The organism is Mesorhizobium sp. M0106, assembly GCF_040322715.1.
Taxonomy (GTDB): Bacteria; Pseudomonadota; Alphaproteobacteria; order Rhizobiales; family Rhizobiaceae; genus Mesorhizobium.
This window is the reverse complement of record NZ_JAMYUA010000001.1, coordinates 226259-337303: the sequence shown is the minus strand read 5'-3', so window position 1 is coordinate 337303 and position 111045 is coordinate 226259. Positions and strand designations below refer to the sequence as shown.

The following is a 111045-nucleotide window of genomic DNA, read 5'->3' as shown; positions in this document are numbered from 1 at the left end:
CAGTTTTGTTACTGCCCACAGCCTGGAGCGGGGCGGGATCAACTCGGCGCGAGAAGCTCGAATGGTGAATGGTGATAAGAACGGCTTCCCTGAGCCTCGAAACCTGTCCGCTGCCCCCATTCACATTCACCATTCACCATTCACGACCCTCAGCCGCCATATTTCTCCAGAAACGCCTCCGCCGACAATTCCCGAAAATCGTCGAGCGCGGCGCGCAGCCTTGCATGGTCCCAGTCCCACCAGGCGAGCGCCTGGTAGCGCTCCGCGGTGCGGCGGTCGAAGCGTTCGCGGATCGGCTTGGCCGGTACGCCGGCGACGATGGTGTAGGGCGCGACGTCCTTCGACACCACCGCGCCGGCACCGACCGCCGCGCCATCGCCGACGGTGACGCCCGGCAGGATGGTCGAGCCGTGGCCGAGCCAGGTGTCGTGGCCGATGGTGACGCGTTTGGCGCGGCGCCTGGCGAAGAATTCGCTCTCGTGCTTGGCGTCGTCCCAATAATCCGAGGCGCGATAGGTGAAATGGTGCAGCGTCGGCCGCCAGGTCGGATGGTTGGTGGCGTTGATGCGCACGCTTGCGGCGATGTTGGCGAATTTGCCGATCGTTGCGCACCAGACGCCGCAGTCCTGCATCATGTAGGAATAGTCGCCGAGCGTGCTTTCCGAAACCCGGCAGCGCTCGGCGATCTCGGTCCAGCGGCCAAGCGTCGAGTTCTCGACTTCCGCCGTCTCGTGGATCAGCGGCGCCTCCGACAGTTTCCTGGTCATGCGGCGATTTTCCCGGCGGCAAAAGCCGTCACGTCGATGACGTGGTCGGCGACCGCCTCACGCACGTCGTGATCGTGGAAGATGCCGAGCAAAGCGACGCCCGCTGCCTTCTTGGCGGCGATCAGGGAAATCACCACATCGCGGTTCCTGGCGTCGAGCGAAGCGGTCGGCTCGTCGAGCAGCAGGATCGGATGCTCGGTGATGAAGCCGCGCGCGATGTTGACGCGCTGCTGTTCACCGCCGGAGAACGTCGCCGGCGGCAGCGCCCAGAGCTTCTCCGGCAGGTTGAGCTGCGCCAGCAAGGCGCGTGCCTTGCCGTGCGCGACCTCGCGCTCCTCGCCGCGCTCGACCAGCGGTTCGGCCACGACGTCGAGCGCAGAGACACGCGGCACGGTGCGCAGGAACTGGCTGACATAGCCGATGGTAAGCCGGCGCACGGCAAGCACGGTGCGCGGGCTGGCCGAGGCGAGATCGATGAGCCCGCCCTCGTGCTGGACGATGATCTGGCCTTCATCGGCGGCATAATTTCCGTAGAGCATTTTCAGGATCGAGCTCTTGCCGGCGCCGGACGGGCCGCCGAGCACGGCGCATTCGCCGGCCCTGATCGCGAACGAGACACGGGCGACCACCGGCAGTTTGATGCCGTCGCGCAGATGCATGGTGAAGCTCTTCGCGACATCGGAGACAACGAGCGGGGTTGCCATCAGAGGGTTCTCCAATCGTCATTCGTCTGCGGGCCAACACCCCCCTCTGGCCTGCCGGCCATCTCTCCCTCAAGGGGGGAGATTGGCTGTCGCATTCGGTTTCGCCATTCTCCTGTGTCGCAGAACGGGCGGGACATAAAAGCTGCTGATCTCCCCCCTTGAGGGGGTGATGGCCGGAAGGCCAGAGGGGGGTACGCCGGAGCAATCATCGTCACACCTGCAGAATCGAGGAGACAAGCAACTGGGTATAAGGCGCGCGCGGATCGTCGAGGACGCGGTCGGTGAGGCCGCTTTCGACGACGCGGCCGTCCTTCATCACCATCATGCGCTGCGACAACAGCCGCGCCACGGCGAGATCGTGGGTGACGACGATGGCGGCCAGGCCGAGATCGGTGACCAGGCCGCGCAACAGATCGAGCAGGCGCGCCTGCACCGAGACGTCGAGGCCGCCGGTTGGCTCGTCCATGAACACCAGCCGCGGCCCGGTGACGAGGTTGCGGGCGATCTGCAGGCGCTGGCGCATGCCTCCGGAAAAGGCGCGCGGCTCGTCGTCGATGCGGTCTTCGTCGATCTCGACACGAGACAACCAGTCGACCGCCGTTGCGCGGATCCTGCCATAGTGACGGTCGCCGACCGCCATCAGCCGCTCGCCGACATTGGCGCCGGCCGACACCGTCATGCGCAGCCCGTCGGCCGGGTTCTGATGGACAAAACCCCAATCGGTGCGCATCAGGAAGCGGCGCTCGGCCTCGCTCATGCGGTAGAGTTCGCGAAACTGGCCGTCGCGCATCCGGTAGCTGGCGGTGCCGGAGCTGGGCAGCAGTCGAGTTGACAGGCAGTTGAGCAAAGTCGTCTTGCCGGAACCGGATTCGCCGACCACCGCCAGCACTTCGCCCGGCCAGAGGTCAAAAGTGACGTTCTCGCAGCCGACGCGCGAGCCGTAGAATTTGGACAGTGCCGAAACGCGCAGCAGCGGTTCGTCGATCATTGCGCCGGCTCCGTTTTTCCTGGGGCAAGATGGGTCTCGGGCGCGAGATGGCCGCGGTGGCCTTCCGCGCGCCGCTTCTCGCAATGATCGGTATCGGAGCAGACGAACATGTGGCCGCCATGGTCGTCGAGGATGACCTCGTCGAGATAGACGTTCTCGGCCGCGCACAGCGCGCAGGGCTGGTCGAAGGTCTGCACCTCGAACGGATGGTCCTCGAAATCGAGGCTGACCACATCGGTGAAGGGCGGCAGCGCGTAGATGCGCTTTTCGCGGCCGGCGCCGAACAATTGCAAAGCCGGCGAACGGTGCATCTTCGGATTGTCGAATTTCGGCGTCGGCGAGGGATCCATCACATAGCGGCCCTCAACCTTGACCGGGTAGGCGTAGGTGGTGGCGATGCGGCCGTGCCTGGCGATGTCCTCGTAGAGCTTCACATGCATAAGGCCGTATTCCTCCAGCGCATGCATTTTGCGCGTCTCCGTTTCCCGCGGCTCGAGGAAGCGCAGCGGCTCGGGGATGGGCACCTGGTAGACCAGCACCTGACCGGCACTCAGCGGATATTCAGGGATGCGGTGGCGGGTCTGGATGATGGTCGCCTTCGCCGTCTCGGTGGTGACCGCGACATTGGCGACCTTCTTGAAGAAGGCGCGGATCGAGACGGCATTGGTGGTGTCGTCGGCGCCCTGGTCAATGACCTTGAGCACATCGTCCGGGCCAATGATCGAAGCGGTGACCTGGACGCCGCCGGTGCCCCAACCATAGGGCATCGGCATTTCGCGCGAGGCGAACGGCACCTGATAGCCAGGAATGGCGATGCCCTTGAGGATCGCCCGACGGATCATCCGCTTGGTCTGTTCGTCAAGATAGGCGAAGTTGTAGATGGCGATGTCGGTCATGGCGATCGCTTCCGCTCTGTGCTACCGAATTGAGTTCCAAGACACGGAAAAGGGGCTGGGCTCCGATGACCCCGACCGGATGGATGCGCCTCGGAATCCTGTTGCTGGTGTTCGTCGGGGTGGTTGCCTTTGTGCTTCGAAGAATGGTTCTTCCCGAGCCGAGGGAAGGCGCGCAAGGCGAGACCATTGGCGGCAGTAGCGGTTACGGCGGATCCGGAGGCCATTCCCCAGACGGGGAGGTCACGGTGGTGGAGCTAACTGAAGTCATTCCGCTGCCTGCCTCTTCTCTTCGCCCTTGCCGGCATTTTCGCGGGCGTCGTGCTCGGTGCGCATGCGGCGCACGAGGTCGAGCTCGGCCTGGAAGTCGACATAATGCGGCAGCTTCAGATGCTCGACGAAGCCGGTCGCCTGGACATTGTCGGAATGCGAGATGACGAACTCCTCGTCCTGCGCGGCGGCGATGACATCCTCACCCAACTCCGAGGCGCGCAGCGCGCGGTCGCATAGTGCCATGGCCATCGCCTTGCGCTCGCTCTGGCCGAAGACGAGGCCGTAGCCGCGGGTGAATTGCGGCGGCGCCTTGGCCGAGCCCTTGAACTGGTTGACCATCTGGCATTCGGTGACGCGGATGCTGCCGAGCGGCACGGCAAAGGGCAGTTCCGGCACGTCCAGTTCCAGTTCGACCTCGCCGATGCGAACCTCGCCGACGAAGGGATGGTTGCGCGCGTAGCCGCGCTGGGTGGAATAGCCGAGCGCCAGCAGAAATCCCTCGTCGCCGCGCGACAGCGCCTGCAGTCGGATGTCGCGCGCCATCGGGAATTCGAGCGGCTCGCGGGTGATGTCGCCGGGGGTATGATCCCCAAGCATGTCGCCGTCGGGCTCGATCAGGCCTTCGCGGGCGAGGATGGCCGAGACGCGCGGCATCGCCTCCGCTTCGCCTGCACGCTGTTCCGGCTCGGCGACATCGCCGCCGGTAGCAAGTTCGGGATCGAGCAGCCGGTGGGTGTAGTCGAAAGTCGGGCCGAGCAACTGGCCGCCGGGCAGATCCTTGTAGGTCGCCGACACCCGCCGCTCGACCAGCATCGTGCCGGTGTCGATCGCCCTGGTGTAGCCGAAACGCGGCAGCGTGGTGCGATAGGCGCGAACCAGGAAGATCGCCTCGATCATGTCGCCGCGCGCCTGGACCATGGCGAGTGCCGCCAATTCCCTGTCGTAGAGCGAACCTTCGCTCATCACCCGGTCGACGCCGAGCGCCAGTTGCTCGACGATCTGGTCGAGACGAAGTGCGGGCACCGAACGGTCGCCGCGCCGGCGGTCGGCGAGCAGTTTGTGAGCATTGCGAATGGCCGTCTCGCCACCCTTTACCGCAACATACATGCTACGCCTCCATGGATCTTGATGCGCGTCGTGCGCGGCAGGCAGGCAACGCCGTCAGGGGTGGCGAGGACGATGTCGACACCGCGGGGAAAGCGCTGGTTGTTCTGCTTCCATTGTTCGACGAAATGGCGTGGCATTTGCGCCGGCGCGATCGTCGCAGTCTTCTCGATGCCCGGGCCTTCGAGCAGCAGCGGAGCGCCGGAGATGAGATCGCCGACCTCGAGGATCAGCGTCGTCGAACGATCGGGATAATCCTGGGTGCCTTGCGAAAACCCGTCGAGCGCCATCATCTCGGCCGGCGTGGCGATCAGCGCGAAATGCGCGTCGGCCGGGGTGTTGGCCAGCGGCGCGCCGGTATGGAAGCCAAGCCAGGATTTCACCGCCGACGCCTGCAAAGCCGGGTCGAGCCAGAGCGGCGTGTCGTTGTCGCACAGCGTCAGCGCAACGGCGCCGGCGGTGGCCGACAGCGGCGCCGGGGGGTGGGCGAGGGCCGGCAGCGGCTGCACGCTGCCCGGCCGCGCCATCGCATCCATGACGGCGCGGAATACAGTCTGCGCGTTGAATACCGGATCGGCGAAGCCGCCTTCAATAGATTGAGTGGCGATATCCATCAGTCTTCTCCGCGCACCATGGTGAAGAAATCGACCTTGGTCGCCGCCGTCTCGGCGCGGAGCTGTTCACGCGCCTTGGCCAGTGCCGCTTGCAAGGGCGCAACGATCCTGATCTCGACCTCATTGCGGTGGGCCGGGTCTTGCCACAGCGCATCGGCGATTGCCGCCAGCCTTGTCTTCTGCTTGTCGCGGCCGAGCGCGTAGCAGTGGCCGACATGGCCGGACGCAAGCCGCACCGTGGCACGGGTGACCGTCGCCTCGCCGACATTGAAAGGGGCACCACCGCCGCCGATGCGGCCGCGTACCGTAACCAGGCCGGTTTCGGGGCCACGCAGAAGTTCCGCTTCGCAAGGCAGGCCGGCTTCGTCCCAGAGGCGGACGATGTCGTCGCCGGCCGATTGCGCCAGCGTCGCCATCACGGCCTTGCGCTCCGCCTGCTCTCGCGCTTCCCGTCCTCGCATGGCCGGTGCTCCTCGTCTGCGTTCATTTGTCTATTGATATAGACAACTATACAAATTATATCCACTATCTAGCGTGTGTCCATGACGGGCACGTGACACGGGCCAAAAGATCGGCGCGAGGAATTGGGGCGGGAGATGATCGGACAAGCCAACAGCATCGAGCGGCGCAGCGGTGTCGCGCTGTGGCGGCAGATCGCCGACCAGATACTGCATTCGATCGCCGCCGGCGATTTTCCCGAGAATGCCGCGCTGCCGCCGGAGATCGCGTTGGCCGGACGCTATGGCGTCAACCGCCACACGGTGCGTAGCGCTATCGCAGCGCTGGTGCAGGAGGGTGTGCTCAGGGCGGAGCAGGGGCGCGGCACCTTCGTGCTGTCGCGCAAGCGGCTGTCTTATCCGATCGGCGCCCGCACCCGCTTTTCCGAGGGATTGCAAGGACAGGCGTCCGAGCGGCATATCACCTTGCTCGCGTCATCGATCGAGCCGGCCAACCGTCGTGTCGCAGAGGGCTTAGGCCTTGCGACGGGGGCCGATGTGATACGCCTGGAAACGCGCGGCGAAGCCGATGGAATGCCGGTGTCCCGCGCGGCCGGCTGGTTCGATGCCAGGCGCTTTGCCGGCATCGATGCCGCCATGGCGGAAACCGGTTCGATCACCGCATCGCTGGCACGTTTCGGCATCGACGACTATCTCAGGCAATCGACCGTGCTGTCGGCGCGCCATGCCGATGCCGCCGACCTTGCGGACCTCGAGCTGCAGCCCGGCGCCATCGTGCTGGTGACGGTCGCCGTCAACGTCACGCCCGACGGTCAGCCGATACAGTTTTCGGAGTCGCGCTTCCCGGCCGAGCGGATCGAGCTCAAATTGTCGGCGCTCTGAGATGCGGCAGCCCTGGCATCATCCGACTTGAATGACGGCCTTGATCAGGCCGGACTTCTCATGCGCCCAGCGGGCGAGGTCGTGCGGCGTCTCGCCAAGCGTGGTGCGGTGGGTGACCAGCTTTGCCAGCGGCAGCGCGCCGTTGCGGATCGAGGCGGCGACATGATCGAAATCGGCACGCAGGGCGTTGCGGCTGCCGATCAGCATCATCTCGCGCTTGTGGAATTCGGGATCGGAAAAGGCGATGTCGTCCTTGACGACGCTGACCAGGACCAGCGCCCCGCCGTGCGCGACATGAGCGAAGGCCGACTGCACAGACCGGGTGTTGCCGGTGGCATCGAAAACCACGTCGAAGCCGTCGCCGCCGGTTGCTTCCCGCACCAGGTCGGCAGCAGCGCCCCGCGAGCCGTCGAGCGTCGCGAAGCCGAGTTCGCTTTCGGCAAAGCCAAGCCGTTCAGCGCTCATGTCGAGCAGCGTCACATCGAGCCCGGCGATGCGGGCGAACAGCGCCGTGCCGAGCCCGATCGGGCCGGCGCCGATGACCAGCGTGCGCGCACCTGGATCAGCCAGCGAGCGCCGCACGGCATGGGCGCCGATCGCCAGGAATTCGACGGCGGCAGCATCGGCCAGCGACAAGCCGTTTGCCGGATAAAGATTTTGCGCCGGCACCAGGATCTGCTCGCACATCGCGCCGTCGCGGTGGACGCCGAGCACCTCGATCATGACACAGCAATTCGGCTTGCCTTGCCGGCAGGCGATGCATTTGCCGCAGGCGAGATAGGGATTGACGACCACCGCTTCGCCGACGGCGAGATCGACGCCCTCGCCAACCTCGATCACGGTGCCGGAAACCTCGTGGCCCATGATGCGGGGATAGGCGAGGAACGGGTGCTTGCCTTCGAAGATGTGATAGTCGGTGCCGCAGATGCCGACATGGCTGACGGCGACCAGCGCCCAGCCGGCGGGGGGCGCGCCAGGCGCCGGACGATCTTCGAGGACAAGTTCGCCGGGCGAGCGGCAGACGACGGCTTTCATGCTTCAATCCAGTCGGTTCATGGCACCGCCGGCCCTGCTGTCGCGAGGCCGGCGGTTGTTGGGAGGCAGTCTATTTGCCGCGGCGGCGCAGCCCGTCGAAATAGACGATGACGATGATCAGCACGCCGGTGATGATGCGCTGCCAGAAGGCGTTGACGTTGAGCAGATTGGCGCCGTTGTTGATGGTGGCAAGGATGAAGGCGCCGAGCAGCGGTCCGTGCACGGAGCCGACAGCGCCGAACAGGGAGGTGCCGCCGATCACCGAGGAGGCGATCGCCTGCAATTCCCAGCCCTCGGCCTGCGTCGGATTGCCGATGCCGATGCGCGAGGCAAGCAGCACGCCGACGAAGGCCGCACACAGGCCCGACAGCGTGTAGGCCATGTAGATGGTGCGCTGGACGTTGACGCCTGACAGGCGCGACGCCTCGGCGTTGGAGCCGACCGAGAACAGATAGCGGCCCCAGCGGCTGTGGTGCAGGAAGATGTAGGCTGGGATGCCGACCAGGATCACCATCCAGAACAGATTGGGGACGCCGGCGAAGGAGCTGCGCGAGAACGTCTGGAAGGCGTCGTTGTTGATCGAGATCGAGTTGCCATTGGTCATCAACAGACCGATGCCGCGCAGCGAGGTCAGCGTTGCCAGGGTGATGATGAAGGGCGGCAGGCCCATCTTGACGATGCCGAACCCATGGAACATGCCGATGGCGACGCCGACCAGCAAGGTGATCAGGATGGCGAGGAAAACCGGTGTGCCGGCGTTGATCAGCATCGCGACGATGACGGTGGCGAAGCCGACCACGGCGCCGACGGAAAGGTCGATGCCGCCGGTGATGATGACGAAGGTCTGGCCGACCGCCAGGATGGCGATCATCGACCCTTGCCGCAACAGGTTGGAGATGTTGTTGGCGGAGGCGAAGCTTGGCGTCGCCACCGACAGGATGATCCATAAAAGAACCAGCAGCGCCAGCAGCGTCAGCCCGAACAGGGCGTTGTAGTTGCGTTTCGGCCTTTCGGCAGCGATCGCCTCGGTGCTCATATCCGTCCTCCCGGTTTTTCTTGTTTCTCGGCCAGCGCCTGGGTGAGGATCGCCTCGTGGTCAGCGGTACGAAAGCCGTGCGTGGCCACCAGCTTGCCGCGCCGGAACACGTGCAGCGTGTCCGCGAGTTCATAGACCTCGGGCAGGTAGGACGAGATCAGGATGATGCCGGCTCCCTTGGACAACAGCGCGCCGAACAGGCGGTAGATCTCGGCCTTGGTGCCGACGTCGACGCCGACAGTCGGCTCGTCGAAGATGAATAGCTTGGCGCCATGGGCGAGCCATTTGCCGATGACGATCTTCTGCTGGTTACCGCCGGACAGGCTGGAGGCCAGCGCGCCGCGCGTCGGCGTCTTGATGCGCAGGTCGGCGATCTGGCGATCGGCTTGCGCCTTTTCCTGCGCGCGGGAGATCAGCAGATTGCTCGAGATGCGCTTGTAGATCGGCAGATTGAGGTTGAGTCCGACCGGCAGGTTGAGGCAGAGGCCCTGGTCGCGGCGGCTTTCCGGGGCCAGCGCCATGCCGAGCCTGATCGCGTCATGTTCGGAATTGACCTTGACCTCCTTGCCCCCCCAGAGGATCTGGCCGGCCGATTTGCGGTGGCGGCCATAGAGCGTGGTGACGAACTCGCTGCGCCCGGCGCCGATCAGGCCGTAGAGGCCGACGATCTCGCCGGCGCGGACGGACATCGAGACATTTTCGAAACCCTTGCCGGACAGGTTCCTGGTTTCGACGACGGTCGCGCCGGGGGTGAAATGCTCCTTGTGGTAGACCTGCTCGATCGAGCGGTTGATCATCATCTTGACCAGCTCGGCGTCATTGGTCTCGGCAATGTTCCTGGTGCCGACCAGCGTGCCGTCGCGCAGCACCGAGACGCGGTCGGCGAGCTCGAACACTTCTTCCATGCGATGGCTGATGTAGATGATGGTGACGCCTTCGCCCTTCAGCCGGCGGATCAGCGTGAACAGCTGGTCGGCCTCCTTACGGGTAAGATAGGCGGTCGGCTCGTCGAAGATCAGGAATTTGGTGCCGCGCACCGTGGCGCGGGCGGCGGCGATCAACTGCTGCTGGCCGATGGTCAGGTCACCCAGCATGACATGCGCCGGCAGGTCGAAGCCGAGATCGTCGATGATCTTCTGCGCCTGCCTGACCATCGCCCGCTGCTGCAGGATGCCGAAGCGGGAATCCTCCTCGCCGAGGAACATGTTGGCGGCGACGGTGAGATGGCGGCATAGGACGACTTCCTGATGCACGGCATTGATGCCGAGCGCCATCGCCTCATGCGGCGTTGCCAATGCGGCAGGCTTGCCCTCCCAGATGACATCGCCGGAGGTGCGCGGCATGACGCCGGTAAGAAGCTTGATCAGGGTGGATTTGCCGGCGCCGTTCTCGCCGACGATGGCGTGGATCTCGCCGGCCTTAAAGGCGAGATCGACCGGCTTCAGCGCATGGGTGCCGGGATAGCGCTTTTCCAGCCCGCGGAGTTCGAGGATGGTCCTGCCCGGTTCCAGCGTTGGGGCCGGATGGAGTTCCTGCGCCGTCGACATCATGACAATCCTCCCAGATTGGCCACCAAAGATTGGCCTCGCGATTGGCACGAGTGGGATGTTTCCGGGGCGAAAAGGCCCCGGAAACAGTTCACTTGCGGCTATGCTCAGTCGAGCTTCGGGTTGAGCAGCGCGTCGATCTTCGGATCCTTCATGTTGGCCTTGGTAACCAAATTGGCGCCGGTATCGACATTGGCCTCGACCTTCTCGCCCTTCGAGGCGGCGAGCGCCGTCTTGATGCCGTCATAGCCCATCCGGTACGGATCCTGAACGACGAGAGCCGAAATGACGCCGTCGTTGAGGAACTTGATCAGCTTCTCGTCGCTGTCGAAACCGACCAGCCCGACCTTGCCGGCAAGACTGTTCTCGGCGATCGCCTGACCGACGCCCTGCGCCATGATCAGGTTGGAGGCGAAGATGCCCTTGAGGTTGGGGTTGGCGGTGATCAGGTCGGTGGCGATGTTGAGGCCGGTGGTGGCCTGGCCGTCGGCGTATTTGTCGGCGACCAGCTTGAGGCCCGGATATTTGGCAGCGAGCTGTTCCTTAAAACCCTGGGCGCGCTGTTCGAGCGAGCCGGCGCCCGGAAGAGCGGTGATAAGGGCGACGTCGCCCTCGACCTTGCCGCCATTGGCTTCGCCGATGGCTGCGGCAAGGCCGTCAGCGGCAACGCGGCCGCCCTGGATGTTGTCGGTGGTCAGGAACGAGGTGAAGGCCTTGGAGTCGGCGCCGGAGTCGATACCGATGATCTTGACCTTGGTGGCGGCCTCGTCGATCGGCTTGCCGAGCGCCTTGGCTTCGGTCGGCGCAATGACGACGGCCGCCGGGTTGCCGGCAACGGCATTTTCAAGGATCGAGATCTGGCCGTTGACGTCGGTCTCGGCCTGGGCGCCGAGCTCCGGCACGTTGACGCCGAGATCCTTGCCGGCCTTGCGGGCGCCGGCCAGAACGATCTGCCAGTAGAAGGACGTGGTGTCCTTGACGATGATCGGAATGGTCGCGTCGGCCGCGGATGCCGGGGCCGAGTGCATCACGCCGGCAAGCATCGAGGCGGCTGCGAGTGCCACGAAGGCGCGGCGATTGAGAATGCTGGTCACGAATTTCATTAGGAGTCCTCCCTAAGTCGCCCGGTGAATGTTACGGAAGCTCCATTCGGATGGCGCGGCCCAAACGGAACTTTATCAATAAAAAACATTTACCGCATTTTGATAGTGCATCACCTCGGTCGGCGCAAGCGATGTTTGATGGCCGCTCGAATGGCTGGGCGGGAAAGCTTGCTCCCTCGGAACTCCGCTGCCAATCTCCTCCAATATGTCACATGGAATATTAATTCCATCATACAGTCAATATGGAATGTTCATTCTTTTTCGGGGTGTACGAACTGTGACACCTGGCAATCACGTCAGGTGTTTGCGACCGGCTTAGAGCGTCGCTCCGAGGTGCCACGGCACGAACTCGTTGTCGCCGTAGCCGAACTCTTCGCTCTTGGTCTTGCGGCCCGAAGCCGTCTCGACGATCAGTTCGAAGATCTCGCGGCCCATGCCGGCGATGGTCTTTTCGCCCGAGGCGATGACGCCGCAATTCACGTCCATGTCCTCCTCCATCGTGTGATACATGGTCGAGTTGCTGGCGACCTTGATCGACGGCGTCGGCCGGCAGCCGAAGCAGGAGCCGCGGCCTGTGGTGAAGACGATGACGTTGGCGCCGCCCGCCACCTGGCCGGTGGCCGAGACCGGGTCGTAGCCGGGCGTGTCCATGAACACCAGCCCGTGCCCGGTGACCTTTTCGGCATAGCCGAAGACGCCGTTGAGCGGCGTCTGGCCGCCCTTGGCGACCGCGCCGAGCGACTTTTCCAGGATGGTGGTCAGGCCGCCGCGCTTGTTACCCGGTGAGGGATTGTTGTCGATCGATGCGCCATGCTTGGCGACGTGGTCTTCCCACCATTTCACATAACCGTCGAGCTTGGCGGCGATCTCGGGGGTTGCGGCGCGATAAGCGAGCAGGTGCTCGGCGCCGTAGATCTCCGTCGTCTCGGAGAGGATGCCGACACCGCCGACGCCGGCCAAAATGTCGACCGCGGCACCCAGCGCCGGATTGGCGGTGATGCCGGACATGCCGTCGGAGCCGCCGCATTGCAGGCCGACGACGATCTCGCTGACCGGGATCGGCTCACGCTGAAGCTTGCCGACCTCCTCGGCGATCTCGGCCAGCACGACCAGCGCCTTCTCGACCGATTTGCGCGAGCCGCCGGCTTCCTGGATGTTGAAATGACGTTTTCCCGCGGCAACGCCCTTCTGGCCGTAGAGGGTGAGCTGGTTGACCTCGCAGCCGAGCCCGACCATCAGCACACCACCAAAATTCGGATGACGGGCGTAGCCGGCCAGCGTGCGGTGTAGCACCATCATGCCGTCGCCGGTGGCGCTCATGCCGCAGCCCTGGCCGTGGACGATCGGGACGAAGCCGTCAATGCCGGGATATTGCGGCAGAAGGGTGCGGTTCGCGGCGTCGGCGATGGCATGGCAGACGGTGGCCGAGCAATTGACGCTGGCGAGAATGCCGACGAAGTTGCGCGTGCCGGCGCGGCCGTCGGCGCGGCGGTAGCCCATGAAGGTGCGGGCGCGGTCGGCCTCGGTCGCATGCACTGCCTCGCTCGGCGGCACCACCGGCAAACGCCCGCTTTCGAAGACCAGATTGTGCGAATGGACATGCTCGCCGGGCGCGATGTTTTGCGTGGCGCGGCCGATCGCCTGGGCGTATTTGACCACGGCCTCGCCGGCCGCAATCGGCTTGATCGCCACTTTGTGGCCCGGCTCGATCACTGCGGCGGCGACGGCGCCGCCCGGCAGCACGGTGCCGATCTCGATGCGGCCATTGGCGACCGCGACATTGTCGGCGGGAGACAGAAGAATGCTGTTTGCGGCGTTCACGGGAGCTTCCTGGGTGTGTTCCTGGGTGCGCGAGCGGATTGACACGCGGCTCTTAACATATAATGTCTTTTATCGTGAAAAAACATTTTTGCGTCAATTGTTTTTTCGCCAGAGCGCGACGCGTCTTTTGGATGCGAGAAGTAGGCTCTACAACCAAAACTAGCGTTGCGCATGATGTTTTCCGAAAAGGTACCGGTTTCATGCGCGAGAAACGCTTCACACTGGCCGCAAACGCCGATGCGCCACGGGGCAGGGGATGTCGAAGAGCAACAACGTTTACAAGGACGCCTATAATCGCGGTCTGAGGCTGCTCGACGAAACCAGGAGCCTGCCTTCGGAGCCGGAGCTGGGTACGCTGCTCGGCGTCAGCCGCACGACGGTCCGCACTATCCTTGCGCGCATGGAAGAAACCGGGCTGATCGATTGGAACAAGCGCAGCAAGACGGTCCTGCGCGAACCGCGACCGGACGATTTCTTCCCCGAGGAAGAAACCGACACGCTGGCCGAGATCATCGAGCGCTCCTTCATGCGGCGGCTGCTTGCCAGCGGTGCCGAAGCCGGCATGCAGATCAACGAGCTCGAACTGGCGCGTGAGATCGGCGTCGGCACCACCAGCGTGCGCGAATTCCTGATCCGCTTCTCGCGCTTTGGGCTGATCGAGAAGCGCCGCAACAGCCACTGGGTGCTGAAAGGCTTTACCCGCGCCTTCGCGCTGGAGTTGACCGAAATCCGCGAGATGTTCGAACTGCGCTCGGCCGCAGCCTTTGCCGCTCTGCCCGAGGACAGCCCGGTGTGGGCCGACCTCGACCGCCTGGAAGACGAGCATCACCGGCTGGAGCGCGAGATCGCCGTGCGCTTCAACGAATTCTCCGAGCTTGACGAGCGCTTTCACCGGCTGATCCATCGGGCGTCGCACAACCGCTTCATCGTCGATTTCTACGACGTCATCGCCATGATCTTCCACTACCACTACCAGTGGAACAAGGCGCAGGAGCGCGAGCGCAACGAAGTCGCGGTCCAGGAGCATCTCGCCTATATCGCCGCGCTCAAATCGCGCGATCTCGCCAAGGTCGACGCCGCCTGCCGCAAGCACCTGAAATCGGCCCGCCACACGCTGCTGACGTCCATTCCCGAGGGCAGGCAGCCGCAACGCGCGTGATTGTGTTGCGTTGCCGCAGCAGCGTTTTGGCGATTTTCCGGCCGCCGGCTCCGTGCTAGAGAGCTGACGTTGCTGCGTGAAGAGGCTGGTTCTTGACCATACGCCGGAGACGATGGAGCATGCCGGTCGCGTTCGCCGCGGCGTGGCTTTTCATGCTCCAGTCGATATTCGGCGCGTTTGCTTCCGGCGTCGCACCCAACGCCTCGCAATTCGATGCTTTCGGCAACACGATCTGCACCCATGACGGTGCGGCGCAACTCCCCGCCGGCGATCCGCATCAGCAGCACATGCCGGCTTGCTGCATGCTTGGCTGCAATCTCGTTTCGGCGGTCTACGCGTCGCTGGATGCAGCCGGGAGCCTGGCTCGCAGCCTTTCCATCGAAACCATCGCCTTTTTCCTGCCGGCCTTCCGGCATCGCGATTTCGCCCGCGCCCGCACTCCGTCCAATCCGCGTGCACCACCGGCGACGGCCTGATCCGTTCTGGTTCGCGCCGCGCAACGCTTTGCCGGCGCGTTTATCGACATCGTTCGCGGCCGGCCATCGGCGCGATCCCCCTTAAAGTCCACGGAGCAATCATGTCTCACTCTTTTCGCGCTGCCGCATCCAGCCGCAGGCGCTTCGCACTGGGTCGTTTCGAGCAGCGTCTCGGCGTCGCCCTTTGCGTTCTTGCCCTCCTGTTCGCCAGCGCCCAGACGGTGTTGGCACACGAGTTCAAGCTTGGCGATCTCGAGATCGGGCACCCGTGGTCGCGGGCCACGCCAGCCGGCGCCAAGGTGGCCGGCGGCTACTTCACCATCACCAACACAGGCAGTGCGGCGGATCGCCTGCTGTCGATCACCTCCGACATTTCGGCCAAGGCCGAACTGCACGAGATGGGCGTCAGCAATGGCGTCATGACGATGCGGCCGGTCACCGGCGGCCTCGAAATCCCGGCTGGCGGCAAGGTCGCGCTGGCGCCTAACGGCTATCATTTGATGTTCATGGATTTGAAGCGGCAGCCCAAGGAGGGCGAAACGTTCTCCGCCACGCTGACCTTCGAAAAAGCCGGGCCCGTGCAGATTGAATTCGCCGTGCAAGGCATCGGCAGCGCGGCGCCCCAGGACGACGACTGACTTGGCCGCTTCGAGAGGTACCATCATGAAGAAATCTCTTTTGCCCGGCTGCGTGCTTCTTGTCCTCGGGACCAGCGCGGCCTTTGCCCACATCACGCTCGAAACGCCGGAGGCGGCGGTGGGCTCGACCTACAAGGCGGTTCTTCGGGTGCCGCATGGCTGCGAGGGCAAGGCGACGACCGCGCTGCGCGTGCAGATCCCGGAAGGGGTGCTCTCGGTCAAACCGATGCCGAAGCCAGGTTGGACACTACAGGTCAAGAACGGCAAATACGAAAAGTCCTACCAGCTCTACGGCCAGGCAGTGACCAGCGGCGTCAAGGAGATCGACTGGAGCGCCGGCAGCCTGCCGGACGAATTCTACGACGAATTCGTCTTTCGCGCGACGCTGGCGTCCGACCTGCCGGCAGGCCAGACGCTGCATTTCCCGGTGGTGCAGGAATGTGACGGCGTTGCCGATCGCTGGATCGAGATTCCGGCGTTCGGGCAGGCTGAGGACGCGCTGGAATTTCCGGCGCCCGGCCTCAAGCTGCTGCCGAAGTGAGCTCCAGCGGCGCGCTCTGGCGGATGAGCGCGCCGCTGCTCTTGGCGGTGAGATGAGCGCGGCATCCTTCCTGCGGCAAGCTTGCATGGCCGGCAATTATTCTGGCCGGCTTGTGGCTGGCCTGCTGGCCGCCATCGTGCTGCTTGCCACCATTGCCATGCCTGGTCCGGCCTTCGCCCATGCGGCGCTGATCAAGGCCGAGCCGGCTGACGGTGCGGTGCTGGCGCAGAGCCCGTCGCAGATGTCGCTGACCTTCAGCGAGCCGGTTTCGCCGCTGGTGCTGACGCTGGTGCGGCCCGACGGCACGGCGGTTCCGCTGACGTCCTTTCGGCTCAGCGGCCAGACCGTCGAGATCGACAATCCGCAGGCGCTCACGTCGGGCACACATGTGCTGAGCTGGCGGGCAATCTCCGCCGACGGGCATCCGGTCGGCGGCTCGGTGCTGTTCTCGGTCGGTGCATCGAGTGCTGCGCCGACCGTTGCCGAAGCCGTCGACCGGGGGCTTCGAACGGCGATTTGGATCGGCAAGGTTTTTCTATACATCGGCCTGTTTTTCGGGGTCGGCGGTGCCTTTGCGCAGGCCTGGTTGGCGCAAGGCGGGCGATCCGGCCGGAACATGATCGTCGCTGCGATCCTGTGCGGGTTGGCGGCGGCACCGCTGTCGCTCGGTTTCCAGGGGCTGGATGCACTCGGTGCGCCGCTCGCCCGGCTGGCGCAGCCGGTCATCTGGCAGACCGCGCTCGGTACCAGCTTTGGCTGGACGGTGCTGATCGCGCTGATGGCGCTCGGCCTTGGCCTGTTGTCGCTGGTCGTGCCGCCCGCCGACGCAAGGCCGCTGGCCTTGGCCGGACTGGTCGGCGTCGGCGCTGCACTTGCCGCCAGCGGGCATGCCAGTGCCGCCGAGCCGCAATGGCTGACAAGGCCGATGGTGTTTCTGCACGGCGTCGGCATTGCTGTCTGGGCCGGCGCGCTGATGCCGCTCGGTCTAACCTTGAAACGGCAGCCGGCCGAAGCCGGGCCGTTGCTGCGCCGGTTTTCGCGAGCGATCCTGCCCGTCGTGGTCGTGCTTGCGGCAGCCGGCATCGTGCTCGCCGTCATCCAGGTGCAAACGCCGTCGGCGCTGGTCCATACCGCTTATGGCCGGCTGCTGCTGATCAAACTCGTGCTGCTCGTCTTTCTGTTCACGCTCGCTGCCGTCAACCGCTTCAAGCTTACGGTCCCCGCCGAGGCGGGAAAGACGGAAGTCCAGAGGCGACTGGCCCGCTCGATCGGCATCGAGGTGCTGATCGTGCTGGCGATCTTCGGCATCGCCGCCGGTTGGCGCTTCACGCCGCCGCCGCGCGCGCTGGCGATCGCCGCGGCACAGCCGGCATCGGTGCATATCCACACGCTGCAAGCGATGGCCGACCTCAGCATTGCGCCCGGCCATGCCGGGCCTGTTGCCGCTTCGATCTTCATCATGACCGGCGATTTCGGCCCGCTCGACGCCAAGCAGGTAACGCTGGTGCTGTCAAAGCCCGATTCCGGCATCGAACCCATCAAGCGCCCGGCGACGAGGCTTGGCGACGGCACCTGGCGCGTCGACGATCTCGTCATTCCGGTCGCTGGCCGGTGGACGGCGCGGCTCGATATCCTGGTCTCGGATTTCGAGATGGTGAAGATAGAGGCGCCGATCGACATCAGGCCGGAGTGACGTGCTGATATTCAGGTGATGCCGGCCTGCAAATGGCGGTATCCTGCGCTTCCGGTGATCACGTACTTTGAGTACGCTCCGCTCCGGTTCTCGGAAATCACCTGTTTGGTCGCTTACGCGCCCGTCTTCGACCCCGGCTCGGCCTGACCTGCATCTCAACACGCCCCGGCTGCAAGACAATTCGGCGAGGCGGTTGACGCGGCCGCGAACCCCCGTCAATCATCGCCATCAAGAATGGGCGTCCAACCCAATCGCGGGCTCAAACCAACAAGATCCGAAAGCAGGGAAGAAACGATGGAAAAAGCCGAAATAGGCCTGATCGGCCTTGGCACGATGGGCTCCAACCTGGCGCTCAATATCGCCGAGAAGGGGCACCGCATCGCCGTCTTCAATCGCACCGCGGCGCGCACCGATGCCTTTGTCGAAAATGCCGGCGCGCTTCGGGATAGGGTGGTGCCCTGCTACAGCCTCGAAGAACTGGCCGCCGCGATCCGGCCGCCGCGGCCGATCATCATCATGGTGCTGGCCGGCAAGCCGGTCGACGAGCAGATCGCGGCATTGCGCGGCGTGCTGTCGGCCAACGACATCGTCATCGACGCCGGCAATGCCAATTTCCGCGATACGATGCGGCGCTTCTCCGAGCTTACCGATTCGGGCCTGACCTTCATCGGCATGGGCGTGTCCGGCGGCGAGGAGGGCGCACGCCACGGTCCCTCTATCATGGTCGGCGGCACCGAAGAGTCCTGGAAGCGCGTCGAAAAGGTGCTGACCGCGATCTCGGCCAAGTTCAAGGGCGAGCCTTGCGCGGCGTGGCTTGGCACCGACGGCGCCGGCCATTTCGTCAAGACCATCCACAACGGCATCGAATATGCCGACATGCAGATGATCGCCGAGATCTACGGCATATTGCGCGACGGGCTCGGCATGGGGCCGAAAGAGATCGCTGAGGTGTTTTCCCAGTGGAACACGGGCAGGCTCAATTCGTATCTGATCGAGATCACCGCCAAGGTGCTGGCCGCCGACGATCCCAAGACCGGCAAACCGGTGGTCGACATCATCCTCGACCGCGCCGGCCAGAAAGGCACCGGCAAATGGTCGGTGATCGAGGCGCAGCAGCTCGGCATCCCGGCCACCGCGATCGAGGCGGCTGTGGCGGCACGCGTGCTGTCATCGATCAAGGACGAGCGGCTTGCCGCCGAAAAGGTCTATGGCGGCGGCGTGAGCAAGATTTCCGGAGACAGGGACGCCCTGCTCGGCGATCTCGAGCTGGCTCTGTTTGCCGGCAAGATCGCCGCCTACGCGCAAGGCTTCGCGGTGATGAGCGGCGCGTCGAAGGAATTCAACTGGAACCTGCCGCTGCCGGTCATCGCCAAGATCTGGCGGGCCGGCTGCATCATCCGCTCGCAATTGCTGGATACGATGGCGGAGGCCTTCGGCGGCGGCGGCGCAGCCACCAACCTGTTGATGGCGCCGGCTTTCGTTTCATTGATGCAGGAGGCACATCCGTCGCTTCGCCGTGTCGTGGCAAGAGCAGCCGAAGCCGGCTCGCCGGTGCCGGCCCTGTCATCCGCACTTGCCTATTTCGACAGTTACCGGCAGGGCCGCGGCACTTCGAACCTGATCCAGGCGCAGCGCGATTTCTTCGGCGCGCACGGCTTCGAGCGCATTGACGGGCAGGGCGCTTTCCACGGCCCGTGGGGGAGTGGGGCGGCGGGGTAGCGCCTCACCTTCGCCATTCATCGCACTGCGCGACAATCCTGAAAGCGGCCGTTCGTTAATTCCCGCAGACCTGGATTCTGCGCTGCTGTTGACGGATTTCGTCTCTTTCGTTTCAGGCTACCACCTACCAAGCTCAGCCGAGTAGCAACATGCTGACGTCGTTTGAAACGTCAGTAGCTTTATCGTCCGCGCTTGGGCTATATTGAACGCAAAGGGGATGTATCGGGGGAAGTCTCACGATACATAGAGGCATGGCATCAGCGCAACAGCTTATCGGTCTCGTCAAGAGCCACGCGGAAGGCGATGCCGATCGCTTCTTTGACCTCGCCATGCAGCTTTCCGCAGCGGAGGAGCAGAAGGGACACACCCGTCTTGCGGAACAGCTCCGGCAGTGGGCGCATACCGGGCAGCGGACGTCGAATCCCACGCCGAAGCTGACACCCATCGCCGCACCGCGCGGTGACCTGGCCCTGTTTTTGGCAGCCTCGTATCCCACCGAGCGGCTCGGCGACGTCATCCTGTCCGAGCCGATCGGCGATGAACTTGCGCAAATCGTCGTTGAGACAAAGTTGCGCGAGAAGCTTGAGGAAAAGGGGCTCAAGCCGCGCCGCCGTCTGCTGCTATCGGGGCCTCCCGGAACGGGCAAGACGCTCAGTGCGCACGGGCTCGCCGGCCAGCTGCAATTTCCGCTGTTCACGGTCATGCTTCATGGGCTGATCACAAAGTTTATGGGTGAGACGGCGCAGAAACTGAAACTTGTGTTTGACGCGGTGAAGTCGACGCGCGGTGTCTACCTGTTCGACGAGATCGACGCTCTTGCTGCGACACGCGGCGATGGCAATGATGTGGGTGAAGCGCGCCGCGTCTTGAACTCGTTCCTGCAATTTCTCGACGAGGATACCGGCCCATCGATTGTCATCGCGACCACCAATCTTGCCGAGATTCTGGATCGGGCAGTCCTGCGGCGGTTCGATCTCGTGCTCTCCTACGACCTACCTGACCCAGCCTCGATCCGCCAGGCGCTCGAACGCCGCCTGATCGGGTTTTCGACAGCGCACCTCTCGTGGAAGAAAGTAATCGATTGCGCGATCGGTTTGTCGACAGCGGACGTCGTGGCGGCTGCGGAAGACGCGGCGCGGCGCGCTGTTCTGGGGGATCGCGAATGCATTACCACGAAGGAATTATTGGAGTCACTGGAGCGCCGTCGCTCGTTACAGGGGTTGGGAAGAGGCGGCAATGCCACGAAATCTAGCGCACTTTCTGTTAAAGGATCTAGGAAAGCCGTATCCGTTCCAGTCAAAGGGCGGCGGCGGGGGCAAATCGCCGAGTGACGTCCTTGACCGCGCGGGACATGCGCAAGCGCTGCTTCTCGCAATCGACGTGCTCCCCAGCATCACCACCGAAGGCCTGCCCGGGCTCTATCTCGAGGTTACGGGCCGACCAAACGAGCGGCTTAAGAAAGACAGTCTGGATTCGAGCGGCGTCGAGCTCCTCCGCTATGACTTGGGGGGCGAGAACGGCGTCGCCACCGAGATCGCGACCGTGTTCGCGACCGCCAAGGGCATAGAGAAACTTCGCAAAAAGATTGAGCAATTTCGCACGGAGAACACGCCGGATCGCGAGAAGGATGGCGAGCTCATTCCTGGACGTCCGAAGAACGCAGATCTGGTGCAAAGCTTTGCAGCAATCATCGAGGCAGGGTTGCGCGCGCTCTGGCGTAGCCCCCCGCACAAGTTTCCCGGCGATGCCGATCCCGTCTACTGGGAGATATGGCTCGAGCCGGAAAGTGCCGAGGCCTTCATCCAGCAGGCAGCTGGCTTCGGGGTGCTGGTCGGCACCGATCGGCTCCAATTCCCTGAGGACGTGGTCGTCATAGGCCAGGCCACGCGGGACCAGCTGGCTTTGGCCGTGCGACAATTGGGCGGAGTGCGCGCACTAGCGGCCCCGACCGTCACGGCGGACTATTTCGATGGGCTCGACGTGGCCGAGCAAGCCGCCTGGGTCAACGAACTCGCGCAGCGCACGACCTTTCCAGCGGGGCCGGACGCCGGCTATGTGACCTTGCTTGACAGTGGCGTCAGCCGTGCGCACCCGCTCATTCGGCCCGTACTAGCCGTCGGCGATCGGCACGCCGCCAATTCGGCTTGGGGTCTTGAGGATACGAAGGGCCATGGCACCCAGCTTGCAGGTCTTGCCTTGTTCGGAGACCTCACGCCTCGACTTCAGGATATGCTTCCAATCTCAGTTAACCATCGGCTTGAGTCGGTCAAATTGCTGCCTGATGCGGGCTTTAACCCCCACCATTTGCTGGGTGCGGTAACCCGCGATGCCGTTGACGCAGTCGAGGTGACCGCTAGGCGACGTACGTTCACCATGGCGTCGACGACCCACGACGATACGCCCCACGACGGAGCGCCAACCTCATGGTCGAGCGAGATTGACCAGCTGGCAGCGGGCGTTTCCGGTGACAACGACGATCCTCGCCTGATCCTTATCTCAGCCGGCAACATCGACGCTATGACCTTCGGTGCTGGCCATTATCTTCAGACCTGCGATCATCCCGACAGCGAACTGGAATCGCCTGCTCAAGCTTGGAACGCCATCTCCGTCGGAGCCTATACGGAAAAGACCATGCTACCTGCGGGTGAGCCCTACACTGCGCTCGCGCCCTCAGGCGATCTTTCGCCCGCGTCGCGTACCGCATCATGGTCGTCGCAATGGCCGCTTAAGCCCGATGTGGTATTGGAAGGCGGCAACTGGGCGGCGAGCGCCGCTCCACCACCGCTGACACATGGTTGGCTCTCGCTTCTTACGACGCATCACAACTATCCGCTTCGTTCATTTTGCTTCAGCCATGATACTAGCGCGGCGACCGCGCTTGCCGCCAAACAGACTACCGAATTGTGGTCCGACTATCCCACTTTATGGCCCGAAACGATTCGTGGACTCTATGTTGCCTCGGCGCGCTGGACCGCGCAGATGAGATCGCACCTGCCCCTCAATCCGCCCAAAGGCGCTTATGCTTCATTGTTCCGGCGCTACGGCTTCGGCGTGCCGAACCTCGAGCGCGCACGGCGTAGCGCTTCGAATGCGCTCACACTGATCGTCCAGGATGAGATCGTTCCCTACGGGCTCTCCAAAAAAACCGGGGGTGATGTCCACAAGGAAATGCGACTGTTCGAGCTGCCCTGGCCGATCGAGGAGCTGCGCAAGCTCGGCAATTCGCAGGTCACGTTGCGTGTCGCATTAAGCTCTTTCGTCGCGCCCAATCCTTCAGAGGCGTCTCGCGGTTCCCGGTACCGCTACGCCTCCCACAATCTTCGCTTTAAGCTCAATCGCGCGGGCGAGAACGCGGAACGATTCATGGCCCGCATCAGTAAGCTGGCTGATCCGGTCGATGGACCGCCAAGCGAAGAAGACGATTCCTGGGAGTTCGGCAGCGCTCGGCGCGATGTCGGCTCGCTTCATATCGATCAACTGACCTGCAAAGCATCCGATCTCGCGCGGCGCAATCTGCTGGCCGTGCATCCCGTGGCGGGCTGGTGGAAGGCCAAAGCGTTGCTACGCAATGCGCTACCCACGGTGCGATTCGCGCTGATCGTCGAGATCGACGCTGAGAGCGTCGAAGCCGAGCTTTATGCGGAGGTGCACACTAGCATCGCGGCAATGGCTCAAGCACAGATCATCATCACCTGATCGTCGCAGTCGCCGCGCCGACTTGCAATTTGCGGCAGACCATCGGTGAGCGACAGCCTAGATCGCTTGGAGGAATTCGCCCTCCGAGAGCTTCTCAAACCGCGACCGAAAAGCTGGCGGTCTACTTGGCGATGGCAGCTTTGGAGCTACTTGTCTCGGAACCGGACAGTCCGCCATCGGCTCCAAAGCTGCCAGTCAGCAGCGCGCATTTTCCAGCCAAGTGGAATCACTTTGGCGTCGCAGAAATGCGGTTAAGACAAATAGATGGAGCGGGAGTTCACTTTGAACATGTCCCGCTCACGCCGGGCGGCGATAGGCCTGCACTTCGCCCGGCTCGCTCAGGCTTTGCAGGGTGCCGGGGGCGGCGCCGCCGATCCAGCCCAGCACCGAGCGGGCGAGTTCGGCGCCGGCCAGTCGGAAGTTCTCGTTGACGACCAGCAATTCGCTGCGAAACAGGTGCAGAAGCTCCGACGATTGTTTGGACACCACATCGACATCGCGGCCAAGCTTGAGGCCGGCGTCTTCGATGCCGGCGACGATGGCGAGCGTCGCGGCGGCGGCGCTGCTGATGAAACCGTCCGGGCGGCTTTCGCGGCGCATCAGCTGCGCGGTCCGCATTCTGATCTGCTCGATCGAATGATCGATCGAAACGGTGTTGAACGGAATCTCGCTGGCGCCGACCTCGCTCAGCGCATCGGCAAAGCCTGCGAGCGTGTGGCCGTGATAGGTCAGTTCGACCGGCGGCGCCAACAGAGCCAGGCGGCGGCGGCCGAGGCCGGCCAGATGGCGCACTGCCTCGGCTGCGAAAGCATAATTGTCGAAATCATGGTAGGGATGGATCAGCCCCATATCGGTGCGGCCATGCGTGGCAAAGGGGATGCCGCGCTCCAGCATATAACGGGCCCTCGGATCGTTCGGCTGCGTGCGCGAAATGATGACGCCGTCGGCTGAACCGGTTTCCACGAGGTAGCGGATCGGGTCGAGCGGATCTTGCGAGCGCGAGTAGGGTGTCACGATCAAATGGTAGGGCGTGTCGGCGATGACTTCGGAAACGCCGTAGATGATATCCGAGACAAAGCTCATGATCTCGTGCTCGGTGTTGAGCACCAGGCTGATGACATTGGTCTTGCCGGTGCGCAGGCGGACGCCGGCACGGTTGGGCCGATAACCGATCTGCTTGGCGACAAGCTGGACGCGCCGCCTGGTCTCGGCGCCGATCTCGGGCGCATCCTTCAGCGCGCGCGACACGGTGGTGACGCCCAGCCCGGTCATGAAGGCGAGCGTCTTTAGTGTCGGCCGGCCCGGGCCCGACGCTTCGTCGGCCTTCTCTTTTTGATGCGTGTTCATTCATCCCGCCCCGTCAGGCGCATAGCAGTTGCCGGGCAGGCCGGCAATCGGCGGGCCGCGGGTACGCTGCGGGCCTTCACCGAATGAGACCGCTATATACTGAAACGTTACAGATTGTCACTGCCGTGGCGATATCACTGGTGACAGGCGCAAAACGAGCGGCACTCCGGTCGGCGCAAAAAAGAGCGACAGAAGGAGCTTTTCCGGTTTTCTGGCGTCGCAGCATTGCATTTTGCAGTGCAACCCCTCTTGTTGCGATGCGGTAGGCCGGCGAGTCGCGCGATTTTATTCGCGCTTCGAAAAAACTTGATGCCACCTTCGCCTGAGGGGTTGCGCGCCTCAAGCAATTGCCGTATCGAAAATCTGTAACGTTTCAGATTCTGGGAGGAACGAAATGCGATACCAACTCATGACTGCTGCGCTGGCTGCGACGGTCGCGCTGCAATTTGCCGGCCCGGCGGCCGCGACGGATCTGGAAGTCACCCATTGGTGGACCTCCGGCGGCGAGGCGGCAGCGGTCGCCGAACTCGCCAAGGCTTTCGACGCAACCGGCAATCACTGGGTTGACGGCGCCATCGCCGGCTCCGGCGGCACGGCGCGGCCGATCATGATCAGCCGCATCACCGGCGGTGACCCGATGGGCGCGACCCAGTTCAATCACGGCCGGCAGGCGGAAGAATTGGTGCAGGCCGGGCTGATGCGCGACCTTACCGATCTCGCCACCAAGGAAAAGTGGACGGAAATCGTGCAGCCGAAGAGCCTGCTCGACGGCTGTACCCTCGACGGCAAGATCTATTGCGTGCCCGTCAATATCCACTCCTGGCAGTGGCTGTGGCTGTCGAACGCGGCCTTCAAAAAGGCCGGCGTGCCGGTGCCGAAGAACTGGAATGAATATGTCGCTGCGGCGCCCGCGCTTGAAAAAGCAGGCATCCAGCCGCTCGCGGTCGGCGGCCAGCCCTGGCAGGCCTCCGGCGCTTTCGACGTGCTGCTTGCGGCGGTCGGCGGCACCGACGCCTTCCTCAAGGTCTACAAGGACAAGGACGCGGAATTCGCCGCCGGGCCCGAGGTCGCCAAGGTCTTCAAGGCCGCGGACGATGCCCGCAAGATGGCCAAGAACACCAATGTGCAGGACTGGAACCAGGCCACCAATCTGGTCATCACCGGCAAGGCGGGCGGCCAGATCATGGGTGACTGGGCGCAGGGCGAGTTCCAGGTTGCCGGTCAGGTCGCCGGCAAGGACTATACTTGCCTTCCGGGCCTCGGTCTCAACGAGATGATCGCCACCGGCGGCGACGCTTTCTACTTCCCGCTGCTGAAGGATCCCGAAAAATCGAAGGCACAGGAAGTGCTGGCCCACACGCTGCTCGATCCCAAGACGCAGGTCGCCTTCAATCTCAAGAAAGGCTCGCTGCCGGTGCGCGGCGACGTCGACCTCAAGGCGGCGAACGACTGCATGAAGAAGGGGCTCGAAATTCTCGCCAAGGGCAATGTCATGCCGTGGACCGACCAGCTGCTTTCGCAGGATACGCAGAAGCAGAAGGAGGATCTTTTCTCCGAGTTCTTCGCCAAGCAGGACATGACCGTGGAAGATGCGCAGAAGCGCTTCGCCGCCATTGTCGGTTCGGCCGATTGAGCGATCGACCGACCGCCTCACTCCCGCCCCTGCAAACGCAGGGTCGGGAGCTCGGGTCAAGGCCTCTTGACCCTCCGGCCCTTACCCGATCCAGCGCGGCTGTGCAGATGAGCAAGAGCGAACGCCCTAGCCAACTCTTTCGCAACCTCAATGCGAAGATCGCCTCGATCCCAATGATCCTCACCGCGCTGGTGATCTTTGTCGGCGGCAGCGCGTGGACGGTGCTTTATTCCTTCACCAGTTCGAAGCTCCTGCCACGGCTGAATTTCGTCGGGCTCGACCAGTACTACCGGCTGTGGTCGGTGCCGCGCTGGCTGGTCTCGATCGAGAACCTGCTGATCTACGGCGTGCTGTCGCTGCTGTTCTCGCTGGTGATCGGCTTCCTGCTTGCCGCCCTGCTCGACCAGAAGATCCGGTTCGAGGACACGTTCCGGACCATTTTCCTCTATCCCTTCGCCCTCTCCTTCATCGTCACCGGCCTCGTCTGGCAGTGGTTGCTCAACCCCGAGTTCGGGATCCAGGGAGTGGTGCGCAGCCTCGGCTGGACGAGCTTCAGCTTCAATCCGCTCTATGATTCCAGCATCGTCATCTACGGCATATTGATCGCCGCTCTCTGGCAGGGCACCGGGCTCATCATGTGCCTGATGCTGGCCGGCCTGCGCGGGATCGACGAGGATATCTGGAAGGCAGCGCGGGTCGACGGGATACCGACCTGGAAGACCTATCTGTTCATCATCATACCGATGATGCGGCCGGTCTTCATCACCACGCTCGTCATCATCGCTGCCGGTATCGTCAAGATCTATGACCTGGTTGTCGCCCAGACCAGCGGCGGGCCCGGCATCGCCTCCGAAGTCCCGGCCAAATATGTCTATGACTACATGTTCTTCGCCCAGAACCTCGGTCAGGGGTTCGCCGCCTCGACGATGATGCTGCTGTCGGTGATCATCGTCATCGTGCCGTGGGCCTATCTCGAGTTTGGAGGCAAGAAGCGTGTCTGACCATACCGTTTCCTTGCCGGCCGGCCCCGGCACGCTCGAAGCCTACGGGCCGAGCGGGCCGAAGCCGCGGCATATGTTCTCGCGCCGCAACATCTTCCTCTACGGCACGCTCATCGTGGTGGCGCTCTACTATCTTTTGCCGCTCTATGTGATGGTGGTGACGTCGCTCAAAGGCATGCCCGAGATACGCCTCGGCAACATCTTCTCGCCGCCGATGGAGATCACCTTCGAGCCATGGGTCAAGGCCTGGTCGAGCGCCTGCACCGGGCTCAACTGCGACGGGCTGTCGCGTGGCTTCTGGAATTCGGTGCGCATCACGATCCCGTCGGTGATCCTGTCGATCGCGCTCGCCTCGGTGAACGGCTATGCGCTTGCCAACTGGCGCTTCAAAGGTGCCGACACCTTCTTCATCATCCTGATCGTCGGCGCCTTCATCCCCTATCAGGTGATGATCTATCCGATCGTCATCATCCTGCGCGAAGTCGGCCTCTACGGCAGCCTCAGCGGCCTGGTGATCGTCCATTCCATCTTCGGCATGCCGATCCTCACACTGTTGTTCCGCAACTACTTTACCTCCATGCCGGAGGAGCTGTTCCGGGCAGCGCGTGTCGACGGCGCCGGCTTCTGGGGCATTTATTTCCGCATCATGCTGCCGATGTCGCTGCCGATCTTCGTCGTCGCCATCATCCTGCAGGTGACCGGCATCTGGAACGACTTCCTGTTCGGCGTCGTCTACACCCGCCCCGACACCTATCCGATGACGGTGCAGCTCAACAACATCGTCAACTCGGTGCAAGGCGTGAAGGAATACAACGTCAACATGGCAGCCACCATCCTGACCGGCCTGGTGCCGCTGATCGTCTATTTCCTGTCCGGAAAATTGTTTGTGCGCGGCATCGCCGCCGGCGCGGTGAAAGGATGATGGCGATGAACGCAAACGGCAGCATTGCGGCAAACGGCACCAGCGTCTCGATCCAGAACCTGTCGCTGAATTTCGGTGCGATATCGGTGCTGCAGACGCTCAACCTCGATGTTGCCGAAGGCGAATTCATCGTGCTGCTCGGTCCGTCCGGCTGCGGCAAGTCGACCTTGCTCAACTGCATTGCCGGGCTGCTCGACGTTTCCGAAGGCCGCATCTTCATCAAGGGCAAGAACGTCACCTGGGAAGAGCCCAAGGATCGCGGCATCGGCATGGTGTTCCAGTCCTACGCGCTCTATCCGCAGATGACGGTGGAGAAGAACCTGTCGTTCGGGCTGCGCGTTGCCGGCCTCGCCAAGGACGAGATCGCCAAGCGCATCGCCCGGGCCGCCGAGATCCTGCAGATCGAACCGCTTTTGCATCGCAAGCCGGCGGCGCTGTCCGGCGGCCAGCGCCAGCGCGTGGCGATCGGGCGCGCACTTGTGCGTGACGTCGATGTCTTTCTGTTCGACGAACCGCTCTCCAACCTCGACGCCAAGCTGCGCGCGGAATTGCGCGTCGAGATCAAGCTGCTGCATCGCAAGCTCGAGAACACCATGATCTACGTCACCCACGACCAGATCGAGGCGATGACGCTGGCCGACCGTATCGCGGTGATGAAGGGCGGCGTCATCCAGCAGCTCGATGCGCCGCAGACCATCTATAACCGGCCGGTCAACCGGTTTGTCGCCGGCTTCCTCGGCTCGCCGGCAATGAACTTCCTCGACGGCAGACTGGAGCAAGCGGCAGGCGACTGGCACTTCGTCGCCGAGGATGTGCGGATACCGCTTGCCACCTATGCTTTCGAGAAGGACCCGGTGCCAGGGCCGGCCGTGTTCGGCATCCGCCCCGAGCACGTGGCGTTCAACAGCGGCACGGGATGGCCGTTCGCAGCCACGGCAAATGTCGAGGTCGTCGAGCCCATGGGTTCCGACACGCTGGTCTGGCTGAAGCTCGCCGGCCAGAATTTCACGGTGCGGGTGACAGCCGAGCGCACGCCAAACAACGCCGAGGCGGTCGGCATCGGTTTTGACCCGATGCGCGCCTCGCTTTTCGACGCCGCCACAGGTAACCGCCTCTAGAGCATGATTTAGCCTCCCAAGACTCTTCCATTCCCCCAAGACTCATCCCCCCAAAACTAACCATCCACAAGAAAACGGAGAGAGACGATGAACTGGTCATTCCAACTTTACAGCGCCCGCAATTTCCAGCCCTGGGAGGGCGTGCTCAAGATGCTGGGGGAGCTTGGTTACAGCCAAGTCGAAGGGTTCGGCGGCGTCTATGACGATCCCAAGGCGTTCCGTGCCGAGCTCGACAAGAACGGGCTCGCCATGCCGACCGGGCATTTCTCGATCGACGCGCTCGAGAAGGATTTCGACGGCGTGCGCAGGACGGCCGACGCGCTCGGCATCACGCTGCTCATCTGCCCGTTCCTGAATGCCGAGTTCAGGCCGGCCGACACAGCCGGCTGGCGCGGCTTCGGCGAACGCCTGGCCAAGGTCGGCGAGACGGCCAGGAAAGCCGGCTATGGCTTTGCCTGGCACAACCATGATTTCGAGTTCAAGGCGCTCGCCGACGGCTCGGTGCCGCAAGACCACATCCTGTCCTCCGCGCCCGACATCGGCTGGGAGATGGACGTCGCCTGGGTGGTGCGCGGCGGCGTCGATCCGCTGCCCTGGATCGAGAAGCACGGCAAGCGCATCGTCGCCGTCCATGTCAAGGACTTGGCCAAGCCGGGCGAGGGCCTCGACGAGGACGGCTGGTCCGACGTCGGCCACGGCACCATCGACTGGCCCGGCCTGATCAAGGCGCTACGCGCCAAAAGCGCCGCAAAATACTACGTCATGGAACAGGACAATCCCAACGATATCGAGCGCTTCGCCCGCCGCTCGATCGCAGCCGCCAAGACCTATTAGGAGCACATCAGCATGGCAACAAAACTTGGCATCGGCGTCATCGGCTGCGGCAACATCTCGAAGGCGTATTTCTCGCTGGCGCCGCTGTTTCGCGGCATCGAGATGCGCGCCTGCGCCGACATCAACATGGAAGCGGCGAAAGCGCGGGCAAAAGAGTTCAAGCTGCGCGCCGAGACCGTCGAGGGGCTGCTCAAGGCCGACGATATCGACATCATCGTCAACCTGACCATTCCGGCGGTGCATTACGAGGTGTCGAAGCAGATCCTCGACGCCGGCAAGCACGTCTATTCGGAGAAGCCCTTCGTGCTGTCGGTCAAGGAAGGGCTCGACCTGAAGAAACGGGCGGAAAGCAAGGGGCTGCGCATCGGTTCGGCGCCCGACACCTTCCTCGGCGGCGCGCACCAGCTTGTCCGCGACCTGATCGACACCGGCAGGCTCGGCAGGATCACCAGCGGCACCTGTCATGTGATGAGCCATGGCATGGAGCATTGGCACCCCAATCCGGACTTCTTCTTCCAGCCGGGCGCCGGGCCGGTGCTCGATATCGGACCGTATTACATCACCAACCTGATCCAGCTGATCGGGCCGGTGAAGCAGGTCGCCGCCTTTGCTTCGATCCCGATGACGGAACGCATCATCAGCTCGAAGCCGCGCGCCGGCGAAAAGATCCCGGTCTCCACGCCGACGACGATCCACGGCGTGCTGGAATTCGAGAACGGCGCCATGGTGACGCTCAACACCAGCTGGGATGTCTGGAGCCATGGCCACGCGCCGATGGAACTCTATGGCGAGGCGGGCACGGTGTTCGTGCCGGATCCGAACTTCTTCGGCGGCGAAGTGCGCTACACCGAAGCCGCCAAACCGGTGAAGAAGCTGCCGAAATGGCCGCATCCGCTCGGCGTGCCCAACGAGATGCATTCGCAAGGCATGATGGCCAACTACCGCACCGCCGGTTTGGCCGACATGGCGATCGCGATCAGGGAAGGCCGGCCGCACCGCTGCTCGATGGAACTGGCGCTGCATGCCGTCGACGTCATGACCGGCCTGTTGCGTTCGGGCGAGACCGGAAAGTTCGTCGCCATGCAGACCAGCTGCGAGCGGCCCGCGGCACTCGGCGTCAAGGCGGCGAAGGAGCTGCTGGCGAAGAAGAAAACCAAGTAGGCGGCGCACCTCCCAAGCACCGCAAAAAGCCTCTCCCCGTTTGCGCGGGGAGAGGCTAAGGGTGGGCCGGAGTCGACTTGCCCCACTGTCGCGGCGGCAGCTGTCGGCTCGTTTCGATATGAGGATTTCCCATGCCGTATGTTCCCGCCGAAAACCGCTACGACAAGATGGTCTACAATCGCTGCGGGCGGTCCGGCCTGAAGCTGCCGGCGATCTCGCTTGGGCTGTGGCACAATTTCGGCAACGACACGCCGCATAGAACCAAGCAGGCGATCGCGCGCAAGGCGTTCGATCTCGGCATCACGCATTTCGATCTCGCCAACAATTACGGCCCGCCGCCCGGCTCGGCGGAGCGGGCGTTCGGCGAGATCCTGCGGACGGACTTTGCCGGTTATCGCGACGAGCTGATCATCTCGACCAAGGCTGGCTACGAAATGTGGGCAGGGCCTTATGGGGAATGGGGCGGCCGCAAATATGTGCTGGCCAGCCTCGACCAGAGCCTGAAGCGGATGGGGCTCGACTATGTCGACATCTTCTATTCGCACCGCTTCGACCCCGACACCCCGCTGGAGGAAACGATGGGCGCGCTCGATCACGCGGTGCGCTCGGGCAAGGCGCTCTATGCCGGCATTTCCTCCTATAATTCGCAGCGCACCCGCGAGGCCGCCGACATATTGAAGCAGCTCGGCACGCCTTGCGTGATCCATCAGCCGAGCTATTCGATGCTCAACCGTTGGGTCGAGGATGATGGCCTGCTCGATACGCTGGAGGGGCTTGGTGTCGGCTCGATCGTGTTCTCGCCGCTGGCGCAAGGCATGCTGACCGACAAATATCTCGGCGGCATCCCCGATGGCAGCCGCGCCAGCCAGGGCAAGTCGCTGCGCCCGGCATTCATCAACGACAAATCGATCGCCAATATCGAGGCGCTGAACGTCATCGCCCGTCGCCGCGGCCAGACGCTGGCGCAGATGGCGCTGGCCTGGGTGCTGCGCCGGGGCAGGGTCACATCGGCGCTGATCGGCGCCAGCCGGCCGGAACAGGTCGAGGATTGCGTCGGCGCGCTGAAGGCGCTCGACTTCAGCGATGCCGAACTCGCCGAGATCGACACCTTTGCACGCGAGTCGGATATCAATCTCTGGGCGGCGTCGGCCGAGCGCAAGGGGCCGCCGAGGAAGTAGGCGATGACGGCATCCGGTGGCCGAAGGGCGACGGCTTCCGGGACGCTGAGCATAGAATGGCCGGGCAGCTGGATGGGTATTGCAAGAAGGTCGTTTCGTCCGATTCGGGGTTAGGCGATGAATCAGGAAATCCGGCTTTTTGGCGCTATTGCGGTCCGCCCCGCCATTCTAGCTCTCATACCCCGGTTCGAAACGGGCACGGGATTCACAGTTGCGGTCAGGTGGGAACTCAATCCGACAGTAAAGAAGCAGATTGAAGCTGGGGAAGCTTTTGACCTCGTCATCACCAATCCGGACCTGGTTCAGGATCTGACTGCCTCGGGAAAGGTCAAGGCGGGGAGCCAGGTGGCGTTTGGCCGGATAGCAATGGGGGTGGCAGCCAAGGCAGGCAGTCGACCGCTCGATATCGGGTCCGTGGAAGCATTCGAACAGGCGTTGAAGAGCGCCAGATCGATCGCCTTCGCCAGTGAAGGAACCAGCGGTGGCTACTTCTCCGGTTTGCTGGAACGTTTGGGGATAGCGGATGAGGTGAAGCCCAAGCTGGTGGCCATACCAGGAGGGCAGACAGCGCCGGCCGTGGGCCGTGGGGAAGCCGAGTTGGGGGTGGTTCCCGTGACTTCGATTCTCGCGGCCGCTCCCGATGTCGTGCTTGTCGGTCGGTTTCCGGAAGAACTCCAAAGTTACGTCGACTTCGCCATCGGCATCAGCGCCGATTCGACGGACGCAGAAGCTGCCAAGCAGCTGTCGGCATTTCTGATGTCGGCAGCCGTTGATGACATGCTGGCGGCAAGGGGTGTCGAGCGCCGCTAAGAGCGTGCTTGATAAGCAGCGCTGGGAATCCCCTTCTCAAACACGCTCTAACTTTCGGCTGCCTTGAGGTTCCGCGCGGCTTCCTCCAGCGTCGCCCTGTCGTTGCCAAGCCTGTCGATCAGCTCTTGCGCCTGATCACCGGTTATCCCGGTGCGCATCGCCAGTGCCTCGACCGTCAGAACGTCGGAGCTGGCGATCGTTCCCGCCGGAACGTCCGCGTCGTCGAGGCCAAGCTCTTGCTTCGCCTGCTGCCAATGACGTTCATGCGCGCCATCCGGGCGGCCCTCGCGCACCCAGATTTCATAGGCTCGCTGCCGAATTTTTTCATGCCGATCGTCGTCCATGGCGGTTCCTCCCTTGTGGCGTTTTCACCAACGCGGGGAGCGCCGGAACGATCCGATGTTGATGCCGAATTCGCAGACATGCCGGACAAAAGCCGGTTTCTCACCGAACAAACACCGGACATACGCGTTTTGCGGAGGAACCTGCACAGTGGGCCGGCCGTTGAGCCGAGCCTGAGCAAAGGAGATTACAATGGCCGACGAACCGAACGAATCCGCAGCACCGAAGATGACTCAACGTGAAGCTCAGGAAGCCCTGGAGAAGCAGGTCGCGCAGCTGAGGCGCGAGATCAACAAGATCAACCGAACCTTGGCGGAACGCGCGGAAGAGGCGATCGAGGACGCCGGCGATTGGTATGGCAACGCTGCTGAGCGCGCCTCGCGGACGGCACAAGCCCTGCGCAACAGGGCGCAGACGGTGTCCGGGGTTGTCCAGGAGAATCCTGGGACAGTATCGTCCGCCTTCATACTCGGAGCGGCCGTAGGGGCGTTACTGGGCCTCGCCTTGGCCGCCACAGACCAGCGCCGCGATCGCTGGTTTTAGTCCCAACCTAAGGTTCCGGGCAGAAACGGCGGGATTGCTCCCGCCGTCATTCAGCAAATGACACCGGTCAGGGCGTGGCGGGCTTCTGCGCCGTGCCGAGGGCTTTGGGCGCTGCGGGCGCTGCCGTCCTCATCTTCTCCTCGATCCAGCCGGTGTAATTGGCCAGCCGCGTGTAGATGCCGTAGGCGTTCTTGTGGCCGCAGGCGGTGCTGCCGTCGGCCGGACCTTCGCCCCAGCTGACGACGCCGACCTGCATCGGACCATCGGCGCCGGTCATGAACAGCGGTCCGCCGCTGTCGCCATTGCAGGCGTCGCGCTCGCCGCTTGCGGTGCCGGCGCAGATCATGTTGCCGGTCAGCGGATCGGCCATATCGGCTGCAATCGCGTTGGCGGCGGCCTCGATGCCCCTTTCCGAATAACGCATGCGGCGGGCGAGCTCGCCGAGCGCTGCCTTCAAATCATGCGCATAAATCGCCTTGATGCCGCTGTTGCAGGTTGCGTTCGGCTGGAGGTCCAGGTCGGCGACCATCAGCGCGGTGGGAAACGTTCCGTCCTGCATCTTGCCCCAACCGGTGACCGTCGTCTTACCGGTGTCCGGTGTCGGCTCACGGGCAATTTTGATGGTCGGGGCATCGGCCGGCGCGGCCAGCCGGATCAAGCCGACATCGTTGTCCAGCGTCTGCTCGCTATAGCCCTCGTTGACGACGATCTCCGCCGCCTTGTAGCGCTTGCCCTCGCTGAGATCGGTGGCGCCGGTGAGCACGGTAACCATATCAGGCGAAATCGGCTCGCCGTCGTCATTGAGGCAGTGCGCCGCCGTCAGCACCCATTGCGGCGCGATCAGGCTGCCGCCGCAGAACTGCGCATTCGCCTGGGAGGCCGGGCTTTTGTCCAGTTTGCCGGTGGTCAGCAATGCCACCTGGAACGGGTAAGCGCCCTTCTCGGCCTCTTTGCCGCCGTAGACACGATCGGCGCCGTCGGGGTTCTCCGCCCTGGCCTTGGCCCTGGCCTCCGCCACGCGTTTCATCGGCGAGATCGCCGCCTCCGGCCGGGCGACCGCGTCCGTGGCATGAACGGAATTGACGGCCGGCAAGGCCGCCGCGATGCCGAGCAGCGCAGCGGCGGCAATCGGTCTGAACCTATGGATGATCTTCACCTCGAACCCCCTGAGACGATGTTCCCGACAGGTCAGTCGCCGACGCATGATCCACTGAAATGGAACCGGCCGGTGAGATCATGCTCCACGGCGAAGCACGATCCGTCACAAAGCCGAGCACCATTTCTGCTAGTCGTGCTGTCGAGCCAAACCCGCCCAAAATCCTATAGCCCCCCACGGGCTATGTGGAAGCAATTTGTCGTTGCCAATGTTGGATTATTTTAGGCAGTATACCGTTGCAGGCATTTTTGGCGGGGACCTAAACTGGCTGCACTGAATAATGGCCCGGTAAAGGCACCTGTAACCAATTTCATTTTTCTGCGCCACCACGATCTCGACAATATTTCTGTATCTTGATCCAGTTCTTGCTGACTTTTGGGAGAGTCTCACCATGACAAAACTGACACAGTGCATTATTGCGTCCGCGTTGCTTTCCACCGCAATGTGGGCGGTTCCTGCCTTGGCTGCCGATCCAGGTTCCGCCAATGCCGGCAACGGCGAAAGCATGCGGGATGTAACATCGGGCGATTACAAGCCCGGCCGGGCGAAACCGATCGCCCCGCCGAAATTGACCGACGACGAGGCCAACCGCGCCGCGCCGCTCACCGACGAAGCAACGGCGGTCAAATCCTATGGCATCGTCGGCCGCTCCGCCGATGGCAAGAACATCAAGATCGACCCGAACGAGACGCTGAAGGACCTTGTCATCAAGGAAATGAACGCGCCCGCCGAGGGACAGAAGTCCGAGAATTCCGGGCTGAGCGGAGGCGAAGAGGCCGGCCGCCAGGTGTTCGGGACGGACGACCGCGAGCAGATCAAGAATACCAAAACCTACCCGTTCACCGCGATCGGCTATCTCGAAGGCAAATCGAAGAGCGGCAGCTATGGCAGCTGCTCGGCGACGCTGATCGGCCCGCGCACGGTGCTCACCGCGGCGCACTGCCTCTACAGCCACGAAGACAAGGCCTGGCTGGACGATATCCTGTTCGTGCCGGCTCTCAACGGCAAGACTGCCGACGACGCACCGTTCGGCGCCTTCACGTATGAAAGCGCCTATATCGTCCAGGGCTTCATCGACAATTACCAGGGCTTTTACGGCTCGGTCGTGCCGTGGGATCTCGGCATCGTGACCCTGAAACAGGATGTCGGCACCAATCTCGGCTGGCTGGGCTATGCCAATTACGTGGATCTTGGCGACTTCACCGCCAACATCGTCGGCTATCCCGGCGACAAGCCGATGGGCACGATGTGGAAGGCGACCTGCGAAGTGCTCGCCGAACACATCGCCACGGAGTATTTCCAGTACGACTGCGACACGTATCCAGGATCGAGCGGCAGCTCGGTCTACGCCTATGACAATGGCTCCAAGCAGCGCGTCATCACCGGCGTGAACGTGGCCGAGAGCCCGGATGCCAATACCGCCGTGCGCCTGAACGCCATCAACGTCCAGTGGATCAACAGCCTGTACAAATAGGCTTGCAGAATTTCGGCCGCGATCGTCGCGGAAAACCTGCCGGCGGCGGAGCATTTCCGTCGCCGGCTTCGCATTTTTCGGGGATTATCTGGACTGGGCCGAGGGTGGCGCCTGGCGGACATAGTTCTCGATCGGCTGGGCGAAAGTCGGTGAACCGGCCTTGCGCTCCTTGTCGATATAGCCGGCAAAATAGCTCCAGAACGAAGCGGCATAGTCGCGGAAATAGGAGTCGGCGACCTCACGCGAGCACAGCCTGCCTTCGACGCAGAAGGAAAGGCGGTTGAGGAAATAGACGATGCGGTCGAAATTGTCGCTGAACTCGGCAAGCGGCATGTCGCCGCCGGTTGCGCTCATCGCTTCGATGCCGATGCGCTGCCTGAACACCTGTTCCTCGGTCGGCGTCGGATTGGCACTGAGCAGATTGCCGTATTTGGCGTTGAGCGCCGCCAGGCGTTGCTTGAGGGCCCGTTGCGCCTGCTGGTAATCCTTGCTTTCCCAGAGCTCGACCAGCGACATCGTTTGCTCGACGCGCTTCTGCTCCTGGTTCGCCAGGAACTGGTAGACCGAAAAGATCAAGGTGAAGATGATCGCCAGGCGCACCAGCAATCCGGACCAGGCATAGACGAGCATGCGCCAGTCGCGATCGGTGAATGGGTTCGCCTCCTTCTTGACCTCGTGATTGCTCACCCACGGCAGGCCTTCGACGGTTTCCGGCAGCGACACCGGCTTCTTTTGCGGTACCGGCGCCGTCACTGCCTGCTGCGTTGCGTTGCCCCCCGCTTTCGTCATCCGCAGCTGTCCAGTTCTATGGTGGCGGACGGGTCGAGCACGATGCCCGGCGTCTCCAGCTTCTTCTTCAGGCAATCCAGCTGCGCCCGCGAAACGATGAACTGCACGTCAGGCGCCACCTGCGCCTTGCTCGGCGACGGCAATGGTTCGACCACGCCGCGTGAGGTGCAACTGCTGAGATCGACCACGACGGCGGCGTTGCCGGTTTTGGCGATCTGGTCGTACTGGTCGAGAAAGCAGCTCGCCAGTTCGGAATTGATGACGACCTCCTTGGCGCAGAGGCCGCAAACCTCGTCCGCCGAAGCATTCGCGGCCAGCAACAGCCCGGCGACAAGGCCGGCGGTTGTTGCGCGCCACGAAAATACGATCCTGTCCACGAACGCCCTCATCCGTTCCGTTCGGCCGCCGACAGCGGCGGTCGAAGAATGTTCATTATCAGCCGATTAGGCAAGAGGCCCGGCCGGGCACCTGACCGCGCCTCAGGCGCGCGGCACCGTCTCCATCGGGAAGATCATCACGGCGCCCTTCGATCCCTTGTCGTCGGTGAGCCGCATGGCCGAACGCGTCGCCGGCGCCATGCCGATATCGGCCAGCATGTCGGCGAAGCTTGGCTGTCCCAGTCCCCGCGTTACCGAGACAACCCCCTCTTGCGCCAGGAAGCTCAGATCCTGCTTCTCGCTCTGCGGCGGCGCCTCGGTCAAGACGGCGATCATCCGCTCCATGCCGAAGCTGGTGTCGGTGAATTTGAACAGGCCTTCCTCGAGCACGGCGCCTTCGGTCAGGCGCTCGGCAAGAAAATGCTGGATGGAATAGTCGGAGCCGACATAGAGCACGTTGATGTCGATCAGGTTGGTCGAACCGTTCCTGGCCAGGACGTGGACCTGATCGTCGGGCGAAACACGCGGCACCGTCGACGGTTCGATCGGCTGCAGCGTGTCGCTGTCAAAACGCTTGATCCGGAACTCGACGCTGACCTCTTCCGGCCGATAATCGGAAGCGGCGGCCAGCCTCGACAGTCCGATGGCGCGGAAGATTTTCGTCAGATTCCCTGCGGCGGCCTCGATCAACTTTTCGCGGCCGTCCGGATGAATGACGATCGACGGCGGCTTGCTGCCGCCCTTGAGCGTCATGTCGCCCGAAGTCGGCAGGAACCACAGCGCCGGCGCGTCGGTGGCATCTTCTGCGGCGCCGGTAATGGCGTTCTCGCGCAGCACTGCGAGACGCAGATCTGCGCTCTTGCCCGGCTCGACCAGCGCGATGTGGAACCCTGAGCTCTCCCTGGCCGCCAGTTCGTCGAGAACCGAGTTCGCCAGCGCGGCCACTTTCTCGAGGCCTTTGGCCGCTGCCGGCCGCGCGACCACGAGCTTGTAGTCGACGGCGAGCTCGGCCAGTCGCGCATAGGCATTGGCGGGGATGTCGGCCAGCTTGAGCGCCGGCTTGCCGCCGAACTCGACCGGCTTGACCCGGCTTTCCAGGTTTTTCGCCGACTGCACCTGGAGATAGCCAAGCGCCTCGGACAGCGGCGACAGCGCCGACGGCAATATTGCGAGCCTGCTGCCGGGGGTGAGGCGATGCAGCAACCCGGCGCCGATCGTGGCTTTGTCGTTCTCGATGACGATCGGCCATTGCATGACCGCCTCGGTCTTGTCGGTGCCGAAGACGCGTGCGTCGAGTTCTCCCTCGAACAGCGGCGTTGGCCGGGTGCGTCCGTCCGCCGAATATTGCTGCAGCACGGCCTGGCCGAGCTGGCGATAGGTGATGTTGGGGTTCTCGGCCAGTTTCGACAGGATGGTGAAGGTGAACAGCCCGAAACGCGGCGCATCGGCCGTGCCCTTGGGCAGCGGCATCTCGGGCGTCGTCTCCACCGTCTGCGCCGCGTAGAAGGCGACCAATTTGCCCTTGGTGGTCGGCTCGGCGCCGGTCGGCGTCAGCTTGAAGGCCGGCTTGCGCTGCCCGTCCTCGTCAAAGCCGCGCGGCGCGGCCGACGCAATCTCGTCATAGGCTCTCACCGCAGCCGCCCTGGCAGCGTCGTCGCCGCCGACCAGATCGGCGAACTCGACCTTGCGTTCCAACTCGTCGTCGACCTCGGCGGCGCGCGTCGCCGTGCCGGAATGGCAGCAGTCGAACACGGCCCAGATAAAGGCGCCCTTGTCGCGAATAGCGTCGAGCGCGGTGCCGATCTCGTTGTCGACCAGCGCATTGGGCACGCCCTTTTCGCGGTTGACCCATTTGTCGATGTCGGACGGCAAGAAAATCTCGTCGAGGCCGTCCGTCTCGTCGCCCTTGTTCGCTGCCGGCTGCTGCGCGCCGTGACCGGACAAATGCAGGTAGACGAAATCGTCGCGCTGGACCTTGGCGGCAAGATCGGCCAACGCCGCCTTGATCGCCGCATGTGTCGGCGGTCCGTTGGCGCCTTCGACATCCTTGGCGAGCAGCGTGGCGTTTTCGGCCAGGAATTTTACCGGCGCGGGCGTGTTCCCCAGGAGGTAATCGCGCACCAGGCCGGCATCGTTTTTCGGTCCGATCAGCCAGTTTTTCTTCGGCAGGTTCGGATAATCGGTGCAGGCAACAAGCAGCGCATGGTAGGTGCGCGCCGCTGCGAATGCCCGAAACGGCACCAGGCCGGCAGCGGCCAGCGCGGACGTGCCGGCAAGCAGCGTCCGCCGCGTCACTTTGATCATGATTGCTTCCCCAAGCCCGATCGAATTTCCAAGCACGGCCAGCCTGGCCGAGGATTTTGTCAGTATTTTGAATATGGCGCCGCCGGCCAGCCGACCACCGGCTGCGAATAGAAACAGTAGCAAAAATGGCAGTTCGTCGCTATCTCAGTGGAAGAGGTCCGACTGCTTGCGAAATGGCAGCGATCGGCACGGAGCGGCTTGGAACAGGATCATGGCGGCAAGGGATGTACTGACGAAGAACCAGCTTTGCGTTCTCGAGAAGCTCGAGGCCGCCAGCGGCCCGCTCAGCGCCTATACGTTGCTCGACCAACTGCGCGAGCGCGGTTTTCGCGCGCCGCTGCAGGTCTACCGGGCGCTCGACACGCTGGTGAAATCCGGCTTCGTGCACAGGCTCGAAAGCCTCAATTCCTTCGTCGCCTGTGCCGAGCCGCACGACCACAGCCATTCGATGACGGCGTTTGCCATCTGCGACACCTGCGGCCAGGTGACCGAGTTCTCCGACCATGATGTCGGCCACCGGCTCGACGAATGGGTGCGCTCGACCGGCTTCGCCGCCAAGAAGGCGGTGATCGAGTTTCGTGGGACATGTGCGAAGTGTTTGGCCGAGGCGGCTTGAGGCCGGAGCAACGCGGCGAAGGCGGAGCAAGGTTTTCCGAGCCCTCGCCGGGTGTTCCCGGATCGGCTCAGTAGGGAAAGGGTCTCCTTGAGGTATGCCGGATGTGCAGGATCTCAATTGCGTCGGCACGGGCACGATAGAAGACCTTATAAGGGTAGCGGCCTATGAAGAGGACGCGAACGCCAGGGATGTCGGTCGCGTGACCGCTTTCGGGAAATTCGGCAAGTCGCGAAATCCCAGCGTGGATCCGAGAAATGACTGAAAGGGCGCCCTGAGGCGCCCGCTCTTCGAGGTAGTTGAAAATCGCCTCGCGTTCGGCAAAGGCTTGCCGCGTAAATCGGACCTTCATAGCCTGCGGCGGGTGTCGGCCGCGCGAACGGTATCCTCATCTACGAAAGTGCCGTGATCGGCCTCTGCTAGGCCCGCTGTGACCGCGCTGCGCTCTGATTCCGACATCGCATACACGCCAGTCCGCCGCGCCTCGATGACGCGGGCGTAATCAGCAAGCTCCTCCTGGTCTTCGCGAGGCCAAGCTTCCGCATGCCTTACCAGATTCTCAAGTGCCTTGGTGATCATACGGGCACTATAGCATACCGCTGCTGCTCGTGAACCTTGAACCGAACATGGCTCTGTGGCCCGCCTTAATGCGCCTCTTCCCAGTTGTTGGCGGCGCGGGCGTCGACGTGCAGCGGCACCGACATCGACACCGCCGGCATGGCGGCGTTCTCCATGACGTGGCAGACGACCGGGATCGTCGCCTCGACCTCGGCTTCGACCGTCTCGAAGACCAGTTCGTCATGCACCTGCAGCAGCATGCGGGCGGAAAGCCTGGCTTTTTCCAGCGCCTCGTCCATACGGATCATGGCGCGGCGGATGATGTCGGCGGCGGTGCCCTGCAGGCGTGCGTTGATCGAGGCGCGCTCGTTGAACGCCCGGACCGAAGGATTTGACGATCTGATTTCCGGATAGTGGATGCGGCGGCCGAAAATGGTCTCGACGAAGCCGTGCTCGCGGGCATAGGCCTTGGTCGCATCGATATAGTCGCGGATGCCGGGAAAGCGCTCGAAATATTTCTTGATGTAGTCGCCGGCTTCCTCGCGCGCGATCGACAGCTGGTTGGCGAGGCCAAAGGCCGAAATGCCGTAGATGATGCCGAAATTGATCGCCTTGGCACGGCGGCGCACTTCCGAAGGCATGCCCTCGACCGGCACGTTGAACATTTCAGACGCGGTGATGGCATGGATGTCGGCGCCGTCGGCGAAGGCCTGCTTGAGCTGCGGGATTTCGGCGACGTGGGCGAGCACGCGCAATTCGATCTGGCTGTAGTCGGCGGAAACCAGCTTGTTGCCCTTGTCCGCGATGAAGGCCGTCCTGATCTTTCGACCCTCGACGGTGCGCACCGGAATGTTCTGCAGATTGGGATCCGAGGACGACAGCCGCCCGGTCGTCGTCGCGGCAAGCGCGTAGGAGGTGTGGACGCGCTTGGTGTCGGGATGGATGAAGCCGGGCAGCGCATCGGTATAGGTCGATTTCAGCTTGGTCAGCTGGCGCCAGTCGACGATCTTGCGCGGCAATTCGTGGCCTTCGGCGGCGAGGTCTTCGAGAAGCTGCGCCGAGGTCGACCACTGGCCGGTCTTGGTTTTTGAACCGCCGGGCAGACCCATCCTGCCGAACAGGATGTCGCCGAGCTGTTTTGGCGAGCCGATGTTGATGCGTTCGCCGACCAGCTGGTAGATTTCGTCCTCAAGCCGTGCGGCACCCTGTGCCAGTTCGCCGGAGAGCCGCGACAGGATCTGCCGGTCGACGGAGATGCCGCGCTGTTCCATCCGCGCCAATACCGGCACCAGCGGCCGTTCCAGCCGTTCATAGACCGAGACCAGGCCCTTGGCGGCAAGCCGTGGCTTCAGCACCTGCCAGAGCCTGAGCGCGACGTCGGCGTGCTCGGCGCCGTAAGCCGTCGCCTTGCCGAGGTCGGCCTGATCGAGGCCGACGAAGCTTCTTCCCGAACCGGCCAGTTCCTTCAGCGGAATGGTCGCGTGGCCGAGCCATTTATCGGCCAGCGCCTCCAGGCCATGGCCACCGTGGGTGCCGGCCTCGAGCACGTAGGAGATCAGCATGGTGTCGTCATAGGGGCCGACCTCGATGCCGTGACGGCTCATGACGACAAGGCGGTATTTCATGTCGTGCACGATCTTGAGGACGGATTTGTCCTCGAGCAGCGGCTTGAGCAACGCCAGCGCGTCGCGGACCGGGACCTGGTTTTCGACCGCGCCGCCGCCGAGCAGGTCGCCATTGCCGTTTTTGTGGGCAAGCGGCACGTAGGCGGCGTGGCCAGGCGCGACGGCCATGGCAAGGCCGATCAGTTCTGCCCGCATCGGATCGGGCGAGGACGTCTTAACGTCGAAGGCGACAATGCCTCTCTCCATCGCCTCGGCGATCCAGGCCTTCAGCGTCGCGGCGTCGCGGATGCAGGCGTAGGCGCCGGTGTCGATCTTGCGGGCGGTGGCAGCCTCCAGGCGAAGCGCCGAAAGCAGGGATGGGGTGTCGCCTTGCTTGGCTGCGGCCGGAGCTTCGAGTGCCGCTTCGTCCGACGGCGGTGCGCTCTCGGCGGCCGCGGGCACGCCAAAACCCATATCGGGGCCATGCGCGGTATCGGCACGCTCTATGGTGACGGGGGTGGCTGGAACGTCGCCGGCGTCGGTTCCGGTCGCTTCGGCCACGCGGCGGGTCAGCGTCGAGAATTCCATGGTCTTGAGGAAGCCGATCAGCCTGGGGCCGTCCGGCGCATGCAATACGAATTCGTCAAGCCCTTCGGTCACCGGCACGTCGTTCTTCAGCCTCACCAGGTCACGCGAAATGCGTGCCTTGTCGGCATTGGCGATGATCGATTCGCGCCGCTTGTCCTGCTTGATCTCGCCGGCGCGGGCGAGCAGCGTGTCGAGGTCGCCGAACTGTTCGAGCAATTGCGCTGCCGTCTTCGGCCCGATGCCGGGCACGCCCGGCACATTGTCGACCGAATCGCCGGTCAGCGCCTGCAGGTCGATCATTTTCTGTGGCGGCACGCCCCATTTCTCGATCACCTCGGGAACGCCGATCTGGCGGTCCTTCATCGGGTCGTACATGGCAACCGTTGGGCCGACCAGTTGCATCAAGTCCTTGTCGGAAGAGATGATGGTGGTGTCGGCGCCGGCTTCGCAGGCAAGCCGGCAATAGGTGGCGATCAAATCGTCGGCCTCGTAGCCTTCCGTCTCAAGGCATGGCAGGTTGAAGGCCCTGGTCGCCTGGCGGATCAGGCCGAATTGCGGGATCAAATCTTCCGGCGGCGCCGAGCGGTTGGCTTTGTATTCGGGGTAGAGGTCGTTGCGGAAGGTCTTCGACGAATAGTCGAAAATCACGGCGAAATGCGTCGGCACGATGCCGACATCGGTGTTGCGGGCGTCCTGCGTCAGCTTCCAGACCATGTTGCAGAAGCCGAGCACGGCACTGGTCGGCAGCCCGTCGGACTTGCGGGACAGCGGCGGCAGCGCGTGATAGGCACGGAAGATGTAGCCGGAGCCGTCGACAAGGAAGAGATGATCGCCTTTTTTCATGGCACGAGGGAATAGCGCGGCGCAGCGCCGCGGTCCATGCCAAAGGCGGCTTGCGCCAAGGGTTCCGGCAACACCCTGACAAATGGCGTGCGAGCCTGGCCGGCCATGGCGGCCTGGCCGGAGCTTTGTTCGCTCACGCCTATGTTACAAAAGTGTAATTTTTGTGCCCTTGAATCGCCACGTTCGCAGACACAGATAAACGCCATCGGCAGTTTTCGCCGAAGTCCGGAGCAAGGCCCGTCCCCCGCCTATCCCGGACACTTGCGGCAGCCTATCCCCCCTCTCCGGGCTGCCGCATCGTTTCGAGTAAAGGCCGCCGTGGTTCCCCTCCACCACGGCGGCATTTTTTTGCCTTTGGACAGGAAGCTGTGGCCCAACGGTCGCGGGCTTTCCGTTTCGCCGCATGGGCCCTAGATTCGCCGCCAGAATCGAAAGGCCCCGCCAGATGTCCCCAGTTTCCCCTGTTCTCGACCGCCTAGACAAGAACTTCGACCAGAGCCTGGAACGCCTGTTCGGCCTGCTCGCCATCAAGTCGATCTCCACCGATCCCGACTACGCCGCCGACTGCCGCAAGGCCGCCGAATGGCTGGTCGCCGAGCTCAAGCTGATCGGCTTCGACGCCAGCGTGCGCGACACACCAGGGCATCCGATGGTGGTCGCGCATCACGATGGGCCGGCGGGCGCGCCGCATTTGCTGTTTTACGGCCATTACGACGTGCAGCCGGTCGATCCGATCGAGCTGTGGGAAAGCGACCCGTTCGCGCCGGCGGTCAAGGAGATCGAGCCCGGCCACAAGGTGATCACCGGCCGCGGCGCGGCCGACGACAAGGGCCAGCTGATGACCTTCGTCGAGGCCTGCCGCGCGTGGAAGCAGGTGCATGGCGGATTGCCGTGCCGAATCACAATCCTGTTCGAGGGCGAGGAGGAGTCCGGATCGCCGTCGCTGAAGCCGTTTCTCGAGGCGAATGCGGATGAGCTCAAGGCCGATTTCGCGCTGGTCTGCGACACCGGCATGTGGGACCGCGATACGCCGTCGATCTGCGTCTCGCTGCGCGGGCTGGTCGGCGAGGAGATCACGGTGACTGCCGCCGACCGCGACCTGCATTCCGGGCTCTATGGCGGTGCGGCCGCCAATCCGATCCGCATCCTGGCAAAGATCCTGGCCGACATCCACGATGCGGATGGCCACGTCACCATTCCGGGTTTCTATGACGGCGTCGAGGAAACGCCGTCGCAGATATTGCAGTCGTGGCTGTCGCTCGGCGAGACGGCCGAGACCTTCCTCGGCCCGATTGGCCTGTCGATCCCGTCCGGCGAGAAGGGCCGCTCGGTGCTCGAGCTGACCTGGGCGCGGCCGACGGCTGAGTTCAACGGCATTATCGGCGGCTACACCGGCAAGGGCTTCAAGACGGTGATCGCCGCGCAAGCCTCGGCGAAAGTCTCCTTCCGCCTGGTCCACAGACAGGATCCGGAAAAAATCCGCGCCGCCTTCCAGGCATTTGCCAGGCAGCGCGTGCCAGCGGACTGCTCGGTCGAATTCCACCCGCATGGCGGCTCGCCGGCGATCCAGCTTTCCTACGACTCGCCCTTCCTCGCCAAGGCCGAGCAGGCGCTGTCCGACGAATGGCCGAAGCCGGCGGTGGTGACCGGCAGCGGCGGCTCGATCCCGGTGGTCGGCGATTTCCAGACCTATCTCGGCATGGAATCGCTGCTGGTTGGTTTCGGCCTCGACGACGACCGCATCCACTCGCCGAACGAGAAGTACGAGATGAGCTCCTTCCACAAGGGCCAGCGCTCCTGGGCTCGCATTCTCGAGGCGCTGACACGCTGAAATTGCGCCAGACTCAAGTTTTTGTTGATTTTTCGCCGGATCGCGGCAAGGACGGGCACGGTCCGTCGCGCATCGCTGCACGGGGCCGCGACCGGAGAAGACGATGAGCGACATACGTTTCCACAAAAACGATCTGCCCGGCCTGCTGCATTACGATGTCGGGGCGGTCGCCATCGACACCGAGACGCTGGGGCTGAACCCGCATCGCGACCGGCTCTGCGTCGTGCAGATCTCGCCGGGCGACGGCTCGGCCGACGTCATCCAGATCGCGCCCGGCCAGAAGAAGGCGCCGAACCTCGTCAGCCTGCTCAAGAACCGCAGCATCACCAAGCTCTTCCATTACGGCCGCTTCGACCTTGCCGTGCTCTACAATGCCTTCGGCGTCATGCCGGAGCCGGTGTTCTGCACCAAGATCGCGTCGCGGCTGACGCGCACCTACACCGACCGGCACGGGCTGAAGGACATCTGCTTCGAGCTTCTCGGCGTCGGCCTGTCGAAGGCGCAGCAATCGTCCGACTGGGCGGCCGAGACGCTGTCGCCCGAGCAACTCGAATATGCCGCCTCCGACGTGCTCTATTTGCACCGGCTGCGCGACGTGCTCAGCGCGCGTCTGGCGCGCGACAACCGGACCAGGGAGGCCGATGCCTGCTTCCGCTTCCTGCCGACGCGTGCGAAACTCGACCTGATGGGCTGGGATGAAGAGGACATCTTCGCCCACAGCTAATGGCCCTCTTGCACTTTAACGCCGTCGGCCGGGAGGAATTGAAATGGCTGCGCGAAAACCAATCGAGACGGCACCCAAGGACGGCTCCAAGGTCACCGTCTACTGGCAGGACAGCGACGGCGTGATGAACGAGAGCATCGCGCAATACCGTTCGCTCGACCGGCTGAAGGCGGCCGGCGGCGACTGGGACGAAAGCGACGCCGGCTGGTGGGCCTATACGGACGGCCATACGCAAAGGAAGATCGAGCCGATCAGCTGGCGGCCGGCCTCCGACGACCCGGATGCCGACGACTGAGGGTTGTCGCAACCGCCGAACTGAGTGATTATTCTGAGGCAAAGCATATTTTGTTCTTGCTTTGTGCCTGCAGCTATGCTATTAATTTCGCTATGGTGTTCATTGGCTCCAACGACCCGCCAGCCGAGGCGGGTTTTTCATTTCCGACTTTGGCGCTGTCGCGGGCCGCAGCCGTTCGGCAAGCGACTGAATACAGTTTATTTCGATTTTTCCCGACTTAACCCGCCTTTAAACCGCCGCATCTAGTCTTCAACCCCAACGCCATAGGCATGGGGAAGACAGCACAGCGCATGGCGAACCGGAAAGACAGCCGCATCGAGCCCAGCTTCGAGGCATCGCCGGGGGCGAGATCCTCGGCCGGTTTTTCGGTAAGCGAGGAGGACCGCGTCGTGCCGAGCCACCGAAAAGCCGCTGCAAAGCGCAAATCGTCCAAGGCCAAGCCGCCGCGCGGCGGGCGCGGCAAAAGCCGGCGCGGCGTGTTCGGCGTGCTTGCTCGGCTGTTCTACTGGTGCTTCGTGCTGGCCATCTGGGGCGGTATCGCCACTGCCGGCATCGTCGTCTATTACGGCGCGAAAATGCCGGCGGCCACCACCTGGGCCATTCCCGATCGCGCCCCCAACATCAAGATCGTCTCGGTCGACGGCCAGCTGCTTGGCAATCGCGGCATGAGCGGCGGCGAGGCCGTCGGCCTGCACGAAATGTCGCCCTATATTCCCGAGGCCGTCATCGCCATCGAAGACCGCCGCTTCTATTCGCATTTCGGCATCGATCCGATCGGCCTTTCCCGGGCCATGGTGACCAATGTGCTGGGCGGGCATTTTTCGCAGGGCGGCTCGACGCTGACCCAGCAACTGGCCAAGAACCTGTTCCTGACACCGGACCGCACGCTGGAACGCAAGGTGCAGGAAGTGCTGCTGGCGCTGTGGCTGGAGCACAAGCATACGAAGGACCAGATCCTCGAAATGTACCTCAATCGGGTTTATTTCGGCTCTGGCGCCTATGGTGTCGAAGCGGCCTCGCGCCGCTATTTCGGCAAGAGCGCGCGCGACGTCACGCTGTCGGAGGCCGCACTCCTCGCCGGCCTGCTCAAGGCGCCGTCGCGGCTGTCGCCGGCGCGCGACCCGAAGGCCGCCGAACAGCGTTCGCAACTGGTGCTCGCCGCGATGCGCGACGAGGGCAAGATCAGCGCCAAGGAGATGACCACGGCGATGAGCGCGCCGGCGACGCGCGCGCCGTCCTACTGGACCGGCTCGGAAAACTACGTCGCCGATACGATCATGGAAGAACTGCCCGACCTGATCGGCGACGTGCGCCGCGATATCGTCGTCGACACGACCGTCGATCTGACGCTGCAGAAACTCGCCGAGCAATCGATCCGCCGGCTGATCGACCAGAGCGGCAAAAAACTCAATGTCAGCCAGGGCGCGCTGGTGTCGATCGACAATTCCGGCGCGGTGCGCGCGATGGTCGGCGGTTACGACTATTCGACCAGCCAGTTCGACCGCGCCTCGGAAGCGCGCCGGCAGCCGGGCTCGGCGTTCAAGCCGTTCGTCTATATGGCGGCGCTGGAATCCGGCCGTACGCCGGACAGCGTGCGCAACGACGCGCCGATCAAGATCGGCAACTGGACGCCCGACAATTACGGCGGCAAATATTTCGGCAAGGTGACGCTGGCGACGGCGCTGGCAAAATCGCTGAACTCGGTGGCCGCGCAGCTGACCATGGAAGTCGGGCCGAATGCGGTGGTCGAGGCGGCGCACCGCATGGGCATCCAGTCCGAGCTGACGGCCAACACATCGATCGCGCTCGGCACCTCGGAAGTGACGCCGCTGGAACTGACCTCGGCCTATGTTCCCTTCGCCAATGGCGGTTATAAGCCCGACATCCATTTCATCCGCCGGGTCACGACGAGCGACGGCAAGGTGCTCTACGAAAACAATGGCGGCGGTGCGCCGCGGGTCGTCAAGCCCGATGTCGTCGGCATGATGAACTCGATGATGACCGGCACGGTCGAGATCGGCACGGCCAGGAAGGCGGCGTTCGCCTGGCCGGCGGCCGGCAAGACCGGCACCAGCCAGAATTCGCGCGATGCCTGGTTCATCGGCTATACCGCCAATCTGACCACCGGCGTCTGGTTCGGCAACGATGACGGCAGCGCGATGAAGAAGGTCACCGGCGGCGCGCTGCCGGCGCAGGCCTGGCATGAGTTCATGGTCGCCGCGCATGAGGGCGTGCCGGTGCGGCCGCTGCCCGGAACCTGGAAGTCGACGCCGCCCGACACCATCGTCCCGGACGACATACCGTCCGACACAGCGCCGCCGGCGCCGGTCGCTTCCGTCGGCCAATCGGCGCCGCCTGTGGCAGCTACCGAGTCGGCTTCGCGTCCCGCGCGTCCTGCCGAGACGGTCGATGCCCGCGGCCTTGCCATGCCGGGCGTCGATAGCGCCACCGGATCGATCAAGCATCCGGTGCCGCCCGGCAATGTCGGCGGCCCGGTCAAGAAGCGGCAGACTTCGATCCTGGATATTCTGGGCGGAGGTTAGGCAATGTCCGGTGAACCGGCCAAGCCGGCTGATGTCAAAGGATACAAGCGTCTAAGCACGTGGCAGTGGCTCTTGCTGCTCGGGATGACTGTTTGTGTCGTGGTCATTCGGCATCTGCCATATCTCTATTTCCCCAATCCGGCATACCTCGATCAGGAAAGAATCGGAGCGGTATACGGCTCCGTCATCATGGGGCTTTTGTTGCCTTATGGGGTGGCCTGGGGCGTTGCGCGTCTGGCCGGGCGCTCGCGTGGCGCGTTCTTAGGGGTTATCTGGACGTTGGCGGCTCTGGTCTTTGTTGTCAATCTCGGCCTGTATGCGCAGTGTCCGACCTGCTATTGAACGGTTGCCATCAGCCACGCGACCGGCCCTGTGATCGTCTGGCGGCCTCTCGTCATTGTAACCATATTCGGCTAGATCACGCGCCGGAGACCGCGACATGGCTGAACCCGACACCAGAAAGACCATCGTGCTGACCGGCGCCAGCCGTGGCATCGGCCATGCCACGGTCAAGCGCTTTTCACGCGAAGGCTGGCGCGTCATCACCTGCTCGCGCCAGGCCTTTGCCGAGGACTGCCCGTGGCCGGCCGGCCCGGAAGACCACATCAAGGTCGATCTCGCCGACCAGGAGGATGTCGGCATCGCCATCTCCGAGATCCGCCACCGGCTCGAGGCGCATGGCGGGCAGCTGCATGCGCTGGTCAACAATGCCGGCATCTCGCCGAAGCTCAAGGACGGCAACAGCCGCATGAACTCGATCGACACGCCGATGCATGTCTGGCGCGACGTCTTCCAGGTGAATTTCTTTGCCCCGATCATGCTGGCGCGCGGACTGTTCAAGGAGCTGGCATCGGCCAAGGGCTCGATCGTCAACGTCACCTCGATCGCCGGCACCCGGGTGCACCCCTTCGCCGGTACCGCTTATGCGACGTCGAAGGCAGCACTCGGCTCGCTGACACGCGAGATGGCGCATGATTTCGGCCCGCACGGCATTCGCGTCAACGCCATTGCGCCGGGCGAGATCGACACCGCGATCCTGTCGCCGGGCACGGAAAAAATCGTCGAGACCATCCCGCTGAGAAGATTGGGCACCACGGCAGAAGTCGCCGACATCATCTTCTTCCTGTGCTCGCAGCAGGCGTCCTACGTGACCGGCTCGGAAATACACATCAATGGCGGCCAGCACGTTTGAGCGAGCAGACCGATCGATATGCGCGTTTCACCGAAACCAACGTGGTTGGATCGCTTATTATCTACGAATGGGCCGCCAGTTTAGATATTTCCGGCGCGCGCGACATACTGGATCGCATAGTCGAGGTCCTCGGCTCTGAGCCTGATATCGCCACGGTCACGGACGAAAAGACGGGCAAGGATTATCTCTACCGAAACTTTGCGAAACGCGACGTCATAACCAAGAAAGATTGGCAGTCGGTCGGGTACTTGTGGAAGAGAAGTCCGGATGTGCTATCGGATTTTTCCATAGACATTGGTTGCTCTGTCGATCGTTTCAGGCTCTTCGAGATTCACATCGATCGAGCTGCTAACGCAGACGCGAAAAAAACCTTCGAAAGAATCATCAAACTGCTCGTTCAAGAGCTTCAGCCGATCTATGGCATAGGATTGTCCATGCCATATTTCTGGGGCCCAAGAGCGTTTGCGCATGGCTCAACGTCTTCCCGCTTCGCGACCGTCGACAAAACGTTCTATGGCCCGCCAGAACAGCTGCGGGCCCAATCCTTTGTTTTCGGCCGGACCTTTCATGCGCGAAGTGATGAACGGCACCTCGACGTAAATCTCCGTGATGTGTTCCCATTCAACTTGCTGTCCCAGGGGCATTTGGAACGTCGGATCGACCGCAAGCGGTTGCAGAATTGGATTCAAGACAACGCCTATGGTGTCTTGCGGCAACTGTCGCCTGTGTCATGGCGGTGGGATGTTCCGCCCGAAGACATTCAAAAAATCAGAAAATTTCTGATCGATGCAGGAATCACGATTGTGAAAGAGTAGCCGTCGTAGCGGTGTCGGCAGCCAAAGCCGGCTCGATCCTGCTCGCCGTCACCACCTCGACGATTCCGCGGGCGATCTCGCGTTCGCCCATGATGACGGTGTCGGCACCAAGGTTTTTGAGGTGCTCGACCTCGGCATCGGAATGGGCGCGGGCGATGATTTCGATTGCCGGATTGGCGGCGCGGGCGCGCAGCACGACCTGCCCGGCCTCGAAGGCGTTGGGAATGGCCAGGATCAGCCGCTTCGCGCCCGCGGGATTGGATGCGGCGAACACGTCGCCACTCGCCGCGTTGCCGGGTACGGTTTCGACGCCTTCGGCCTTGAGTTTCGCCAACGTCTTGTCGGCATCCTCGATGACGAGGAAGGGCAGGGCGGCCTGCTTCAGCGATGTACCGACAAGGCTGCCGACGCGGCCGTAGCCGATCAGGATGGTGTGGCCGGTCAGCCTCGTCCTGGGCGGTGGGCCATCCTCGTTAGCAGGCGCCGCGACCGAAGCCACCTGGCCGGGCTCGGTCGCCGGGCCGATCGGCCTTGCTTCGCCGGACGGCGCCGTCCTGCCGGCGCGTGCTTCCAGCCAGGGTTTCATCCGGTCGACGGCAAGAAACATCAGCGGATTGAGGACGATCGACAGGATGGCGCCGGCGAGGATGAGGTCGCGGCCTTGTTCGGGCAGCAGTTTCAGCCCGACGCCGAGTTCAGCCAGAATGAACGAGAATTCGCCGATCTGGGCTAGGCTTGCCGAAATCATCAATGCGGTTGCGACCGGATAGCGGAAGACGACGACGATAACAAAGGCTGCCAGCGACTTGCCGACAACGATGATGGCCAGCGTCGCCAGGATCGGCCAGCCATTGCTGATCACGCTGAACGGGTCGAACAGCATGCCGACCGAAACGAAGAACAGCACGGAAAAGGCGTCGCGCAGCGGCAGCGATTCCTCAGCCGCCCGGTGGCTGAGCTCGGATTCGCTCATGATCATGCCGGCGAAGAAAGCGCCAAGAGCCAGTGACACGCCGAACAGCTTGGCCGCGCCGAAGGCGACGCCAAGCGCAATCGCAAGCACCGCCAACCGGAACAGTTCGCGCGATCCGGTATGGGCGACGTAGTGCAGGATCCAGGGGATAAGCCGGCGGCCGACCACCAGCATGACCACGACAAAGGCCGCGACCTTGGCCAGTGTGACGGCGACGACGCCCCAGACGCCGTAGCTCGCTGGCAGCGACAGCAGACCGCTGGAGTGCACCTCCACCTGCTCTTGGCCGCCGAGCACGCCGGCCAACGCCGGCAAAAGCACCAGCGCCAGCACCATCGCCAGATCCTCGACGATCAGCCACCCGACGGCGATGCGGCCGCGCTCGGTCTCGATCAGCCGCCGCTCCTGCAGGGCGCGCAACAGCACCACGGTCGAGGCCACGGAAAGCGCCAGGCCAAAGACCAGTCCCGCACCGATCGACCAGCCGAGCATCCAGGCAAGGCCGGCGCCGAGGGCTGTCGCGAAGCCGATCTGCACAATGGCGCCGGGCACGGCGATGGCGCGGACCGACAACAGGTCCTTCAGCGAGAAATGCAGGCCGACGCCGAACATCAGCAGGATGACGCCGATCTCGGCAAGTTCATTGGCGAGGCCGGCATCGGCGACGAAACCCGGCGTGTTCGGTCCAACCAGAACGCCGGCGATGAGATAGCCTACCAGCGGCGGCACGCGAAAACGGTTGGCAAGTGCGCCGAAGACGAAAGCCAGCCCCAGACCGGCGACGATGGTGGCGATAAGGGGCGTGTCATGCGGCATTGTCTATGGAGCGCCTTCAGGAATCGCGATGTCGGACATGCGCCGTCCAAAAGCCGCCGCCGTGGCAGTATGGAGGCTGCGATAGTCGCGAGACAACCCCGCATTCCTCATGAAATCGATGACAAAGCAGCAAAAGACGGAGAGCCGGCAAGCGTTGCCACCCGGCGCGGCCTGCTCCAAGCAGGCGCTTGCTACGGAAACGAAAGTTGCACGCCGCCGATGCCGATCAGGTCGCCTGCAGCAGGCTTTCGATATCGGGTATGCTGTGGTTGGTCAGCGTCTTTGGAATTTCGGCCGTTATCTTGTCGGTCACCTCCTTGTGCAGTTTCCTGCGCATATCGCCCAGCACCGGCGGCGGCGCGATCAGCACGATCTCCTTGAAGCTGCCGCGATGCGCCAGCTTGTAGAGCCTGTCGGCAATCTCTTCGGCAAAACGCTCCTTGCCGAGCCGGTGCCAGTCGGTGTCCTCGACCGCACTGCGGTGGACGGAAGGGCCGTCGCTGTAGCGGCCGGGGCGGTCCGTGCCTTGTTCTCGGGTTGCCGGATTTTCCTGCTCCATCTCGTGCACGACCTGAAGGTCGGGATATTGGACGTCTCCACGGTTCTCGAGAAACAACGCCTTTTCGCCATCTGCCACCACGATCCACAGTCCGCGTTTCAGTCTGACGTTGCTCATGGGGCGCTCCTTTTTTGATTTTTCGAACCCATCGCCAAGCCTTTGCCGTAGGGGCATGACCGGGCTTGGGCCCATAGGGCAAACGCGTGCCGAGGCGGGAATGTTCCGGTACTCGGACCCGGTATTCCGACAAGGGCCGGCGAGAGCGCGGGGCTGCCGTCGATCGCTCGGTCAGCATCCGGCGGCTTAATCTACTAAATTGATAGAATTTAGAAAAATCTGTTTTGTGGTTAGCTCCTCCAGCCGCTAGGAAGGCAGCGGATCAAGGGCTGCAGCAGCAGCTTCAATCTGCTCCGCATTTGAATGTGGAATATTTTTCTCTTGGCCTTCATGCTTGCAGAAAAGAGATTGCCTGCTACGAAGCGATGCGCGAGTGGGTGCCTTCTGGTTTTTCGCGCCCCCGCGTAGAACTGACAAACGGTTCCAGGATTCCGCTCGTCATGCCGCAAGCCACGCCCAAGCTCAATGCCTTTCCCGTCTTCATGCGGGTCGAGGGCGAAGCCATAGCCATCATCGGCGGCGGCGAGGAGGCGCTGGCCAAGGCGCGGCTGCTCGCGCAGTCGAGCGCTGTGCTGCGCATCGTCAGCGATGAAACAAGCCCGGAGCTGCTGGCCTTTATCGCCGAGACGGGGGCCGCCCACATCGCCGACGCCTATGATGCAGCACATCTCAATGGTGCGGTGATGGTGTTTGCCGCCAGCGGCGACGAGGCCCTCGATCGCCGCGTTGCCGGGGATGCGCGCCGGCTGGGCATTCCGGTCAATGCCGTCGACCGGCCGGAGCTATGCGATTTCTTCACGCCGGCACTGGTCAACCGCGCGCCGGTCGCCATTGCCATCGGCACGGAAGGTGCCGGCCCGGTGCTGGCGCAGATGCTGCGCAGCCGCATCGACCGCATGCTGTCGCCCTCGCTCGGTCCGCTCGCAGCGCTCGCCGCATCGTTTCGCGACATCGCCGAAAGACTGCTGCCGAAGGGCAATGCCCGCCGCCGCTTCTGGAGCGATTTCTTTGGCGGCGCGCCGGCCCGCGCTGTCGAGGCCGGCGAGCTTTCGCAGGCGCATGATGCGGCCGTCGGCCTGCTGCTTTCGACAGAACCGGCATCGGGCCATATCGCGCTTGTAGGCGCCGGTCCAGGCGCCGAGGACCTTTTGACGCTGCGCGCCCATCGCCTGCTGATGGAAGCCGACGTGATCGTCCATGACGCGCTGGTGCCGGAGGCGATCGTCGCCATGGGCCGCCGCGATGCCGAGCGCCTGCCGGTCGGCAAGCGCAAGGGCTGCCATTCCAAGAGCCAGGCCGAGATCAATGCGCTGCTGGTCGAGCTTGGCCACGCCGGCAAGCGCGTCGTGCGGCTGAAGTCCGGCGACCCGCTGGTGTTCGGCCGGGCCGGCGAGGAGATGGCGGCACTTCGCGATGCCGGCGTCGCCTACGAAGTGGTTCCGGGCGTCACCGCAGCCTTCGCCGCCGCCGCCGATTTCGAACTGCCGCTGACGCTGCGCGGCGTGTCGTCGTCGATGGTGTTCACCACCGGCCATGACCTCAAGGGAAATTCGCTGCCAGATTGGGCAAAGCTCGCTATTTCCGGCGCGACGGTCGCCGTCTATATGGGCCGCTCGGTCGCTGCAGAGGTCGCCGGCCGGCTGATCGAAGCCGGCCTGTCGCCGGATACGGCCGTCGCCGTGGTCGAGAATGCCAGCCTTGCCAACCGCCGCCGTTTCCACGGCACGCTCGCCGACCTGCCATCGCTGGAGGCGCGTGCCGACCTGAGCGGCCCGGTGATGACCATCATCGGCGACGCGGTCGCCGGCGCCAATTTCGAACGGTCCGAGCCACTGGCGGCACACAGGCAGGAAAGCGTGGCCCGTGCTGCCGCGCAAGGAGTGAACCAATGAAAGTCCTGACCGCGAACCGCCTCGCCGACGGCATAGCGGTCTGGTACGCCAATGGCGGCTGGGCCGAGACCATCGACCATGCCGACATCGCCCATGACAAGGCGGCCGAGGACCGGCTGGAGGCGATCGGCGCCAAGGCCTCCGCCAACAACGAAGTGGTCGACGTCAACCTGATAGACGTGACCGTGGCCAACGGCACGGTCGAAGCGGTCCGGCTGCGTGAAAAGATCCGTGCCGCCGGCCCGACCACCCGCAACGACCTGGGCAAGCAGGCCCGTCCGCAAGCCCGCGCGGCGTAAACGACCACACACTGATGAAACGGGCGGACGCGCCCGGAAAGACCTGAATATGTACCGTTACGATGAGTTCGACCACGATTTCGTCAAGGCCCGCGTCGCCGAGTTCAGCGACCAGGTCGCACGGCGGCTTGCCGGCGAGATCACCGAGGACCAGTTCCGGCCGCTGCGGCTGATGAACGGAGTCTATCTGCAACTGCATGCCTATATGCTGCGCATCGCGGTGCCCTACGGCACGCTGAACAGCAAGCAGCTGCGCATGCTCGGCCACATCGCCCGCAAATACGACAAAGGTTACGGCCATTTCACGACACGCCAGAACATCCAGTTCAACTGGCCGGCGCTGTCGGACATCCCGGCGATCCTGGCCGATCTGGCAAGCGTCGAGATGCACGCCATCCAGACCAGCGGCAATTGCATCCGCAACGTCACCGCCGACCACTTCGCCGGCGCCGCCGCTGACGAGGTTGCCGATCCGCGCCCCTATGCCGAAATCCTGCGGCAATGGTCCTCGGTGCATCCGGAGTTCTCGTTCCTGCCGCGAAAATTCAAGATCGCGGTGACCGGCGCCGAGCGCGACCGCGCCGCCATCCAGACGCACGACATTGGCCTGCATCTGAAGAAGAACGCCGCTGGCGAGCTCGGTTTCGCCGTCTATGTCGGCGGCGGCCAGGGCCGCACGCCGATGGTCGCCAAGAAGATCCGCGATTTCCTGCCCGAAGCGGATCTGTTGTCCTATTGCACGGCGATCTTGCGCGTTTACAACCTCTACGGCCGTCGCGACAACAAGTTCAAGGCGCGCATCAAGATCCTGGTCCATGAGACCGGCGTCGAGGAGATCACCCGCCAGGTCGAGGCCGAATGGCAGGAGTTGAAGGACGCCGAGCTGAGGCTGCCGGAAGAAGACATCCGCGCCATCGACGCCTATTTCGCGCCGCCGGCGCTTGTCGACCGGCCGGAAGGCGATGAGGCGGTCAAGCTTGCCCGCCTCGACTCCAAGAGCTTTTCCGAATGGCTGGACCAGAATGTGGTCACCCATCGCCATCCCGACTACGCGGCGGTGACCATCTCGCTCAAGGGCATCGGCGAGACGCCCGGCGATGCCTCCGACAGCCAGATGGAAGCGGTCGCCGACATTGCCGAAAAATATTCATTCGACGAGTTGCGCGTCAGCCACGAGCAGAACCTGATCCTGCCGCATGTGGCGCGTGCCGACCTCAAGGCGGTCTATGACGCGCTTGTCGATATCGGGCTGGCGACGGCCAATTCCAACCTGATCAGCGACATCATCTCCTGCCCCGGCCTCGACTATTGCGCGCTGGCAACGGCGCGTTCCATTCCCGTGGCGCAGGAAATCTCGCGGCGCTTTGCTTCGCTGGAGCGCCAGCGCGACATCGGCGAATTGAAGCTGAAGATTTCCGGCTGCATCAATGCCTGCGGCCATCACCATGTCGGCCATATCGGCATCCTCGGGGTCGAGAAGAAAGGCGCCGAGCTCTACCAGGTGACGCTCGGCGGCTCGGCCGACGAGAACACCTCGGTCGGCGAGATCATCGGCCGCGGCTTCAGTTCGGAAGAGATCACCGATGCCATCGAGCAGATCGTCGAGACCTATCTCGGGCTTCGGCTGGACAGAAACGAAAGATTCATCGACGCCTACCGCCGAGTCGGTCCCGCGCCGTTCAAGGAGGCGCTCTATGCTGGCGAAGCCAAGGCCGCTTGACCGTATCGTCGACGTCGAGGCCGGCATCGCCGCCCAAGCAGCGGGTCTCGACGCGCTCTACGGCCATCTGAAGCCGCTGGAGATCATCGAGCGGTCGACCCGGGAGTTCTTTCACGGCGAAATCGCCGCCGTCTCGTCCTTCGGCGCGGATTCGGCGGTGCTGCTGCACATGATCGCCGAGATCGACCGGACGCTGCCGGTGATCTTTCTCGACACCGGCAAGCATTTCGAGGAGACGCTCGGCTATCGTGACGCGCTGGCCGCCGATTTCGGGCTGAGCGATATCCGGGTGATCAGGCCCGACGATGCGGCGCTGGCAAGGATCGACCCGACCGGCAATCTGAACGAGACCGACACCGACGCCTGCTGCGACGTCCGCAAGGTCGAGCCGCTGGCGCGCGGCGTCGAGCCGTTCCGCGCCTGGTTCACCGGCCGCAAGCGCTTCCAGGCGGCGACCCGGGCAGCGCTGCCGGTGTTCGAGGCGGTCGGCTCGCGCATCCGCATCAATCCGCTGGCGCACTGGACGACATCGGACCAGGCCGGCTACATGCGCGCGCATGCGCTGCGTGAGAACCCGCTGGTCGCCTATGGCTATCTGTCGATCGGCTGTTTCCCATGCACGCAGCCGGTGCAACCGGGCGACGATGCGCGCAGCGGCCGCTGGGCCGGGCACGCCAAGACCGAATGCGGCATCCACTTGTCGGGGCTGGAAAGGTCGCTGACCGACGCCTCGCTTTAGGATATGTTGATATTCAGCCGGCCTGCAAACGGCGGCTTCCTGCGCTTCCGGCGCTCACGTACCCAAAGTACGCTCCGCTCCGGTTCTCGGAAGCCACGCAGTTTGGTCGCTTCGCGCCCGCCTTCGGTTCCGGCTCGGCCTGACCTGAATCTCAACGCACCCTGAGGTGCACTTTAGAATCTTTGGACTTGGGAATTTTCTTGATGAGCGATTTGATAGCCGAAAACGCCATGCGGCTGTGGACACCGGATGGGTTCCGCGAGGACGAGTGGGTTCATGCCGAAAGTGCCGAGGCGCTGGTCGGCAATGGCCGTTTCATCCTGCCGTTGCAAGCGTTTCTCGGCCTCGATCCGGAGGTGCGGCGGTCGGCGAAGGAGCGCATCGGTGTGCTGCTGCAGCCGGGCGATCAGCTCGAAAAGATCGCAGGCCTGCTCGATCAGCTGTCGCTGGTGGCGCTGGCATTTCCGGCGTTCAATGACGGCCGCTCGTTCTCCAAGGGCGAATTGCTGCGCAGCCGTTATCATTTTGGAGGCGCTATGCGCGCCACCGGGCAGGTGCTGATTGATCAGCTGCCGCATATGTTGCGCCTCGGCTTCGATGAATTCGAGATATCGCACCCAGTACTGCTGAAGCGGCTCGAGCAAGGCCGCACAGGCGGACTGCCGCTGTCCTACCAGCCGGCGGTGAAGCCGGAGGCCAAAGGCCCGAAATATTCCTGGCGGCGGGTGCGCGCCGGCTGATCTGCTCCAGGGGACCAGAAGCCCTATCTGGTCGGACCACATTCCCGATTCAGCCTTTTATTTTGCGCCACTCCGCCTTAGGATAGGCCATTATTTCGCGATCCGAATAAATGTGGCCACAAGGGAGGAACCGGGTATGGCTGGCAAGAAGATATTGATGCTCGTTGGCGAGTTCAGCGAGGAGTACGAGATTTTCGTCTTTGAACAGGCCATGCATGCGGTGGGCCACACCGTCCATGTCGTTTGCCCCGACAAGAAGGCCGGCGATATCCTGAAGACCTCGCTGCACGACTTCGAGGGCCACCAGACCTATACGGAAAAGCTCGGCCACGACTACATCCTCAACAAGACGTTTTCTGAGGTCAATCCGGCCGACTACGATGCCGTCTACGCGGCGGGCGGGCGCGGGCCGGAATATATCCGCATCGACAAGCGCGTGCAGGCGCTGGTGCGGCATTTCCATGAGACGGGAAAACCGATCTTCACCATCTGCCACGGCGTGCAGATCCTGATCGCGGTCGACGGCGTGGTGCGCGGCCGCGAAGTCGCGGCGCTGCAATATTGCGAGCCAGAAGTCACGCTGGCCGGCGGCATCTATATCGATGTTGCACCGACCGGCGCCCATGTCGACGGCAATCTGGTGTCGGCCAAGGGCTGGCCGGGCCTTGCCGCGTTCATGCGCGAATGCCTGAAAGTGCTGGGCACCGAGATCCGCCAGGGCGAGATCCTGATGCGCGACCAGCGCCAGGCGGCTTAAGCTCGGAATGTGGAGCCCGCCGCACCCCTAACGCATGTCGCGCAAAAGTGTTCGGCGGTTTTGCCATAACGGCATGCATAAACAAGAACCTAAAGCGCGTCGCATGAGGCCGGTCGAGCGCGACGCGCTTTAGGTGCGGCGGTGCGTCTACACGGCAATCCGCGCTTCGCGGAACGATACCAGCTTGCTGCGGCTCTCGTCCCACAGCGCCAGCTTGACGCAGCGCAGGCTGTCGAGGAGTGTGACGCGGCCGATCTCGCGCAGCTCCGGATAGTCCCTCAGCACTTCCGGAAGCCGGTAGCATGGCACCTTGGCCGAGAGGTGGTGCACGTGGTGCACGCCGATATTGCCGGTGATCCAGTTCAGCACCGGCGGCAGGTCGTAATAGGACGAACCGTGCAGGGCAGCGTGCTGGAATTCCCACTCGGAGTCCTTTGTCCACTCCGTCTCTTCGAACTGGTGCTGGACATAGAACAGCCAGATGCCGGCCGATCCGGCGAGGATGACGATCGGCAAATGCACGACCAGAAACGCGCCGGGGCCAACGAACCAGATGAGCAGAGCGGCTATGACCGTGATGGCTAGGTTGGTCGACATCGACGACACCCAAGGGGTGAGGCCGCCCCGCATCATGCCCAAGGGCAGTCTCTGCTCGAAAATGAAAATCCAGATCGGGCCAAGGCCGAACATCACCAGCGGATGGCGATAGAGGCGATAGGCGAGCCGGCCCCGCCACGACAGTTGCCGGTATTCGGCGACCGTCAGTGTCTTGATGTCGCCGGTGCCGCGCTCGTCGAGATTGCCGGCGCTGGCGTGATGGGTTGCGTGGGCGCGGCGCCAGCAATCGTAGGGCGTCAGCGTCAGCACGCCAAGCACGCGGCCGATCCAGTCGTCGGCATAGCGGTTGGCAAAGAAGGAGCCGTGGCCGCAATCGTGCTGGATCATGAAGATACGCACCAGAAAGCCGGCTGCCGGAAGGATGAGGACCAGACCCCACCAATGGCCATAGGCATAGGCGGCCGAGGACAGTGCCCACAGCGTGGCGAAGGGGATGAGGGTGATGGCGAGTTCGACGGCGCTGCGACGCCTGTCGGGCTTTTTATAGCGCGACAGGATTTTCAACCAGGCGCGCTTGCTGTTTGCCACAGCTTCGGGGGAAATCATGTTCATCATGAAACATAGGCGGAGCGGCGCGCTGCCGCAAGGCGGAGATCACGCAAAGTTACTGCGGGTAAATGTCGCGCGATGGCGAGGAATTGCGGCCGCAATCGCAGGTCGTGTTGCTGGCGACGGTATCTACCGACGGCGCCCGCCTGCGACCACCTTGGCTTCGACGCCGTCCAGGCGGTCGAGCAATTCCTTCAGACGGTCGGGAATATCGGACTCCGTGCGGAAGGCCGGCAAGGTGCGCAGAAAGCGCTTAGTCGCCTCGGTGCCGAGCTGGCGCCGGATATCGGCGGCGAGCCCGTCGCGTTTTTCGCCATTCCTGCGGGGCATCATCCAAAATCCTGTGTCGGCTTCGAAACTCTTCCAAGGGAGGAATGGTTCCCGCATTGTAGCATGCTGGCAAGCAAAGCCGTCGGGTACGGTAAAGTTTGAATTAAAATCGAAAGGTCTGCCCCGTCCGCCATCAAGCAGCGACAGCGGCTGCAGTATCGCTTGCCCCTTGATTTTTGGCCGCCAAACCTCGATATCGGGCGCAAATCCACACCATTCGAAAATGACGGGAAACGGCGATGAGCGACCAGGCAAAAGACGAACGCGCGCCCGATGAAGCCGAGAAGACCGAGGCTGCCGCGGAGCCAAGGGAAGGTGGCGTCGACGGCGACTATGAAGCGCTTGTGCGGCTTCTGAAGGAAAACGAAGAGCTGAAGGATCGCGCGCTGCGCGTCGCGGCCGACATGGAGAACTTGCGTCGCCGCACCGCCCGCGACGTCCACGACGCGCGCGCCTATGCAGTCGCCAACTTTGCCCGCGACATGCTTTCGGTGTCAGACAATCTGCGCCGTGCGCTGGATGCCATCCCGGAGGAGGCCAAGGCGTCGGGCGATGCCGGCTTCAAGGCGCTGATCGACGGCGTCGAGATCACCGAGCGCGCCATGCTGTCGGCGCTGGAACGCCACGGCGTGAAGAAGCTCGAGCCCGAGGGCGAGAAATTCGATCCGAATTTCCACCAGGCGATGTTCGAGGTGCCCAATCCCGACGTACCGGCCAACACGGTCGTGCAGGTCGTGCAGCCCGGCTATTCGATCGGCGAGCGTGTTCTGCGGCCGGCCATGGTCGGCGTCGCCAAGGGCGGCCCCAAGCATGTGGCGAGCGAAGCGCCCGTCGAGCCGGGGCCGGTCAACGAGCAGGCCGAGAAGGATGCGTGAACTGGGAATAGTGCACCGTTCGGCAGCAACCGCCACCAAAGCGTGAGGGATGATCGACCGCCCCCCAACCTGTCCGAGTTCAGGGGGCGATCAAACAGGTCGCCGTGCAGGGCTTTCCTGCCCTCAGCCCAGCAGTTCACACCCATAGTGGCGGACCACGTCGGGGAATGTCTTCATGTCCGGCATTCCTTCGCCGTCCGGAGGGATGCGCCTGTCTCCGGCAGGCACACTGGTCGCTTCTAAAAGCTCCTCGAACCCACCGGGCGTGAAGAGGAACAGCATCCGGGCCGGCCCACGCTTGACCGTATAGCGGTGCGGCACATCGCGTGGCCCAAAGAGAAACGAACCGGGTCCAGCCATAATCGCCTTACCGCCGATCTCGAACTCGATCTCGCCTTCCATCACCAGGAATGACTCGTCCTCGCGATGATGGACGTGCAGCGGCGCCTCACCTTCGCTCTCGAGGACTTCAACCAGCGTGAACTGGCCCGCCGTCTGGGCTGCTGTCGCCTTGATCACCGCCAGCGAGCCAAGCCACCAGCGCGCCTCTCCATCCAAGGCGTGACTGCAAAAGGCGTGGGGAATGCTCCTGCCAGCTCCGCCGCTAGCCACAGCCGCCACAGAATGGTAGCCGACCTTGATCGAGGCGGAATTCACCATCGAGCAATAGTTTTTGATGCCGGGCAGGGTGGACCAGACCTCGCCAGCCGACTTGGCGCTGTCAATGTCCGCCCATTCGAGTATCTCCGTCCAGCCTCCCTCGGATTTAAGGAGGCGACGATTGATGAAACCCTTGAGCTTCCGCACCTCGTCATTCACTTCATCTCTGGTCTGCAGGAACATCTGCTCGGTGAATCCGGGCTTCAATGCAAATTCGGTGATTTCAACGACATTCGTGTCCATGACTTCCTCCCTTTGCTACCTGACCTTTGTTTCGCCTCCCGCATTCTGTTCGCTCAAGACGTGCTCGTTCGGCCTTGGCCTTTGAGCCAGCAGAGCGCCATTTCTGTTGCCGTTTCGACTGCGAGGTCCACCGTCATGCCGCGTATCCGCATCGCGTTGAACGTCGGAAAGTCGAATAGAAAGCTGATTGCCTGCACGACATCATCGCCGGGACCGTCGTTGGCCAGGGCCTCGCGCACGAATCCGGCCACCATGTGTCGCAGGTATTCCTCCCATTCCCGCATGGCTGGAAGCTCGCGCTCGCGCAGGTCGCTTTCGAGATGCCGTCCGCCACGGTGGTAGAAGGCGAACAGCTCGTTGGCGACCCGGCGCAACCGTTCTTTAGGGTGCGTCGCCCCGCCGATTATCTCAGTCACCGATTCGGGCGACGGAGGACGCAGACGCTCCATCAGCACTTCGCCGCACGCCGGCACCAGGTCATCCAGAGTAGGAAAATGCTTGTAGACGGTGCCAACGGCGACATCGGCTTCCGTAGCGATGTCCTTCCAAGTCGTGCCAAAGATGCCGTTCTGGGTGTGCAGCTTGATTGTCGCGTCGAGAATGCGCTGCCTCGTCTTGGCGAAGGCGGCAGTCCGGGAACCCATGCTGTAGCGGCGAGGGGACATAGACGTCCACTTAAATAATTGAATGAACAATTCAATCATTTAATTTATCTGGAGTCAATCCAGATTCGCAGGAGCCACTCGCTATTCCCCACTCGCTATTTCATTATTCACCCCATGAACCCGATCGAGCTTCTCGACTATGCCGGCGTCGCCGTCTTCGCGGCGACCGGTGCGCTGGCCGCCTCGCGCAAACAGCTCGACATTATCGGTTACCTGTTTCTGGCTAGCGTTGCCGGCATCGGGGGCGGAACGTTTCGCGACGTCATCCTCAACGTGCCCGTGTTCTGGGTGGGAAACCGCGACTATGTGCTAATCTGTGCAGCGGTGGCGGTCGTCGTCTTCTTCAGCGCACATCGTTTGGAGTCCCGCTACAAATTGCTGCTCTGGCTCGACGCCATAGGTCTTGCCGCATTTTCGGTGATGGGCGCGGCCAAGGGGCTGACGATCACCGGGTCACCTGCAGTTTCGATCGTCACCGGCATGCTCACCGCAACCCTTGGCGGCATTCTGCGCGATCTATTGACAGGCGAGCCTTCGGTGCTCCTGCGACCGGAGATCTACGTTACCGCAGCGCTTGCCGGCGCCGGCCTCTACACACTTGGCGATTTCGCCGGACTGCCGCCGCTTGCGTCGGGCCTGGCAGGTTTCATGGCGGCTTTCTGCGTACGCGGCGGCGCGCTGAAATTCGGCTGGGCCTTTCCGTCCTACAAAAGCAAGCCTGGCCGGCGTCCGGAAGATATTCCCTGATTTAAGGTGTCAGGCCGCAAACCGCTGCGCTTCTCCGCCATAATAATTGACGTAGCGGGCGCCGATCTCCTTGACCGGCATCACCACGAACACGTCGACCGTCGAGAATTCACGGTCGATGACGCAGCCGTCGCCGATGCGCGCGCCGACGCGCAGATAGCCCTTGACCAGCGGCGGCATCGCGGCGATCGCCGCCTTGGTATTGACGGCCTCGATCGGCATCAGATCCATGGAACAATAGCGCCCGGCGACGGCGCGCACGTCCCAGGATGAATTCGTCCGGCAGTGGTGGGCAAGATAGGTCAGCGCCTCCGCATGTGCCGCCGGCACGGTGCCGTGGAACGACGCGCAGCCGGTCATCACGCCGATGCCGTAATGGTTGATGTAGGCCCAGATGCCTTGCCACAGCGCCTCGATGGTGCGCTTCGAGCGGTATTCCGGCAGAACGCAGGAGCGGCCGAGCTCGAGGAAGCGCTGGCCGGGATGCCGCGCGATCAGCTTGGTCAGCTCGAATTCACCTTCGGAATAGAAGCCGCCGGCGGCCGCGGCAATCTCCTGCCGCAGCAGGCGGTAGGTGCCGACGATGCGGCGATGCTCGGGGCCGGAAAGCGAAGTATCGAAGACCAGCAGATGATCGCAGAGGGGATCGAAGCGATCGGCATCGCGGCGGTCCTGCATCTGGAACAGGTCCTTCCTGGCACCAAGCTCGTCGTAGAACACCCGGTAGCGCACTTCCTGCGCGGCAGCGATCTCGGCCTCGTTGCGGGCGAGCCGCACTTCGAGATTGCCGATGCGGCCGAGCGATGCGCCTTTTATGACGGCATCGGCGTTCCGGCCGACGAGCAAAGGCCCGCTGGCGTTCGGCCGAGCATCACATTCCGGCATGACTGTATGCACGAGTGATTCTCCTTCGAGCCATCCCTCTTGGCACGGGGATACGGTGTAGGTGCAACAGGATTGTGACAGTACCGTGATACGGCTCTGCGGGCAATACTTCGTCGGCTGGGTAATCTATCAACCGTCTATGTTGTGCCTCAGGCGGCCGCTTGCCCTTCGACCGCATGAACCAGGGCATCGGGGTCGAGCGGCTTGGTGACGAAGCCGCTGGCACCGTGAGCGAGCACGGCGTGGCGGGTCTTTTCCTGGCTGTCGGCCGACAGCACCATGATCGGCACCGGCGGCACCGCGGTCTCCTCCTCATGGCGGCGGATGGCGGCGATGGCGTCCAGGCCGTCCATGACAGGCATATGCAAGTCCATCAGCACCACGTCGTAACGGTGCTTGTGGCCGGTGCTGATGACCGCCTCGACGGCGGCCTTGCCGTTGCCGACCACTTTCACGCGATGCCCGGCCTTCAGCAGCGTGGCGCGGGCCAGCATGGCGTTGATGTCGTTGTCCTCGGCGATCAGCACCGACAGGCCCTGCTGGCGGGCGCCAATGGCGTGCCCCGCCTGCGCGCCGCGCCTTTGCAGTTGCGGCTCGGCGATGACCGGCGCGTGGCTGGTCAAAAGCACGCGCAGCAATGTCTCGCCGCGCACCGGCCTCGCAAGGAAGGTGGCGTAACCATTGGCACGGAACTCGCCAAGCATGCCACGGTCGGTCGGTGCGATCAGCGTCACTGCTTCGCAATCGGCAAATCCGCTCTGGCGCAGGCGCCTGAGCAGCCTGCCGTCGCTTTGCTCCATGGCAGCATCGATCAGCAGCACGTCGCAGCTCTCGGCGAAAGGGGTGGCCTGGGCGGCGGCGGTGGCCAGATCGACCGTGCCGCCATTGGCGCGAATGGTGCGGGCGAGGGCTTCGGCCTCGACCAGGTTCTTCGACACGATCACCGCATGCCGGCCCGACAGCGCGTCCTGGCGGATCTGCGGCGCCTCGACGGCGGAAATAGCGGGAATCTCGAAGACGAATTCGGACCCCTGGCCAAGCCGGCTCGACACAGAGATAGTGCCGCCCATGGCGGTCACCAGGCGCTTGGAAATGGCGAGACCGAGGCCGGCACCGCCATGCGCACGGGTCGAGGTGCCGTCAGCCTGTTCGAAGTCCTCGAATATGCGCTCCATGTCCTGCTCGCGCAGACCGGGGCCGGTGTCGGTGATGCTGAAGCGGATGCGGTCGGTGGTTTCGGTGCGGACGCGGGCGATGCTTGCCAGGACGCCGCCGCTGTCGGTGAACTTGACGGCGTTGCCGATGAGATTGAGCAGCACCTGCCTGACCCTGCCGGGGTCGGCGGTGATCAGCTGCGGCACGTCGGGTTCGACATGACAGCCGAGGCCGATATCCTTGGCAAAAGCCCGCGCCGCCAAAAGCTCGATGACATTGTCGGCGATCTCGCGCACCGACATCGGCTGCGGTTCGGGATCGAAGCGGCCGGCCTCGATCTTGGAGTAGTCGAGCAGGTCCTCGATCAGCGCCAGCAGCGCGCTGGCCGAGGTCGAGATGGCGCCGACATAGGTCCGCTGCTCGGGCGAAAGGCTGGTGTCGGCGAGAAGCCGGGCCATGCCCATGATGCCGTTCATCGGCGTGCGGATCTCGTGGCTGACGGTGGCGAGGAAGCGCGATTTGGCCTGGCTCGCATATTCGGCCCGCTCGCGGGCGGTGATCAGCGAGGATTCGGCGCGCTTGCGAGCGGTGATGTCGCGGGCGATGGCGCGATGCGAAACGGCGCCGCTGTCCTTGTCGCGCACCGACAGCTCGATCCAAGAGAACCAGCGTGGGCCGTCCGGCGTGCGAATGGCGACGTCGGTGGAACTCAGGCATTCATGGTCGGAAAACGCGGCGTCGGGGACGATGCCGACATCGATGCCTAGTTCGGCCAGGGTCTTGCCGGCAAGGTCGCGCTGGTCGGTTTCGACAAGGTCGGCGAAAACCTTGTTGGCGTAGACAATGTGGCCGTCGCGGTCACGATGGACGACGAGATCGCCGAGTGCATCGATCAGCCCGCGAAAGCGCTCCTCGCTCTCCTGCATCTCCCACATGCGGTCGGCCAGCGTCTCGATTTCGGCGCGGCTGCGGGCGGTCGTGGCATCGAGCAGGGCCACCGCGCGGCGCTCGGTGCGCCTGTTGCGCAGATGCATGGCGAGCCCGGCGATGGCTGTCGCCAAAAGGCCGATGGTGATGAAGATCGGCGCCCCGGTCAGATGCGAAAAGCCTGCCAGCACGACGATGGCGACGAGCGTCAGGAAGGGCAGGCCTTCGCGGTTGGAGGCCGGCAGTTCCGGCGCCAGCGGTGGCGCGGCGACAAGCTGCCGTCCTGGCGCCGCGGGGGCCGTCCCATCGGCCCGTTCGGCTGGTTCCGCCTCTCTGAAGCCGGGTTCCGCAATCATACGGAAATCCTGCCAGACAGAGCTTATCGAAGGTTGTGGTTGATCGCTCGAATTTTAGCGGTCGCGCTCTTTTTGTCCCTTGGGGGCTCACATATCCACCACCACGCGGCCGCGGATCTTACCCTCGACGATGTCATGCGCGGCGCCGATGATGCCGTCGAAGCCGATGCTCGTCGACAGGCTGGCAAGCTTTGCGTGGTCGAGATCGGCGCCGATGCGGCGCCAGGCCTCGAGGCGGACCGCCTTCGGCGCCATCACCGAATCGATGCCGAGCAGCGAGACGCCGCGCAGGATGAAGGGGGCGACGCTTGCCGGCAGGTCCATGCCGCCGGCGAGGCCGCAAGCGGCGACGGCGCCGCCATAGGAGGTCATCGACAGAACGTTGGCCAGCGTGTGACTGCCGACCGCATCGACGCCGCCGGCCCAGCGTTCCTTGGCGAGCGGTTTTGCCGGCTGGGCGAGCTCGTCGCGTGAAATCACTTCCGCGGCGCCAAGGTCGATCAGATAGGGGCTTTCGGCAGCGCGGCCGGTCGAGGCGATGACGTGATAGCCGAGGCTGGACAGGATCGAGACCGCGACCGAGCCGACGCCACCGGCAGCGCCGGTCACCACCACCGGGCCGCGGTCGGGCACGATGCCGTGCCGCTCCAATGCGATGACGCAAAGCATAGCGGTGTAGCCGGCGGTGCCGACCGCCATCGCATCATGCGGGCTCATGCCGTCCGGCAACGGCACCAGCCAGTCGCCCTTGACGCGGGCGCGCCCTGCAAAGGCGCCGAAATGCGTCTCGCCGACGCCCCAGCCGTTCAATATGACCTTGTCACCCTTGCGCCAGCCAGGATTGGAAGACGAGATGACGGTGCCGGCGAAATCGATGCCCGGCACCAGCGGCCAGCGCCGGATCACCGGCGCCTTGCCGGTAATTGCAAGACCGTCCTTGTAGTTCACCGTCGTCGCCTCGACCGCGACGGTGACGTCGCCCTCCATCAGGTCTGCCTCGGTAAGCTCGGTCACCGCGATTGACTGGTTTTTCTCGGCGTCACGCGAAACGAGGATGGCTTTGAAGGTTTCGGGCATTTTTTCTCCTCGGGCTTGCAGATCAGAATGTGCGGCGCCAGGCGAGTGAGGTCAATCGCTCGACGCTCCGCGCCGCCAGCCAATGAGTTCGTCGAAGACGACCAGCACGGCACCGACCGAAATGAAGGCATCGGCGAGGTTGAAGATCGCGAAGGACCAGACCGGCGTGTGAAACAGAATATAGTCGATGACATGACCGTAGATAGCGCGGTCGATCAGATTGCCGAGCGCGCCGCCGACGATCAGCGCGAAGCCGATGCGGGCAAGCAGGTGGCCCGGCGGCGTGCGGGCCGCAAGGTAGAGCACGAAAGCGACCACCAGAACCGCGACGACCACCAGGCCGGTGTCGCCGAAGGACGAAAACAGCGAGAACGCGATGCCGGTGTTGTAGGTGCGGTACAGCGCCAGGAACGGAAGCAGGTCGAGCCGTTCCTGAAAGGCAAGACCGGTTTCGACTAGGTATTTCACCCACTGGTCGAGCGCTATCGCGGCGACGACCAGAAGAGCATACGGCCTGCAGGACTTCATGGTTTGCAGTTTCACGGTTTGAGATGTCACGATCTGGCGTCCTCCGGGACGAGCTTCAGCGCGCCGCGCCGGATCTCGAACAGCATGACGCCGGTGGCCACCGCAAGGTTGAGCGAATCGGCGCGGCCGGCCTGCGGTATCCGCAGCAGTTTGTCGCAGCTTGCGGCAAGCTCGTCAGGCAGGCCTTGCTGCTCGTTACCCATCATCAAAAGCACCGGGCCTTTTGAAAAATCGACCGAGCGGTAGTCGACCGCACCCTTCAGATGGGTGCCGGCGACGAGGCCGGGAAAGCTCGTTCGCCAGGCGAGAAAAGCTTCGGGCGACGCCTTGGCGACCGGCACGGCGAAAATCGAGCCCATGGTGGCGCGCACCGTTTCGACCGAAAAGGGATCGGTGGTCTCGCCGACCAAGATGACGCCCCTGGCCCCGACAGCGTCGACCGTGCGGATGACGGTGCCGAGATTGCCGGGGTCGCGGACGCGGTCGAGCGCCACCCAGACGTCACCGTCACGGGCGCGGATGTCCTTCAACGGCAGGAATTTCTGCGAGAACACGCCGACGACCATTTGCGGATTGTCGCGGCGGGTGATGGCGACCAGCACTTTTTCCGAAACTTCAAGGACGGTGCCGCCGGCGGCGACCGTGCGCGCCGCGATCTTTTCAACCGCCGTATTGCCACGTCCGGCCTTGACGAAGACCAATGTCCTGATCGACCAGCCGAGATCGAGCGCGTCGATGACCAGCTTCAGGCCTTCGGCCATGAAGGCATTCTGCTGGTCACGGAATTTCTTCAGCGCGAGCGCCTTGATGTCCTTGACCAGCGGGTTGGCGAGGCTGGTGACTTCCTTCACCTGCCCTGGCGCGCCCGCGTGCCGTTCGTACGCACTCATTCAGGCCACCCAGCGTGAGAACAGCGAGGTCGAAAGCGCCCGACCGGCAGACTTCTCGCGGATGATCAATTCACCCGACTCGACCGTGCCGCCCATGCCGGCGAAGGTGTCGCGCATCTGGGCATGGATGGCGAAAAAAGAGGCGCGGATCGAATAGGCGGTCAGTACCACGGCGAGCGGCTTCGGCGTCAGGATCGCGCGGCAGATATCGGTCAGCGCCGGCAGGTCCTCGAACAGCTGCCAGACCTCGCCCTTCGGTCCGCGGCCATAGGCGGGCGGGTCGAACAGGATGATGTCGTAGCGGCTGCCGCGGCGCTCCTCGCGCTCGGCGAATTTCACGGCATCGTCGACGATCCAGCGGATCGGCTTTTGCGACAAGCCCGCCATTTCCTGGTTTTCGCGCGCCCAGCCGATCGCCTTCTTGGAAGCATCGACGTGGGTGACCTCGGCGCCGGCACGCGCCGCCACCAAGGAGGCAAGGCCGGTGTAACCGAACAGGTTCAACACCTTCACCGGCCGTTTTGCCGCCGCGATCAGTCCGGCCATGTGGTCCCAGTGCGAGGCCTGCTCGGGAAAGACGCCGACATGGCGAAACGAAGTGAAGCGGCCGAGATAATCTATGCCGTCATGCTTCATCGGCCAGGTCTCGCCGAGCGGCGTCTTGGGGAAGCGCCAGCGGCCGATGCCTTCCTCGTCGGTATCGCCGGTGAAAATGGCGTCGGCGCGCTCCCAGTCCCTGGCCGGCAAAGCCTTTTGCCAGATCGCCTGGCCCTCCGGCCGTACGATGCGGTAGGGGCCGTATTGCTCGAGTTTTTCTCCGGCGCCGCTGTCGAGCAGCGCGTAGTCCTGATTGGGGCCGACCTCGAGGATCAGCGGCAGATGTTCGGCAGGCAGCGCGCCATCGCGGCGGGATAGAGGGCGCGGCGCGGCTTTCGGCTCGGACCGGTCCTGCAGTTTAGGCTCCGAACCGGCGGTCAGGCCGGCGTCGCGCCGCCGCGGCTGCTCCGCCCCGCCCTTCGCGGGCGGGCGGCTGTCGCGGCGTTTGTCGCGAAAAGGTTTCAAGAAGGCGCATCTCCGGAAGGCGGCTCGCCGCTTCTGCCACAGCACATTGACCGGCGCAACAAAAGGGCTGCCGACGTGTGCAACCGGATCAGCCGCGCCTGATCGACAGCAGGCCGACTGCGAGCGTTATGAAACCAACGGCCTTGAAGCCGGTGACGACCATATGGCCGGTTTCCCAGCGGCTCCGGATACTTTCGAAATTGTCCGGGATCGGTCCAGGCACCCAGGTGGCCAGGACATCGTTTGCCGGTTTGACCAGGGTAAACCACGCCACGAGGGCCATCAGATAAAGCACGGTGGCGGCCAAAATCCACCAGAATGCCGGGCGGTCGCTGCGCAGCATACAGGCGAGAAGCCCCTGACAGGCGATCGCGGCCACGTCCAGCGGTGCGCCGACAATCGCGAAGAATTGGAACTGAGCGTTGAAGACAGTGGTTTCACGCCAGAGCGAAGGCGGCCATCTGGTCAGCCGCGGCACCGATTCCAGCACATGGGCGAAGGATGGTCCGAGGCTGAGCGCAGCGACGATTGCGGTCAAAACCGACCAGAACAACAGGAACCCGCGTATATCCATAATGGCCAGACAACGGCGTCGGGGCGCAGACGTTCCCGTCCGCCACCATGTCGCTTGCCGCCGAAAGTGCTGGGGCTCTATCGTGATTGAAACTAGGTCATGATTCATGTCCCGTGCTGAACGCCTGCTCGACCTGATCCAGATCCTGCGCCGGCATCGCCGGCCGGTCAGCGGCCGCAGCCTTGCGGGCGAAATGGGTGTGTCGATCCGCACGCTCTATCGCGATATCGCCACGCTGCAGGGGCAGGGCGCGCCGATCGAGGGCGAGGCGGGGTTGGGTTACGTGCTCAGGCCCGGTTTCATGTTGCCGCCCTTGATGTTCACCGATGAGGAGATCGAGGCGATCGTGCTCGGTTCGCGCTGGGTGGCCAAGCAGCCGGACTGGCGGCTTGCGAACGCCGCCACCGACGCGCTGGCCAAGATCGCCGCGGTGCTGCCGGACGATTTGCGCGAAGAGCTCGATGCCTCGACGCTGCTGGTCGGGTCGCGCACCGAGGTCACCGAAGGCATCGATCTCGGTGTGGTGCGGCAGGCCATCCGCGAGGAGCGCAAGCTGATCTTTGTCTATCGCGACGCCGGCGGCGCTGCCTCCGAGCGCACCGTCTGGCCGTTCGCACTCGGCTTCTTCGACAAGGTGCGCGTCGTCGCGGCCTGGTGCGAGATGCGCCAGGATTTCAGGCACTTTCGCGCCGACCGGATATCCGGCCTCAATGCCACCGAGATGCGCTATCCGCGCCGCCGTCAGGTGCTGCTCAAAGAATGGCGGGCGACGCTCGACACGCCAAGCTAAGGCTGCTGCTCAGTTGAGACTGCTGCCAGAATCTGGCAGTGGCATACGGTATGCTCCTCCAGTCGAAACCATCTGGAGAGCAATTCATGACACCGCCCAATTTCGTCATCCTCTATGTCGACAAGCCTGAGCAAAGCGGCGCCTTCTATAGCGCGCTGCTTGGGCGGCAGCCGGTCGAGACCTCGCCGACCTTCGTGCTGTTCGTGCTCGACAACGGCTTCAAGCTCGGCCTCTGGTCGCGTCACACCGTGGAACCGGCCGCTGCGGCAGCAGGCGGTGGCGCCGAGATCGTCTTTGCGCTGGACACGCCGGGTGCCGTCGACGCCACCCATGCCGAGTGGGCCGGCCGCGGGCTGAAAATTCTGCAGACGCCGACCGACATGGATTTCGGCCGCACCTTCGTCGCGCTTGATCCCGACCGCCACCGGCTGCGGGTTTATTGGCAAAGGGAGTAAGGCAGTAGGGCAGTAGGGGAGTACGTGACAGGAAACATAGCTGGCGCGGCGCCGCACGATCAGTGCGGTTTCCTACTGCCCTACTGCCCTACTGCCCTCCTGCCCTACGCTTGCGCGATACACGGCAATGCCGGCGGCGAGGTCCTCGAGGGCTGCGCCGACCGACTTGAACAGCGTGATCTCGTCGTCGTTCTGCCGGCCTTTTTTCTGGCCGCGCGTGAGTTCATAAAGGTCGGCGACGATGGCTTCCGGCTTCAGAACGCCGGAGGCCAGCGGCTGGACGATGTCACCGGCTTCCTTGGTGGCGCCGGCGCGGGTGTCGACATAGACGCGGGCGCGTGCAATCGCGTCGTCGTCGCTTTCGCGCATCGCCGGCGTGAAGCCGCCGACCAGATCGACATGGGTTCCGGGCTTCAAGAGGGCGCCCCTGATCAGTGGCGTGGTGGTGATGGTCGCCGATGACACAATATCGGCCTGGCCGAGTTCGGCGTCGAGATCGCCTGCTGCTTCGGCCGAAAAACCCTCGGCACGCAATTTTGCCGCGACCTTTTCGGCATTCGCCGGCGTGCGGTTCCAGATGCAGATGTTCTTGATCGGACGCACCGCCGAATGCGCCTTTGCAAGGAATGGCGACAGCGCGCCGGCGCCGACCACCAGCAGCCGCGATGCGTCCTCGCGGGCCAGATAGGAGGCAGCCAGCGCCGAGGCACAGGCCGTGCGCCACTGTGTCAGCCTCTGGCCATCGATCAAGGCCTGAGGCTCGCCTGTGGCGCCGTCGAGCAAGAGGTAAAGCCCCATCACCGCGGGCTTGCCGACGGCATTGTTGTCAGGCGACACGGTGACGATCTTGACGCCGATATGGCCATCGGCCGAGGTGCCGGCTGCGTTGAAGTCGGTCCAGGCCGGCATCAAAAGCAGCGTCGAGGCGGCGCCATCGGGCCGCTCGACCGTGTGATGGTGCCTGACCGGCTGCACGGCGCCATCGCGAAAGGCGGCGCGCAACGTCTCGACCAGCCCGGAAAAGGTCAGCGCGCGGTCGACCTCGGCGGCGGAAATGGTCAGCATGAAAGGCTCCGTGGAGAACTGGGCCGGTTGTGCTTCAGGCCCGAGCCGCGGCTCAGTTCGTCGGCTTCGGCAAGGCTGGGCTCTGCGACCCGGTGGGCGCGCGGCTGACCGCCTGGCGCAGGTTCTCTGCCTCGGCGCCGCGCTGGCGCGCCAGCTTGCGGTAGCGGCCCTGCTTGATCCAGGTCGCCAGGCTGCCGACGATCATGCCGATGGCCAGCGCCAGGAACAGGAAAATGAAGAGCGGCACGGTCAGCGTCAGCGCCGGATTGCCGGGATTGAACGGATCGAGTGTGAAGGCCACCGGTTCGCGGTTGGCTACGGCCAGCGCAATCAGGATGACGGCCAGCGGCACGAAAACCACGATGAGGAGAAAGCGATTAAACATGTTTTTCCGTTCGGAAGCAAAGGCACCAGCGGTGGCGGGCGCCGCGCCTATTTGCCTCCGTTCAGCCTTTCACGCAATTCCTTGCCGGTCTTGAAGAACGGTACCCATTTCTCCTCGACCTCTACGGATTCGCCGGTGCGCGGGTTGCGGCCGGTGCGGGCAGGACGATTTTTCACCGAAAACGCGCCGAAGCCGCGCAACTCGACCCGGTTGCCCTCGGCAAGCGCGTCGGTGATTTCATCGAAGATGGCGCTGACAATGTTTTCGACGTCGCGCAGGAAAAGATGCGGATTACGCGTGGCGATGATCTGCACAAGTTCGGATTTGATCATGAAAAGGCTCCCCGTAAAAGCAGTGCCGCCGAAATTATCAGAATGATTTTATTTGGTTTTTCACTCGTCCCAAGCGGTTCCTCAAGGGTGCCAGACGGAAACGAGACCGTCAAGAAACAAGCGGTCCGCTCCAATTTCGTGAAGGACGTCGCCGTCATGGCCGGCCAGGCCAAGCGCAGCACCGACGGTCTGCGCCATCGCTTTGGAGAACAGGAAACCGCCGCGTTTTTCCGTGTCCTTCCATTCCACCACCTTGAGCTTGGCATCGACACCCTTGCCTGCAAGCCAGTCGATTGCTTCGGCCTCGCCGCCGACCGCGTCGATCAATCTGTTGGTGACCGCCTGCCGGCCGGTGAAGATCGACCCGTCTGCGAGCGCCAGCGCGTCCGGCTTGGTCATGTTGCGGCGCTCGGCGACGATGCCGACGAACCAGTCGTAGCTGTCGAGGATGAGCTTGCGGACCATGGCGCGCTCATCGTCATTGGTCGGCTTGAAGGGAGAAGGCGAGGCCTTCAAGGGCGAGGATTTCACCTCCTCCAGCTTGACGCCGAGCTTGTCCATGAGGCCGCTGACGTCCGGGTACTGGATCAGCACGCCGATCGAGCCGACGATCGAGGATTTGCGTGCGACAATATGGTCGGCCGCGGTGGCGATCATGTAGCCCGCCGAAGCCGCGAGCGTGCCGACCTCGGCCACCACCGGCTTGTCGGCAGCGAGCTTGCGCACTGCCTCGTAGATCGATTCGCCACCGACGGTGGTGCCGCCGGGTGAATCGATCGACAGGATCACAGCCTTGACGCGCGGCGACTGACGGATTGCCTCCAGCCGCTTGATCAGTTCTTCGTCTTCGGTGATGGTACCTTCGATCTTGACCTTGGCGATGTGGTCGACAGCCGCGCCGGTGAAGTCGTCACCATAGATCCACGCCGAAAAGGCGATCAGCCCGGCTGCGGCGACGATAATCGCCGCGACACGCCAGAATGTCAGCTTGCGGCGCAAGCGGCGGCGGTCGATCAGGTCGTCGGCTCTCAATGCCATGGTCAGCCTCGTAGTCGGTGGGAGCAAATGCTTTTAAAGCAACCATTCGCGCCCGGCTACCGTTTCCTGACGGCCTTGCGCCAAAGGCCGTCTTAGGCATTCGCGACAAGCCTCAACCTGTCACGTTCTACAGGCTCTAACACTGTGCGCCCATATCTGGTATGAGGTACAGGCTGCGCTGGGGCCATTTTCATTGTACAGGGGCGGCTGTCACATTTTTGCGGTTTTCCTCGGCTTGTGCTTGCTTGAGGGCGCCGGCACCCCACCTATAGGGCGGCCTGGCGGGCAGGGGTTTAGAAGAAGCAGTCATGTTAGCGGGACCAATCGAACCGACCAACACCGAGACGGAGTTGGCTCCCAAGGCCGCAGGCCGGGCGCGGGTCGACGCGTTTGACGTTGCGCAGCGTCATTCGCGCCGGGTCCGTATCCTCAAGCTGGCCGTGCCGCTGGTCGCTGCCGTGATTGCGGTCGCGTTTCCCGTCTATTCCTATCTCATGGCTCCTGCTGCAATCGAGGTGCAGGCCGACGGCGGCGCCTTTGCCGATGGCAAGCTGGTGATGGCCAACCCCAAGCTCAACGGCTTCACCAAACAGAACCTGCCCTATTCGATGACAGCCCTGCGCGCCATACAGGATGTCAGCAAACAAGGCATCATCGATCTGGAAGGCATCAAGGCCAAGCTGCCGATTGCGGCCGACAACACGGCCGCCATCGATGCCACGCACGGCACCTATGATCGCGACGGCAACACGCTCAGCCTGACCAGCGATGTGACCGTGTCGACCACGGACGGTGTGGTGGCAAAATTCAAATCAGTCTATCTCCACATGGGCGAAGGCACTATGAAGACAAGCGAGCCCGTCGATGTCAGCCGCGGCGGGTCGCGGATCAGGGCGGATTCGATGTCGGTCCAGGACAATGGCAAGGTCCTGGTTTTCGAGAACAAGGTGCGCGTCGACATCGATCCCGCCAGTTTGAAGGCGGCAGAGGCAAAGAGCGGAGAGACCAATGCGGTTCAGTAGTTCGGCACGGCGCCTCGCCGCGATTTCGGCGTTGCTAACCTTGGGGCTGACCTTGGGGACGGCGCCGTCGCTGGCGCAATCCAGTGCCACCAGCCAAATGTCCGGCCTCAGGCTGTCGGGCGACAAGCCGATCCAGATCGAAAGCGACAAGCTCGAGGTGCGCCAAGCGGAAAGCGTTGCCGTCTTCACCGGCAACGTCAACGTCGTCCAGGGTCCAACCGTGCTCAAGGCCGGCAAAATGACGGTCTATTACGTCAGGGATGCAGGCGCCGCCAAAAGCGCCCAGCCGGCGGGTGCCGCGGCAATGACCGGATCCGCCAACATCGACCATCTCGAGGTCGACGATAAGGTCTACATCAAATCGGACAATCAGGTTGCCACCGGCGACCGCGGCACCTTCGACATGAAGACCGAAGTGCTGGTGCTTTCGGGCAGCAAGGTCGTGCTCTCGCAAGGCGACAACGTGCTTGTCGGCTGCAAGCTTACCGTGCAGATGAAGAGCGGCCTTGCTCAGGTCGACGCTTGCGGCGGCCGCGTCATGATGTCGATCACGCCGCCGGCGAAGTCTGGAGCAGCGAAACCCTGATGACCGGTATATCGTCGCTGCTGGCGCGTCTTCCAGGGCGTGCCGCCAGCAAACTTGCGGCACCGGCCAGGGTCACCGTCGAAGCGGCAAAGTTCAAGGGAACCTTGATCGCCAAGGGGCTGACCAAAAGCTACAAGGGCCGCAAAGTCGTCAGCGGCGTGACGCTGGGCGTGCGCGCCGGCGAGGCGGTTGGGCTGCTCGGCCCCAACGGCGCCGGCAAGACGACCTGTTTCTACATGGTAACCGGCCTGGTGCCGGTCGATGAAGGCACGATCGAAATCGACGGTTTCGACGTCACGTCGATGCCGATGTATCGCCGCGCCCGTCTCGGCATCGGCTATCTGCCGCAGGAAGCCTCGATTTTTCGCGGCCTGAATGTCGAGCAAAACATCCGGGCCGTGCTCGAAGTGGTCGAAAAGAGCCGCAAGGAGCGTGAGCGCCTGCTCGACGAATTGCTCGAGGAATTCCACATCAGCCATCTGCGCAAGGCTCCGTCGCTGTCGCTCTCCGGCGGTGAGCGGCGACGCCTCGAAATTGCCCGCGCCTTGGCAACCCGCCCCGCCTACATGTTGCTCGACGAACCTTTCGCCGGCATCGATCCGATCGCCGTCGCCGACATCCAGCAGCTCGTGCGCCACTTGACGGCACGTGGCATCGGCGTTCTGATCACCGACCACAATGTCCGCGAGACACTTGGCCTGATCGACCGCGCCTACATCATCCATGCCGGCCAGGTGCTGACTCATGGTCGAGCCGACGAAGTGGTCGCAAATGCCGATGTGCGGCGGCTTTATCTCGGCGAGGGATTTACGCTCTAAGTGCGAAATTCCGGCTCGAGCGGGATTTCCGGCGGAGTCCAGCAGCTTTTTCTTCAATTTTCTGCCTGAAAACGCTCCGACAGGCGAGTTTCACCGCTCCTCGCCTTGACAAGCAAAAGCCGGGCCAGTTTCTATGCTGGCCTGGAAAATTCCTTCCAGCAGTGCGGGTGCGTAGACGGAGCGTTTGAAACCGAACCATGGCGTTGGCGGCAAAACTACAGCTACGACAGTCACAGTCGCTGGTGATGACGCCGCAGCTGATGCAGTCGATCCGCCTGCTGCAGTTCACCCATCTCGAGCTGGAACGCTTCATCGACGACGAGATCGAACGCAATCCCCTGCTGGAACGCGCCGAACCGCAGGAGGACGCCGCCAGCGACCAGGCGCAGAAGGGCGACGCTGCATCGGAACCGGCTGCCGACGGCGACTGGTTCGAGGCGGAAACGGCGTGGAGCGCCGAGGCGATCTCGGAAAAGCTCGATACGTCGCTGGAAAACCTGTTTCCTGACGATCCTGGTACGAGCGAGCGGCTCGGGCCCGACCTGACGGCACAATGGAAATCGGCGTCCGGCAACGGTTCCACCTCTTCCTCCGACGGCTTCGACGTCGCCGATATGGCGGCGGCGGCCATCACGTTGCGCGACCATGTCGGCGAGCAGGTGGCGCTCGCCTTTGCCGATCCGGCGGCGCGCCTGATCGCCGGCGAGCTTGCCGACGGCCTCGACGAGGCCGGCTACCTGCGTGCCGACATGGCCGAGATCGCCGCCCGCCTCGGCACGGACGCCACGGCGGTGGCAACGGTCCTGGCGGTCTGCCAGACATTTGAGCCCGCCGGCATATTCGCCCGCGACCTCGCCGAATGCCTGTTGCTGCAGCTGGCCGTGCGCGACCGGCTCGATCCGGCGATGAAGGCGCTGATCGCCAATCTCGAACTCCTGGCACGGCGCGATTTCCAGACGCTGAAGCGGATTTGCGGCGTCGACGAGGAGGATCTGCTCGACATGCTGGCCGAGATCCGGGCGCTCGACCCGCGGCCGGGAATGGCGTTTTCGCGCGGTGCCAGCGATGCGATCGTGGCCGACGTCGAGGTGCGTGCAGCCAATGACGGCAGCTGGACGGTCGAGCTCAATGCCGAGACGCTGCCGCGCGTGCTGGTCAATCACATCTATTTCGCCCAGGTCACGCCACATGCGAAAAACCAGGCGGAAAAGGATTTCCTTGCCGAATGCCTGCAGAACGCCAACTGGCTCACGCGCAGCCTCGACCAGCGGGCGAAGACCATTCTCAAGGTGGCCTCTGAGATCGTGCGTCAGCAGGACGCTTTTCTCGTCCACGGCGTGCGGCACCTGAAGCCGCTCAACCTGCGCACGGTGGCGGACGCTATCGGCATGCACGAATCAACGGTCAGCCGGGTCACGGCAAACAAATACATGCTGACGCCGCGCGGTGTGTTCGAGCTGCGCTATTTCTTCACCGCCTCGATCGCTTCGTCAGGTGGCGGCGATGCGCATTCGTCGGAAGCGGTGCGCGACCGCATAAAGCAGCTGATCGACGAGGAGAAAGCCATCGATGTGCTTTCCGACGATGCCATCGTGGACATGCTGCGGGAAAGCGGCGTCGATATCGCCAGGCGCACGGTGGCCAAATACCGGGAAGGCATGAACATACCCTCTTCGGTGCAGCGGCGGCGCGAAAAACGCGCTTTGGCCAGCGCCGGCCGTTGATCTCCGGCGGAATTTCCACAGCTTTCGCCCTTCATTGACAAGCGGCGACGAAGTGGCTAGAAGCCCGCCCGCATGAGACGGGCTGGCGAGTGGATTTGAGTTCGCCGATGCCCGCACGAGAGATGGTCCGTCACGACGTAGGCCACGGGACGGCCAAGAAGGCGGCTTGTGATCAACCGGAAAGTTCGGATCTAAAATCGGCGCAAGTGACGCCGCAAAAGCTTGTGCGCGCGGACCACGAGTATAAACTCGGGACAGTTTGAAGCCTGAGCAAGGAAGGTCAGTTTTCAGATGACACTGCGCATATCGGGAAAACACATGGATATCGGCGATGCGTTCCGTACGCGCATCAACGACCGTGTCGGGGAAGTGATCGGGAAATATTTCGATCGGGGCTTTTCAGGGCAAATCGTAGTCGTCAAATCGGGGTCGCGCTACACGGCCGATTGCATGATCCGGCTGGACTCCGGTGCTTCGCTGCAGGCGACCGGCGATGCCCAGGATCCAACGCTTGCCTTCGATACCGCGGCAGACCGTCTGGAAACGCGCCTCAGGCGCTACAAGCGCCGGCTGAAGTCGCACAATTCGGGCAATAGCAACGGCGAGCTCACCGACGTCGCCTATACGGTGATGGCGCCGCTTGCCGACGACGAGGAGGATATACCGGAGAATTTCGCGCCGGCCATCGTCGCTGAATCGACTATGACGCTGCGGACCATGTCGGTGGCGTCAGCGGTGATCGAACTCGACACCAAGGACAGCCCGGTCCTGGTCTTCCGCAATGCCGGAAATGACCATCTCAACATCGTCTATCGCCGGCCGGACGGGAATATCGGCTGGATCGACCCGTCCACGGCCAAGGTCGCGCAGGGGTAAAGACCAGCCGCACGCGAGCGTGGGGACTGGCGACGGCAGGCGAACAAGGGATTTCAAGCATGGATCTGAGCGATCTCGTCAGCGTTCCGGCAATCATGCCGGCGTTGAAGGCGAACTCCAAAAAGCAGCTGCTGCAATTGCTGTCCGAAAGGGCGGCGGCGATTTCCGGCATTCCGGAGCGAGAGGTGTTCGACACCATCCTGCAACGCGAGCGGCTCGGCTCCACCGGCGTCGGCAACGGCATCGCCATTCCGCACGGCAAGCTGGCTGGGGTGAAGCGGATCGCCGGCGTTTTTGCCCGGCTGGAGACACCGGTGGACTTCGAGGCCCTCGATGATCAGCCGGTCGACCTGGTGTTTCTGCTTTTGGCTCCCGAAGGTGCCGGCGCCGACCACCTCAAGGCGCTGTCGCGCATCGCGCGGGTGCTGCGCGACGCCGACACGGTTGCCAAGATCAGGGGCACGCGCGACGCCGTGGCCATCCATGCGCTGCTGTCGGACACGCAGGCCTCGCACGCCGCTTGAGGTTTTGATTAAATCCGTTGAAGGGCCGCCGTGAGCGGCCCTGTCCGTTTCCAGCCAGATCGCTGCGCCGTATTTGTCAGTGGATAACGACGTTAGTGGATAGCGACCGGGGTCAGATCGTTTTCCAGCGCGCCAGCCAGTGCCCGGTCGCGAGCGTCCGAAAGCAGGATCGGCTGGCCATTAGCGGCAAACAGGGCCCACAGTTCCAGACCCGGCGCGATTTCGCCGAGGCCCGGGAAACGGCCGCGCAGATCGTCGCTCGACACTTTCCTGAGATAGGCGACCGAACCTTCGCCGAGATGGGCGAATTCGCCGCTGGTCATGATGATATTCTCGTTAGTTCTGGTCATTTCAAGCCTCCTTGCCGCGAGACGCCGCTCAAGGCCATCCCGCATGAGAGCTATCGGCAAAAATCAGTCTTTCACCGATATGTTTATTTTTCGTACCAGCCGTTCGGATTCCGGCCGATCGAGATCGATCAACAGAAGGCCGTTCTTCAATTCCGCCGCAATCACCCGCATGCCGTCGGCCAGCACGAAACAGCGCTGGAACTGGCGCGCGGCGATGCCGCGGTGGAGAAATTCGCGCTCGGTGTCGTCGTTCTGACGGCCGCGCACGACCAACTGGTTCTCCTCCGTTGTGACATCGAGATCGCTTTCCGCGAAACCGGCGACGGCGAGCGTGATACGCAGCCTTTCGGTTTTGCCGTCGGCACCGCTGAGGCGCTCGATGTTGTAGGGAGGATAGCTGTCACCGGACTTTGCCAACCGCTCCAGCGTCTTTTCCATGGAATCGAAACCGAGGAGAAGCGGGCTGGAAAAAGGCGTCATTCGGCTCATGTTACAGTGTCCTCTCAAGAGCGACATAAAGTGGAAAAACCCGGATGGCATTTTTCCCGATGGTCTTGATATGGTCCGCCGCCCGGCAGACTTCAAGCCGTCACACGTCCCGCCCAAAAAGACTTGCCAAAACAAGGAATTGAAATGCCCCAATCCCGCAGGATCATCATCGACACTGACCCCGGCCAGGACGATGCAGTCGCCATATTGCTGGCGCTCGGCAGCGCCGAGCTGGAGATCGTCGGCATCACCGCGGTGGCCGGCAACGTGCCGTTGAAACTTACCGAAAAAAACGCCCGCAAGGTCTGCGAGCTGGCCGGCCGGCCGGACGTCAAGGTCTATGCAGGCGCCATCCGGCCGCTGGCGCGCGAACTGGTCACCGCCGAGGAAGTGCATGGCAAGACCGGCCTCAACGGGCCGCAACTGCCCGAACCAAAGATGAAACTGCAGGAAGAGTATGCGGTCGATTTCATCGTCGAGACGCTGATGAGGGAGGAGAGCGGCACGATCACGCTTTGCGCGCTCGGGCCGCTCACCAACATTGCGTTGGCGCTGATCCGCGAGCCGAAAATCGCGCCGCGCATCAAGGAAATCGTGCTGATGGGCGGCGGCTTCTTCGAGGGCGGCAACGTCACGCCGACCGCCGAGTTCAACATCTATGTCGATCCGCATGCAGCCGATGTCGTGTTCAAATCCGGCATTCCGATCGTGATGATGCCGCTCGACGTCACCCACAAGGCGCTGACCACCGCCAAGCGCACGAAGGCCTTCCGTAAGCTCGGCACCAGGGTCGGCACGGCCACCGCGGACATGCTGGAATTCTTCGAACGTTTCGACGAGGAGAAATACGGTACCGACGGCGGCCCGCTGCACGATCCTTGCGTGATCGCGTATCTGCTGAAGCCGAAGCTGTTCAAGGGTCGCAACTGCAATGTCAGCGTGGAAACCGCCTCGGAGCTCACCATGGGCATGACGGTGATTGACTGGTGGGGGGTGACCAAACGGCCGAAGAACGCCATGGTGATGCGCGACATCGACCATGATGCGTTTTTCGCGCTGTTGCTGGAAAGGCTGGGGCGGCTTTAGCGCCGTCTTTCATTCCCGAAGCAGACGATACGTTTCGGTGTCGTTCATGCGACGCTGTCGCTCGATCAATACTTGCGAGCCGATGGCGCGCGGCGCGCGCGGGTCGCCATACACGAACACCAGGAGGTTACTTTCTTCGAGACGGATTCCATAGAGATAGCGGAATCCGTCACCGACCGCCCCTTCAGCATTGAGGACGTTAACCACCGTGCCTGTCACGCGCTCCACATCGACGATGGGGCTGCTCCGCCTTGCAATCAGTGCACCGATTGCCAAAATGCAGACGCCCACCACAAGGCTGGTGATAATGACGCCCCGGAGGTTTTCCCGCAGCTTCAACAAGGTGAAGGCCAGCCGCGCTCTTGCCATGGTTCAACTTGCAAATCGGTAAAAGACGAAGCCATTGTCGCGCGTGACGCGCTCGATGCCGACGCGCGAGCCGATCAGATGCGGGAGGTCGTCGTAAACCAGGACCGTCGAACCGTTCTCAAGGACCAGCAGATATTGGATATTCCGCCCTTTACCCTGTCCACTTTTGATCGTCGCATCGACCGGGTCAACCGACCGGATCGGACTTGCGTCATTCGCCCATTTGTTCAGAGCCGACGGAACCATCACCGCGAACAAACCGATGAACAGGATCACGCCAAACGCGTTCCTTTTCAAATCCGCGTAAGTCCACGGCATAGACATGAATCCCCAACTGTTGATCCATGTGGTGGCCTGAAGGCCGACTTTCAATCGGCCTTCCTATTCCAGGATGTTGCTGTTGGCGTCGCCGGGCTCGCGGCCGTTACTTCGCCTTGGAAAAGGCCAGCCACAGGCCGCCGCCGACCAGGAAGCTGCCGCTGATCCTCGACAAGAGCTTGACGCGGCCGGCCGACAGCAGGCGTCCGGCGCGGCCGGCGGCCAGCGCGTAGGTCGAATCCGAGACTGCGGCGAAGATCATCGCGGTGAGACCCATGACGCCGATCTGTAACGCGTAATTGCCTTCAGGCGCGATGAACTGCGGAAAGAAGGCGCCGAAGAACACTAGCGTCTTTGGATTGCTGATCGCCACCAGCAGCCCCTGCAAAAAGAAGCCGCCACGCGGCTTTTTTGCCGATCCGTCGGCGTTCAGCTTGCCTTTCGAGCGGAACATCTGCACGCCCATCCAGATCAGGTAGGCGGCGCCGATCAGCCGGACCCACTCGAACCAGTGGCCCATGCCGGCGATCAGCGAGGTCAATCCGATGCCGACGATGGCGATCATGATGGCCAGCCCGGCCTGGGTGCCGGCAACATTGGCGAGACCGGCGCGCGAGCCGTGGCGGATGCTGTTGGCGATGATCAGCGTCACTGTCGGCCCCGGCACCAGGATGATGACGATGCAGGCGACGACGTAGGTGGCGTAGAGTTCCAGCGACATTTTTCCCTCCACAGAATGCCGCTCGTGCGGCGCGCTGTCGCGATCAATGCATGACGATGAGTTGCGTGCAAGTCGGCGAGGCGCCGACAATACGGAGCTGATTTTAGCAGGCGCCGGCCTGCCATGGCAGCGTGGCCTCATAGGCGGCAGCCGCCCTCAGCACGGAGAGGTCACCGCGCGGTCGCCCGATCAATTGCATGCCCATTGGCCTGCCCCTGGCGTCGAAGCCCGCCGGTACGTTGACCGCCGGGCAGCCGCCCAGCGTGGCGAGCGCTGAGACCTGCATCCAGCGGTGATAGCTGTCCATGGCACGCCCGGCCACTTCCCTTGGCCAGTGGGTGACGACATCGAAGGGAAAGACCTGTGCGGCTGGCAGCGCAATCAGGTCGAAACGCTCGAAGAGCGACAGCAGCATTCGATGCCAGGACGAGCGCCTCACCGTGGCGGCATGGATCTGCGGCGCGGTGAGGCGCAGTGCATGTTCCACCTCCCAAACGGCCTCCGGCTTCAGCAGACTTCGTTTCAGGAGATCGTCGTAATGCGCCTTGAGTGCACAACCGCTGCTCGCCTGGCGAAGCGTTACAAAGGCTTGCCACAGCGCTTCGAAGTCGAATTCCGGCATCAGCGGCTCGGCCTCGAAGGATACACCCGCGAACCGGCCGAGTGCTGCCTCGCAAAGCTGTAGAATGCCTGCTTCAACCGGCAGATGACCTTCGAGATCGCCGAGCCAGGCGATACGCCCGCCGGCCGCCGGCGTTTCCACCCCTTGGAGAAACGAGCCTGGCTTATCATGCGACAGCGGCGCGCGAGGATGGTAGCCGGCCTGCACGTCGAGCAGCAGCGCCATGTCCCGCACCTTACGCCCCATCGGCCCTTCGACGCCCATTTGCGCAAGAAACACATCAAGGTCAGGGCCGGCCGGCACCAATCCCTGCGATGGACGGAAGCCATAGACATTGTTGTAGGCAGCGGGATTGCGCAGGGAACCGCCAAAATCGCTGCCATCGGCAACGGGAACCATGTCGAGCGCCAGCGCGACCGCCGCACCGCCGCTCGAGCCGCCGGCGGTCAGCGCCGGGTCAAATGCGTTGAGCGTCTGTCCGAACACGGTGTTGTAGGTGTTGGAGCCGAGCCCGAATTCGGGAACGTTGGTCTTGCCGATGATGATCGCGCCGGCCTTGCGGACGCGCTCGACGAAGAAGTCGTCTTCCTCAGGCACAAAATCGGCGAAGATCGGCGAGCCGAAGGTGGTTCTCAGGCCTTTTGTCAGCGCAAGATCCTTGATCGCGATCGGCAGGCCGAACAGCGATCCGGTATCTCCACCTCGCGCCAGATGAGCGTCAGCGCTGTCGGCCTCGCGCAGGATGTCGGCACGCTCACGCAATGAAACGATAGCGTTGACCAGCGGGTTCACCGCCTCGATCCTGTCGAGGAATGCCGCGACCACTTCGCGCACCGAAAGCTGCCGGCGCCGGATCTTCCCGGCAAGCGCCACGGCAGACAGGCGGCAGATGTCGCCGGCGGGCGGCACCGCATGCTTGGTCGTCGGGCGCATGGCTGTCATCCGGCTTCAGCCTGTAGATTTCTGCAGAGCGGCATCGACGTCCCTGGCCAGCGGGATGGCCGGCTGTGCACCGGCTTTCAGGCAGGCCAGCGAACCGGCTGCGGCAGCGCGGGCAAGCGCCTGGTCGAGCGGCAGGCCGGCTGCCAGCCCGGCTGCAAAATAGCCGCAGAACGTGTCGCCGGCGCCGACCGTATCGAGCGGACTGATCTTCAGCGCCGGAACCATCAGGAGATCGTCCGGCGTTGCCGCCAGAACGCCGTCCGCGCCAAGCGTGACGACGATGGTGCGGCCGGTTCTCGCGGCATAGTCGCGCATCCGTGCCGGGCGGTCGCGGCCATTCAACGACAGCGCCTCGCCATAGAGGTCGAACTCGGTTTCGTTGGCGACGACATAGTCGGCCTTGCCGAGGAAGCCGGCCGCGTCGCCATGGAAAGGGGCGGTGTTGAGCACGGTGATCGCGGCGGCTGTCCTTGCCGCGTCGAGTGCTGCCTCGACGGTCTGCAGCGGGATCTCCAGTTGCAGCAGCACGACGTCGCCGTTTTTTACGAAAGCCTTGGAAAGGTCACCCGGCACGACCGAATCATTGGCGCCCGGCACAACGGCGATCACGTTCTCGCCGTCGGCGCCGACCATGATCAACGCGGTACCGGTCGAGGCAAAGGTCTCGCCGACGCCGGACAGGTCGATCTTGCCGTCGCGCAGCAGCGCCAGAGCCTCGCTGGCGAAGCTGTCCTTGCCGACCGCGCCGACCATGCGCACCTTGGCCCCGGCACGGGCGGCGGCCAGCGCCTGGTTGGCGCCCTTGCCGCCGGGGGCAGTAGCGAAACCGGAGCCGCGCACCGTCTCGCCGGGACCGGGCAAGCGGTCGACACTGGCGATGAGATCGAGATTGATGGAGCCGATGACGACGATCAAGAAGTGCCTCCCGCTAGCGCATACCACTCTAATTGCGCGGGAAGCTACTCCGTAAGATCGCTGCTTGTCACCCTAGCGGTCCTTGCATCGCTCCAATCGTTCCATTCGTTGGCTATTTAAGAAGAGACCTGTCCCGCCTCCCAGCCGAGGATGGCGCGTTTGCGGGTCAGGCCCCAATGGTAGCCGGTGAGTGCGCCGGACTTGCCGAGAGCCCGGTGGCACGGCACGACGAAGGACATCGGATTGGCACCGACCGCGGCACCGACAGCCCGGCTGGCACTCGGTGCGCCGATGCGCGCGGCGATCGAGGAATAGGTGCAGGCCTGGCCCATCGGAATGCGCAGCAAGGCCTCCCAGACACGGACCTGGAAGTCTGTGCCGATCATGACAACGCGCAGCGGCTGGTCGGCGCGCCACAGCGACGGATCGAAGATGCGCGCGGCATAGGGCGCCGTCGCCGCCATGTCCTCGACATAGGTCGCATTCGGCCAGCGGCTGGTCATGTCGGCAAAGGCCGCACGCTCGCCGCCGGGGTCGTTGAAGGCGAGGCCGGCGAGGCCGCGGTCCGTCACCATGATCAGCGCGATGCCGAAAGGCGAGATATGATAGCCGTAGCGGATGGTGAGCCCTGCGCCGCGGGTTTTGTAATCCCCCGGCGACATCGCTTCGTGGGTGACGAACAGATCATGCAGCCGGCCTGGGCCGGACATGCCGAGTTCGAACGAGGTTTCAAGCAGCGGCATGCCGGCATCGAGCAGCTTGCGCGCATGATCGAGGGTGACGGCCTGCAGAAAAGCCTTGGGCGACAGGCCGGCCCAGCGGGTGAACAGCTTCTGCAGCCCGGTCGGCGTCTCGCCGACCTCCTCGGCCAGCACTTCCAACGAAGGCTGGTCGCGATAGTCGAGGCTGATCTTTTCGATGGCACGACGGACGATTTCGTAGTCTCCACCTTCAGGCGTGATGTCTTTCTGAAGGATTGCTGTCGTTTTGAGAGGCATTTGGGCGTTCATGGCAGTATCTCCTTGAGTGCGAATATCGTCCTTCGCGGCGCCGATCACCACCCGAAACTTGCTTTCCCGCGGCATGTACCCAGATAGAGCTGGGCTTTGAATGGGGAGGACGGTCGTGGCTGGTGAAAAAGTAAACCTGACCGGGGCAAAGGAGACTTTGCTTTTGACACTTTACGGCAAGGCGCTGGAGAGCCGGCTGCCCAATTCGCTGCTCAGGGACTACTTTGCCGACGAGGCGGTGCGCAACATCGACTATGATTTCTCACGGCTCAAGGTCGACAACAATCTCGGCATCGGTCTAGCAATCAGGGCAAAGACGCTGGACGTCTGCGTTCAGGACTTTCTCGCCCGAAATCCTGACGCCATCGTACTGCATCTCGGGTGTGGGCTCGATACGCGCATATTCCGTATCGACCCGCCAGCCGGCGTGGACTGGTTCGACGTCGACTATCCCGAAGTCATCGACCTCAGGCGCAAGCTCTATCCAGTGCGGGATCACTACCACCTGATCGCTTCGTCGGTCACCGAACCGGGATGGCTGAACGAAGTACCTCGGGATCGCCCGGCCATAGTCGTGGCGGAAGGCCTGACTCCCTACCTGGGCGCCGAAGAGGGGCAGCAACTGTTTTCTCGTTTGGTGGGACATCTTTCGAGCGGCGAACTGGTTTTTCGATGCCTATAGTCGCCTGGGCCTGAAGATCATTCGCCTCAATTCCTCCTTCCGCGCCACCGGTGCCGAGGTCCACTGGAGCATCGAGAACCCGCGTGAATTGGAGCGAGCCGTTCCGAAGCTGCGGTTCGTCGAGGACATCCCTGCCTATAACCCGGAACATGCCGCTCGCATGCGCTGGTTCGCGAAACTGTTCGTTCGCCTTTGGAAAAACATTCCAGCATTGCGCAAGATCGGCAGGCTGTTGCGCTATCGGTTCTGAAACGCTGGCTCAGCGCGTCTTGGCGGTCGCCAGAGCGCGCGAAAATGCGGTGGCAAAACTTTCGCGGTCGTCAGGGTTGAGGAAGCCGCCGATCGAGACGGTTCTTCCTTGCGCCTCGACCGCCATTCTGGTGATGCCGATCTCGGCGTGGCGGGCGATCGAAAAGCGCGCCCAGAACGGATTGAAGCGGTGTGCTTCCGATTTGCCTGACGGGGCAGTCTTGCGGATGTCGAGGCTGGTGCGCGACACCGATACCTCCTCGCGAGCCCGGGCGGCACGATAATTGGCGCGGAAGGCGATGTAGACGGCGATCACGTCGAGGCCGAAGAAGCCGAACACCGGCCAGGCGCCGCGCGACAGAAAAAAAGCTCCGGTCACCAGCCAGCCGAACAGCAGGGCGCTCATCAATATGGCAAAGCCGGTCTTGCCCAGCGACCGGTGCGGTGTCAGCAGCGCCTGGAAAAATGGCTCGTCGGCCTGAAATGAGGCGTTTGTGTCGCTCATTGGGGAATATTATAGGAAGGCAATGACAAGCCCCAAGCCCAAAAACTCTTCTGCGCTAAAAAAAGACCTGTTGCCCGGCCGCCGCGACGGCTCGAACGTCAAGCCGCGTCCGCGGCCGGCGAGATCGCGGGCGCTTTACAGCGCGGCCGAGGTGCATGAGATTTTCCGGCGCTTTTCCGTTCAGCGGCCGGAACCGAGGGGCGAGCTCGAACATATCAACGCCTTCACGCTGTTGGTGGCGGTGGTGCTTTCGGCTCAGGCGACGGACGCCGGCGTCAACAAGGCGACGCGGGCGCTGTTCAAAATTGCCGACACGCCGCAAAAGATGCTGGCGCTGGGCGAGGCCAAGCTCGGCGACCATATCCGCACCATCGGGCTATGGCGCAACAAGGCCAAGAACGTCATCGCGCTGTCGGAGGCGCTGATCCGCGACCATGGCGGCGAGGTGCCTGAGGATCGCGATCAACTGGTCGAGCTGCCGGGTGTCGGCCGCAAGACCGCCAACGTCGTGCTCAACGTGGCATTCGGCCAGCATACGATGGCGGTCGACACGCACATCTTCCGCATAGGCAACAGGCTCGGCCTGGCGCCGGGCAAGACGCCGGAACAGGTCGAGCAAGGTTTCCTGAAGATCATTCCGGATGAATATATGCGGCATGCGCATCATTGGCTGATCCTGCACGGCCGCTATGTCTGCAAGGCGCGCAAGCCGGATTGCCCGGTCTGCGTCATCGCCGATATCTGCAAGGCCAAGGAAAAGACGACCAGCGTGCCTGCACCGCTGGTGGAGATCGCGCCGCTCGGGCCAGGAGAAGCGGCTACTGAGTCAGTGCCCGGCAAGTGACTGTGAAGTTCCTCGTATGTGGCGCCGTCCACGTTCAGGAACTCTCCTCGACGAACACCTCCTCGCGCTTCTTCCTGACCGCGGGGAGAAACACGATGACGAGCACGGCAAGCGCGATGAGGAGCAGGCTGGCGCTGATCGGCCGCGTCACGAAGGTGCTCGGATCGCCGCGCGAGAGGATCATGGCGCGGCGCAGGTTTTCCTCGAGCAGCGGGCCGAGCACGAAGCCGAGCAGCAGCGGCGCAGGTTCGCAGCGCAGCTTGGTCAGGAGGTAGCCAAGCAAGCCGAAGAGGGCGACGGCATAGAGGTCGTAGACGTTGGTGTTGACGCTGTAAACGCCGATCGAGCAGAACGCCATGATGATCGGGAAGAGCACGTAATACGGGATCGTAAGCAGTTTCACCCAAAGCCCGATCAGCGGCAGGTTCAAGATGATCAGCATCAGATTGCCGATCCACATCGAGGTGATGATACCCCAAAACAGCGCAGGTTGTTCGATGGCGACATTGGGGCCGGGCACGATGCCCTGGATGATCATCGCGCCGATCATCAGCGCCATTACCGGGTTGGCCGGAATGCCGAGCGTCAGCATCGGGATGAAGGAGGTTTGGGCGCCGGCATTGTTGGCCGATTCCGGTCCGGCGACGCCTTGGATGGCGCCCTTGCCGAATTCCCCGGGATTTTTCGAGACACGTTTTTCGACGGTGTAGGAGGCAAAGGCGGCAAGGATCGCGCCGCCTCCCGGCAAGATGCCGAGCGCCGAACCGATGATCGTTCCGCGCACGATGGGAGCCGCCATGCGCCGAAAATCTTCGCGGGTCGGCATAAGGCCGGAGATCTTTCGGATCAGCACGGAACGCTCATGCTCGTTTTCGAGGTTGCGCAGTATCTCGGCGACGCCGAAGACACCGACCGCCACTGCGACGAAATTCAGCCCGTCGGCATATTCGCGGATGCCGAGCGTGAAACGGGGTGTACCGGTGTAGATATCGGTGCCGACAAGGCCGAGCAGCAGGCCGAGCACGACCATGGCCAGCGCCTTGACGATCGAGCCGTGGGCGAGCGCGACGGACGAGACCAGACCGACAATCATCAGCGAAAAATACTCGGCAGCACCGAATTTCAACGCTATCGCCGTCAGCGGCGGGGCAAAGATGGCGACGAGGAAGGTCGACACCGTGCCGGCAAAGAACGAGCCTATCGCCGCGGTCGCCAGTGCCGCCCCGGCGCGGCCGTTCCTGGCCATCTGGTAGCCGTCGATGGCGGTGACGGCCGACGAGGATTCGCCGGGCATGTTGATGAGAATAGCGGTAGTCGAGCCGCCATACTGCGCGCCGTAATAGATGCCGGCGAGCATGATCAGGGAGGAAACCGGATCGCCGATCTGGAAGGTGATCGGCAACAGCATGGCAATGGTTGCGGTGGCGCCGATACCGGGCAGGACACCAATCAGCGTGCCGAGAAGGACACCGATCAGGCAGAAACCGAGGTTTGCCAAAGATGTGGCCGTCGAAAAGCCGAGTGCGAGATTGTTGAGGAGTTCCATTTCATCTCCTCACAATGATAGGGGCAGCCACGGGCCGAAACGCCGGAACGGCAGGCCGAGTGCGTAGCTGAAGATGACGAACGCGAACAGCGTCAGGCCGGCCGACAGCACGAGCGCGGTCAGCGGCTTCATGCGGCCGCTGGCAAACGATGCGATCAGCGCCGTCAGGAAGATCGATGGGATGAAGCCGAGGCCGCGCACCGTCAGGCCGAAGAAGATCGGAGCAGGCAGGATGAACAGCATGCCGCGCCACGCAATGTAACCGATCGGCTCGCTCTCGAAGCGCACTGCCTCGACTAGGATGACGGCGCCGAGCAGAATGAGCACGATCGCCAGAACCAGGGGGAAATAGCCCGGCCCCATGCGAAAGGCGGTGCCGATTTCGAGGCCCAGCGACTGCAGCGCGAAAAAGGCGCCAATAAAGATCAACAGCGCGGCGCATATACCGTTGGTTCTGTCGATTGCGAAAGGTTTCATGGCGTCCTCCCGGCCCGCCTCACGGGTGTGCCGATGCCGGTGTAAAAACGGGGCGCTGGCGGCGCCTCGTTAAAAACCTTCAGTCGGCGTACTGGCCGGCCGCTTCGATGATCGGCTTCCAGCGCGCAATCTCACTTTCCAGCTTGGCCTTGAGCGCGGCCGGCGTGGCATCGGCCTCGGGCGACGGCTTGGTGCCGAGTTCGGCAAATCGGGCGACGACGTTCTGGTCCTTCAGCGCCACCTGCAGAGATTTCGACAGGCGTTCGGTGATCTCGGCCGGCGTGCCCTTCGGTGCATAGATGCCGTGCCAGATGCCGACCTGCACCTGGGGAAGACCGGCCTCTATCGTCGTCGGCACGTCCGGCAGCACGTCTAGCCGTTGCGGCGAGGTTACGGCATAAGCCTTGATCGTGCCGCCCTGGATCTGCTTGGTGGTATTGGTCGTCTGGTCGCACATGATGTCGACCTGGCCGCCGAGAAGATCGGTCATGGCCGGACCGGTGCCCTTATAGGGTACGGTGACCAGCGGCGTGCCGATGGCGCTCATAAACAGCATGCCGCACAGATGCGAGGCGGCACCGATCCCGGCATTGGCAACGGTGATGCTGTCCTTGTTGGCCTTGGCGTAGTCGACCAGCCCCTTCAGATCGGTCGGCTCGAGGTCCTTGCGGCCGACGATGGTCATCGGCACCTCGGTGACGAGGCCGACATATTCGAATGCGTTCAGCGTGTCGTAGGCGAGCTTTCTGTAGAGCGTAGCACTTGTCGCCATGCCGATGTGATGGAGGAGCAGCGTGTAGCCGTCAGGCTCGGCATTTGCGACGCGGCCGGCGCCCAGTGTGCCGCCGGCGCCGCCGACATTCTCGACGATGACCTGCTGGCCGAGGTCCTTCGACATGGCTTCCGCGACAAGACGCGTGACGGTGTCAGTAGGGCCGCCGGCCGAAAACGGCACGACAATGGTGATGGTGCGTTCGGGGTAGGTCTGCGCGCCAGCGGCCGGCGGGTAAAGCATGGCGGCCGCAGCGACAGCCAGCGCGGCGATGAATTTTCGCATCGTGTTTCCTCCCAGGATATGATTGCCAACCGCTGCGCGGAGTTCCTCTCAAAACCGACTGTAGATGGAGCAATAACTAGCGCAACCCGACAAATGACAATCGGGCTCAAACGGCAAACTGCACGTCTATCCGCGCAAATGAGTGGGAAGGCTGGGCCGTGCGATGCCCTTCCTCCAACCTATGCTAGTAGCCATAGCCGCGCGCCATCGCCGCCGCGAACACCGGGATCAATAGGAAGATCAATGCCTCGGTGTGGACATAGGTGCGAACGGACGTTAGCTCCGCCGCAGGCACCTGGAAGCCGGGATTGGCGACTACCTCCCTGTTCCAGGACAGGAAACGGATGGTCGGGATAATCGACAACAGGCCGACAATGGCGAAAGCGGCCATCTTTTCCCAGAACATCCAATTGTAGACGTAGAATTCCCAGCCTTTCAGACCATAGACGACGCGGCCGATGCCGACGACGATGATCAGCATGGCAATGATGCCGTAGTGGCGGTCGATGCCGACGAGCCGCTTCAGCGTCGCGGCGGACAAGTCGCTGCGGATCAGGACGAATTCGGCGCCGATGATGCCTGCCAGCGAAAACACCAGCAGATGATGGAAGATGGCAAGCACAAGGTCGGTGGTGTCCATGCTGTTCCCCTCTGTCGGACGGCAGCGCCGAAACCCAACGCGCCTGAACCAGTACTGGAGAAAAACTAACACCGCCTGGCAGGATTCACATCAGCCTGGAAGATGATCTACACAGCCTTGGCTCTTGTTTTTCGCAACGGATTTGGATTTCCCGTCTCGGGCGTGTCGCTGTCCCCACTTTTGGAAGACCTGCATTAGGCACCGGCAACACAACCGAGACATGATCATGGCCAGTCCGCATACAATTGTCGCCCCAGTGATTGAGACCTCGCGCACGGTCCTGCGGCCGCACCGGCTTGACGATTTCGACGCCTATGTCGCAATGTGGGCCGATCCCGTCGTCACCCGCTTTATCGGCGGCAAGCCGCGCACGCGGGAGGAAAGCTGGATGCGCTTCCTGCGGCATGCCGGCCTGTGGTCGCTTCTGGGCTACGGCTTCTGGGCGATCGAGGAAAAGGCGACCGGCCGCTTCATCGGCGAGGCCGGCTTTCACGATCTGAAACGCGACATGACGCCGTCGATCGAGGGCATTCCGGAGGCCGGCTGGGCTCTGGTTTCGGGCGTGCATGGCCAGGGGTTGGCCAGCGAAGTCGTCGCACGGGTGCTTGCCTGGGGCGACGAGACGTTCGGCGCCGCGAAGACCGTCTGCATCATCGATCCGGAAAACACCGGATCGCTGAACGTCGCGGCAAAATGTGGTTATGGCGAAGTGCTGCGAACCGTCTACCAAGGCAAGCCGACCATCCTGCTGGAGCGGCAACCCTGACGGATGCTGTTTGGCACTGCCTGCCACGTCGTCTTCGGGCGTCCGGTTCGCCAGCCTGAAAATCGCGCAGGCCGATTGCCGCATGCGGAGTGTTCTGTCTTTGACAGGAGGACGCAAACTCTGCATGAATTTTGTCGAGCGGGTCTGAAGTCAGGCCACGTTTCTGGCAGGCACCGGAGGAGGTGTCGCGATTTGGAGGAATCCCATGCTGAACAGACGCCGATTCTTGATGAGCACCGCGGCAGCAGGTGCTGCCGGACTCGCGCAATCGCATTTTATCCCCGCCTTCGCGCAGGACGCGCCGCAGCTGCAGATTTTCGTGCCAGCGGCGCCAGGCGGCGGCTGGGACCAGACGGCGCGCGCCATGGACCAGGTGCTGCGCAGCGAAAAACTGATCTCCGGCTCGCAGATCACCAATGTCGGCGGCGCCGGCGGTACTGTCGGCCTGCCGCAATTCGTCAACCAGTGGAAGGGCAAGGGCAATGCGCTGATGGTGGCTGGCATGGTCATGGTCGGCGCGATCATCGCCAACAAGGCGGCTAACAACCTTACCGAGGTCACGCCAATCGCCCGCCTTACTGGCGAGTTTGAGGCGCTTGTGGTGCCGGCCGCCTCGCCATTCAAGACTGCGGCCGACTTTGTTGCCGCCCTCAAAGCCGACCCGACGCAGGTTCCGGTCGCCGGCGGTTCGGCTGGCGGCTCGGACCACATCTTGTTCGGCCTCATCGCCAAGACCGTCGGTGTTCCGGCCACCAATCTCTCCTATGTGCCGTTTGCCGGCGGTGGCGAGGCGCTCTCGGCGCTGCTCGGCAACCAGGTCGCGGCCGGCATCTCCGGCTATGGCGAGTTCGCCGAACAGGTCAAGGCGGGTGCGCTGCGGCTGCTGGCCATCTCCGCAGATAAACGCCAGGAGGGAATCGATGCGCCGACGATGAAGGAAGCCGGCATCGATGTCGAGCTGTTCAACTGGCGCGGCGTCTTCGCACCGCCCGGCGTCTCGGACGCCGACAAGGCAGCAATGATCAAGCTGATCGAGACCATGGCCAAGAGCGACGCCTGGGCCACCGAATGCAAGAACCGCAACTGGACGCAGATCCTGCTCACCGGTGACGATTATACGAAATTCGTCGCCGAAGACACGGCCCGCATCGGGACGATACTCAAGGACCTCGGCCTGGCGTGATGCTCTCGGCAAGGGGCGGCCTGCGCCAACCCTTGCCGACTTTCGCCAGCCGCATGGACATACGCGGCGCCGGAGGTGAAACTACGCCGAGATCGGCCGAGTGAGACCGGTCTAAGGAGAACCGGCCCCAAGGGACCGATATTGGGAGGACGATGATGAGCACCAGCGACCAGCCGGCGCCGCCGCGCCTTGCAGTGCCCGAACTGCTGATCGGCGTCGGGCTCCTCGCCTGTGCCGGTGCGGTTGCCTGGCAGACGCTGGCAATCCCGGTGTCGCCGCTCTATTCCAAGGTCGGTCCGACCGTCTTTCCCTACATCACCATGACCGGGATGGTGATCCTGTCGCTGCTGCTCATCATTGCCGCCTTGCGGGGCGGCTGGCAGCCGGAGGACGAAAAGGAGACGCCGACCGACTGGAAGGCGATGGGCATCGCTGCCCTCGGACTGATCGCCAACCTCGTGCTGATCCAGCCGCTCGGCTTTACCGCTGCATCTGTCGTCATGTTCGTTCTCATCTGCCACGGTTTCGGCAGCCGGCGTCCGCTGCGTGACGTGCTGCTCGGGCTGATCCTGGCGCTGGCCGCCTATTTCGGCTTTGCCAGGGCGCTTGGCGTCAATATCGGCGCCGGCTTCATCGAAAACCAGCTGAACGCGATCGTCGATTCGGTCGTTGCCATGCTGAGGGGCTGACGCCATGGAAACGCTCGGCCATCTCGCGCACGGATTTTCGGTCGCCTTCTCGCCGATCAATCTCATATGGTGCCTGGTCGGCACCACGCTGGGGACTGCGATCGGCGTGCTGCCCGGCCTCGGGCCGGCACTGACCATCGCGCTGCTGTTGCCGATCACCTACCAGGTGGCACCGGAGGCGTCGTTCATCCTGTTTGCCGGCATCTACTACGGCGCCATGTATGGCGGCTCGACGACATCGATCCTGCTCAACACGCCTGGCGAAAGCGCCACCATCGTCACCGCGCTGGAAGGCAACCGGATGGCCCGCTCCGGCCGCGGCGGTGCGGCCCTGGCAACCTCGGCGATCGGCTCCTTCGTCGCTGGCACGCTGGGCACGATCGGCGTTGCCTTCCTGGCGCCGATCGTCGTCAAATTCGCGCTGGCCTTCGGCCCGGCCGAATATTTCTCGCTGATGGTGCTGGCTTTCATCACGGTTTCGGCAGTGCTCGGCTCGTCGTCGGTGCGCGGCCTGACCAGCCTGTTCGTCGGCTTCGTTGTTGGCATGATAGGCGTCGACCTGCAGACGGGGCAGCCGCGCTTCACCTTCGGCACGAGCGAATTGCTCGACGGCGTCGACGTCATCGTCGTCGCCGTTGGCCTGTTCGCCGTTGGCGAGACGCTTTACATGGCCTCGCGCCGCTATGCCGGCAAGGACGATATCGTGCCGTTGAAGGGCTCGCTCTACATGACCGCAGCCGAATGGGCGCGCTCGTGGAAGCCATGGCTGCGCGGTGCCCTGATCGGCTTCCCGATCGGTGCCATGCCGGCCGGCGGCGCCGAAATCCCGACCTTCCTGTCCTATGCGATCGAGAAGAAACTCTCCAGACACAAGGAGGAGTTCGGCACCGTCGGCGCCATCGAGGGCGTTGCCGGGCCGGAGGCCGCCAACAATGCATCCGCGGCCGGCGTGCTGGTGCCGATGCTGACGCTCGGCCTGCCGACCTCGGCGACGGCCGCGATCATGCTGTCGGCATTCCAGAGCTACGGCATCAATCCCGGGCCGCTGCTGCTGACGACACAGGCCGACCTGGTGTGGGGGCTGATCGCCAGCCTGTTCATCGCCAATGTCATCCTCGTCGTCCTCAACCTGCCGCTGATCGGGCTTTGGGTGCGATTGCTGAAGATCCCGGCGCCGCAGCTCTATGCCGGCATCCTGGTGTTCGCCACGGTCGGCACCTACGGCATCTCGCAATCGCCGATCGACCTCGTCATCCTCTATCTGCTCGGTGCCGCCGGCTTCCTGATGCGGCGTTTCGATTTCCCGACCGCGCCGGTCATCATCGGCATGATTCTCGGGCCGCTTGCGGAAACGCAGTTCCGCCGCGCGATGACCATCTCGAACGGCGATTGGACGGTGTTCTACAAGCATCCGCTGTCGCTGACGCTGCTGACGCTGGCCTTCATCGGGCTGGTTGGACCGCATATCTGGGCCTACATCGAGCACAGGCGCATGCGTGGACCGGAGCACGTGCCGGGCGATGCCTGAGCTGTTCGTGACGTCATGACAGACCTGCTTTCCGGCATCCGCGTTCTCGACCTGACCAATGTACTGGCCGGCCCCTATTGCGCCTACCAGCTGGCGTTGCTCGGGGCCGACGTCATCAAGGTCGAGACGCCGCAAGGCGGTGATCTGGCGCGCCAGCTCGGCGCCTCTCCGGAGCTCAACCGGGCGGGCATGGGCGCTTCGTTCCTGGCGCAGAATGCCGGCAAACGCTCGGTGGCGCTCGATCTCAAGCAGGAGGCCGACCGCGAACGCTTCCTCGATCTGGTCGCTTCGGCCGACGCGCTGGTCGAGAATTTCCGCCCCGGCGTGATGAACCGGCTGGGGCTTGGCCATGCCAGGCTGAAGGAGGTCCGGCCAAGCCTTGTCTACTGTGCGATATCGGGCTTCGGCCAGACCGGGCCGATGCGCGACAATCCAGCCTACGACCAGATCATCCAGGGTCTTTCCGGCATCATGAGCATCACCGGTACACCGGAAACGGCGCCGCTGCGTGTCGGCTATCCCGTCGCCGATACGCTTGGCGGGCTGGTCGGAGCCTTCGCCATTACCGCCGCACTGGTCAAGCAGAAGACGACTGGCGAGGGCGCGTTCCTCGACGTGTCGATGCTCGAATGCACGCTTTCTGCGCTCGGCTGGCCGGTGTCGAACTATCTGACGGCGGACGTCGAGCCGCAGCCGATGGGCAATGAAAACATGACGGCCGCACCGTCTGGCGCGTTTCGCACCGGCGACGGCTTGCTCAACATCGCCGCTAACAAGCAGGAGCAGTTCGTCGCGCTCTGCCGATTGATCGGCCGGCCGGAGCTGGCCTCGGATGTCCGCTTTGCCGAGCGCGAAACGCGCAAGCAGAACCGGATCGCATTGAAAGCGCTGATCGAGGACGCCCTGGCGAGCGGCTCTGCCGCCGCCTGGGAGGAGACGTTCAATCGCGCCGGCGTGCCGGCCGGCCGGGTGCTGACGATCCCGCAGGTCCTGCAGGAGCAACAGGTGGTCGAGCGCGGCATGACGGCACGCTTCCAGGCTGTGTCCGGGATGGCCAGGCCGCTGACCGTGGTGCGCGGCGGCTTCATGGTCGATGGCGAGGCACCTTTGCCGAGCAGGCCGCCGCCGGGGCTCGGCGAGCATATGGACGAGGTTTTTGCCGGCCTGCCGCCGCGTGCCAGGAAAAGAGCGAAGGCATGAGCGGAACGCAAAACAAGACTGGTCGCGGACGCGGCGAGGAATGGTGGCAGACCGGCATCATCGAGATGCGCCCCGGCGTCATCCGGCTGCGCGGCTATGAAATCCAGGATCTGATCGGCCGCGTCAGCTTTCCGGCAATGATCTGGCTGATGCTGCGCGGCGAACTGCCAAGCGAGGAGCAGGCGGCGCTGCTTGGCATCGCGCTGGGTGCTGCCGTCGACCACGGGCCGCAGGCGCCGTCGATCGCCATCGCCCGTATGGCGATCACCTGCGGCGTCGGCATCAACAGCGCCATGGCATCAGCCGTCAACGTGCTTGGCGATGTGCATGGCGGCGCCGGCGAACAGGCGCTTTCCTTCTACGGAGACATCGCTGCCGAACTGGACGCCGGCATGCCGCTTGCGGACGCCGTGTCGGCGCGGCTCGATCGTTTCCTTGCCGGGGAAAACGGCTATGTGCCCGGGCTCGGCCATCGTTTCCATCCGGTCGACCCGCGGGCGCCCCGCCTCATCGAGCTAACCCACGACTTTGCCGCGCGCGGCATCGTCAGCGGGCGCTTCGCCGACATCGCCGAGGCGATCGAGGCCGAGGTGGCGCGGCGCAAGGGCAAAAAAATCCCCCTCAATATCGACGGCGCCACGGCCGTCATCTACGGCGAGCTCGGCTTTCCGCCGCCGCTGACGCGCGGCCTTTTCGTGCTGTCGCGCTCGGTCGGTATCCTCGCACATGCGTGGGAACAGTCGCAGGAAAGCGACCGCAACAAGGGGCCGCTGCCGCGCGAATGGCTGTGGGCCTATGCCGGCACGCCGGCGCGGCCTCTGCCCGAGGAAGACGATGGCAGTCAGTGAGGCATCGGTTCAAGAGACGGCGGCGGCGGGCGCTGGAATCAATTCCATCCCGACACAGTCGGGACAGGCCTCCATCTTCTATTGAGCGGGATCTTTTCCGAACGCCGGACTCTGCTTTTTGGGATTATGCTCCAGCTCGGCAATCCTGATGTTCCTCACCAGCGCCGAAAAATCCGGCTCGTCGATGAGCAACGCCGCGTCGGCTGGTGCCAGCCATGCCCGCTGCCGCCTCCTGGCTTCCTGCCAGTCGGCAAGTTCCTCGGTTACTTCCAGCAAATAGACGACGACGTCGACACGGACGAAGCGGTTTGCCAGCCGCTTCCAGTAGGAATAGGTGCCGGCCGGTTGTTTCAGTGTCTTGCCGAGAACGCCGGCTTCTTCCTGTGCTTCGATAGTGGCCGCCTTGCGGCCGCTCTTGCCCTTCATCGGCCAGCCCTTCGGCACGATGAAGCGCCTCGTCGTTCGCGATGTGACGAGCATCACCTCGACTCCGCCATGCCCATTCAGCCGAAAGGGGATCGCCGCGACCTGGCGAACCCCGTCGCCCTTCCTTGCCTTGCGTACAACCTTCTTCTTGCTGGCTGCCATTCGATAATCCAGTCGAATCGGTGCCCAGACGGCAAGGGCAGCGTTGCAAACTCGCCCGCTTTCAATGGGGCGCAGGCGGAGCGGTTTCCCCAGTATATAAGTCGGCTAAATAAATGAAAGGGACCGGTCGTCAGCGGCAAGAGCTGACAAAGCCGCTCCCCGGCGGCAGCAACTGGCAAGTTGGCCTCATCTGCGGCACCTCCTGCCGTTGCGGTATTGGGATTTGGCGATCCTGGGCACGGTACTGCTGTTGCTGCTGCTGGTATTGCTGCCGACGCAGCCTGTTCTCCAACATCTGCAACTGGTCCTGCTGGATCAACACGTTGCGGTCGGCGGGACTGACGACCTGTGCCGATGCAGCAGGATTTACGCCCGACAGCATCGCCGCAGTCAGCATTGCCGACCCTAAAAACGTCAATAGACGAAGCCGTGACATCCATTCATTCCCGCACAAACCGATCTTCCCTTAATATAGGGCTTTTGTCCGGCGACACCATGGCCGCCGCTGATTTGAAGCGGATTGGAAGGGGCATTTCCGCTTCGGATGCTGGTCCCGTCAATCGACTTCGCGCAGCCGGTATCCGACGCCGGTCTCGGTCGTGATATAGCGGGGCTGGTCGGGCGTCTTCTCAATCTTTAGCCTGAGTTGCCGGACATAGACTCTGAGATATTGAACGTCGGTGGAATCGCCCCAGACCTGCTTCAGCAGGAACTGGTGGGTGAGAACCTTGCCGGCGTGCTGCACCAAGGTGCGAAGAATGTCGTATTCCTTCGGCGAGAGCTTTATCTCCTTGTCCTCGACCTTGACGATGCGCTTCACCAGATCGACGGAGAGGTCGCCGGTCTGGAACACCGGTCTCTCACCCTGCTGCTGGAACTTGTGGCGAAGCGCGACGCGGATGCGTGCGACAAGCTCGTTCATACCGAATGGCTTGGTGACATAATCGTCGGCGCCGAGTTCGAGGGCCGAGACGATGCCGGCCTCGTCGGTTCGGCTGGAAAGAATAACCACGGGAATGTCCAGGCCATCATCCCGCCATTTGCGGAGCAACTCATGCCCGCTCATGCCGGGCAGGCCGAGATCGAGCAGCACAAGGTCCGGCTTTTCCGTCGCGATGAGTTCAATCGCCGCCCTGGCGTTCGGCGCCTCGCTGATCGCATAGCCTTGGCTGCCAAGCCCGACGCGAAGCAGTTTCCGGATCGGCGGTTCGTCGTCCACCACCAATATCCTGACGTCCAGGCTCGTCATGCCAGATCGTCCATATTTTGATGGCCCGTCTCGGGTTCGCCGAGATTGGGCAGTTCCGCCGGCACCAGTTGCATCCTGATGGTGAAAACCGCCCCCGAGCGGTCGGACCTGTTTGCCGCCAAGAGCGTCCCGCCCATCGCTTCGATGAAGCCGCGGCAAATCGACAGGCCGAGCCCCGTGCCGGCACGCACCTGGTCACCCTTGCGCACACGGTAGAAAGTGTCGAAAACGCGCTCTAGATCCGCTGGCGGAATGCCTGGTCCCTCATCCATGATCTGCAGGATGACGAAGCCGTTGTCGGCCCAGGCTTGCAGGCGGATCGTCGAACCTGGCGGCGCGTATTTTGCAGCATTGTCGAGGAGGTTGAACAGCACCTGTTCGAACAGAACGGGGTCGACCCGCAACATCGGCAGATCCGATGGAATGTCGATCTCGGTCTTATGCTCGCCGACGATTTTGCGGGCCCGATACAGAGCTGAACCGACAATGTCGCCGAGATAGTGAAACGCATAGTTCGGCTCCATCGTGCCGGATTCGATCTTGGTCATATCGAGCAGATTGGCGATGAAGCGGTTAAGCCTCTCCGCTTCATCGAGCACGGTCGACAGCAGTTCCGCCCGGTCCTGCTCGGGAAGCGCGGCCTCGAAGTCCCTGAGTGTTCCGGCCGCGCCCATGATGGCGGCAAGCGGCGTTTTCAAATCGTGGGAAATGGAGGTGAGCAAGGCTGAGCGCAGACGGTCTGCCTCGGCCGCAAGCTTGGCCCGGTCAACATCGGCGACGAGCTGGATGCGCTCGATGGCGACCGCCGCCTGGTCGGCGAGCGCATCGAGCAGACGCTGCTGCTCGGGTGTCAGCAGCGGACCTTGCTTGTCGTTGTCGAGGCCGACAACGCCTACCGCCGTGCGTCCGGTCCGCAAGGGCAGATAGAGGCGCTTTGCTCCGGGCAGCGTGTCGGCGCCGCGCCCGGCGGCGCGGTTATGCTCCCAGGCCCAGCGGGCTGCTGCGATGTCGGCCTCGGCCAGCGTGTCGTCGGGTGGGTAGCCGGCTTTGACCGCAATTGTGCCGTTCTCCGGCAGAAGCAGCACCACGCGCAGCTTCAGCATCGAGGCGATCTGGAAGGCAGTCGCCCAGAGAACGTCATCAAGCGTCCCAGCGCCGGCGAGCTTCTTTGAGAAGAGATAAATATCTTCCGTGGCGCGTGCCCGCGAGCGCGCAGCGACCGCCTGACGCTGCACGCGCGCTGTTAGATTGCTGGCAATGACCGCAACAACCAGGAAGACAGCCAGCGCAACGATGCTCTCCGGATCCTCGATCGTCAGCGTGTAGCGTGGTTCCAGGAAGAAATAGTTGAAGGCAATGGCGCTGATGAGGCAGGCATACAAAGCCGGCCAGAGACCGCCGGTCACCGCCGACGTCAGGACCCCAATGAGAAAGATGATCGCCAGATTGCGGACGTCGAGAAACTGGTCGAGAAGGACGGCGAAGGCGAGCGAGCCAACAACATAGGCCGTGGCCATGAGATAGGGCCAGATCTCGAACTGCCACTGCTCGTCCGCCGTCTTGACGGTCCTCGACGTCGCCTCGGCGTTGCGTTCGCTTCCCGAAATGACATGGACGCTGATGTCGCCGGCATTGCGGATGAGATCGTAAGTGAGCGAGCCTTCGATCAATTCCCGCCAGCGCGATCGGGTCGGCCTGCCGATCACGATATGGGTGAAGTTGTTCGCCGTCGCATGCCGAACGATGTCTTGCGCGACGTTCTGACCCGGAATGGTCGTCACCTCGGCACCGAGCTGCTCGGCAAGGCGCAGCTGCGTCGCCAGCCGATCCTTGTCCTCCTCGGGCATGGCAGCTGAACGAGGGGTATCGACATGAAGCGCCGTCCAAGGGGCGCGGAGCCGGTCGGCCAACCTCCGCGCATAACGTACACGGGCCGCCCCGCCCGGACGCGCATCGACGCAGACGAGAACCCTTTCCCCCGCCGCCCAAGGCCCGGGTATCGCGTGGGCCTGCATGTGGGTCAGCAACTGCTCGTCGACCCGCTGGGCAGTGCGGCGGAGCGCCAATTCCCGGAGCGCCGTCAGATTGCCCGGCGAGAAATAGTTCTCGATGGCGCGCTGGGCGGTGCTGGGGATGTAGACCTTGCCTTCCTCAAGCCGCTTGATCAGATCGTCGGGGGTGAGGTCGATGATCTCGATGTCGTCGGCCTGGTCGATTATGGAGTCGGGGACAGTTTCCCGCACCCTGACGCGGGTGATCTGCGCCACGACATCGTTCAGGCTCTCGACGTGCTGGATATTCAGCGTCGTGTAGACATCGATGCCGTGCGTCAGGATTTCCTGGACGTCGAGATAGCGCTTGGGGTGACGGCTGCCGGCGACGTTGGTGTGGGCGAGTTCGTCGACCAGAACTAGCGCCGGGTGCCGGGCGAGGATGGCGTCGAGATTCATCTCCTCAAGGATCCGCCCCTTGTAATCGATCTCAAGGCGAGGAATGACCTCGTAGCCTTCGACGAGCGTCTGGGTTTCCTTGCGGCCGTGCGTCTCGACGATGCCGATCACCACGTCGACCCCGTCGGCCAGCCTGGCGCGGCCCGACATCAGCATCTCGTAGGTCTTGCCGACACCGGGGGCGGCGCCGAGAAATATCCTCAGGCGACCGCGCTCCTCCCGCTCGGCATGCTCGAGCAGCGCGTCGGGAGAGGGCCTGGTTTCGGCGGTGCGGCTGTCGTCTGGCATAAGGGTCAATCATGAACGGCGCCGGCTTCGGTGTCGATCCCGGCGCCGGTCCTTCACTGTTTCATCGCATCGTCCAGCGCAAGGTTGAGGGCCAGCACATTGACCACCGCCTCGCCGATGAACCCCAATTCGCGATCTTCGACATGGCTGTCGACAAGCGATTTGATCCTGGATTCATCGACGCCCCTGGCCTTGGCCACCCTGGCAACCTGAAAATAGGCCGCATCTGGGCTGATATGCGGATCGAGGCCGCTGCCGGACGTGGTGACCAGATTCATCGGTACCGGCTGGCTCGGGTTTTCGACTCTCAGCTTTTCGGCGTCGCTCTTGATCCTGTCGATGAGCTTCGGGTTGGTCGGGCCGAGATTCGAGCCGCCCGAGGCGGCGGCATTGTAGCCGTCGCCGGCAGCCGACGGGCGGCCATGGAAGTAGCGGTCGCTTTCGAAAGCCTGGCCGATCAGCTCGGAACCGACGAGCTTGCCGTCCTTCTCGATCAGGCTGCCATTGGCCTGGCGCGAAAACAGCGCCTGGGCAATGCCGGTCATGCCGATCGGATAGACCAAACCCGTCAGAATGGTGAAGAAGGCGATCATGACGATCGCGGGCCTGATTTGATTGAGCATCGACGTGGTTCCTTAGGCGAGACCGAGAGCGGTGATGGCCATGTCGATCATCTTGATGCCGACGAAGGGCACTACGACGCCGCCAAGGCCATAGACAATGAGATTGCGGCTGAGCAGCGCACCGGCGCCGACCGCGCGGTATTTGACGCCCCTCAGCGACAGCGGGATCAGCGCAATGATGATCAGCGCGTTGAAGATGATGGCCGAGAGGATAGCGCTCTGCGGCGTCGCCAGATGCATGACATTGAGCGCTTGCAGCGGCCCGGCGGTCTGGCCCGGGGCGATGTAGAAGACGGCGAATATTGCCGGGATGATGGCAAAATACTTGGCCACGTCGTTGGCGATGGAGAAGGTGGTCAGCGAGCCACGCGTCATCAGCAGCGCCTTGCCGATTTCGACGATCTCGATCAGCTTGGTCGGATCGCTGTCGAGATCGACCATGTTGCCGGCCTCGCGTGCCGCGACCGTGCCGGTGTTCATGGCAACGCCGACATCGGCCTGCGCAAGGGCCGGCGCATCGTTGGTGCCATCGCCGCACATCGCGACCAGTTTGCCTTTGGCCTGCTCGTCGCGGATCAGCTTCAACTTGTCCTCGGGCGTCGCCTGGGCAAGGAAGTCGTCGACGCCGGCTTCCGCCGCGATCGCCGCCGCGGTCATCGGATTATCGCCGGTGATCATCACCGTGCGGATGCCCATGCGGCGCAATTCGGCAAAGCGTTCTGCGATGCCGCCCTTGACGATGTCCTTCAGATGGACGACGCCGAGCAGGCGCCCGTCGCGCTCGACCGCGAGTGGAGTGCCACCCGATTTGGCGATCTCGTCGGCGATCGCCTGAAGGTCGCGGACGGTGTCGCTGCCGGGGCGCGTACTGCCTGTGGCAACGGTCGAGAGGTTGACGTGGGCAAGTACCGCATCGACTGCGCCCTTGCGGACCGAGGAGCCTTCCAGATCGACACCGCTCATGCGGGTTTGCGCGGTGAAGGGCACGAAAGTCGCGTGCAGGCTTGCCATGTCGCGGGCGCGGATAGCGTATTTTTCCTTCGCCAGGACGACGATCGAGCGGCCTTCCGGCGTTTCGTCGGCAAGCGAGGCAAGCTGAGCCGCGTCGGCCAGTTCCTGTTCGGTGACGCCCTTGACCGGTCGAAATGCCGTCGCCTGACGGTTGCCCAGCGTGATGGTTCCGGTCTTGTCGAGCAGCAGCGTGTCGACATCGCCGGCCGCCTCGACGGCGCGGCCCGACATGGCGAGCACGTTGAAGCGCACCAGGCGGTCCATGCCGGCAATGCCGATAGCCGACAGCAGGGCGCCAATTGTGGTCGGGATCAGGGTAACGAACAGGGCGACCAGCACGGTCACCGAGATACAGCCGCCCGAATACGAGGCGAAGCTCGGGATCGTCGCCGTCGCCAGCACGAAGATCAGCGTCATGCCGACGAGCAGGATGTTGAGCGCGATCTCGTTGGGTGTCTTCTGGCGCTCGGCGCCCTCGACCAGCGAGATCATGCGGTCGAGGAACGTATGACCGGCAGCCGCAGTGATGCGCACGCGGATCCAGTCGGACAAGACCTGCGTGCCGCCGGTCACCGCCGAACGATCGCCTCCGGATTCGCGGATGACCGGTGCGGATTCGCCGGTGATGGCCGCCTCGTTGACCGACGCCACGCCTTCGACCACCTCGCCGTCCGAGGGGATGATGTCGCCGGCTTCGACAAGCACGATGTCGCCGACCTTCAGGCTGGTGCCGGGCACCAGTTTGAACTTGCTGCGGTCGCCACCGTTCAACAGCTTGGCCTGCGTCTCGGTTCGCGCCCGACGCAGCGAGTCAGCTTGCGCCTTGCCGCGGCCTTCGGCCACCGCTTCGGCGAAATTGGCGAAGAGCACGGTGAACCACAGCCAGATGATGATCTGCAGCATGAAGCCAAGATCGCCGCCGCTGGTAACGAGATCCTTGACGAACAGCACGGTGGTGAGCGCCGAGACGACGGCGACGACAAACATCACCGGGTTTCGCATCAAGGTGCGCGGGTTCAGTTTTCTGAAGGAACCGCCGATAGCGGGCCACAGAATGCGGGTATCCATGATGCTCACGGATTTCGACGGGCTCATTTGGTAGCTCCAGTGTCGATGTTGTTGACCGGTCGATCGTGTGCCGAACGAAGGTGCGGCGGCCCGTAAGCCAGCAGCCAGATCATGATCAAGGCTGCCGCAATAGCGAGGAATGTGGACAGCGTCGGGAAAGGAGGGGGCGTTTTCTCCCCCTCCGGCTCGGGGCGATGCCGGACCTTTCGAGGTATGATGTTGAACCAGGGCATCGCCGTTTCAGAATGTCTGACCGTGAATCATCGCCAGGTGCTCGACGATCGGTCCGACCGCCAGGGCCGGGAAGAAGGTCAGGCCGCCGACGATCAGGATGACACCGGCCAGCAGCCCGACGAACAGCGGACCGTCGGTCGGGAAGGTGCCGGCGGAGGCAGGGACGGTCTTCTTCGCAACCAGCGAGCCAGCAATCGCCAACGCCGGAATAATGACCAGGAACCGGCCCATCAGCATGCCGATGCCGAGCGTTACGTTGTACCAGGGCGTGTTGCCGCTGAGGCCGCCAAAGGCGGAGCCATTGTTCGCCGCGGCCGAGGTGTAGGCATAGAGAATCTCGGAGAAGCCGTGCGGGCCGGCATTGGCGATGGAAGCAACGCCGGTCGGCAGCACCACCGCGACAGCGGTGAAGATCAGCATTGCAAGCGGCAGGCAGAGCACGGCCAGCATAGCCATCTTGACCTCCTTGGCCTCGATCTTCTTGCCGAGATATTCGGGCGTGCGTCCGACCATCAGCCCGGCGACGAAAACGGCAATGACGATGAACATCAGGATACCGTAGAAGCCGGCGCCGACGCCGCCGACAATGACCTCGCCGAGCTGCATGTTGATGATGGGGATCATGCCGCCGAGTGCGGTGAAGCTGTCATGCATGGCGTTGACCGCGCCGCAGGATGCGGCCGTGGTGATGACGGCAAACAGTGCCGACAGGGCGATGCCGAAGCGGCTCTCCTTGCCCTCCATGTTGCCGCCGTCGACGCCCAGCGCATGGACGAGCGGATTGCCGGCGGCTTCCGCCCAGTAGCAGACGGCAACGCCGGCGATGAACAGTACGCCCATAGCCGACAGAATTGCCCAGCCCTGGCGCTGGTTGCCTACCATGCGGCCGAAGACATTGGTCAACGCCGCGCCGAGGGCGAAGATCGTCACCATCTGGATCAGGTTGGAGATTGCATCGGGATTTTCGAAGGGATGCGCTGCATTGGCGTTGAAGAAACCGCCGCCATTGGTGCCGAGCATCTTGATGGCAACCTGGGAAGCGACCGGCCCGACCGCGATAGTCTGTTGCGCGCCTTCGAGCGTCGTCGCGTTGACGTAGGCAGCGAGCGTCTGCGGCATGCCGAGATAGACATAGACCAGAGTCAACACGATGCAAAAGGGCAAAAGCAGGTAGAGCGTGCCGCGGGTCATATCGACCCAGAAATTGCCGATCGATTTGCCTGAGGCTCTAGCAAAGCCGCGGATCAATGCGACCGCAATGGCGACGCCAGTCGCCGTCGACAGAAAATTCTGCACGGTCAAGCCGGCCATCTGCACGAGATAGGACATCGTGCTTTCGCCGCCGTAGTTCTGCCAGTTGGTGTTGGTCATGAAGCTGGCGGCGGTGTTGAAGGCCAGCCCAGGTTCGACGGCGGTCATGCCGGCCGGATTGTAAGGCAGGCCGCCTTGCAGCCGTTGCAGCGAATAGAGCACCAGGAAGCCGGCCAGGTTAAAGAACAGCAGGGCCGCCGCATAGGAAGTCCAGTGCTGCTCCTCGCGCTCGCTGGTCCCTGATATGCGGTAGAGCCCGCGCTCGAGCGGGGCCAGAATTGACGACAGGAATGTGCGCTCGCCGCTGAAAACGCGATGCATGTAGCCGCCGAGCGGCTTGGCCAGCAAAACGACGATCCCGCAATAGACGAGGATCTGCAGCCATCCGTTGATTGTCATGGGGTTGGCTCCTTGCCAGTGGAGATCAGAAGCGTTCCGGGCGAACGAGGGCGTATGTCAGGTAGGCGAGAAGAAACAAGGTCACGGCGCCGCCGAGGATATAGTCGAATAGCATGTTACGATCCCCTAAACTTACAGCTTGTCGCAGGCTTTGATGTAGCCGAAGCATAGAGCAAAGAACGCGATTCCAATCGCGACAACAACTATGTCCACCGCGCATTTTCCTTATGTTGTGTTCGTTCTTTTCAACTTGGACAAAACTGCCAAAACCCGTCGCCGCATCATATCGGCGGCTGGATACACCGCTCCTGTGAATATGGATCAAAGTGCCATAAAGGTTCGAGACGGGACGCGGAGCAAAGAAATCAAAATCCCATAAGGATTTCGCCGCCTCGGCGCTGGCCACAGCTTCAGGGGGGAGGTGCGCACCGGCGCGCGAAGCTGCCGGGGCTCAGTCCGCGCGGGTGTAGATCACCGCGTAATCGTCCGCATAGGCCCGCTTCCAGCCCAGTTGGTCGAAGAACGGAATGCGGCTGTCGTCGGCGGTCAACAATGCCCAGCCTATCGTATATTTGTCGAGTTGGGCTTTCAGGATCGGCTTGCCCCGGCTGTGCCCAGTCTGCTCATCCGTTTCCGTAAAGCCATTCAGGAAGAGCTGATCCGCGCGGCCGTCAATAA

Annotated in this window: 111 protein-coding genes (1 of these 111 running past the window's edge); 52 read left to right on the top strand and 59 right to left on the bottom strand. The window is 63.3% G+C overall.

Going from position 1 to position 111045, the window contains the following annotated elements; genetic code table 11:
• Nucleotides 1-149: 149 nt before the first annotated feature.
• From NKJ55_RS01620 to phnG, 7 genes are all read right to left on the bottom strand, one after another.
• Nucleotides 150-767, bottom strand: a complete 618-nt coding sequence (locus NKJ55_RS01620) for a DapH/DapD/GlmU-related protein (RefSeq protein WP_352448385.1) — start codon at nt 765-767, stop codon at nt 150-152.
• Nucleotides 764-1471, bottom strand: a complete 708-nt coding sequence (gene phnL, locus NKJ55_RS01615; protein WP_352448384.1) for a phosphonate C-P lyase system protein PhnL — start codon at nt 1469-1471, stop codon at nt 764-766. Before phnL ends, NKJ55_RS01620 begins: the two co-directional genes overlap by 4 nt.
• 211 nt (nt 1472-1682) lie before the next feature.
• On the bottom strand, nt 1683-2459 hold the full coding sequence (phnK, locus tag NKJ55_RS01610; RefSeq protein WP_352448383.1) for a phosphonate C-P lyase system protein PhnK: 777 nt from the start codon (nt 2457-2459) through the stop codon (nt 1683-1685).
• Entirely contained in the window at nt 2456-3355 is a 900-nt protein-coding gene (locus NKJ55_RS01605; protein WP_352448382.1) for an alpha-D-ribose 1-methylphosphonate 5-phosphate C-P-lyase PhnJ, read from the bottom strand. The genes phnK and NKJ55_RS01605 overlap by 4 nt, the downstream gene beginning before the upstream one ends.
• A 264-nt stretch (nt 3356-3619) precedes the next feature.
• Nucleotides 3620-4732, bottom strand: a complete 1113-nt coding sequence (locus tag NKJ55_RS01600; protein ID WP_352448381.1) for a carbon-phosphorus lyase complex subunit — start codon at nt 4730-4732, stop codon at nt 3620-3622.
• Nucleotides 4717-5343: a phosphonate C-P lyase system protein PhnH gene (phnH, locus tag NKJ55_RS01595; protein ID WP_352448380.1), complete on the bottom strand. Its 627-nt coding sequence runs from the start codon at nt 5341-5343 to the stop codon at nt 4717-4719. Before phnH ends, NKJ55_RS01600 begins: the two co-directional genes overlap by 16 nt.
• A complete protein-coding gene (gene phnG / locus NKJ55_RS01590; protein ID WP_352448379.1) occupies nt 5343-5804 on the bottom strand; it encodes a phosphonate C-P lyase system protein PhnG in 462 nt (153 codons plus the stop codon). Before phnG ends, phnH begins: the two co-directional genes overlap by 1 nt.
• Nucleotides 5805-5939: 135 nt before the next feature.
• Here phnG and phnF point away from each other — a divergent pair, with 135 nt between their 5' ends.
• Nucleotides 5940-6683, top strand: coding sequence for a phosphonate metabolism transcriptional regulator PhnF (gene phnF, locus NKJ55_RS01585; protein WP_352448378.1), 744 nt, complete (start codon nt 5940-5942; stop codon nt 6681-6683).
• Between the two features lie 18 nt (nt 6684-6701).
• On the opposite strand, the gene NKJ55_RS01580 is transcribed toward phnF, so the two are convergent.
• From NKJ55_RS01580 to NKJ55_RS01560, 5 genes are all read right to left on the bottom strand, one after another.
• A complete protein-coding gene (locus NKJ55_RS01580) occupies nt 6702-7718 on the bottom strand; it encodes a zinc-binding alcohol dehydrogenase family protein (protein WP_352448377.1) in 1017 nt (338 codons plus the stop codon).
• A gap of 70 nt (nt 7719-7788) precedes the next feature.
• Complete coding sequence (locus NKJ55_RS01575; RefSeq protein ID WP_352448376.1) at nt 7789-8754, bottom strand: ABC transporter permease; 966 nt, start codon at nt 8752-8754, stop codon at nt 7789-7791.
• On the bottom strand, nt 8751-10304 hold the full coding sequence (locus NKJ55_RS01570) for a sugar ABC transporter ATP-binding protein (protein ID WP_352448375.1): 1554 nt from the start codon (nt 10302-10304) through the stop codon (nt 8751-8753). Before NKJ55_RS01570 ends, NKJ55_RS01575 begins: the two co-directional genes overlap by 4 nt.
• Nucleotides 10305-10408: 104 nt before the next feature.
• The gene (locus tag NKJ55_RS01565; RefSeq protein WP_023675208.1) at nt 10409-11404 is read right to left on the bottom strand and encodes an ABC transporter substrate-binding protein; all 996 of its coding nucleotides are present in this window, start codon (nt 11402-11404) and stop codon (nt 10409-10411) included.
• Nucleotides 11405-11719: 315 nt separating this feature from the next.
• A complete protein-coding gene (locus NKJ55_RS01560; RefSeq protein WP_352448374.1) occupies nt 11720-13225 on the bottom strand; it encodes a UxaA family hydrolase in 1506 nt (501 codons plus the stop codon).
• 256 nt (nt 13226-13481) lie between these two features.
• Here NKJ55_RS01560 and NKJ55_RS01555 point away from each other — a divergent pair, with 256 nt between their 5' ends.
• The 8 genes from NKJ55_RS01555 (at nt 13482) to NKJ55_RS01520 (ending at nt 23147) form a co-directional block, all read left to right on the top strand.
• Entirely contained in the window at nt 13482-14384 is a 903-nt protein-coding gene (locus NKJ55_RS01555) for a GntR family transcriptional regulator (protein ID WP_352448373.1), read from the top strand.
• 119 nt (nt 14385-14503) lie between these two features.
• A complete protein-coding gene (locus tag NKJ55_RS01550) occupies nt 14504-14860 on the top strand; it encodes a DUF2946 family protein (protein WP_352448372.1) in 357 nt (118 codons plus the stop codon).
• Nucleotides 14861-14961: 101 nt separating this feature from the next.
• Entirely contained in the window at nt 14962-15498 is a 537-nt protein-coding gene (locus NKJ55_RS01545; RefSeq protein ID WP_352448371.1) for a copper chaperone PCu(A)C, read from the top strand.
• Nucleotides 15499-15523: 25 nt separating this feature from the next.
• Complete coding sequence (locus NKJ55_RS01540; protein ID WP_352448370.1) at nt 15524-16039, top strand: YcnI family copper-binding membrane protein; 516 nt, start codon at nt 15524-15526, stop codon at nt 16037-16039.
• A 52-nt stretch (nt 16040-16091) separates the two neighbouring features.
• Nucleotides 16092-17732: a copper resistance CopC/CopD family protein gene (locus NKJ55_RS01535; RefSeq protein WP_352448369.1), complete on the top strand. Its 1641-nt coding sequence runs from the start codon at nt 16092-16094 to the stop codon at nt 17730-17732.
• Nucleotides 17733-18026: 294 nt separating this feature from the next.
• Nucleotides 18027-19451, top strand: coding sequence for an NADP-dependent phosphogluconate dehydrogenase (gnd, locus tag NKJ55_RS01530; protein ID WP_352448368.1), 1425 nt, complete (start codon nt 18027-18029; stop codon nt 19449-19451).
• A gap of 251 nt (nt 19452-19702) precedes the next feature.
• Complete coding sequence (locus NKJ55_RS01525) at nt 19703-20782, top strand: AAA family ATPase (protein ID WP_352448367.1); 1080 nt, start codon at nt 19703-19705, stop codon at nt 20780-20782.
• Nucleotides 20688-23147: a S8 family peptidase gene (locus NKJ55_RS01520; RefSeq protein ID WP_352448366.1), complete on the top strand. Its 2460-nt coding sequence runs from the start codon at nt 20688-20690 to the stop codon at nt 23145-23147. Before NKJ55_RS01525 ends, NKJ55_RS01520 begins: the two co-directional genes overlap by 95 nt.
• 297 nt (nt 23148-23444) lie before the next feature.
• Here the strand turns inward: NKJ55_RS01520 and NKJ55_RS01515 are convergent, their stop codons facing one another.
• Nucleotides 23445-24494: a LacI family transcriptional regulator gene (locus tag NKJ55_RS01515; RefSeq protein ID WP_352448365.1), complete on the bottom strand. Its 1050-nt coding sequence runs from the start codon at nt 24492-24494 to the stop codon at nt 23445-23447.
• A gap of 394 nt (nt 24495-24888) precedes the next feature.
• On the opposite strand from NKJ55_RS01515, the gene NKJ55_RS01510 reads away from it, so the two are divergent.
• The 8 genes from NKJ55_RS01510 (at nt 24889) to NKJ55_RS01475 (ending at nt 33151) form a co-directional block, all read left to right on the top strand.
• A complete protein-coding gene (locus NKJ55_RS01510) occupies nt 24889-26127 on the top strand; it encodes an ABC transporter substrate-binding protein (protein WP_352448364.1) in 1239 nt (412 codons plus the stop codon).
• Nucleotides 26128-26234: 107 nt separating this feature from the next.
• Nucleotides 26235-27128, top strand: a complete 894-nt coding sequence (locus tag NKJ55_RS01505; protein WP_352448363.1) for a carbohydrate ABC transporter permease — start codon at nt 26235-26237, stop codon at nt 27126-27128.
• The gene (locus NKJ55_RS01500; protein ID WP_023675222.1) at nt 27121-28050 is read left to right on the top strand and encodes a carbohydrate ABC transporter permease; all 930 of its coding nucleotides are present in this window, start codon (nt 27121-27123) and stop codon (nt 28048-28050) included. Before NKJ55_RS01505 ends, NKJ55_RS01500 begins: the two co-directional genes overlap by 8 nt.
• 5 nt (nt 28051-28055) lie before the next feature.
• Nucleotides 28056-29168, top strand: a complete 1113-nt coding sequence (locus NKJ55_RS01495; RefSeq protein ID WP_352448362.1) for an ABC transporter ATP-binding protein — start codon at nt 28056-28058, stop codon at nt 29166-29168.
• A gap of 87 nt (nt 29169-29255) precedes the next feature.
• Nucleotides 29256-30002 (top strand): sugar phosphate isomerase/epimerase family protein, encoded by a 747-nt coding sequence (locus NKJ55_RS01490; RefSeq protein ID WP_023675224.1) that lies wholly within the window; start codon nt 29256-29258, stop codon nt 30000-30002.
• Between the two features lie 12 nt (nt 30003-30014).
• Complete coding sequence (locus tag NKJ55_RS01485) at nt 30015-31163, top strand: Gfo/Idh/MocA family protein (protein ID WP_352448361.1); 1149 nt, start codon at nt 30015-30017, stop codon at nt 31161-31163.
• Nucleotides 31164-31294: 131 nt separating this feature from the next.
• On the top strand, nt 31295-32341 hold the full coding sequence (gene mgrA, locus NKJ55_RS01480) for an L-glyceraldehyde 3-phosphate reductase (protein WP_352448360.1): 1047 nt from the start codon (nt 31295-31297) through the stop codon (nt 32339-32341).
• A gap of 117 nt (nt 32342-32458) precedes the next feature.
• Entirely contained in the window at nt 32459-33151 is a 693-nt protein-coding gene (locus NKJ55_RS01475) for a molybdate ABC transporter substrate-binding protein (protein WP_352448359.1), read from the top strand.
• Between the two features lie 47 nt (nt 33152-33198).
• Here NKJ55_RS01475 and NKJ55_RS01470 read toward each other — a convergent pair whose 3' ends face one another.
• Nucleotides 33199-33495 carry a DUF2934 domain-containing protein gene (locus tag NKJ55_RS01470; RefSeq protein ID WP_352448358.1) on the bottom strand — a complete coding sequence of 99 codons (297 nt, stop codon included), beginning with the start codon at nt 33493-33495 and terminating at the stop codon, nt 33199-33201.
• A gap of 190 nt (nt 33496-33685) precedes the next feature.
• On the opposite strand from NKJ55_RS01470, the gene NKJ55_RS01465 reads away from it, so the two are divergent.
• On the top strand, nt 33686-34036 hold the full coding sequence (locus NKJ55_RS01465) for a hypothetical protein (RefSeq protein WP_352448357.1): 351 nt from the start codon (nt 33686-33688) through the stop codon (nt 34034-34036).
• 67 nt (nt 34037-34103) lie between these two features.
• Here NKJ55_RS01465 and NKJ55_RS01460 read toward each other — a convergent pair whose 3' ends face one another.
• Nucleotides 34104-35192, bottom strand: a complete 1089-nt coding sequence (locus NKJ55_RS01460) for a S1 family serine peptidase (protein WP_352448356.1) — start codon at nt 35190-35192, stop codon at nt 34104-34106.
• 391 nt (nt 35193-35583) lie between these two features.
• Between NKJ55_RS01460 and NKJ55_RS01455 the strand changes: the two genes are divergently transcribed.
• Nucleotides 35584-36666, top strand: a complete 1083-nt coding sequence (locus NKJ55_RS01455; protein WP_352448355.1) for a trypsin-like serine peptidase — start codon at nt 35584-35586, stop codon at nt 36664-36666.
• A gap of 84 nt (nt 36667-36750) precedes the next feature.
• Here the strand turns inward: NKJ55_RS01455 and NKJ55_RS01450 are convergent, their stop codons facing one another.
• From NKJ55_RS01450 to NKJ55_RS01440, 3 genes are all read right to left on the bottom strand, one after another.
• Entirely contained in the window at nt 36751-37455 is a 705-nt protein-coding gene (locus NKJ55_RS01450) for a DUF4760 domain-containing protein (protein WP_352448354.1), read from the bottom strand.
• On the bottom strand, nt 37452-37832 hold the full coding sequence (locus NKJ55_RS01445; RefSeq protein WP_352448353.1) for a hypothetical protein: 381 nt from the start codon (nt 37830-37832) through the stop codon (nt 37452-37454). Before NKJ55_RS01445 ends, NKJ55_RS01450 begins: the two co-directional genes overlap by 4 nt.
• A gap of 102 nt (nt 37833-37934) precedes the next feature.
• The gene (locus NKJ55_RS01440) at nt 37935-40136 is read right to left on the bottom strand and encodes a caspase family protein (RefSeq protein WP_352448352.1); all 2202 of its coding nucleotides are present in this window, start codon (nt 40134-40136) and stop codon (nt 37935-37937) included.
• 211 nt (nt 40137-40347) lie between these two features.
• Between NKJ55_RS01440 and NKJ55_RS01435 the strand changes: the two genes are divergently transcribed.
• Nucleotides 40348-40752, top strand: coding sequence for a Fur family transcriptional regulator (locus tag NKJ55_RS01435; protein WP_023675234.1), 405 nt, complete (start codon nt 40348-40350; stop codon nt 40750-40752).
• A gap of 67 nt (nt 40753-40819) precedes the next feature.
• Here the strand turns inward: NKJ55_RS01435 and NKJ55_RS01430 are convergent, their stop codons facing one another.
• Both NKJ55_RS01430 and polA read right to left on the bottom strand, forming a co-directional pair.
• Complete coding sequence (locus tag NKJ55_RS01430) at nt 40820-41101, bottom strand: type II toxin-antitoxin system RelE/ParE family toxin (RefSeq protein ID WP_352448351.1); 282 nt, start codon at nt 41099-41101, stop codon at nt 40820-40822.
• Nucleotides 41102-41393: 292 nt separating this feature from the next.
• Nucleotides 41394-44342, bottom strand: coding sequence for a DNA polymerase I (gene polA / locus NKJ55_RS01425; protein WP_352448350.1), 2949 nt, complete (start codon nt 44340-44342; stop codon nt 41394-41396).
• 445 nt (nt 44343-44787) lie between these two features.
• Between polA and NKJ55_RS01420 the strand changes: the two genes are divergently transcribed.
• From NKJ55_RS01420 to NKJ55_RS01390, 7 genes are all read left to right on the top strand, one after another.
• Nucleotides 44788-46173 (top strand): M20/M25/M40 family metallo-hydrolase, encoded by a 1386-nt coding sequence (locus NKJ55_RS01420; protein ID WP_352448349.1) that lies wholly within the window; start codon nt 44788-44790, stop codon nt 46171-46173.
• A 103-nt stretch (nt 46174-46276) separates the two neighbouring features.
• Nucleotides 46277-46897, top strand: a complete 621-nt coding sequence (locus tag NKJ55_RS01415) for a ribonuclease D (RefSeq protein WP_023675237.1) — start codon at nt 46277-46279, stop codon at nt 46895-46897.
• A 43-nt stretch (nt 46898-46940) separates the two neighbouring features.
• The gene (locus NKJ55_RS01410; RefSeq protein ID WP_352448348.1) at nt 46941-47192 is read left to right on the top strand and encodes a hypothetical protein; all 252 of its coding nucleotides are present in this window, start codon (nt 46941-46943) and stop codon (nt 47190-47192) included.
• A 290-nt stretch (nt 47193-47482) separates the two neighbouring features.
• A complete protein-coding gene (locus tag NKJ55_RS01405) occupies nt 47483-49735 on the top strand; it encodes a transglycosylase domain-containing protein (protein WP_352448347.1) in 2253 nt (750 codons plus the stop codon).
• A 3-nt stretch (nt 49736-49738) separates the two neighbouring features.
• The gene (locus NKJ55_RS01400) at nt 49739-50077 is read left to right on the top strand and encodes a hypothetical protein (protein ID WP_352448346.1); all 339 of its coding nucleotides are present in this window, start codon (nt 49739-49741) and stop codon (nt 50075-50077) included.
• Nucleotides 50078-50174: 97 nt separating this feature from the next.
• A complete protein-coding gene (locus NKJ55_RS01395) occupies nt 50175-50927 on the top strand; it encodes an SDR family NAD(P)-dependent oxidoreductase (protein ID WP_023718933.1) in 753 nt (250 codons plus the stop codon).
• Complete coding sequence (locus tag NKJ55_RS01390) at nt 50924-51742, top strand: hypothetical protein (RefSeq protein ID WP_352448345.1); 819 nt, start codon at nt 50924-50926, stop codon at nt 51740-51742. The genes NKJ55_RS01395 and NKJ55_RS01390 overlap by 4 nt, the downstream gene beginning before the upstream one ends.
• Here the strand turns inward: NKJ55_RS01390 and NKJ55_RS01385 are convergent.
• Both NKJ55_RS01385 and NKJ55_RS01380 read right to left on the bottom strand, forming a co-directional pair.
• Nucleotides 51723-53531, bottom strand: coding sequence for a cation:proton antiporter domain-containing protein (locus NKJ55_RS01385; RefSeq protein ID WP_352448344.1), 1809 nt, complete (start codon nt 53529-53531; stop codon nt 51723-51725). The two genes, NKJ55_RS01390 and NKJ55_RS01385, sit on opposite strands and share 20 nt — an antisense overlap.
• 226 nt (nt 53532-53757) lie before the next feature.
• Complete coding sequence (locus NKJ55_RS01380; RefSeq protein ID WP_352448343.1) at nt 53758-54207, bottom strand: baeRF12 domain-containing protein; 450 nt, start codon at nt 54205-54207, stop codon at nt 53758-53760.
• A 440-nt stretch (nt 54208-54647) separates the two neighbouring features.
• Between NKJ55_RS01380 and cysG the strand changes: the two genes are divergently transcribed.
• The 6 genes from cysG (at nt 54648) to NKJ55_RS01350 (ending at nt 60354) form a co-directional block, all read left to right on the top strand.
• The gene (cysG, locus tag NKJ55_RS01375; RefSeq protein ID WP_352448342.1) at nt 54648-56099 is read left to right on the top strand and encodes a siroheme synthase CysG; all 1452 of its coding nucleotides are present in this window, start codon (nt 54648-54650) and stop codon (nt 56097-56099) included.
• A complete protein-coding gene (locus tag NKJ55_RS01370; protein ID WP_352448341.1) occupies nt 56096-56398 on the top strand; it encodes a DUF2849 domain-containing protein in 303 nt (100 codons plus the stop codon). The genes cysG and NKJ55_RS01370 overlap by 4 nt, the downstream gene beginning before the upstream one ends.
• A 49-nt stretch (nt 56399-56447) precedes the next feature.
• Nucleotides 56448-58118, top strand: a complete 1671-nt coding sequence (locus NKJ55_RS01365; RefSeq protein WP_352448340.1) for a nitrite/sulfite reductase — start codon at nt 56448-56450, stop codon at nt 58116-58118.
• Nucleotides 58093-58857 carry a phosphoadenylyl-sulfate reductase gene (locus NKJ55_RS01360; RefSeq protein ID WP_352448339.1) on the top strand — a complete coding sequence of 255 codons (765 nt, stop codon included), beginning with the start codon at nt 58093-58095 and terminating at the stop codon, nt 58855-58857. Before NKJ55_RS01365 ends, NKJ55_RS01360 begins: the two co-directional genes overlap by 26 nt.
• A 203-nt stretch (nt 58858-59060) precedes the next feature.
• On the top strand, nt 59061-59597 hold the full coding sequence (locus NKJ55_RS01355) for a DUF934 domain-containing protein (RefSeq protein WP_352448338.1): 537 nt from the start codon (nt 59061-59063) through the stop codon (nt 59595-59597).
• 136 nt (nt 59598-59733) lie between these two features.
• Nucleotides 59734-60354: a DJ-1/PfpI family protein gene (locus tag NKJ55_RS01350; protein ID WP_023675247.1), complete on the top strand. Its 621-nt coding sequence runs from the start codon at nt 59734-59736 to the stop codon at nt 60352-60354.
• A gap of 147 nt (nt 60355-60501) precedes the next feature.
• On the opposite strand, the gene NKJ55_RS01345 is transcribed toward NKJ55_RS01350, so the two are convergent.
• Together NKJ55_RS01345 and NKJ55_RS01340 are read right to left on the bottom strand one after the other, a co-directional pair.
• A complete protein-coding gene (locus NKJ55_RS01345; RefSeq protein ID WP_352448337.1) occupies nt 60502-61524 on the bottom strand; it encodes a fatty acid desaturase in 1023 nt (340 codons plus the stop codon).
• Nucleotides 61525-61650: 126 nt separating this feature from the next.
• A complete protein-coding gene (locus NKJ55_RS01340) occupies nt 61651-61854 on the bottom strand; it encodes a hypothetical protein (RefSeq protein ID WP_023675249.1) in 204 nt (67 codons plus the stop codon).
• A 236-nt stretch (nt 61855-62090) separates the two neighbouring features.
• Between NKJ55_RS01340 and grpE the strand changes: the two genes are divergently transcribed.
• Nucleotides 62091-62726, top strand: a complete 636-nt coding sequence (gene grpE, locus NKJ55_RS01335; protein ID WP_023675250.1) for a nucleotide exchange factor GrpE — start codon at nt 62091-62093, stop codon at nt 62724-62726.
• Between the two features lie 123 nt (nt 62727-62849).
• On the opposite strand, the gene NKJ55_RS01330 is transcribed toward grpE, so the two are convergent.
• A complete protein-coding gene (locus tag NKJ55_RS01330; protein ID WP_352448336.1) occupies nt 62850-63629 on the bottom strand; it encodes a cupin domain-containing protein in 780 nt (259 codons plus the stop codon).
• Nucleotides 63630-63682: 53 nt separating this feature from the next.
• On the bottom strand, nt 63683-64333 hold the full coding sequence (locus tag NKJ55_RS01325) for a TetR/AcrR family transcriptional regulator (protein ID WP_352448335.1): 651 nt from the start codon (nt 64331-64333) through the stop codon (nt 63683-63685).
• 75 nt (nt 64334-64408) lie between these two features.
• Here NKJ55_RS01325 and NKJ55_RS01320 point away from each other — a divergent pair, with 75 nt between their 5' ends.
• Nucleotides 64409-65041, top strand: coding sequence for a trimeric intracellular cation channel family protein (locus NKJ55_RS01320; RefSeq protein ID WP_352448334.1), 633 nt, complete (start codon nt 64409-64411; stop codon nt 65039-65041).
• Nucleotides 65042-65050: 9 nt separating this feature from the next.
• On the opposite strand, the gene olsB is transcribed toward NKJ55_RS01320, so the two are convergent.
• From olsB to NKJ55_RS01285, 7 genes are all read right to left on the bottom strand, one after another.
• Nucleotides 65051-65926 (bottom strand): l-ornithine N(alpha)-acyltransferase, encoded by an 876-nt coding sequence (gene olsB, locus NKJ55_RS01315; protein ID WP_023675251.1) that lies wholly within the window; start codon nt 65924-65926, stop codon nt 65051-65053.
• Between the two features lie 149 nt (nt 65927-66075).
• Complete coding sequence (locus NKJ55_RS01310) at nt 66076-68364, bottom strand: hybrid sensor histidine kinase/response regulator (protein WP_352448333.1); 2289 nt, start codon at nt 68362-68364, stop codon at nt 66076-66078.
• An 87-nt stretch (nt 68365-68451) separates the two neighbouring features.
• On the bottom strand, nt 68452-69441 hold the full coding sequence (acuI, locus tag NKJ55_RS01305; RefSeq protein WP_352448332.1) for an acrylyl-CoA reductase (NADPH): 990 nt from the start codon (nt 69439-69441) through the stop codon (nt 68452-68454).
• Nucleotides 69442-69492: 51 nt separating this feature from the next.
• Entirely contained in the window at nt 69493-69969 is a 477-nt protein-coding gene (lspA, locus tag NKJ55_RS01300) for a signal peptidase II (RefSeq protein ID WP_352448424.1), read from the bottom strand.
• 26 nt (nt 69970-69995) lie between these two features.
• Nucleotides 69996-70859 (bottom strand): TrmH family RNA methyltransferase, encoded by an 864-nt coding sequence (locus NKJ55_RS01295; RefSeq protein ID WP_352448331.1) that lies wholly within the window; start codon nt 70857-70859, stop codon nt 69996-69998.
• Nucleotides 70860-71921, bottom strand: a complete 1062-nt coding sequence (locus NKJ55_RS01290; protein WP_352448330.1) for an RsmD family RNA methyltransferase — start codon at nt 71919-71921, stop codon at nt 70860-70862.
• Between the two features lie 88 nt (nt 71922-72009).
• The gene (locus tag NKJ55_RS01285) at nt 72010-72495 is read right to left on the bottom strand and encodes an anthrone oxygenase family protein (protein ID WP_352448329.1); all 486 of its coding nucleotides are present in this window, start codon (nt 72493-72495) and stop codon (nt 72010-72012) included.
• Nucleotides 72496-72601: 106 nt separating this feature from the next.
• Between NKJ55_RS01285 and NKJ55_RS01280 the strand changes: the two genes are divergently transcribed.
• Nucleotides 72602-73285, top strand: a complete 684-nt coding sequence (locus NKJ55_RS01280; protein WP_352448328.1) for a helix-turn-helix transcriptional regulator — start codon at nt 72602-72604, stop codon at nt 73283-73285.
• Between the two features lie 86 nt (nt 73286-73371).
• Entirely contained in the window at nt 73372-73740 is a 369-nt protein-coding gene (locus NKJ55_RS01275) for a VOC family protein (protein WP_352448327.1), read from the top strand.
• Nucleotides 73741-73812: 72 nt separating this feature from the next.
• On the opposite strand, the gene lhpI is transcribed toward NKJ55_RS01275, so the two are convergent.
• The 4 genes from lhpI to sppA all read right to left on the bottom strand — a co-directional run bounded on the left by lhpI (nt 73813) and on the right by sppA (nt 76560).
• The gene (lhpI, locus tag NKJ55_RS01270; RefSeq protein WP_352448326.1) at nt 73813-74805 is read right to left on the bottom strand and encodes a bifunctional Delta(1)-pyrroline-2-carboxylate/Delta(1)-piperideine-2-carboxylate reductase; all 993 of its coding nucleotides are present in this window, start codon (nt 74803-74805) and stop codon (nt 73813-73815) included.
• A gap of 52 nt (nt 74806-74857) precedes the next feature.
• The gene (locus NKJ55_RS01265) at nt 74858-75190 is read right to left on the bottom strand and encodes a LapA family protein (protein WP_352448325.1); all 333 of its coding nucleotides are present in this window, start codon (nt 75188-75190) and stop codon (nt 74858-74860) included.
• A 47-nt stretch (nt 75191-75237) separates the two neighbouring features.
• Nucleotides 75238-75522: an integration host factor subunit beta gene (locus NKJ55_RS01260; RefSeq protein ID WP_023675261.1), complete on the bottom strand. Its 285-nt coding sequence runs from the start codon at nt 75520-75522 to the stop codon at nt 75238-75240.
• Between the two features lie 81 nt (nt 75523-75603).
• The gene (gene sppA / locus NKJ55_RS01255; protein ID WP_352448324.1) at nt 75604-76560 is read right to left on the bottom strand and encodes a signal peptide peptidase SppA; all 957 of its coding nucleotides are present in this window, start codon (nt 76558-76560) and stop codon (nt 75604-75606) included.
• 308 nt (nt 76561-76868) lie between these two features.
• Between sppA and lptC the strand changes: the two genes are divergently transcribed.
• The 6 genes from lptC (at nt 76869) to ptsN (ending at nt 82110) form a co-directional block, all read left to right on the top strand.
• Entirely contained in the window at nt 76869-77582 is a 714-nt protein-coding gene (gene lptC, locus NKJ55_RS01250; protein ID WP_352448323.1) for an LPS export ABC transporter periplasmic protein LptC, read from the top strand.
• A complete protein-coding gene (locus NKJ55_RS01245) occupies nt 77569-78168 on the top strand; it encodes an LptA/OstA family protein (RefSeq protein ID WP_352448322.1) in 600 nt (199 codons plus the stop codon). Before lptC ends, NKJ55_RS01245 begins: the two co-directional genes overlap by 14 nt.
• Complete coding sequence (lptB, locus tag NKJ55_RS01240) at nt 78168-78986, top strand: LPS export ABC transporter ATP-binding protein (RefSeq protein WP_292664962.1); 819 nt, start codon at nt 78168-78170, stop codon at nt 78984-78986. Before NKJ55_RS01245 ends, lptB begins: the two co-directional genes overlap by 1 nt.
• 197 nt (nt 78987-79183) lie before the next feature.
• Nucleotides 79184-80710, top strand: a complete 1527-nt coding sequence (rpoN, locus tag NKJ55_RS01235; RefSeq protein ID WP_352448321.1) for an RNA polymerase factor sigma-54 — start codon at nt 79184-79186, stop codon at nt 80708-80710.
• Nucleotides 80711-81001: 291 nt separating this feature from the next.
• Complete coding sequence (gene hpf / locus NKJ55_RS01230; protein WP_023675267.1) at nt 81002-81586, top strand: ribosome hibernation-promoting factor, HPF/YfiA family; 585 nt, start codon at nt 81002-81004, stop codon at nt 81584-81586.
• A gap of 59 nt (nt 81587-81645) precedes the next feature.
• Nucleotides 81646-82110, top strand: coding sequence for a PTS IIA-like nitrogen regulatory protein PtsN (ptsN, locus tag NKJ55_RS01225; protein WP_023675268.1), 465 nt, complete (start codon nt 81646-81648; stop codon nt 82108-82110).
• A gap of 92 nt (nt 82111-82202) precedes the next feature.
• On the opposite strand, the gene NKJ55_RS01220 is transcribed toward ptsN, so the two are convergent.
• Nucleotides 82203-82460: a BQ00720 family protein gene (locus NKJ55_RS01220; RefSeq protein ID WP_023675269.1), complete on the bottom strand. Its 258-nt coding sequence runs from the start codon at nt 82458-82460 to the stop codon at nt 82203-82205.
• A 63-nt stretch (nt 82461-82523) separates the two neighbouring features.
• Nucleotides 82524-82949 (bottom strand): Hsp20 family protein, encoded by a 426-nt coding sequence (locus NKJ55_RS01215; protein ID WP_352448320.1) that lies wholly within the window; start codon nt 82947-82949, stop codon nt 82524-82526.
• A 144-nt stretch (nt 82950-83093) separates the two neighbouring features.
• Here NKJ55_RS01215 and NKJ55_RS01210 point away from each other — a divergent pair, with 144 nt between their 5' ends.
• Nucleotides 83094-84035 (top strand): nucleoside hydrolase, encoded by a 942-nt coding sequence (locus NKJ55_RS01210; RefSeq protein WP_352448319.1) that lies wholly within the window; start codon nt 83094-83096, stop codon nt 84033-84035.
• Nucleotides 84036-84044: 9 nt separating this feature from the next.
• Here the strand turns inward: NKJ55_RS01210 and NKJ55_RS01205 are convergent, their stop codons facing one another.
• The 6 genes from NKJ55_RS01205 to NKJ55_RS01180 all read right to left on the bottom strand — a co-directional run bounded on the left by NKJ55_RS01205 (nt 84045) and on the right by NKJ55_RS01180 (nt 88932).
• Complete coding sequence (locus NKJ55_RS01205; protein ID WP_352448318.1) at nt 84045-84404, bottom strand: hypothetical protein; 360 nt, start codon at nt 84402-84404, stop codon at nt 84045-84047.
• Nucleotides 84405-84407: 3 nt separating this feature from the next.
• Nucleotides 84408-84776 carry a hypothetical protein gene (locus NKJ55_RS01200; protein WP_352448317.1) on the bottom strand — a complete coding sequence of 123 codons (369 nt, stop codon included), beginning with the start codon at nt 84774-84776 and terminating at the stop codon, nt 84408-84410.
• A 52-nt stretch (nt 84777-84828) separates the two neighbouring features.
• A complete protein-coding gene (locus tag NKJ55_RS01195) occupies nt 84829-85443 on the bottom strand; it encodes a LysE family translocator (RefSeq protein ID WP_023675274.1) in 615 nt (204 codons plus the stop codon).
• 103 nt (nt 85444-85546) lie between these two features.
• The gene (locus tag NKJ55_RS01190) at nt 85547-87007 is read right to left on the bottom strand and encodes an amidase (RefSeq protein WP_352448316.1); all 1461 of its coding nucleotides are present in this window, start codon (nt 87005-87007) and stop codon (nt 85547-85549) included.
• Nucleotides 87008-87013: 6 nt separating this feature from the next.
• Complete coding sequence (locus NKJ55_RS01185) at nt 87014-87922, bottom strand: ribokinase (RefSeq protein WP_352448315.1); 909 nt, start codon at nt 87920-87922, stop codon at nt 87014-87016.
• Nucleotides 87923-88038: 116 nt separating this feature from the next.
• Nucleotides 88039-88932: a methylated-DNA--[protein]-cysteine S-methyltransferase gene (locus tag NKJ55_RS01180; protein WP_352448314.1), complete on the bottom strand. Its 894-nt coding sequence runs from the start codon at nt 88930-88932 to the stop codon at nt 88039-88041.
• 115 nt (nt 88933-89047) lie between these two features.
• Here NKJ55_RS01180 and NKJ55_RS01175 point away from each other — a divergent pair, with 115 nt between their 5' ends.
• The gene (locus NKJ55_RS01175) at nt 89048-89614 is read left to right on the top strand and encodes a class I SAM-dependent methyltransferase (RefSeq protein ID WP_352448313.1); all 567 of its coding nucleotides are present in this window, start codon (nt 89048-89050) and stop codon (nt 89612-89614) included.
• A 259-nt stretch (nt 89615-89873) separates the two neighbouring features.
• On the opposite strand, the gene NKJ55_RS01170 is transcribed toward NKJ55_RS01175, so the two are convergent.
• Nucleotides 89874-90368 carry a DUF2244 domain-containing protein gene (locus tag NKJ55_RS01170; protein WP_352448312.1) on the bottom strand — a complete coding sequence of 165 codons (495 nt, stop codon included), beginning with the start codon at nt 90366-90368 and terminating at the stop codon, nt 89874-89876.
• A 22-nt stretch (nt 90369-90390) separates the two neighbouring features.
• Here NKJ55_RS01170 and nth point away from each other — a divergent pair, with 22 nt between their 5' ends.
• Nucleotides 90391-91212 (top strand): endonuclease III, encoded by an 822-nt coding sequence (nth, locus tag NKJ55_RS01165; protein WP_352448311.1) that lies wholly within the window; start codon nt 90391-90393, stop codon nt 91210-91212.
• A gap of 34 nt (nt 91213-91246) precedes the next feature.
• Here nth and NKJ55_RS01160 read toward each other — a convergent pair whose 3' ends face one another.
• From NKJ55_RS01160 to NKJ55_RS01145, 4 genes are all read right to left on the bottom strand, one after another.
• Nucleotides 91247-92758, bottom strand: coding sequence for a tripartite tricarboxylate transporter permease (locus NKJ55_RS01160; protein ID WP_352448310.1), 1512 nt, complete (start codon nt 92756-92758; stop codon nt 91247-91249).
• A gap of 9 nt (nt 92759-92767) precedes the next feature.
• Entirely contained in the window at nt 92768-93235 is a 468-nt protein-coding gene (locus tag NKJ55_RS01155) for a tripartite tricarboxylate transporter TctB family protein (RefSeq protein ID WP_352448309.1), read from the bottom strand.
• Between the two features lie 79 nt (nt 93236-93314).
• Complete coding sequence (locus NKJ55_RS01150) at nt 93315-94292, bottom strand: tripartite tricarboxylate transporter substrate-binding protein (RefSeq protein ID WP_352448308.1); 978 nt, start codon at nt 94290-94292, stop codon at nt 93315-93317.
• A 184-nt stretch (nt 94293-94476) separates the two neighbouring features.
• Nucleotides 94477-94932 (bottom strand): DUF2214 family protein, encoded by a 456-nt coding sequence (locus NKJ55_RS01145; protein WP_352448307.1) that lies wholly within the window; start codon nt 94930-94932, stop codon nt 94477-94479.
• A 226-nt stretch (nt 94933-95158) separates the two neighbouring features.
• On the opposite strand from NKJ55_RS01145, the gene NKJ55_RS01140 reads away from it, so the two are divergent.
• The 6 genes from NKJ55_RS01140 (at nt 95159) to NKJ55_RS01115 (ending at nt 101146) form a co-directional block, all read left to right on the top strand.
• Nucleotides 95159-95698, top strand: coding sequence for a GNAT family N-acetyltransferase (locus tag NKJ55_RS01140; RefSeq protein WP_352448306.1), 540 nt, complete (start codon nt 95159-95161; stop codon nt 95696-95698).
• A gap of 205 nt (nt 95699-95903) precedes the next feature.
• Nucleotides 95904-96881 carry a Bug family tripartite tricarboxylate transporter substrate binding protein gene (locus NKJ55_RS01135; protein WP_352448305.1) on the top strand — a complete coding sequence of 326 codons (978 nt, stop codon included), beginning with the start codon at nt 95904-95906 and terminating at the stop codon, nt 96879-96881.
• A gap of 155 nt (nt 96882-97036) precedes the next feature.
• Nucleotides 97037-97570 (top strand): tripartite tricarboxylate transporter TctB family protein, encoded by a 534-nt coding sequence (locus tag NKJ55_RS01130; protein ID WP_352448304.1) that lies wholly within the window; start codon nt 97037-97039, stop codon nt 97568-97570.
• A gap of 4 nt (nt 97571-97574) precedes the next feature.
• Nucleotides 97575-99098 carry a tripartite tricarboxylate transporter permease gene (locus NKJ55_RS01125; protein ID WP_352448303.1) on the top strand — a complete coding sequence of 508 codons (1524 nt, stop codon included), beginning with the start codon at nt 97575-97577 and terminating at the stop codon, nt 99096-99098.
• A 15-nt stretch (nt 99099-99113) separates the two neighbouring features.
• The gene (locus NKJ55_RS01120) at nt 99114-100298 is read left to right on the top strand and encodes a CaiB/BaiF CoA transferase family protein (RefSeq protein WP_352448302.1); all 1185 of its coding nucleotides are present in this window, start codon (nt 99114-99116) and stop codon (nt 100296-100298) included.
• Nucleotides 100295-101146 carry a citryl-CoA lyase gene (locus NKJ55_RS01115; protein ID WP_352448301.1) on the top strand — a complete coding sequence of 284 codons (852 nt, stop codon included), beginning with the start codon at nt 100295-100297 and terminating at the stop codon, nt 101144-101146. The genes NKJ55_RS01120 and NKJ55_RS01115 overlap by 4 nt, the downstream gene beginning before the upstream one ends.
• Nucleotides 101147-101224: 78 nt before the next feature.
• Here NKJ55_RS01115 and NKJ55_RS01110 read toward each other — a convergent pair whose 3' ends face one another.
• From NKJ55_RS01110 to NKJ55_RS01070, 9 genes are all read right to left on the bottom strand, one after another.
• On the bottom strand, nt 101225-101734 hold the full coding sequence (locus NKJ55_RS01110) for an NUDIX hydrolase (RefSeq protein WP_352448300.1): 510 nt from the start codon (nt 101732-101734) through the stop codon (nt 101225-101227).
• Nucleotides 101735-101864: 130 nt separating this feature from the next.
• On the bottom strand, nt 101865-102170 hold the full coding sequence (locus tag NKJ55_RS01105) for a hypothetical protein (protein ID WP_352448299.1): 306 nt from the start codon (nt 102168-102170) through the stop codon (nt 101865-101867).
• A gap of 120 nt (nt 102171-102290) precedes the next feature.
• Nucleotides 102291-102983 (bottom strand): response regulator transcription factor, encoded by a 693-nt coding sequence (locus NKJ55_RS01100; RefSeq protein ID WP_352448298.1) that lies wholly within the window; start codon nt 102981-102983, stop codon nt 102291-102293.
• Entirely contained in the window at nt 102980-105721 is a 2742-nt protein-coding gene (locus NKJ55_RS01095; protein ID WP_352448297.1) for a DUF4118 domain-containing protein, read from the bottom strand. The genes NKJ55_RS01100 and NKJ55_RS01095 overlap by 4 nt, the downstream gene beginning before the upstream one ends.
• A gap of 53 nt (nt 105722-105774) precedes the next feature.
• Nucleotides 105775-106344, bottom strand: coding sequence for a potassium-transporting ATPase subunit KdpC (gene kdpC, locus NKJ55_RS01090; RefSeq protein WP_352448296.1), 570 nt, complete (start codon nt 106342-106344; stop codon nt 105775-105777).
• Nucleotides 106345-106356: 12 nt separating this feature from the next.
• Nucleotides 106357-108450: a potassium-transporting ATPase subunit KdpB gene (kdpB, locus tag NKJ55_RS01085; protein ID WP_352448295.1), complete on the bottom strand. Its 2094-nt coding sequence runs from the start codon at nt 108448-108450 to the stop codon at nt 106357-106359.
• Nucleotides 108451-108663: 213 nt separating this feature from the next.
• Nucleotides 108664-110367 (bottom strand): potassium-transporting ATPase subunit KdpA, encoded by a 1704-nt coding sequence (gene kdpA, locus NKJ55_RS01080; protein ID WP_352448294.1) that lies wholly within the window; start codon nt 110365-110367, stop codon nt 108664-108666.
• Nucleotides 110368-110392: 25 nt separating this feature from the next.
• The gene (locus NKJ55_RS01075; RefSeq protein ID WP_023675300.1) at nt 110393-110482 is read right to left on the bottom strand and encodes a K(+)-transporting ATPase subunit F; all 90 of its coding nucleotides are present in this window, start codon (nt 110480-110482) and stop codon (nt 110393-110395) included.
• Between the two features lie 336 nt (nt 110483-110818).
• Nucleotides 110819-111045: the end of a hypothetical protein gene (locus NKJ55_RS01070; RefSeq protein WP_352448293.1), read on the bottom strand. It continues 1213 nt past the right edge of the window; only the last 227 of its 1440 coding nucleotides appear in the window; its start codon lies off the right edge, out of view; the stop codon is at nt 110819-110821.

Bases quoted from the DNA above. Each gene is read 5' to 3' on its own strand.
- NKJ55_RS01620 (WP_352448385.1), bottom strand. From the start codon at position 767: ATGACCAGGAAACTGTCGGAGGCGCCGCTGATCCACGAGACGGCGGAA.
- phnL (WP_352448384.1), bottom strand. From the start codon at position 1,471: ATGGCAACCCCGCTCGTTGTCTCCGATGTCGCGAAGAGCTTCACCATG.
- phnK (WP_352448383.1), bottom strand. From the start codon at position 2,459: ATGATCGACGAACCGCTGCTGCGCGTTTCGGCACTGTCCAAATTCTAC.
- NKJ55_RS01605 (WP_352448382.1), bottom strand. From the start codon at position 3,355: ATGACCGACATCGCCATCTACAACTTCGCCTATCTTGACGAACAGACC.
- NKJ55_RS01600 (WP_352448381.1), bottom strand. From the start codon at position 4,732: ATGTATGTTGCGGTAAAGGGTGGCGAGACGGCCATTCGCAATGCTCAC.
- phnH (WP_352448380.1), bottom strand. From the start codon at position 5,343: ATGGATATCGCCACTCAATCTATTGAAGGCGGCTTCGCCGATCCGGTA.
- phnG (WP_352448379.1), bottom strand. From the start codon at position 5,804: ATGCGAGGACGGGAAGCGCGAGAGCAGGCGGAGCGCAAGGCCGTGATG.
- phnF (WP_352448378.1), top strand. From the start codon at position 5,940: ATGATCGGACAAGCCAACAGCATCGAGCGGCGCAGCGGTGTCGCGCTG.
- NKJ55_RS01580 (WP_352448377.1), bottom strand. From the start codon at position 7,718: ATGAAAGCCGTCGTCTGCCGCTCGCCCGGCGAACTTGTCCTCGAAGAT.
- NKJ55_RS01575 (WP_352448376.1), bottom strand. From the start codon at position 8,754: ATGAGCACCGAGGCGATCGCTGCCGAAAGGCCGAAACGCAACTACAAC.
- NKJ55_RS01570 (WP_352448375.1), bottom strand. From the start codon at position 10,304: ATGATGTCGACGGCGCAGGAACTCCATCCGGCCCCAACGCTGGAACCG.
- NKJ55_RS01565 (WP_023675208.1), bottom strand. From the start codon at position 11,404: ATGAAATTCGTGACCAGCATTCTCAATCGCCGCGCCTTCGTGGCACTC.
- NKJ55_RS01555 (WP_352448373.1), top strand. From the start codon at position 13,482: ATGTCGAAGAGCAACAACGTTTACAAGGACGCCTATAATCGCGGTCTG.
- NKJ55_RS01550 (WP_352448372.1), top strand. From the start codon at position 14,504: ATGCCGGTCGCGTTCGCCGCGGCGTGGCTTTTCATGCTCCAGTCGATA.
- NKJ55_RS01545 (WP_352448371.1), top strand. From the start codon at position 14,962: ATGTCTCACTCTTTTCGCGCTGCCGCATCCAGCCGCAGGCGCTTCGCA.
- NKJ55_RS01540 (WP_352448370.1), top strand. From the start codon at position 15,524: ATGAAGAAATCTCTTTTGCCCGGCTGCGTGCTTCTTGTCCTCGGGACC.
- NKJ55_RS01535 (WP_352448369.1), top strand. From the start codon at position 16,092: ATGAGCGCGGCATCCTTCCTGCGGCAAGCTTGCATGGCCGGCAATTAT.
- gnd (WP_352448368.1), top strand. From the start codon at position 18,027: ATGGAAAAAGCCGAAATAGGCCTGATCGGCCTTGGCACGATGGGCTCC.
- NKJ55_RS01525 (WP_352448367.1), top strand. From the start codon at position 19,703: ATGGCATCAGCGCAACAGCTTATCGGTCTCGTCAAGAGCCACGCGGAA.
- NKJ55_RS01520 (WP_352448366.1), top strand. From the start codon at position 20,688: ATGCCACGAAATCTAGCGCACTTTCTGTTAAAGGATCTAGGAAAGCCG.
- NKJ55_RS01515 (WP_352448365.1), bottom strand. From the start codon at position 24,494: ATGAACACGCATCAAAAAGAGAAGGCCGACGAAGCGTCGGGCCCGGGC.
- NKJ55_RS01510 (WP_352448364.1), top strand. From the start codon at position 24,889: ATGCGATACCAACTCATGACTGCTGCGCTGGCTGCGACGGTCGCGCTG.
- NKJ55_RS01505 (WP_352448363.1), top strand. From the start codon at position 26,235: ATGAGCAAGAGCGAACGCCCTAGCCAACTCTTTCGCAACCTCAATGCG.
- NKJ55_RS01495 (WP_352448362.1), top strand. From the start codon at position 28,056: ATGAACGCAAACGGCAGCATTGCGGCAAACGGCACCAGCGTCTCGATC.
- NKJ55_RS01490 (WP_023675224.1), top strand. From the start codon at position 29,256: ATGAACTGGTCATTCCAACTTTACAGCGCCCGCAATTTCCAGCCCTGG.
- NKJ55_RS01485 (WP_352448361.1), top strand. From the start codon at position 30,015: ATGGCAACAAAACTTGGCATCGGCGTCATCGGCTGCGGCAACATCTCG.
- mgrA (WP_352448360.1), top strand. From the start codon at position 31,295: ATGCCGTATGTTCCCGCCGAAAACCGCTACGACAAGATGGTCTACAAT.
- NKJ55_RS01475 (WP_352448359.1), top strand. From the start codon at position 32,459: ATGAATCAGGAAATCCGGCTTTTTGGCGCTATTGCGGTCCGCCCCGCC.
- NKJ55_RS01470 (WP_352448358.1), bottom strand. From the start codon at position 33,495: ATGGACGACGATCGGCATGAAAAAATTCGGCAGCGAGCCTATGAAATC.
- NKJ55_RS01465 (WP_352448357.1), top strand. From the start codon at position 33,686: ATGGCCGACGAACCGAACGAATCCGCAGCACCGAAGATGACTCAACGT.
- NKJ55_RS01455 (WP_352448355.1), top strand. From the start codon at position 35,584: ATGACAAAACTGACACAGTGCATTATTGCGTCCGCGTTGCTTTCCACC.
- NKJ55_RS01450 (WP_352448354.1), bottom strand. From the start codon at position 37,455: ATGACGAAAGCGGGGGGCAACGCAACGCAGCAGGCAGTGACGGCGCCG.
- NKJ55_RS01440 (WP_352448352.1), bottom strand. From the start codon at position 40,136: ATGATCAAAGTGACGCGGCGGACGCTGCTTGCCGGCACGTCCGCGCTG.
- NKJ55_RS01435 (WP_023675234.1), top strand. From the start codon at position 40,348: ATGGCGGCAAGGGATGTACTGACGAAGAACCAGCTTTGCGTTCTCGAG.
- NKJ55_RS01430 (WP_352448351.1), bottom strand. From the start codon at position 41,101: ATGAAGGTCCGATTTACGCGGCAAGCCTTTGCCGAACGCGAGGCGATT.
- polA (WP_352448350.1), bottom strand. From the start codon at position 44,342: ATGAAAAAAGGCGATCATCTCTTCCTTGTCGACGGCTCCGGCTACATC.
- NKJ55_RS01420 (WP_352448349.1), top strand. From the start codon at position 44,788: ATGTCCCCAGTTTCCCCTGTTCTCGACCGCCTAGACAAGAACTTCGAC.
- NKJ55_RS01415 (WP_023675237.1), top strand. From the start codon at position 46,277: ATGAGCGACATACGTTTCCACAAAAACGATCTGCCCGGCCTGCTGCAT.
- NKJ55_RS01410 (WP_352448348.1), top strand. From the start codon at position 46,941: ATGGCTGCGCGAAAACCAATCGAGACGGCACCCAAGGACGGCTCCAAG.
- NKJ55_RS01405 (WP_352448347.1), top strand. From the start codon at position 47,483: ATGGCGAACCGGAAAGACAGCCGCATCGAGCCCAGCTTCGAGGCATCG.
- NKJ55_RS01400 (WP_352448346.1), top strand. From the start codon at position 49,739: ATGTCCGGTGAACCGGCCAAGCCGGCTGATGTCAAAGGATACAAGCGT.
- NKJ55_RS01395 (WP_023718933.1), top strand. From the start codon at position 50,175: ATGGCTGAACCCGACACCAGAAAGACCATCGTGCTGACCGGCGCCAGC.
- NKJ55_RS01385 (WP_352448344.1), bottom strand. From the start codon at position 53,531: ATGCCGCATGACACGCCCCTTATCGCCACCATCGTCGCCGGTCTGGGG.
- NKJ55_RS01380 (WP_352448343.1), bottom strand. From the start codon at position 54,207: ATGAGCAACGTCAGACTGAAACGCGGACTGTGGATCGTGGTGGCAGAT.
- cysG (WP_352448342.1), top strand. From the start codon at position 54,648: ATGCCGCAAGCCACGCCCAAGCTCAATGCCTTTCCCGTCTTCATGCGG.
- NKJ55_RS01370 (WP_352448341.1), top strand. From the start codon at position 56,096: ATGAAAGTCCTGACCGCGAACCGCCTCGCCGACGGCATAGCGGTCTGG.
- NKJ55_RS01365 (WP_352448340.1), top strand. From the start codon at position 56,448: ATGTACCGTTACGATGAGTTCGACCACGATTTCGTCAAGGCCCGCGTC.
- NKJ55_RS01360 (WP_352448339.1), top strand. From the start codon at position 58,093: ATGCTGGCGAAGCCAAGGCCGCTTGACCGTATCGTCGACGTCGAGGCC.
- NKJ55_RS01355 (WP_352448338.1), top strand. From the start codon at position 59,061: ATGAGCGATTTGATAGCCGAAAACGCCATGCGGCTGTGGACACCGGAT.
- NKJ55_RS01350 (WP_023675247.1), top strand. From the start codon at position 59,734: ATGGCTGGCAAGAAGATATTGATGCTCGTTGGCGAGTTCAGCGAGGAG.
- NKJ55_RS01345 (WP_352448337.1), bottom strand. From the start codon at position 61,524: ATGAACATGATTTCCCCCGAAGCTGTGGCAAACAGCAAGCGCGCCTGG.
- NKJ55_RS01340 (WP_023675249.1), bottom strand. From the start codon at position 61,854: ATGATGCCCCGCAGGAATGGCGAAAAACGCGACGGGCTCGCCGCCGAT.
- grpE (WP_023675250.1), top strand. From the start codon at position 62,091: ATGAGCGACCAGGCAAAAGACGAACGCGCGCCCGATGAAGCCGAGAAG.
- NKJ55_RS01330 (WP_352448336.1), bottom strand. From the start codon at position 63,629: ATGGACACGAATGTCGTTGAAATCACCGAATTTGCATTGAAGCCCGGA.
- NKJ55_RS01325 (WP_352448335.1), bottom strand. From the start codon at position 64,333: ATGATTGAATTGTTCATTCAATTATTTAAGTGGACGTCTATGTCCCCT.
- NKJ55_RS01320 (WP_352448334.1), top strand. From the start codon at position 64,409: ATGAACCCGATCGAGCTTCTCGACTATGCCGGCGTCGCCGTCTTCGCG.
- olsB (WP_023675251.1), bottom strand. From the start codon at position 65,926: ATGCCGGAATGTGATGCTCGGCCGAACGCCAGCGGGCCTTTGCTCGTC.
- NKJ55_RS01310 (WP_352448333.1), bottom strand. From the start codon at position 68,364: ATGATTGCGGAACCCGGCTTCAGAGAGGCGGAACCAGCCGAACGGGCC.
- acuI (WP_352448332.1), bottom strand. From the start codon at position 69,441: ATGCCCGAAACCTTCAAAGCCATCCTCGTTTCGCGTGACGCCGAGAAA.
- lspA (WP_352448424.1), bottom strand. From the start codon at position 69,969: ATGAAGTCCTGCAGGCCGTATGCTCTTCTGGTCGTCGCCGCGATAGCG.
- NKJ55_RS01295 (WP_352448331.1), bottom strand. From the start codon at position 70,859: ATGAGTGCGTACGAACGGCACGCGGGCGCGCCAGGGCAGGTGAAGGAA.
- NKJ55_RS01285 (WP_352448329.1), bottom strand. From the start codon at position 72,495: ATGGATATACGCGGGTTCCTGTTGTTCTGGTCGGTTTTGACCGCAATC.
- NKJ55_RS01280 (WP_352448328.1), top strand. From the start codon at position 72,602: ATGTCCCGTGCTGAACGCCTGCTCGACCTGATCCAGATCCTGCGCCGG.
- NKJ55_RS01275 (WP_352448327.1), top strand. From the start codon at position 73,372: ATGACACCGCCCAATTTCGTCATCCTCTATGTCGACAAGCCTGAGCAA.
- lhpI (WP_352448326.1), bottom strand. From the start codon at position 74,805: ATGCTGACCATTTCCGCCGCCGAGGTCGACCGCGCGCTGACCTTTTCC.
- NKJ55_RS01265 (WP_352448325.1), bottom strand. From the start codon at position 75,190: ATGTTTAATCGCTTTCTCCTCATCGTGGTTTTCGTGCCGCTGGCCGTC.
- NKJ55_RS01260 (WP_023675261.1), bottom strand. From the start codon at position 75,522: ATGATCAAATCCGAACTTGTGCAGATCATCGCCACGCGTAATCCGCAT.
- sppA (WP_352448324.1), bottom strand. From the start codon at position 76,560: ATGGCATTGAGAGCCGACGACCTGATCGACCGCCGCCGCTTGCGCCGC.
- lptC (WP_352448323.1), top strand. From the start codon at position 76,869: ATGTTAGCGGGACCAATCGAACCGACCAACACCGAGACGGAGTTGGCT.
- NKJ55_RS01245 (WP_352448322.1), top strand. From the start codon at position 77,569: ATGCGGTTCAGTAGTTCGGCACGGCGCCTCGCCGCGATTTCGGCGTTG.
- lptB (WP_292664962.1), top strand. From the start codon at position 78,168: ATGACCGGTATATCGTCGCTGCTGGCGCGTCTTCCAGGGCGTGCCGCC.
- rpoN (WP_352448321.1), top strand. From the start codon at position 79,184: ATGGCGTTGGCGGCAAAACTACAGCTACGACAGTCACAGTCGCTGGTG.
- hpf (WP_023675267.1), top strand. From the start codon at position 81,002: ATGACACTGCGCATATCGGGAAAACACATGGATATCGGCGATGCGTTC.
- ptsN (WP_023675268.1), top strand. From the start codon at position 81,646: ATGGATCTGAGCGATCTCGTCAGCGTTCCGGCAATCATGCCGGCGTTG.
- NKJ55_RS01220 (WP_023675269.1), bottom strand. From the start codon at position 82,460: ATGACCAGAACTAACGAGAATATCATCATGACCAGCGGCGAATTCGCC.
- NKJ55_RS01215 (WP_352448320.1), bottom strand. From the start codon at position 82,949: ATGAGCCGAATGACGCCTTTTTCCAGCCCGCTTCTCCTCGGTTTCGAT.
- NKJ55_RS01210 (WP_352448319.1), top strand. From the start codon at position 83,094: ATGCCCCAATCCCGCAGGATCATCATCGACACTGACCCCGGCCAGGAC.
- NKJ55_RS01205 (WP_352448318.1), bottom strand. From the start codon at position 84,404: ATGGCAAGAGCGCGGCTGGCCTTCACCTTGTTGAAGCTGCGGGAAAAC.
- NKJ55_RS01195 (WP_023675274.1), bottom strand. From the start codon at position 85,443: ATGTCGCTGGAACTCTACGCCACCTACGTCGTCGCCTGCATCGTCATC.
- NKJ55_RS01190 (WP_352448316.1), bottom strand. From the start codon at position 87,007: ATGACAGCCATGCGCCCGACGACCAAGCATGCGGTGCCGCCCGCCGGC.
- NKJ55_RS01180 (WP_352448314.1), bottom strand. From the start codon at position 88,932: ATGAACGCCCAAATGCCTCTCAAAACGACAGCAATCCTTCAGAAAGAC.
- NKJ55_RS01170 (WP_352448312.1), bottom strand. From the start codon at position 90,368: ATGAGCGACACAAACGCCTCATTTCAGGCCGACGAGCCATTTTTCCAG.
- nth (WP_352448311.1), top strand. From the start codon at position 90,391: ATGACAAGCCCCAAGCCCAAAAACTCTTCTGCGCTAAAAAAAGACCTG.
- NKJ55_RS01160 (WP_352448310.1), bottom strand. From the start codon at position 92,758: ATGGAACTCCTCAACAATCTCGCACTCGGCTTTTCGACGGCCACATCT.
- NKJ55_RS01155 (WP_352448309.1), bottom strand. From the start codon at position 93,235: ATGAAACCTTTCGCAATCGACAGAACCAACGGTATATGCGCCGCGCTG.
- NKJ55_RS01150 (WP_352448308.1), bottom strand. From the start codon at position 94,292: ATGCGAAAATTCATCGCCGCGCTGGCTGTCGCTGCGGCCGCCATGCTT.
- NKJ55_RS01145 (WP_352448307.1), bottom strand. From the start codon at position 94,932: ATGGACACCACCGACCTTGTGCTTGCCATCTTCCATCATCTGCTGGTG.
- NKJ55_RS01140 (WP_352448306.1), top strand. From the start codon at position 95,159: ATGGCCAGTCCGCATACAATTGTCGCCCCAGTGATTGAGACCTCGCGC.
- NKJ55_RS01135 (WP_352448305.1), top strand. From the start codon at position 95,904: ATGCTGAACAGACGCCGATTCTTGATGAGCACCGCGGCAGCAGGTGCT.
- NKJ55_RS01130 (WP_352448304.1), top strand. From the start codon at position 97,037: ATGAGCACCAGCGACCAGCCGGCGCCGCCGCGCCTTGCAGTGCCCGAA.
- NKJ55_RS01125 (WP_352448303.1), top strand. From the start codon at position 97,575: ATGGAAACGCTCGGCCATCTCGCGCACGGATTTTCGGTCGCCTTCTCG.
- NKJ55_RS01120 (WP_352448302.1), top strand. From the start codon at position 99,114: ATGACAGACCTGCTTTCCGGCATCCGCGTTCTCGACCTGACCAATGTA.
- NKJ55_RS01115 (WP_352448301.1), top strand. From the start codon at position 100,295: ATGAGCGGAACGCAAAACAAGACTGGTCGCGGACGCGGCGAGGAATGG.
- NKJ55_RS01110 (WP_352448300.1), bottom strand. From the start codon at position 101,734: ATGGCAGCCAGCAAGAAGAAGGTTGTACGCAAGGCAAGGAAGGGCGAC.
- NKJ55_RS01105 (WP_352448299.1), bottom strand. From the start codon at position 102,170: ATGTCACGGCTTCGTCTATTGACGTTTTTAGGGTCGGCAATGCTGACT.
- NKJ55_RS01100 (WP_352448298.1), bottom strand. From the start codon at position 102,983: ATGACGAGCCTGGACGTCAGGATATTGGTGGTGGACGACGAACCGCCG.
- NKJ55_RS01095 (WP_352448297.1), bottom strand. From the start codon at position 105,721: ATGCCAGACGACAGCCGCACCGCCGAAACCAGGCCCTCTCCCGACGCG.
- kdpC (WP_352448296.1), bottom strand. From the start codon at position 106,344: ATGCTCAATCAAATCAGGCCCGCGATCGTCATGATCGCCTTCTTCACC.
- kdpB (WP_352448295.1), bottom strand. From the start codon at position 108,450: ATGAGCCCGTCGAAATCCGTGAGCATCATGGATACCCGCATTCTGTGG.
- kdpA (WP_352448294.1), bottom strand. From the start codon at position 110,367: ATGACAATCAACGGATGGCTGCAGATCCTCGTCTATTGCGGGATCGTC.
- NKJ55_RS01075 (WP_023675300.1), bottom strand. From the start codon at position 110,482: ATGCTATTCGACTATATCCTCGGCGGCGCCGTGACCTTGTTTCTTCTC.